Genomic DNA, 97716 nt, shown 5'->3' with positions numbered 1-97716 from the left:
TTCACCTGAGGAGTGCAGCTTCCCTGACGACGACATGGACCCTGGACAAGTCCCATCGTCCCAGGTCAGATGCGCTCCTCGCTTATTTGATCAAGCATCGGACACCCGCAGTCGCGAAAGCGCGAGGCTAGTCCTGGCCGACCGCGCCTACCAAGGCGCCGGCGCCACCGTCCGCACCCCCTACTACCGTCACCGCGAACAGCCCGCCCAGTACCAGCAGTACAACCGCGACCACGCCCGCCTGCGAGCACCAGGCGAACGCGCCTTCGCACAACTCAAGACCTGGAAGCTCTTCCGCGCCGCCCGCTGCAGCCCCCGCCGCATCAGCAAACTCATCGCCGCCACCCCGACCCTCCTCACCTGCGAAAACTCAGGATGAAAGAGGCTCACTCAGGGCCGGAAGTGAAAGGGTGGCCTCCGCTTTTCCGCATTCTCGCCGCATCGGCGTCGGCCGCCTGTTCAGCGCCTCCGGCCGAGGCTATTGTCAGGAAAATGATGAAGTTCAGTGGGCAGCCTGCCGTTCCCGCCGCCGTCAAATCGTCATTGCAGTCCTTGATCGACAATCGGAAATCGTTCAGCCCGCAGTTACGTGAACTTTTCGACCTGGTCGACGGAAACCTCACCTGCCACCTATTCATCGACGCACTCGCTTCGGGCGTCGACGTGCACGGGTCCACCGGTGTGTTCGTGAGTCCGCCCCAGGCCCCGCAGGGCACCTTGATCGCGGAGGCGCTCCTGCTCAAGCCCCAGATGATACTCGCGCCGCACGAGTCGTTCATCAAGGTGACCGTGATGGCGGGCCCGGGAACGGACCCGGGCCAGGCGGCGGTCACCCTGCTGCACGAACTGGAGCTCCACGTGGCACCGGCCGGTGACCTGCTCAGGGGGATCAGTCAGGAGGTGCGGTCCGACGACGCCCGACTCGGGTTGGTCCTCGCCTACCTGCGCCGCCCTGACGAGCACGTCGCCCTCGACCGCCAGGAGCAGTACGTCCGCAGCGCGGCCCGGATTCGCATGGCCACGGTGAGGAGTTCCGTGCAGGACTGGGGCGCCCGCCTGATGACGGGTGCCTGCGCGGACGCCCTTGAGCAGTTCGCGGCCTACGAGACCACCCCGGCGAACCGGGTGGCAAACTCGGTGGAACGCGCGCAATGGCTGGCGGCCCTGGTCGACGCCCTTCGGAGCCATGGCCCCGAGGCCGTTCTCCAGACGCAACTGCCGACCCGGCCGGCGGTCCACGCCCGCCCCGCCTTCGACGGTGACCTGTCCACGCTGGTGGCCTTCAGGACGTTCCAGCGCGTCGACCCGCTCGACATCATCGACGAGGCGCGGACGACACGCGGCGCAACGGTGCTCGGTGTGCTGGACCTCTACCGGCACCGGATCGTTCCCGCCCTCCTGGCCCAGGCAGGCCCCCTCGGGCTGACCGACCCGATCCAGCAGACGTTCTTCCTGACCTATCACGGCGTGCCGGGCCTGATCGCCTGGGAGGCCGGCAACACCGGTGCCGGTGCCGCCGCCGGCACCCTGGAGGACGTGAAGGTCGTCCCGGCATGGCCGCCGACGGAGCCGGTCTTCTGGCTCACCCGCGAGGAACGCACCTCATGGACCCGGGACACGGGCATTCCCCGGTCGGTGTTCGACACCCCGGGCATCGAGAACGGAAGCTACCTCTACGTCGACGGCGTGAAGTACCGTGCGGCGGTGGCCGACAGCGATCGGGTGGGTGAAACGAGGCTCTTCGCCTACGGCCGCAGATATATGGTGCTGCGCCCGGTCCGCTGACCGCGCCGCCCGCCGCAGCCCCCGCCGCATCAGCAAACTCATCGCCGCCACCCACACCCTCCTCACCTGCGAAAACTCAGGATGAAAGAGGCTCACTGACGGCATGGGGTCGAACCCATCGAGTGAGCGACGCCGAAGGCGCCCTTGACGGGGAGCCCCGGCCGGACACTGAGGAGGCGGCGACTCTGCCACCTGAGAACACCGCCGTCTTCCGATCGTGAGCAGGAGTTCGTCAGGCCATGCCAGAAGCCGAAGATCATTCACGAAATCGAAGACAGAACCTTGATTTTCGCCACCCGGTGCTCACGGGTTCCCCAGACTCGCTCTCCTTGATTCCTCACCTGCGGGACGCCGACTTGCGGACCTGTGCCGCACGGTTCTCACAACCAGGGGTACTGCTAGCCTCGATCTTTCTTGAGCGTCCGCCGGCGGAGTCGGTGGGTCGTTTCGCTTTCCGGAGCTGATGGTGGGCAAGCCGGTTGCCCGGCTGTCGCGTCGGGTGGGCGCCGGGTTCCACTGCTCCGGGTCGGGTGGTGCTGTTGTCGGGGCGGGAAGTGTGCTGGTCAGCCGGGGCACGGCCATCCAGGCCAGCAGGTCCAAGGCGATCTGGACGATCTCCAGCCAGATCCGGTTCTGCGCGGTGTGGTGGAGGGGCAGGTTGCGCAGGCCGGTGGCGCGGGCGGCGCGGAAGCGGTCCTCGGCCCGGGCCCGCAGCCGGTGGCGCAACTCCAGGTCGGCGATCGGCCGATCAGAGGTGTTGGTCGCGAAACACGTGATCCGCATGCCGTCCGCGTCGGTGAGACTCAGCTGGGCCCCGGGATGCGGCCGTTCCTTGCGCACCACCAAACGCATGCCCTTCGGCCAGCCGTCCAGCAGCTTGCCCGTGAGCTCGGCGACCCAGGCCCCGTCGCGGACCGTGCCGTCGGCCTCGACAGCCGGGGTCCAGGCCGAGGCCGGAATCTTCAGCACGTGTTCGTGGACGGGTTCGGTGATCACCATTCCGACCGAGTAGGACAGCCATCGGCCTCGTTTTGCGAGCCAGGACACGAAGGCGTGGGTGCCGCCGGCGGAGTCCGTGCGGATCAGCGTCTGCCGTCCTCGCCGGTACTTCTTCGGCAGTTGGGTCAGGGCCAGCTGGGTGGTGGTGATGTGGTCGGCGGCCGTGTTCGAGCCTGCGTTGCCTGGTCGCAGGAGAGCGGCGACCGGTTCTCCGGTTCCGCCCGAGCCGTGGTCGACGAACGCCACGAGGGGGTGGTGGCCGTAGGTCTTCTTCCAGGTCGCGGTCGCGTCCTGCTTGTCGGAGTGCGCGATCACCAGGACACCGTCGAGGTCGACGGTGACCTGCCCATCGGCATCCGGGGCGTCCTTGCCCGCCAGTGCCCAGGCCCGGTTGCGGACTTCGGCCCGTGCGGCCCGGATGGCCTGCAGGGCTTTCTCGCCGGAGGCGGCGAGGGTGTCGATCACGCGCGAGACCGTCGGGTCGGAAGCGACCGGGCCGAAGAAAGCCGGCTCGCACCGCAACGTCGCGATGTCCGCGAGGCAGTCCCCGCCCAGTGCGACGGCCAGGGCGAGGTCCAGGAGGACCTTGCCGGGATCGTGGACGGCCCGCGGTTTGCGCCACGGAGCCAGAGCTGCGGATATGGCCTGGTCAAGGCCGGTCATGCGGACCGTTTCAACGAGCAGGACCGACCCGGCCTGGGAGACGATCTGACGGCCGTCGCCCTGAACGCGGGTACGGGGATAGGACCCGATAGGGTGCTTCACCTGGGAAGTGCCTCCGGCTGCAGCGGGAACAAGGACCTCGACAATCCTCATTCTTGCTAGTCAGAGGCACTTTCTGCGTTGCTGACCGCCTGTCGGACAGCCCACTTCATGAAAGCCCGAGGCTAGTGAGACTCGGGACCCGGGACCGAATCTCAGGTGCAGACGATGGGGCAGCCGCGGCGGATCGAGTGCTGGGCAGCTCGCAGGAACAGCGCAACGTAGAAGGCTCTGTCGAGGTCATCACTCCACGGTCCTGGTCGGTTGCTCCCCAGATGCTTCGCCCCTTCGGAGCGGAACCACATGGTCAGGTCAAGGCTGTCGCATGTCACTGGGGTCTCGGGCGGCAGATCGATGGCTGCTGCCAGCTTCTCCGCGAGGGGTAGCGCTCGGGGAGCGCCGACGACCACCGTCGGCTCGCCGTAACCGGCGTCGATGGGCAACACGATCGCCTCGTCGAGCGCAAAAGGCACGAGCACCGTCCAGCCACAAAGGGTCTCTGCTTCCGCTTGCGACAGGTGGGTCTCGCACAAGGCGAGGAATCCGGTCATGGGCGGGGTCAGTTTCTCCTCGAAGGCTTGCCCTGAGCCTGGTACGAAGGCTGTCTCCGCAGGGACGTTCTCATAGGGCGGCAGGCTCCGTCGCCTGAGTTCGGTGTTGAGTGCCGAGGCGACTTCGCCCCACCCGTCTTCCTCGTCATCGAACCATTCCTCCGCGCCGACGCTCACCAAATACACGCCCATGTGGGGAAGGTACAGTCCGCATCTGACATCGATCAGGGAGACAGCGACGGGTGCGTGTGACCACGCAAAGGCCGGATCCAGCGGGGCCTACTCAGGACGCCGTTTCGCACGTCACGCGTGCGGCCGCCCCGTGAGCCGCCTCTTACGCCCGCTGGTTCGGCCACAGGCCCTCGGGTGCTCCGGCAGCACCTGTTGTCGGGACCGTCCGACCCTCTCACACCCAGGTCGTGCCACGCCAACCTGAAACCACACCTTCGTCATCCGAATCCGTGGGAGGCGGCGCCTGAATGGCGCAGGTTTCTCCCGTGAGGTGGATGCTGCATGATCGAGCGGTGTTGGTCGAGTTGGAGAAGATCGCGAAGTTCTCGTGGAGTCCTGTGCTGGCCCAGGTCAAGACGGCGCTCGGTCGCACTGCTGTCCGTTGGTGCGGGGATCCGGGGGCTGAGCCCGGCGAATACCACGTGGAGTGGACTGTCGACGAGGTGATCGTCTGGGGGCGGAATGCCAAGCCGGCAATCGGGGCCGGGCCTGAGGTGCGCCCCGGCGGGCACTGTGTTGTCCTGCGGGGGCGGCTGAGCCTTGAGGAAGACGGTGTGGCGGTGCTGCGCTTGGGTGACGCAAACATCCTGCTGGAGCTGGCCGATCCATTGCCTGATGGCGTCGTCGGCACGTGGGTCGAGCTCTTCGTAGAGCGCGAGAAGATCGCTCTCTATCCCTACGAACTCTGACCGACGGTCAGGACGGAATGGGCTCCCGACGCGAGACGACCGTGGCGTCGATCCGGTCGGCGAGGTGGGTCAACGTCTCCTGCCGGCCCATGCCGAAGGCCGTGGCGACGTACTTGGGGGGCAGACAGTAGATCTCCGGCCCGGCCGTTGTCCGGGTGGGCCGGATTTTCGGGGAGGGGTGCGGGGCATGCGAGTGGATTTCGGGCGCCGAATGGTCGGGTACGTGATCGCGGCGGCTCCTTCCTGAACGTGCACGCAGGCGACCTCCTGGTCAGCCTGGAAACCACCGATCACTCCGGGTGCCTCTGAGGATTGTCCCGTACGCGATCTACGGCATGCTTGCCAGGGACCGGGACGGACGGCGTCCAGGAGTTGGCACCAGGACGTCCGGCCCGATTCGAGAGCGGCGACGAAGGAGTACGGCCAGCCGGGGATGAACTGATCCGAGGACCGTCCGCGCACAACAATGCATCCACGAGTTCGAACAGTTCTCCCCGCGCACGGTCAGACAGTCGAATAAGTCCTTCCGGAAGCGTGACGCTTGCGCGAACGCCTCCCCGGGACCACTGTAAGGCAGCAGACTCATCCTCACGGCCTTCGTCTCGATAGGTGCACCTTGGTCGGAGCACATGATCAGGAAGGCCGCTTCAATGTCCGGCGAATGCCCAGGTGAGTGACCCAGTTCGAGATGTCGTTCGACGCCGGGCCAGGCACGGACACTGCTGCCTCAGCCAGCGAGCAGGGCCTGCATCCACTGGTCTTCGCGTTGCTCGATGTATTCGGCGTCGTTTCGCCAGGCGTCGCCGTGGCCTTCAGCCCACAGCCTTGCCCAGGGCTGGGCTCCTTGGGCTGCCTGGCTGCGCAGGAAGTCGTGCATGGAACGCGTACGGCGCCCCAACAGAGGGACCAACCGGCGACGTTCGGACTCAGCGAGACCGTAGGCGCGGGCGAAGACTCGCAGTCGGTCCGCCGCGTCCGGGCTCTGCCAGTGCGGATGCGCGGACAGCGGGACGAACCCGTGAACGGCGTATGCGACATCCCACAGGGCCGAGCCGGGACCTGCAGCGTCCCAGTCGATGAAGGCCCACCGCGCCTCGTCTGCGACCACAAGGTTCCAGGGCGCCAGGTCGTTATGGGCGATGATGTCACTGCCCTCAGCGGGAATCAGCGTCTGCCACCGCGCATCGGACGGCGGCGTGAAGTCCTGCACGGCATCGTGGAAGTCCCGGATCAGCCGTGCCACGCGGGCCAGTTGTCGAGCGGGTTCCATCAGCGAGAACCGGTCGGGCCAGACCACCTCTCCCGGCATGAAGGTCAGGACCTCACGCCCCTGATCGTCAATGCCGAGCGGACGAGGCGCCGCGCCGAATCCCACCTCGTGCAGGTGGGCAAGCAGGGCATGCACGGCGGAGGTCCATACTCCGGCCGGACGGCGAACGGTGTCCCCGACGCGAACGACACCACCATTGACGTTGCCGCCGGACAAAGGCTGTTCGTCATCGCGCCGCATCGAACCAGTGTGTCGGATCAGCTCGTCGTGATCACCCATTAAGGGGAGGACCATTAAGGGGAGGAGAGCGTCAGAGTAGGGGCGGAGGTTGAAGAACAAGCTCAGAAGCAGTTCGTGATCCCGCACTGGAGGGCCCGGGTGTTTAGCGGGGCCTCGAGCGATCAGACGCACCGTGAGACGTTGTCACCGGCAAACGAGGAAGGTGAGCGGCATGTCCGCCAACGAGAAGGTGCGGGCGAAGGTCGAGCAGATGGTCGGCAAGCTCGCCCAGGCAGCCGGGCGCGCCAAGGGCGACAGGACCCTGACCGCGAAGGGGCACGCGGCCGAGACCGTGGGCAAGGGCCGCGGGGCCAAGGAGTCGGTCAAGGACGCCGGCAGGCACCGGTAGGCCATCACCGGCGGCTCCGAGCGCGGCAAGCCGCCGAGCCGCCGTCAGCCGGCCCCTACCGTGCAACCCTCACTGCTGTGGTCCCGTCAGGCGGGCGTCCCCGGTGACGATTCGGTGGGGGCCTCCCGCCGGGCGGGAATCGCACTGGATGGCGCCTGCGCGCCGTGAGCCTCGGCCAGCGGGCCCAGATGCTGCGTCGCGCTGTCCAGCAGGCCGAGGTCGGCCTTGGTGTGCGCGATCGCGGCGTCGATGAGTACGGCGACCAGTGGCTCGTCGGCGTGGGCGCGGCGCTGGCGGGCCAGGCCGGCCAGTTCGGACAGGTACGTCTGCCGCTGCGACTCGACCAGCGTGGCCAGGGCCTGCGGGCCCAGGGCGACGGCGCCCAGCAGCTTCAGGAAGAGCTCGTCGCGGAAGCCGCCGGTGCGCACCCAGGCCGAGGTGGCCCACGCGCGGACCTCGGCGTCGCCCTCGGGGGTGAGCGTGTAGAGGTTCTTGTCGGGCCGGTCGGACTGGGTGACCTGCGAGCGTGAGACGTATCCGTCCCGGACCAGCCGTTCGAGGATCTGGTAGAGGTGACCGATGTTCAGGCCACCCCACTGCGGGCCGATGGTCTCCTCGAACCGGGCCTTGAGCTCGTACCCGTGGTTGGGCCGCGGGATCAGCAGCGCGAGTACGGCGTGGTGGAGCGGCATATACGTCCCTTCTGCATTGTGACAACATACCCGTGCATTGCCACAATGTATGAGGGGGAGGACGCGCCCATGGCTGTGAGCGTGGCGTTGCGCGGGGTGAGCCGGCGGTATCCGGGACTGGTCGCGCTGGATGGGGTGGACCTGGAAGTCGCTCCGGGCGAGGCGGTGATGCTGACCGGGCCGTCCGGCGCCGGCAAGTCCACGGTGCTGCACGTGACCGGCGGCATGGACCGGCCCGACGAGGGCACCGTCGAGATCGACGGGACCGAGTTGCGGCCACGCGACCTCGACGCCCACCGGCGGCGCATCGGGTTCGTCTTCCAGCGCTTCCACTTGCTGCCCGCCCTGACCGCGCTGGACAACGTGCTCGCCCCGGTGCTGCCCCGCAGGGTCGGCTTCGACCGGCGCGAGCGCGGCATGGAACTGCTCGAAGCCGTCGGCCTGGACGGGCGCGCCGGCGCCCTGCCCTCGGAGCTGTCCGGCGGACAGCAGCAACGCGTCGCCGTCGCCCGCGCGTTGATCAACCGGCCGGGCCTGCTGCTGGCCGACGAGCCGACGGGCAACCTCGACAGCGTCATCGGGCGGGAGATCATCGACCTGCTGATGAGCCTGCGCGAGCGGTTCGGGATGACGATGCTGATCGCCACCCACGACCCCGAGGTCGCCGCCAACGGCGACCGGGTGGTGCGCCTTCAGGACGGCAGGATCACCTCGGACCAGCGGGTCACCGCCTCCGGCGACGTACTGGACCGGCTGGGGGGCCTGCGCCCGTGACAGCGGTCATCCTCGGGCAGTTGCGCCGGCGGCGCGGCCGCGCACTGGCGCTGGCCGCCGGGATCCTGGTGGCGGCGACCAGCTTCACCCTGCTGACCGCGGCGGTCAGTACCAGCAAGGCGACCACCGTCGGCACGGTGCGCAAGAACGCGCGGTCCGCGTACGACGTCCTGGTGCGTCCGCCGCACTCCCGGACCGACGTGGAGCGGCAAAGCGGCCTGGTCGAGCCGAACTTCCTGTCGGGCACGTTCGGCGGCATCACCATGGAGCAGTACCGCCGCATCCGCGGCATGGCCGGAGTCGACGTGGCCGCCCCCGTCGCCAACATCGGCTACCTCATGGTGGGCAGCACCGTCACCGTCGACGTCTCCCGCTTCCTGGACAGCAAGGCGACCCGGCAGATCCTGCGCGTCAGCCCGACGCTCACCGCGGGACTGGGCACGTACCGCACCGCCGACCAGTACGTCTACCTCACCCGCAGCCCGCTGACGTCCGGCTCGGAGGACGTCTTCGAGTCCGACACGCTGGAGAAGGGCGCGATCGCCCGCAACACCCGGCAGTACCTGCTGAAGGGCAAGTACGACGTCTGCTTCTACTACAACGGGGACAAGACCGAGCAGACGCTGTGGAACATGGACCACGCGATGCGGCCGAACATCATCGCCGAGGATCTCAGGGAGAGATCGGCGTTCGACCCCGACCTGCACTCGCGGATGAACTGCCAGTCCGGGCAGGGCAAGGCCACCGTCGACATTCCGGTGACCTACCCCGTGCTGCTCTCCGCGATCGACCCGGTCGCCGAGAACCGGCTGGTGGGCCTGGGCCGCACCATTGTCTCGGGCCGCATGCTCACCGAGCAGGACAAACCATGGGTGGTGCCGGCCGCCAAGAGCGTTCACGGACAGCACGACCGCTACATCCCGGCGCTGCTCGCCGACAACGCGCTGACCACCGGAAGCCTCAGTGCCACAGTTGAGCGGCTCGACATCGGCGACCCGGCGCAGCTTCCCGCCAAGCTCGGCAACCCCAGCGCCGACACCTTCGTCCGCGGCCTGCACGGCACCATGGTCGGCACCGTCGGCGCCGACCTGAGCGAGGGCTTCGGCAAGGCGCTGAACGCGGACTCCTTCGACACCGACGAGTACTGGACGGTCGGCCCGGTCGACTACCGCCGCACCGCCGGCGGCGACCTCGCCGTACGCACGCAAGCAGCGCAGAAGCCCGGCCTGTGGGTGACCAACACCGAGCAGCAGCCCTTCCCCGACGTCCCCGAGGAGAACAACCAGGGCACGCAGTACCGGAAGGTGACCAGCCACGCCGCCACGGACTGCGTGGGGCTGGGCATCTGCGACAACATCGACTCGGGCCGCCTGCCCAGTCCCTTCGTCCAACTGGTCGGCCGCTACGACACCGGCAAGCTCCCCGGCTTCTCGCCGCTGTCCCAGGCACCGCTGGAGACCTACCAGCCCCCGCAGGTCACCGGCGCCGACGACGCCACCCGCGCGGCGCTGCACGGCCGGCCGCTGCGGCCCGACCGCAACCTGGGCGGCTACGTCAGCCCCCCGCCCACCATGCTCACCACGATGGACTCCATCACCGCGCTCACCAAGAGCCGCCGTGTGCCCGACCTTCAGGACACCGCGCCGGTCAGCGCGATCAGGATCCGGGTGGCGGGGGTGACCGGCGTCGACGCCGTCTCCCGCGCGCGGGTCGACGCGGTGGCCGGCGAAATCCGGACCGCCTACCCCGGCCTCCAGATCGATGTCACCGTCGGCGGCTCGCCCCGCCCGCAGACCGTCGCGCTGAGCCCGGCCGCCCACGTCACCGAGCGCTGGGTCGACAAGGGCGTGGCGCTGCGGATCCTCACCGCCGTCGACACCAAGAGCGCCGTGCTCTTCGTGCTGGTCCTCGTGGTGTGCGCGCTGTTCCTCGGGCAGGCGGCCCTCGCCTCGGTACGTTCGCGCCGCACCGAGATCGGCACGCTGCGCTGCCTGGGCTGGAGCAGCGGCGAAGTGCTCCGCCTGATCCTCGGCGAACTGGCCGCAATCGGCCTCGCGGCCGGGGCCGCCGGCGCGCTGCTCGCGTACGGGCTCGGCCGCCTCCTGGGACAGCCCGACGCCGGCGCCAAGTCGCTCCTCGTACTACCGGTGGCGCTGGGGCTGGCCGCGGCGGCGGGCCTGGTCCCCGCCGTGCTCGCCACCCGGCTGGGCCCGATGGAAGCCGTCCGGCCGCCGGTGGCCGCGGCCCGCCGTGCCCGGCCGGTACGTTCGGTGGCCGGCCTGGCCGCGGTCAACCTGCTGCGCGTACGCGGCCGTACGCTGCTCGGCGCGGCAGGGCTGGCGCTCGGGGTCGCCGCCTTCACCGTGCTGCTCGCCCTGACGCTGGCCTTCCAGGGCCAGGTCGCCGGGCCGCTCCTCGGGAACGCCGTCGTGGCCCAGGCCCGCGGTGCGGACTACCTCAGCGTCGCCCTGTCCCTGCTGCTGGGCGCCGCCGGAGCCGTGGACGTCCTGGTCCTCTCCCAGCGCGAGCGTGCCGCCGACCTCGCGGTGCTGCGCGCGACCGGCTGGACCAACCGCGAACTGGCCCGGCTGACCTTCTACGAGGGAATCGGACTGGCCCTGCTGGGCGGCCTGACGGGCGCGGCCGCCGGCTTCGCCACCGTGCTCTCGCTCGGCCGGGGAGTGCTGCACGGCCACCTCCTCGCCGTCACCGGCGCCGCCCTCCTGGCCACCCTCGCCGCGACCGCCCTGGTCTGCGCGGCCCTGACCCTGCCGATCCGCGCCCTGTCCCGCATCGCCCCCGCCCACCTGCTCGCCACCGACTGACCATCCGGCCGCGACCGCTCGTCAGCTCCGCCGGTGGACCCGTGGCCGGGGACGAGGACATCGACGCCCGCTGCCACGCCTTCGAGCAGTCGCAGCGCGGCGAGACAGTCCTCGAGCGGGTCGGCGGCGTTCGCGTCGAGCATCGGGATCAGGACATCGGAAAGCATGTCGCCGGCGACGAGAACCCCGCGTTCCTCGATCAACAGCGCCAACTCGCTCTCGTGGACCAGCACACCCTCCACGAATGCCTCAGCATGGGGCTCCTTCCGCTTGCCGTTTACACCTGCTTGCCGAGACGGCAGCGCCTCACTCAGGACACGGTTGTGGAGCCGAGCGTCCACGACCGGGCGGTGGTCCCGGAGAAGACGATGGCCAGTTTGCGACGGCGTCCGAGGTCGGGTGTGGCTGCGTGGGCGTGCACCCCCTACAGTCTGTGGCGTTCCAGGATCGCTGCTCTCCCGTGGTGGCCGTCCTGGCCCCTGCGGTAGTCGGACAGGGAGAAGCCCATGCGCCTGAAGCATGCCGCCAGGGTGTTCGCAGTCGCCGCGGCGACCGCTGCGGCGACCCTCAGCCTGAGCCCCAGTACCACCGCTGTAGCGTCCAGCAACCTCATCTTGTGGACGGACACGGCCGGCATTCAGCACGTCTACGCTCCGGCCGGGAGCCTTTGCTACACCGTGGGCACGCCGGCAGGCAAGGAACTGTACAACCAGACGGTAGATTTCAAGATCAGTCTTTACGCCGCCGCGAATTGCCCTACCCCGCCGGGGCCCTTCTCCGTCATACCGCCCGGCTCGCACGCCACCAACGTGTATTTCACATCGTTCTTGGTCAGTCCCCGGTAGCGAATAGCGACGGGCCCGTGTTGAAGATGGGCCACCCGATCTCGGTTCGCCATTTGGCGGGGTCGCCGGTGTGGTGGCGGTTGACCGGATAGAACTCCCGGATGGGTCCGGTCACCGCCAGTGCGTGCTTGGCGACGTAGGTCGCAAGCGCTCCGTAAGCACGGTCGATGCCTTCTTCGGGGCCGCGGTGCTCGACGACGGCGAGGTCGACCGGCGCCAGGTCCAGGAGCTCGATGCGGCCCACCGGGCGGAACGACGCGGCGACCGGGAGGAAGACGGTGGCGGACCCTTCCTCGGAGGTGAACAGGCTGTCGTCGTACTCGCCTCCCGCAAGGCCGGCCGTGTCGAGGTTCTGGGAGGAGACCGTGGCGTAGAGCTCGCCGAGTGCGCCTTGGTGCCAGGCGCCGATGTCGGCGGTACTCACGGTCGCCGAGATGGCGGCGACCCGGGTCGCGGGCAGGTGCCGGTGCTCGACGGGCCGGTCGGTGGCAGGGCGTTCCAGCAGGTCGCGCAGCGAGGCGATGACCGTCCGGGTCCGGCCGAGCTCGGCCTCCAGGCGACGCAGGTGGCGGCTGATGAGCCGGTTTCGCGTGTCGGGGTCGGGCGCCCGCAGTACGGCACGCACGTCGTCGATCGGCATCCCGAGGTCGCGGAAGCGGCGGATCACCTGCGCCGTGGGGATCTGGTCGACCTCGTAGCGGCGGTACCCGGAGTGCGGGTCGACCTCAGCCGGTTCGAGCAGCCCGCTCTCGTGGTAGTAGCGCAGCGTCTTGACACTCAGGTGCGTCGCGCGGGCGAAGTCACCGATCGACAGCAGAGGGGCGCTCATGCCTCCAGTCTGAACCCTCCCGCAACGGGAGAGTCCAGCCTCAACAGGAGCCTTGACCCTCCCGCTGCGGGCGCTCCCACGGTGAAAGGAGAACGCATCGCTCGGTAGCTGAGGAGAACCGTAATGAAGACCATCACCCTTGCCGAGGCGCCCGACGTCGTCGCCCGGCACATCAAGGCAATCAACGACTTCGACCTGGACGCGATCATGGCGACGTTCACCGATGACGCCTATGTCAACGACAACAGCCGCGAAATTCGCGGTACGGCGGCGATCCGTGCGTTCATGGCCAAGGAATTCGTCGGGGACTCGGTCACCGTCGAGCCGGTCGAGGTGCTCGACCACCACGGCGACATCATCGTCCGGGGCCGCTTCGACGGGACCTACGACAAGACGAGCCTGCCCGAGGTGCTCATCATGAGCACCTACTTCTCGGTCCGGGACGGCAGGATCGTCTCGCTCGCCGTCATCTTCAACCAGCCCTCTCCCTACGACCAGGACGCGGGCGAGGGGGATCAGACCGGAACCGTGAAGTGACCAGAGGGCTCGAAGTTTTTCATCAGGTGCCCTTCGTGCTCACGACACCGGTCAGTACGAAGGGGAGCGGCTCGGTTGCCTGCCCGTTGACCTGGAGTGCCACGGCGTGGGTACCGCTGTAGTAGCGCCGCGTCGTGATCGGGCGGAATTCATGCTCCCGATCGACGCCGAACCGTTCGCCCGGCGCGAGTGTCGGCGTCGCGAGCTTGAAGGTCTTCGGGGTGCGGGTGCCGTTGGCGCGCTGATGGTGGACGACGTAGTCGAGGGCCACCCGAGCGGGCTCGGCTCCGTCGTTGCGCACGGTCGCGGAGAACCTGAGCGAGCCCGGGAAGGCCACCTCCGGGGTGAGCACGCGGAAGCCGTCGACGACGACATCGGCTGCGGCGTACCCCAGGAGAGCCAGTGCGCCGGCATCGCCCTTCTTCACCAGGGTCCGCAGACCGTGACGTACGACCCGGGCCGTCGTTGGTGCGGGGTTCCGCAGCCAGCGTGCCGCCGCCTCGACCGCGGCCTGCGGGGCATCCCGGCTGAGGTCGTTGAGATGGTTGGCCACCGACCGGCGTACGTACTCGGATTCGTCGTCGTGGAGGGCGTCGAGAATCGGCACCGTGATCCCGGGCTCCGCCAGGAGACCGGGCACGCGAAGCGCCCACGGCAGGTAGGGGCGGGTGCCTTCGCTGGCCAGGCGGCGTACGTGAGCGTCATCGGAGGTGACCCACGCCCGGGCGGTCCGCAGCGCGCGATGGAGATCGGCTCGCAGCATCAGGCGGAGCGCGAACTCGGCGCTCAGGCGCGGCGTCAGCGAAGCCAGCAGCGTCATGGCGTCGTCGAAGGTGTCCTCACCGGTGTCGGCGACGGCACGCCGGGCGACCGCGACGGTGACCGGCCAGATCATCCACCCGTCCAGGCCTCGCGCGCCGTCGCGCGCCGCCGTGACGACCGCGGCGAGCGGCCCGTACTCACCGGGCACGTCCGCGAGGAGCGCGCCGGCCAGGAGGTCGACCCTTTCGCGCAGAGCGAGTCCGTCCATCCGGCCGCAGGCGGCTTCGAGCGTGGCGAACTCCCGCGACGGGGCCGCGTCACGCAGGGCGGATACCAGGTCGCGCGCGACCTGGTATCCGATGAGTTCCTCCGCTGTCGGCACTCAGCTCGCCTCCACCCTCGGAAACCTCGGAGCCATTGCAATGGCCGCCGCAGGTCGCCCGGATCCGTACGTGGACGCCGAGCCGTCCGCCCGGCTCACGCCCGATCCCGCACCCGTCACCACCGCTGCCCTGCCCGCAAAACCCACGGGTCCGTCCTCTCCGACTCGCCTGCCCTGACCTGCCGCGTCCGCCGAGTCGACGGCGCTGCGGCACGTTCGTAGGCTCAGCCCTCCCGTAGGGGGAGAGTCCAGTGGCAGGGGAGCTCGTGCGCCGACTGCCAGGGGAGAGTCGGGCCCCGGGCCGCACAGGGCCCGGCCCGGACTACGCCGACCGGATCATGGCCCAGGGCGCTGGCGGTGGCGTCACGAGGAGGTGGCCCGGCCGAGGTAGGTGAGCGGGCCGGGGGCGGGGACGGGGATCTCGTGGAAGCCGACCCGGTCGTAGAAGGCGCGGGCGGACGTGTTGGCGGTGACCATGCCGAGGTGGACGGCGGGCACGCCCTTCTCGTGCAGCCGGGCGAGGAACGCGGCCATCAGCCGGCGCCCCCAGCCGGCCCGCTGGTGGCTCGGCAGCAGGTCGATGTGCAGGTGGGCGGGGTAGGCGGCGAGCTCGGGCAGCACCATCCGCTCGGGGCGGTGCATCAGCTCCACCATCGCCTCGGTCGGCGTGGTCGCGGGCCCGGTCGGCGCCGGATACCGCGCGACCAGCCCGGGCAGCCACTCACTCCGGAACCACTCGGCGAACGCGGCGGTGTCGGCCGTCCCCACGATGTACCCGACCGCCCGTCGCCCGTCGTCCACCACGAACGCCAGGTCGGGTTCGAACCGCACATAGGGCGCGGCGAACAGGCTCGGCATCAGCCGCAGATCGGGATACACCTCCCGCGAGTCCCCACCGTCCAGCGCCGTCCGCACGCAGATGTCGTCCACCGCGTCCTGGTCCTCGGGCCGATAGGGCCGCAGCGTTGCCTCGGTGATCACGCCAGGCATCATCCAGCCCCTGGGAGCGCTCCCGCAAGGCCCGGGTCGGGACGCGAGGGCAACTCGCTCGGGGCCTTCCGGGACCCCGGTGTTTTCAGTCGCCGCAACGCCTGGCGGCGCCCGACGCGACCAACCCGTGCCAGGTAGGAGACGCATCGGCAAGGACTCGTGCACGCATTGTCAAGGGGCCAACTTCGGGGGCGTTTAGTCTCCCGAACAGCGAACGGCCGCCGGCAATCAAGAGGCGTCGTCCGCACTGTGATTGCAGTATCAGGGGAGGGAAATCAATGATGGCCCGTCACATTCGCACAAGCACCGCTGGGAAGGCCGGCTTCGGCAAGGGGGAGGTTCGCAGGGTCCGGGCCGTTCACCGCCTCGAAGTGCGGCACGGCGTACTGCGTCTACGTGTCCGGCTCGGGAACGACCGTTGACTTCGAGACCGTGACGCCCGCCAAGTCCGGCAACACTATTACCGGCTACGTCTACGCCTCGGACGGCAGCAACAACTACTTCCAGTGGAGCGGTCACGAAAGCAAAGCCACTGGGGTCAAGCTGACCGTGAACCGAGCGTTCACCAACAACTCCCTCTTCTGCGGCGGAGTGGCGTCCGCGCCGGTCGACGCGAGCTACCCGGACAGCGTCTGCTTCACCATCCACAGCTAGGACGTCTCGTCCGGCTCGTGCCGCAGGCGGGGCCGGGGCTCCCCACGCGGAAGTCCCGGCCCGGCCCTTTGCGTCGTGGCTCTCATGGGTGTGGGCGGCAGGGACTCGCGCGAACGTGAGGTCGTTCAGACCGGCGTGGGCATCAGGCGGCGAAGGAGCGGACATAGGCGAGGGCGGCGTTCATCGACGCCCGCAGCGGTTCCGCGGTTCGCAGGGTCTGGCTCAGGAGGCTGCCGCCCTGCAAGGCGGCGAGCATGGCCATCGACAACTCGTCGAGGTCGACCTCGGGGCGCAGGTCGCCTCGTTCGTGCATGGCCTGGAGGCCGTTGCGCAGCAGGGACTGCCAGCGCTGGAAGGCGTTGCAGAGGTCTTCGCGGGTCTGCTCGTCGGTGGGGCTCAGCTCACCGGCCAGGGAGGTCAGCGTGCAGTCGCCGCGGCCGCTGTTGTGCTCCTGGTGTTCGATCGCGGCGTCGGCCCAGGCCTGGAGGGCGTCGAAGCTGTCCAGGGCGCCCATGATCGGCTGGCCGGGGACGAGCGGCACCTCGGCCTGGCGGGTGATGACCGCCCTGATCAGGGCCTGCTTGCTGTCGAAGTAGTGGTAGAGCTGCGACCCGCTGATGCCGGCGGCCTTGCGTACGTCCTCGTTGCTGGTGCCGGCCACGCCGTGCCGGGCGATGACCTCGGTCGCCGCCTGGAGGATGCGTTCCCTGGTCGCCTGCCCTTTGCGCGTCAATGCCACGTGGCCACCCTAGCCGACTGGGTTGCGCAACCCAAAGAGTGTGCGCTAGGAATTGGGTTCATCAACCCAGAATGGAGTCGGCGTGTCTGAACTAGCAGGGAAAACGGCCTTGGTGACCGGTGCCACGGCGGGTATAGGCCGGGCCGTCGCGGCGCGGCTCGCGGAACACGGGGCCGAGGTCGTGGTCCACGGCCGGGACGCGCGCCGGGGAGCCGAACTGGTCTCCGCGATCGCCGAGCGGGGGAGTCGGGCGCGGTTCGTCGCCGCCGATCTGGCGAACGCCGAGGACGTCGAGCGGCTGGCGGCCGAGGCGGGGGAGGTGGACATCCTGGTGAACAACGCCGGGGTGTACGAGTTCACCTCGACCCCGGGCACGAGCACCGGCAGCTTCGACCGGCACCTGGCGATCAACACCCGGGCGCCGTTCCAGCTGGTCGCGGCGCTGGCGCCCGGAATGGTCAAACGCGGCCATGGCGCGATCGTCAACGTCAGCTCGACAGCCGCCACCTCGGTCGCGCCCGTCGGGGCCGCTTACGGCGCCTCGAAGGCGGCGCTGGAGACGCTGACCCGCTACTGGGCCACCGAGTTCGGCGGCGCCGGCATCCGGGTCAACGGAGTCGCCTCGGGGCCGGTGCGCACACCGGGGACGGAACCGCTGCTGGCCGCCTACGCCGACACGATGGACCAGGTGAACGCGCGCGGCCGGATCGGCGACCCCGAGGAGATCGCGGACGTCGTGCTGTTCCTGGTCGAGGGCCGCAGCAGCTACGTGAACGGAACCGTGGTGGCCGTCCACGGCGGGGAGCGCAGTTCGCTGCCCGGCTGAAACCTTCCCAGGAGGGGACCGAGGCGACCGGGCGGCGCAGTTCTCGGACGTCGCCTGGTCGCCTCATACGGTGATCCGCGCTAGCCGATGCCCAGGACGGGTAGGCACTCCTCGACGCCGGTCAGTTCGATGTCGTCCCGGCGGACCCGTTCCCACGTCTCCCGGGTGAGCCGCCACTGCTGGATCCGCGCGGGTTCGCCGCGGCGGGTGTCCCAGTCCGTCCCGTTGGGTTCGTAGCCCAGGCCGCGGGAAACGCGGTTGGACGCTTCGTTGTCGACGAAGGCGTCACTGCCGGCTTCGCGTGCACCCAGTCCGGCGAAGGCCAACTGCAGGATCGCCGCCCGCATTTCCTTGCCGAGTCCCTGTCCGCGGCTGCCGGGGGCCAGCCACGAGAAGCTGGACACCGTGCCGAACCGCGAGAAGTTCGTGCCGATCAGGTCCTGCATGCCGACCGGTTCGCCGTCGACGAGCACGGCGAAGTAGAGCCGCCACGAATCCGGGCTCATGCGGGCGCGGCCGGCCCAGATGGCGCGCAGCCATTTCCATTCACGCTCGGGGCTGTCGGCGTAGAACGAGATCGGGTCGTCGAACGGCCACGGCTCGGCGTCGGCGATCCCGGCCCGCACGAGCGGCACGAGACGTTCCAGCAGTTCGTCGGACGCGCCGGCGAGCGTGAGGCGCGGCGTGCGGACTTCGACGTTCAGCGGGGGATAGGTGTGGGCCACGCCCGGACGGTAGCCAGCCCACCCGGCCATCGCATCCGGTTTTCCCTACGAGCCCGGGGCCGGCCCTTTGCCGTGCGCTGCCGTCCACCCCGCATGCCCAGCCCGGTGGGCGGCGCAGTGTTGTCAGTGCCGCCTGACATGGTTGTGATCATGTTCGAGCGACTTCATGCCATCGACTGGGCGTCGATGGAGCACGCTTACGGTTCGGCCGACGAGGTGCCGGCCCTGCTGTGGGCGCTGCGCTCCCCGGATGCCGAGGAACGCAGCAAGGCCCTCGACCGCTTCCACGGTGCGGTCCACCATCAGGGCAGCGTGTACCCGTCGACGGCAGCCAGCCTGCCCTTCCTGTTCGAGTTGGCCACCGACCGTGCCATGCCTGGGCGGGCCGCAGTCGTCGCGCTGCTGGTCAGCATTGGCCGAGAGTCCCTCGACAGGGGCTTCGAGGACGACGGCACCGAGATCGAGTACTACCCGCCGATGGGGTTCGCGCAGGCCGTCGTCTCCCTGCGCGAGCGGGATGCGGAGTTCGCCGAACTCGTCCGCGACCCGGACCCGGACGTGCGCCTGGCCGCGATTCCCGGGCTCGGGCTCTTCCTCGAGGACGCCGACCGGGCCGCTGCATTGTTGCGCGAGCGGTTGGCCGCCGAGCGCGGCACGCCGACGCGGCTGCGGATCGTGGAGGTGGCAGCGACCCTGGCACTGCGCCTGCCGGCGGCCTCGCAACAGGTGACGGATTGGCTCGCCGGGCTCGCCGCCGACCGTGCCCAGGGCCCGGCGACCCGGCTCGCGGCTCTGGTCCAGCGGGCCCGCTGCGCCCCGGATGAGATCGGCGAGGACGTCGTACCGGCCGCTGTCGGCCTGCTGCGCGAGACCGTACGCGCCCTGCCCGTGCGGCCGATCGCACCTGCCCCCAGCCGCCAGGCGGCACCCACGAACGCGGCCCCGCCCCAGATCGTCGCCGTCTTCGAGGATCTTGACCGCCACACCCGCGTGTACGCCGGCCGTCCGGGCCTTGGCGCGCCTCGGCGACGCACGCGCGCTGCCTAGCCTGTTGGCCGCGGTGGACAGCGATGTCGACGCCTGGCGCGCGATCCAGGTCGCGGGGCATCTGCCCCAGGTGGCAGGTCAGTTGGTGCCCCGGCTCTGCGATCACCTGCGCCGCATTGATCTCTCCCAGCAGTGCAACGAGATGAGCGTCAACGCGCTCCTTGCCGCCCTCGCCGCGCTGGGCGACCCTGCCGCGGTTCCCGTGGTCGTGGACACACTCGGCGCAGCTGGGCGCCATGAGCAGCACCACGTCACGCGATCGGCCCTCAAAACACTGGGGGTGTTCGGCCCGGCGGCGATCAGTGCACGGGACGCCATCCGGTCGCTGACCGCCGCCACCGACGCGCACGTAAGGCCTGCAGCCGTCGCTGCGCTGTGGGCCGTCAGTGGTGACCCGGCCGAGGTCATGCCACTTGTGCTGGAACTCTTGGAGGACCGGATCACCTTCCGGATCAGTGAGGCGGCTGCTCTGCTCGGCGAGATAGGGCCGCCTGCTGCTGTCGCCCTGCCGCGTCTGCGGGACCTCCTGACGCACGACTACGAGTGGGTTAGGGTGCCTTGCGCGGCCGCGCTCTGGGAGATCGGCGGCGAGGCCGAGGCACCGGCAGTCCTGGACGCCCTGCTGCAGGCCATGGCCCGCAACCCTGCCACGACCAGCCACGTCGTGGCCTGCCTGGACCGCATGGGCTCCCACGCGGCACCGGCCCTGCCCCTGCTCCGCGAGCAACTGGCCCAGCCCCGGCGTGGCGGCGGGTTCCAGAGCATTGAGCAGGACGAGCAGCTCCAGTGGGCCGGCCGTACTCTCATCGCACGGCTTACCTCCGAGCCCGGATTCCCGGAGGCGCGGTAAGGCTGTTTGCCAGAGGTTGGCGGTGCACCAGATGCGGGGCTTGGTCTCCCTCGAGGAAGAGCATTGAGCACTCGGAGCCGGCGCAACGCCGGAGTCGGGCCGTGCGTTCGGGTCGGTGACCAACCCGACGGCGTCCCGCGCGATCGCGGCCAAGGGGGGCGTTGCCGCCTTCCTCGGTGCGCCAGCGGGGCTACGCTGCCCTCCGGCAGTCCTGATCGGCGATGCGGACACTGACCGCTTCCGGGGCCGGCAGCCCGGGTGTTCCGGTTCGGGGCCCGCAGGATCAGGAGTAGAAGCCCCGGCCGTATTCGTCCCGGCTCAGGGCGAAGTCGTCCGGGCGTTCCCGGCGGAGCTCCTCGTACCGCTCCACGAAGGTGTCGAGTGCCTGGTGAAGCGTGCAGCCGAGCGTTTCGCGGATCGTCACGAGTGCGCTGATGATCCGATGCTCCAGGATGTCGCGGTCCACGCTCTCGGGCAGCTGTTCCATGAGGACGTGAGCCTACCCGGGCGGCGGTCCGGCTCCACCGGGGCGGCGACGGCCGCTGCCGTCGGCGTTCACGCCGTACGTGCTGTCGGCGTGCCGGGCCGAGGTGGGGTGCGCAGGGCGAGGACGGCGATGTCGTCGTGGCCGTCGCCGGGGTGCCGGTCCGCCAGTGCTTTCACGAAGTCCTGCAGGGGCAGGTGGGCGTGTGCGGTGGCGAGGTCGGCGAGGTCGGCCATGCCCTCGTCGATGCCGTGGGCGAAGTGCTCGACAAGGCCGTCGGTGAAGAAGACCACGGTGGAGCCGGGCGGCAGCGGACGGATGTGGTCCGGGCGGTGGTGCTCGATGCTCACCCCGAGCGGCAGGCCGGGCTCGGCGTGGAGGTACTGCGCCCGCCGGCCCGGGGAGAGCAGGAGCGGGGGAAGGTGTCCCGCGGTGCTCCAGCGCAGTATCCAGCCGTCCGCCGCGGGTTCGATGCGGGCCAGGCAGGCGGTGGCGACGGGCAGGTCGGCGATGGCGTGCAGGGTGCGGTCGAGCTGCCGGAGGACGGCGCTGGGCGGGGTGAGGCGGTCGTAGAGCAGCGCGCGCAGCATGCTGCGGGTCTGGGCCATGGCGGCGGCCGCACGCATGTCGTGGCCGACGACGTCACCGATGACAGCGGCGCAGACGTCGCCGGGCAGCAGGACCGCGTCGTACCAGTCCCCGCCGAGGCGGGCCGGAGCAGTGGCCGGCCGGTAGACCGCGGCACCGGTGAAGGGGCGCAGATCGGGCAGGGTGGGCAGCAGCAGCCGCTGGAAGTGTTCGGCGCTGTCGCGGATCCGGTGGAAGAGCCGGGCGTTCTCGATGGTGATGCCGGCGGCGCCGGCCAGGGAGACGACGATGTCCTCGTCGTCGCGGTCGAAGGGCCTGCCGTCCTGGCGCTCGGCCAGGTACAGGTCGCCGTAGATGACGCCGCGAACCGTGATCGCCACACCGAGCAGGGTGCGCATACCGGGATGGCCGGGTGGGAACCCGGCGGAGGCCGGATGGGAGGGGATGTCCACCACTCGCAGCGGCTCGGGATGCCGGATCAGGTGGCCGAGCACGCCTCGGCCGCGGGGCAGTTCGACCCCGGCCAGGCCTGCGCGCTCCTGCTCCGACAGACCGGCGGTGATGAATTCCTCCAGGTACTCGCCGGAGTCGTCCAGCACGCCCAACGCCCCGTAGCGGGCGCCGACCAGATTCATCGCGGTGGTGACGATGCGCCCCAGGACGACGGGCAGTTCCGTCTCCCTGCTGATGGCCAGCACTGCCTCCAGCAGGTTCTGCAGCCGGTCCTTGGCATCGGCCAGAGCCCGGAGATGTTCGGCGATCTCGTCCAGCTCGGTGTCCAGTCGCAGCCGCAGACCCGGGATGCCCGACGGCTGGGGTTCCTGCTCGCGGCCGGCCATCAAGCGCCGCCCCTGACGCAGGGCCGAGCCGGTCGGGCACCGACACCTTCGGGGCGTGCCGTGCGGAAGCCGGACCTCGCCGAAGGGACGGCGGGGACGCGGACGGGGTGGTGCCGCTGTGCCATGGCGCCGCGGCCGGCTTCCTCGTGCACAGCGGTCAGCCCCGCCTCGCCGAGGTTTCCGCCCGGCCAGGCGTTCGGTCCGCGGTACGCGGCCATGGCAGCCTCCAGGCCACTCGTCCCCGAATCCGGACTGACTGCACAAAGGGAACAACAAGACAATAGTCGCATTCCTCGCCCCGAGGCGCTGCGGCACACGGACCGGAAACCTCGTTCCGCGTCGCCATGCCGGTCGAGCCGGGAGCGCCTGCGGCAGTGGCGGGGATGTCTCAAGGGGCGGGGGCGGCGCGTGCTCCCGGGGGTTTGCCCCCGCCGGGCGCGGTGGTCTGCTCCATGTCGGCCCGTGCCGTCGGACCGTTTGACTGGCCTTCCGCAGATGCGGCGACGGGAGGGTGGTCACGTGACCATGCGTGCGGGGATGTTCAAGGGTGCGGTGCTGGCCGGCGCGCTGCTGGCCGTGGGCTCGACGGCGGCGCTCGGCGTACCGGACACGTCGGCGCGGCAGCACGTGACCAGCGCGGCCTCGCGTTACTCGGCGGCCGAGCTGGGGCGGGACGTGGCCAGGGTGCGGCAGGCGGGCGGCGGGGACGTGAACGTGGTGGCCCGGGTCGACACGCCGGGCGGGCCGGTGCGGGCCCGTATCGGTGCGGCGGCAGAGGGCTCCACGGCGCCGGTGCCGTGGGACGCGCAGTTCCGCGTCGCCAGTACGACCAAGACGTTCGTCGCCGTCGTGGTGCTCCAACTCGCCGCCGAGAAGCGGCTGTCGCTGGACGACACCGTCGAGCACTGGCTGCCCGGCACCGTGGCCGGCCATGGCAACGACGGACGGCGCATCACCGTACGCGACCTGCTGCGGCAGACCAGCGGCCTGTTCAACTACACCGACGATCCCGGCGTCCAAGCGCTGTTGCAGCAGCTGGACGCCAACCGGTACAACGACACCCCGCCCGCCGGACTCGTCGCGATCGCGATGACGCATCCGCCGCTTTTCACCCCCCGGCCGGGGGGCCGACCGCGCTGGGCGTACTCGAACACCAACTACCTGCTGGCGGCGATGATCGCGGAGAAGGCCGGCGGCACCGACTGGCGGGAACTGGTCGAACACCGCATCATCGCGCCGCTGGGACTGCGCCACACCTCGATCCCGGGCGCGAACCCCTTCCTTCCCGCACCGCACGCGCAGGTCTACCTCACCACTGCCGACGGCACACGGCTGGACATCACCGACAACAGCTACCAGCACACAGCGGACTCCGGCATCGTCAGCACCACCGCGGACCTCGACACCTTCTTCACGGCGCTGGCCGACGGCAGGCTGCTGCCCGCAGCGCAATGGCGTGAGATGCGGCAGACCGTCGCGCGCACCGACGACCCCGAGGACGTGCGGGAACAGCCGCTGGGCGACTACGGCCTCGGACTGCGGACGATCCCGCTCTCGTGCGGGGGCTCGTACGACACGCACGAAGGCGACGGCCTGGGCGTGTACACCCGCCCCGCCGTCAGCGCCGACGGACGGCGAGCCGTGACGGTCTCCGTCACCACCACCTCCGCACCGCCGGACCTGCCGACCCTCAACAAGGCCACCAACGCGCTCATCGACGACGCCCTGTGCGCCGGCACCGACTGACGGGCCGGCCCGGCCCGCCGTGGCCGCACCACGGCGAACGCCCGTTGCGGCCCGGCGAGTTGGAAGTCGTGCTCAGTCGAGGACGAGCTGCAGGTTGAGCGTGCTGCCGCCTCGGAAGACGGTGATCGGAACCGCGGTGCCTGCGCGTCGGCCGGTGATGTCGTTGTTGACGGCGGCGGTGTTGGAGGTGGGCCGGCCGTCGACCGCGGTGATGATGTCGCCGACCTGGAGGCCGGACTGGGCCGTGTTGGATCCGGGCAGGACGAAGTTGACGTAGGAGCCGCCGATGGGGGTGTCGGTGAGGAACGCCGAGATGGCGCCCTGGGTCCCGGGGGAGATGTTGACGGTCAGGGGCTGGGTGTCGCCGTCGAGGCTGAAGGTGCCGGAGTACGTGCCTCCGGACAGGGGCGCGTCGCCCTCGGCGGCGAGGCCGACGTGGAAGGGGTAGATCCAGATCCAGTTGCCGGACGGGAAGTCGGCGGTGGCGCTCTTCCCGTCCGGGGCGATGGTGACGGGGCAGGTCCAGCCGACGCAGTTCGGGTCCAGGGCGGTGATCCGGGTGTTGGGCGGGGCCTGGACGGTGATCCGGCTGAAGTGGCGGCGGGTGATGCCGTCCGCCCCGTAGGTGACGGTCTGGGCAGGTCCGGGAGCGTCCAGAGTCGGTACGTTCTGCTGGGGCGTCACGGCCCGGACGGCGGACGTCCGGGTGACGGGGCTCGATGCGAAGGCGGCGGGCGTGGTCCCTGCCAGCAGAGCTGCGCCGATGGCGGCAGCCATCCACACTCTGGTACGTCGGAGCGCCATTGGCGGCTTCCTTTCACGAGGTGATGCACGTATCGTGACACTTGGAATACGGAGTGTGATCGCCGACATGCGACGTCACCTGCGCGGCGGGAGCGGAGTGACGGCAGCACCGCGTTACGGGTGGCACCGGCTCGAAGCGGCGCAGTAGTGCGCGCCGCGGCCCGTGCGGGTGAGTGGATCAGTCGGCGGCGGTCAGGGTCCGCAGGGCGGCCAGCGACGTGTGGATGGCGTCGCGCAGTTCGCCGTCCCCGGTGGCGCCGGCCCATTGTTCGAAGGCGACACGGAAGGCCGCGACGCCGATCTCCGCGGCCAGACTCGCGTCCAGGTCGCCGACGCCTCGCGCCCGCAGTCGATCGGCCAGGGTGACCGACATCGATGCGAACTTGATCAACTCGCGTTCGCGCAGTTCGGCGTTGGCCATGATGACGGCCTGCCGCTTGCGTGCCAGGTCGCGGTCGGAGCCGATCATCTCCGCGGTGACGTTGAGTGCGGCCACGACGGCATCCAGCGCCGATGCCGCGGCCGGGACTGCCTCCAGTGCCGCGACCGACCTCTCCTCCAGCGCAGCGGCCCCGTCGAAGAGGACCTCGCGCTTGTCGGCGAAGTGACGGAAGAAGGTGCGGGCGGTGACGCCGGCCCGTTCGGCGATGTCGGCCACCGTCGTCTGTTCGAAGCCGCGTTCCAGATACAGCGCCAGTGCGGCTTCGCGCAGTCGGCTGCCGGCCCCGGGCTCCCACCGTCCCATGCCAGGAGTCTAGGTGATGTCGTCGAACGACATCGCTGCCGCCGGATCCCATGTCATCAAGTGACATCACTGTGGTACGGTGATGTCACTTGATGACGTCAGTTGGGTGGAGGCCCCGCATGGCAACGATGAAGCGCATTCAGTACCACCGGTACGGCGGGCCCGAGGTCATGCGGCTGGAGGACGTCGAGCCGGTGCGGCCCGGTGCCGGCGAGGTGCTGGTCCGGGTGCGGGCGGCGGCGGCCAATCCGATGGACTGGCAGATCCGTAACGGCGAAATGAAGATGGTGACCGGCCGGAGCTTCCCGCGGGGCATGGGCTACGACTTCGCGGGCGTCGTCGAGGCGGTCGGCGAGGGCGTCGCCCGGCTCCGTGCCGGCGACGAGGTGCTCGGCGCGGCGCCGCTCAAGGCGGGCGGAGCGTTCGCCGAGATGGTCGTCGCCGAGGAGAAGGCGGTCGTGAAGAAGCCCGCGAGCCTCTCGTACGAGGAGGCCGCCGCGATCCCGACGGTCGGAGTCACCGCCTTCCAGGCCCTGGTCACCAAGGGGAAGCTGCAACCCGGCCAGGACGTCTTCGTCCACGGCTGCCTCGGCGGAGTGGGCCGGTCCGCCGTACAGATCGCCGCGGCGCGCGGCGCCCGGGTGGCGGGAAGCTGCCGCGCCGGCGCCGCACAGGAGGCGGCCGACCTCGGCATCGCCCCGGTCGTCGATTTCGACTTCGACCCGACGGCGATCGGCGGACTATTCGACATCGTCCTCGACACCGCCGGCACGCTCCCGATCAAGGCGGCGCGCACGATGCTGAAGCCCGGCGGCACCATCATCGACATCAAGCCCACTCCGGTGAAATTCGCGAGAAGCGCGCTGTCCGGGTCGTACCGGGTTCAGGTGACCCAGGCCGTCACGCAGGACATCGAGGAAGTCGCCCGAGCCGCCGGCCAGGGCGTACTGCGGCTGCCGATCGCCCGCATCGTCCCGCTCACCGAAGCGATCGCGGCGCTCACGGAACTCGAACGCGACCGCACACCCAAGGGCGGGAAGCTCGTCATCACGACCGGATGACGGCCGCCCTCCGCCGCGCCGACGCCCTTGCGCGCGGCCCCGGCGAGATCCCCGGCGAGATCCCGGCGAGAACCCCGGGTCGTGTCCCGATCTGTGGGACACCCGGCCGTACGGCCGTGGCATCGGCCCGGGCCCGCGCCGATGCTGGAGGGGACAGCGGGGCCGCGTACCGGCGCCCCGGACTCCCGAGCCACGACGAGGCAGTCATGACCATCACCGAGCAGACCGTGATCGCCGGCGTGACCGTGCCCGACACCGCGGTGGCCCGCGAGGCCACCGAGCTGATCCGGGACACCACCAGCGAGCTCGTCTACCACCACTCGCGCCGCGTCTACCTCTTCGGCAGCCTCCAGGGCCGCCGCCGCGGCCTGAGCTTCGACCCGGAACTGCTCTACATCGGCGCGATGTTCCACGACGTCGGCCTGAACGAGGAGCACCGCACCAGCGGCCGCCGCTTCGAGGTGGACAGCGCGGACGCCGCCCGCGCGTTCCTGCACCGGCACGGCGTCCCGGAGGACAGCGTGCGCCGGGTGTGGACCGCGATCGCCCTGCACACCACGCCCGGCATCCCCGCCTTCATGGAACCCGAGGTCGCCCTGGTCACGGCGGGCGTCGAGTACGACGTCCTCGGCATCGGCTACCACGACATCAGCGACGCCGACCGCGCCGAGATCACCGCCGGTCACCCGCGCCCGGACTTCAAGCGGCGCATCCTTCAGGCGTTCACGGACGGCATCGGCCCGCGGCCGGAGACGACCTTCGGCAACGTCAAGGCCGACGTGCTCGCCCACTACGTGCCCGGCTTCGAGCGCGGCGACTTCGTGACCACCATCCTCGACTCGCCGTGGCCGCAGTGACCGTACGCCGCCCGCACCCGGTGGCCGTCCTCGCCTTCGACGGCGTCCAGCTGCTCGACGTGACCGGCCCCGCCGAGGTGTTCACCACCGCCAACGACCACGGCGCCGACTACCGGGTGAGCGTCGCCACGCCGGGCGGCGCGGACGTACGCACCTCCGCGGGCGTACGGATCGGCGCCGATCTGGCCGCGGCGGATCTGCCGGCCCGACTCGGCACGCTGGTGGTGCCCGGCAGCCCGGACTGGCGCGGGGCGGTCGCCGACACCCGGCTGGTCGGCCTGGTGAGCGCGCTGGCCGGCCGCGCGGCCCGGACCGCGTCGGTGTGCGCGGGCGCCTTCCTGCTCGCCGAGGGCGGCCTGCTCGACGGGCGGCGGGCGGCCACCCACTGGGAGTTCGCCGCGGACCTGGCCGCCCGCTACCCGCGGGTCGCGGTCGAGGCCGACCCGGTGTTCGTACGCGACGGCACGGTGTTCACCTCGGCCGGTGTCACCGCCGGCATCGACCTCGCGCTCGCCCTGGTCGAGGCCGACCACGGCGCGGAGGTGGCCCGCGCCGTCGCCCGCCGGCTCGTGGTGTTCATGGCCCGGCCCGCCGGCCAGTCGCAGTTCAGCGCCCGGCTGGCGCCCCGCGAGGCCCGGCATCCGGCGCTGCGCCGGGTCATGGACACGGTCGGCGCCGACCCCGCGGCCGGGCACGACCTGGCCGCCCTGGCCCGTACCGCCGGGATCAGCCCGCGCCACCTCAGCCGGCTCTTCCGCGCCGAGACCGGGATGAGCCCCGGCCGCTACGTGGAGTCGATCCGCCTGGAGGCCGCCCAGGCACTCCTCGCGGCCGGCAACGACCCGGTCGACACGGTCGCCGAGCAGGCCGGCTTCGGCTCGGCCGAGACCATGCGGCGCACCTTCCAGCAGGTCCTCGGGGTCGCGCCGACCGCCTACCGGGCCCGGTTCCGCAGCACCTCGACGGCCTGAGGCGGTCTGAGGCGGTCTGAGGCGGCAATGAGGCTCACCCGTACGGAGCACGCGGCCCGCCTCCCGCGGCGAGCCGTCCCGCCCGGTGCCCCCGGGCGACCCGGTGAGCGCGCCCCTGCGGGGCGTGAGCCGGGGGCCGGCAGGCGTGCCGCTGCCCGGCGAGGGAAAATGAGGAGGTATGGGTCCCTCACGACCTGGTCGGGAGGCAATCATGGAGTACCCGGAGAACTACGAATTGGTCTTCCAGGCACCCGCCGTCGAGGACGACGTCGTGGTCGTCCACCGCACCGACCAGTCGGGAGCGGGCGGCTATCCCATCTACGAGGACGAGACCGGCATAGTACGTGCCGAGATCAGTGCGGACGGCGAGGTCCGCATGATGGCCAGCGGCGGCCACCAGGCCCCCGACGTCCCAAGAGCGGTCCGCACGATCCAGCCGTGACGGCGCGGCTCCCGCCGCGGCCCGAAAGCCGAGGCTGAGCCGCGCCTTCTCACGGCCGGGCGCCGCCATGGATCCCGAGCCGGCCCGCCGGGCGGGCGACGAAGCCCCCCGCCGGCCGGTTGTCTTGTGCACGCTTGCGAGTTGTCCTCGCCCGGCCGCACCGGGCGAGGACAGCCTGCCGGTGAGCCCTGGCGGGTTCAGAAGCGTCACCGCGCGAGACCGCTGCCCTCCACCAGGACCGCGCGGTCGCGGGCCGCGATCACCGCTTTCGACAGGCTCTCGATGTCGTACGCGCCGTGGTGCCGGCGGCCGTTGACGAAGAACGTCGGGGTGCCCGACACCCCGCTCAGGTCGGCCGACTCCACGTCCTGGGCCACGCGCTCGCCCCCGGCCCGCTCCTTCAGGGCCCGGTGGAAGACGTCCACGTCGAGCCCGATCTCCTGGGCGTGGGCGAGCAGGTTCTTCAGCTTGAGCTCGTCCTGCCGGGAGATCAGCAGGTCGTGCATCTCCCAGAAGCGGCCCTGGAGGGACGCCGCCTCCGCTGCCTCGGCGGCGAGCTGGGCGTGCGGGTGCACGTCGGTCAGCGGCAGGTGCCGCCACACGTACCGCACCTCGTCGCCGAAGTCCGCCAGCAGTTCCCGCACCACGTCCTCGGCCTGCCCGCAGTAGGGGCACTCGAAGTCGCCGTACTCCACCACCGTCACCGGCGCGTCCAGCGGCCCGCGGACGTGGTCGCGCTCGGGGTCGACCGGTTCGGCCAGGTCCACCAGCGCGTGCGCGGTGCCGAGCAGTGCCCGGGCCCGCTGCCGGTCCGGCAGTCGCCGTACCACCGCGGCGACCAGGGTGGTGGCGAGCATCGCGAACACCACCGCGCTGAGGACGCCGATCTTGGCCTCCTCCAGCTCCCGGCCGTGGAAGGCCAGGGTGGCGATCAGCAGCGAGACGGTGAAGCCGATGCCGGCGATCGTGCCGCCGCCCAGCACCGCGCCCCAGCCCACCGGCGGCCGCATCCGGCCGCGGCTGAGCCGGGTGGCCAGCGCGGTGGCGCCGACGACGCCGATCGGCTTGCCCAGCCCGTAGCCGAGCAGCACGCCCAGGGTGATCGGTGAGGTGTAGGCGGCCGACAGCAGCGATCCGTCGATCTTGATGCCGGCGTTGGCCAGGGCGAACAGCGGCACGATCACATAGCTGCTCCAGGGGTGCCACATCCGCTGCAGCCGCTCGTTGGGCGACAGCGCCTCGGCGATGCCCAGCCGCGCCTCCCGCTCCAGCTCGGCCGTCGGCTGCTCCCGGAAGGACCGGAACAGGCCGGTGGCCCGCTCCAGGTTCTCCCGCGAGGCCGGGTAGGCGTACGACATCAGGCCCAGCAGCAGGCCCACCACCAGCGGGTCCACCCCGGAGTGCAGGAACGCCACCCACGCCACCGCGCCCAGCACCGCGTACAGCAGGCCGCGCCGCACCCCGTACCGGCGCAGGCCCAGCGCCACCAGCAGCACCCCGATGCCGATCAGCAGCGGGACCATCGAGATGCTGGTGCTGTAGGCGACCGCGATCACCACCAGCGCCACGAAGTCGTCGACCACGGCCACGGTGAGGATGAAGGTGTGCAGCCGGCGCGGGAAGCGCGAGCCCAGCAGGCCCAGCAGGCCGAGCGCGAAGGCGGTGTCGGTGGACATCGCCACCCCCCAGCCGTGCGCCGAGGAGCGGCCGGCGTTGATCCCCAGGTAGATCACGACCGGCACCACCATGCCGCTGATCCCGGCCAGCAGCGGCAGCGGGATGCGCCGCCGGTCGCGCAGCTCGCCCATGTCGAACTCGCGGCGCGCCTCCAGCCCCACCACCAGGAAGAACAGCGTCATCAACCCGCTGTTGACCCAGTCCCGCAGGTCCAGGTCCACCCCCCAGTGGCCCAGCCGGATCACGAACCGGGTCGCCCACACCGTGTCGTAGCTGCCGGGCGCGGCATTGACCCACACCAGAGCCGCCAGCGTGGCCGCCACGAGCACCGCCGCGCTGCCGGTCTCGGTACGGATGTACGCCCAGGCGGAGGCCGCCGTCGTACGGTCCCGGTCGGACCGGTCCGACCAGTGCGACGTCAAGCCCCGGAACATCGAGCCTCCCTGCACTTCACCTCTTGTAGCCCACACCTTGGCACGACGCGCCCGCGAACGGCGCGTCGAACCGTAGTGCGGACACTCCTGGGGTGCACGGGTGTCTTGGTCACTCGAACCGACGCAGGTCCCCGGATCATTCCGCGGCCCGCTCCCGGGGTGCTTTTCGGGCCTGGTCGGAGGCGGAACCGCGGGCCGTCCGGCTGCGTATTCGTCAGCGACAAGGGTGATCGCCCGGGCCCTGCGAGTGGGAGGATGGTCGGGGTCGGTAAACAACCGGAACACGACGAGGGGCGGCCGTTGATGGCACGGGACGATGCCGTGATCGGCCGCACGGGGGAACTGCTCATCGGCACGCGCGGACCGGCCGGCCCCGGCGAGGTCCTCGTGAGTGTCAGAGGCGGGACCGAAACCTTCCTCGCCTGGTCCGAGCAGCCCCTGTCCAAGGGGGCCACGGTCCTGGTGGTCGAATCGCGCGGCGCGCGTCAGGTCGACGTCATCGCGTGGGGGGACCCCCTGGACGCGCCGGCCGGCTGAGCCGCGCAATATGCGTGCAGAAGAAGGAGACAGAGGATGTTCGGTTACCGCGTTCCCGCGCCCGACGAGGCGATGCTGATCTCGGGCGGTCAGCGAGGCCTCGGGGGCGCTCCGTTCCGTGTCGTGACCGGTCACGGCAAGTTCGTGCTGCCGATATTCCGCAAGACCCGGTTCCTGACCCTGGCGATGAACGAGGCCGAGGTCGCCGAGAAGTGCGTGACCAAGCAGGGCATCACCCTGACGGTCAAGGCCGTCATCGCCTTCAAGGTCGGCAACGACCACGAGAGCATCGTCAACGCCGGGCAGCGCTTCCTGTCCGACCAGGACCAGATGGCGATCCTGACCGGCCGGATCTTCGCCGGCCACCTGCGGGCGATCATCGGCTCGATGACGGTCGAGGAGATCGTCACCGAACGGCAGAAACTCGCCTCGGAGGTGCTGGAGACCTCCAAGTCGGAGATGGCCAAGATCGGGCTGATCGTCGACTCGCTGCAGATCCAGTCCATCGACGACGGCGACACCGGCTACATCGCCGCGATGTCGCAGCCGCACAAGGCCGCCATCCAGCGGCAGGCTCAGATCGCCCAGGCCCAGGCCACCCAGGCGGCCGTCGAGGCCCAGCAGGCCGCGACCCGCAACCAGGCGGAGTACGCCCGGCAGACCGCGGTCGTGCAGGCCGAGTACAACGCCGAGGTGGACCGGGCGCAGGCCAAGGCCGCGCAGGCCGGCCCGCTGGCCCAGGCGCACGCCCAGCAGGAGGTGCTGGCCGCACAGACCGAGCTGGCGCTCAAGGCCGCCGAGCTGCGGCAGCAGCAGCTCGTCGCGGAGATCGTCAAGCCCGCCGAGGCCGAGGCGGAGCGGATCCGGGTGCTGGCCGCCGCGGAGGCCGAGCGGATCCGCATCCAGGCCGCCGCTGCCGCCTCGCACGACCGGGTGGCGCTGGACCGGATGATCATCGACCAGCTGCCGCAGATCGTGAAGGAGGCGGCGGCCGGGCTGAACGGCGCCAACGTCAACGTGCTCAACGGCGCCGACGGCCTCGGTGAGCTGGCCGCGGGCCTGGTCAGCCAGGGTCTGACCATCCTGGACTCGGTCCGCAAGAACCTCGGCGCCACCGACGGCGAGGGCGCCCCGGGTTCCTCCGCCGCGGTCGCGCTGCGCGGCTACATCACCCCGTCCGACCAGTCCGGACGTCAGGGCGGCGGCCAGGGCGGCGACAACGGCACCGGGGGCAAGGGCGCCTCCGACGGCCCGGTCGACATCGGCTGACCCCGGATCGGCCGACCCCGCACGGAGCGGGCGGCGCGCCGTCTACGGCCACCGCCCGCACCTGTACGCGTCCCCGGCTGCGGTACGGCGTGTCCGCCCGGGCGCAGCCCGGCCCGCGTCGGTCATCGTCCCGAGGCCGTGCGGGCGAGCCCCACCGGTCCAGCACATCCGTCATGCGGGCGAGGTTCACCGGTCGGGCGCGCCTGCCGTGCGGGCGAGGACCATCGGTCCGGCACATCCGTCATGCGGGCGAGGTTCACCGGTCGGCGCGACGGCCGTGCAGCGAACCCCACCGGTCCGGCATGTCCGTCATGCGGGCGAGGTTCACCGGTCGGCGCGACGGCCGTGCAGCGAACCCCACCGGTCCGGCATGTCCGTCATGCGGGCGAGGTTCACCGGCCGGCGCGTCCGCCGCGCAGCGAACCTCACCGCTCCCGCAGGTCCGCCACCCGGCGGATCTTGCCCACCGAGCGCTCCAGTGAGCCGGGGTCCACGACCGACACCTCGACGCTCACGCCGATCCCGTCCTTGATGCCCCGGGCGATGGCTGCCGCCGCCGCGGCGCGCGGGCCGGGCTCGGTCAGGTCCTCGCGGGCCTCGGCCTGGACCGCCATGTGGTCCATCCGGCCGCGCCGGGTCAGCTCGATCCGGAAGTGCGGGGCCACCCCGGGAGTGCGCAGCACGATCTCCTCGATCTGGCCGGGGAACACATTGACCCCGCGCAGGATGATCATGTCGTCGCAGCGGCCGGTGACCTTCTCCATCCGCCGGAAGGCCGGGCGCGCCGTCCCCGGCAGCAGCCGGGTCAGGTCCCGGGTGCGGTAGCGGATCACCGGCATCGCCTCCTTCGTGAGCGAGGTGAACACCAGCTCCCCGTGGCCGCCCTGCGGCAGCACCTCGTCGGTGAACGGGTCCACCACCTCCGGGTAGAAGTGGTCCTCCCAGATGTGCAGGCCGTCCTTGGTCTCCACGCACTCCTGCGCCACCCCGGGGCCGATCACCTCGGACAGGCCGTAGATATCCACCGCGTCGATCGCGAACCGCTCCTCGATCTCCTCCCGCATGGCCTGCGTCCACGGTTCGGCGCCGAAGATCCCCACCCGCAGTGAGGTGCCGCGCGGGTCGACGCCCTGCCGCTCGAACTCGTCGAGCAGCGTGAGCATGTAGGAGGGGGTCACCATGATGATCTCCGGCCGCAGGTCCTGGATCAGCCGCACCTGACGGGCCGTCATGCCGCCGGAGGCGGGTATCACCGTGCAGCCGGCCCGCTCGGCGCCGTAGTGCGCCCCGAGCCCGCCGGTGAACAGCCCGTATCCGTAGGCGACATGGACCTTGTCGCCGGGCCTGCCGCCTGCCGCCCGGATCGACCGGGCCACCACCTGGGCCCAGGTCTCCAGGTCGCCCTCGGTGTAGCCGACCACGGTGGGCAGCCCGGTGGTGCCGCTGGACGCGTGCAGCCGCCGTACCTGCGAGACCGGTACGGCGAACATGCCGTACGGGTAACTGTCCCGCACGTCGGCCTTGGTGGTGAACGGGAACCGTGAAAGGTCCTCCAGGGTGCGGCAGTCCTCCGGGGCGACCCCTGCCTCGTCGAACTTCCGCCGGTACAGCTCCACATGGTCGTACGCGAGCCGCAGGGTCCGGCGCAGCCGGCCCAGTTGGAGCGCCCGCAGCTCGTCACGGTCCAGCCGCTCGGCCGGGTCGAGCAGGTCGTACGGGACCGGTCCCGGGTGTGCCGCCTGCGCCGTCTCGCCGCCCATGCCGCCGCCTCCTCGCGTCCCGCACACCGGACCAGGTTGCCGACCGACCGTTCGGTACGGCTTGCTGAGCCCAAGGAATCAGCATCGGTGCGGTCTGTCAAGGCATCGCTCGCCAGGTCGTACCCGACTCCGATGTCAGCCGCCGTCGGCCCCGGCTGCACACCTCTTGACGCGGGAGTCGTCGGGCAACACTCTGGACGCCAGCACGTTAGGAACCTTTCCTAACTATCGCTGGACATCATCCGCGCACACCCCCCACGCGCCAAGGAGCGATCGGATGTCACGATCGGTGAAGTCACTGGCGGCCCTCGCGGTCGCCGCCTGCTGCACGGCGGCCGGCCTGCTGGTCGGCACCGGCGGCCCGGCCGGTGCCGCCACCACCCCCGCCCACCCGTTCCCGGCCCACGTCAGCTACAAGGTCGGCGTGCTGCCCTCGGCGAGTCAGGCCAGCCGCGACGCCGCCGTGCAGAAGGCATACGACTCCTGGAAGAGCAGCTACCTGGTGCACGGCTGCGCCTCCAACGAGTACTACGTCTCCACCAAGGGCGACGACGACGCGCCCAACAACGGCACCGTCTCCGAGGCCCAGGGCTACGGCATGAACATCGTGCCGCTGATGGCCGGGTACGACACCAACGCGAAGGCCGAGTTCGACGGCCTGTGGCAACTGGTCAAGGACCACAAGGACCCCGACGGCCTCATGCAGTGGCAACTGGACGGCAAGAGCTGCGCGTACGCCGACAGCGGCACCCCCGACTCGGCCACCGACGGCGATCTCGACATCGGCTACGGTCTGATCCTCGCCGACAAGCAGTGGGGCGGCTACACCGCCGACGCCAAGGCGTGGCTGGCCTCCTTCTGGGCCCACGACGTGGCCTCCGACGGCCACCTGAAGTGCGAGGACGACGGCCCGGGCACCGACACCCGGCCGTCCGACATGATGCTCGACCACCTGCGGGCCTTCGCCGCCTACGACACCGCCCACGACTGGAACAAGGTGGTCACCCGCACCGAGGCGGTGATCTCCGAGTTCACCGGCGCCTACTCCGCCTCCGCCGGGCTGCTGTCGGACTTCGTGGTGAACGCCAACACCACGAGCCCCAAGCCCGCCCCGGCCGACTACCAGGAGTCCCAGCCGGACAACATCGTCGGCTACAACTCCCTGCGCGTGCCCTGGCACCTGGGCACCGACGCCCTGGTCAACGGCTCGAGCACGGCGGCGGTCGCCTACGCCACCGCCGTCAAGGAATCCGCCTGCCTGAAGTCCCTGTCCGGCGGCAACCCCGCCAAGGTCCAGCCGCACATCAAGCTGAACTGCGCGAACGGCAATGTCTCCGGCGACACCCAGGCCGAGGAGGCCGGCGACGCGGCGGGCCCGGCCGCGATGGCCGCCGGCGACCAGGCGTGGACCGACGCGATCTGGAAGCAGCTCGGCACCAACCCGTTCGGGGACGCCTACTACGGCGAGACGATCAAGATGCTGGTCTACCTGGTCATGTCCGGCGACTACTGGAACCCGGTCGCCTGACCGTCACCGGTGCCGCCGCCGTCCCCCCGCCCGGGCCCGGGTGCGGCGGCGGCACCGGCCCGTTCCCCGGCCCGCGGCCGCTCCTGATCCGGGGGAGCACTGGACGCGGTGCCGGTCGCGGGGGAGTGCCGCGGCCGGCGGTTGACGGTGATCACGCCCGCCACGGTGACGGCGCCGCCGGCCAGTTCGACGGCCCCGGGTACCTCCGACAGCCACACGAAGGACACCACCAGCGCGATCGGCGGCACCAGGTACAGGGCCGCGGTGGAGACCGCGAGCGGCAGCCGGGCCACCGCGTACCCCCAGATCACGAAGCCAAGTGCCGAGGGCAGCAGCCCCAGGTAGACCGCGGCGCCCAGCGCGCCGGCCGGGGCGTGCGCGGTGGCCCGGACCGCCGCGGGCAGCAGCGGCAGCGCGAGGAGCAGGCCCGCGGTCATCGCGTAGGTGGCGACCTCGAGGCCGGAGTACCGCCGCAGCAGCGGCTTGGTCGCCGCGTGGTAGACGCCCTGCGCCACGGCCGCGGCCAGCACGATCAGCGCGCCCGCGGAGAAGCCGCCCGCCCCGCCGGCCAGCGCCACCACCGCGCATCCGCCGAGCGCCACCATGCTGCCGAGGACCACCCGCCGGGTGGGCCGTTCGCCGAGGAAGGCGGCGCCGAGCAGCACGCTGAACACCGGCGCGCTCGCCACGATCAGGCTCGCGGTGCCGGCCGGCACATGCACCTCGCCCCAGTTCAGCAGCACCTGATACGCGGTCATGCCGGTGGCCCCGCACAGCGCGATCAGCGGCAGATCACCGCGCGCGGGCCGCCGTATTCCCGACCGGAGCCCGACCGCGAGCAGGGCCAGCGCCGCAGACGCCAGCCGCAGGAAGGACAGCGCCGCCACCCCCAGGCCGTCCACCGCGACCCGGATGGCCGGAAACGCTGAGGCCCACAGCACGGCGGTGCCGGCCAGGGCCAGGAACCGGGCGGACAGGAAGCCGGGGGAGAAGGTACGCGAGGGCATGCCCCTCAGGCTGGCCGCGCGGACACAGAAGGTCCAGTGATGTTTTCTTGGCTGATCCGTAAGCATGCCTTGCATGTGAGGCTGACCGGCGCCAGCATGGACGCATGCTCGACGTCCGCCGCCTGGCGATCCTCCACCACCTGGCCACCCACGGCACGGTCGCGGCCACCGCGGCGGCCCTGCACCTGACCGCGCCCGCGGTCTCCCAGCAACTGGCCGTCCTGGAACGCGAGGCCGGGCTGCCGGTGGTCGAGAAGCACGGCCGCAGCGTGCGGCTGACCCCGGCCGGCACTCTGCTGGCCGCCCACGCCGGTGTGCTGCTCGGCGACCTGGCCGCCGCCGAGGCCGACCTCGCCGCCCTGCGCGGCGGCGAGACCGGGACCGTACGCGTCACCGCCTTCGCCTCGGCCGCCCGCACCCTGATCCCGCCGCTGTGGCAGCGGCTGGCCGAGGACGGCCCGGCCCGGCGCCGCATCGCCCTGCACCTGACCGAGCAGGAACCCGACCGCGCGCTCGCCGCCCTGCACCGCCGCGACACCGACCTCGCCCTGGTGCACGGCTACACGGTGCTGCCGCGCGACTTCCCGGCCGGCTGTGACCACGAGGTGCTGCTCCAGGACCCCGTGGTGCTCGCCCTGCACCCCGACCGTGCCGCCCGGCTCGGCCTCGGCCCGGGCGAACCCGCGGACCTCACCGCCCTCGACGGCGACCCCTGGCTCACCCCCGGCCCCGAGACCTCCTGCTACGAGATGATCCAGCGGGCCTGCGGAGCCGCCGGCTTCGTGCCGGCCGTCCGCGCCCGCAGCAGCGACTTCTCCGTGCTGACCGCCCTCGTCGCGGCCGGCGCCGGTGTGGCCCTGGTGCCCCGCCTCGCCCTGCCCGAGACGTCCGCCCCACTGAGCCTGCACCCACTGGCCGAGCCGGTCACCCGTACCGTCTTCACCGCCGTGCGCACCGGCACCGCCCGACGCCCCGACCTGCGGCACGTCCTGACGCTGCTGCACGAGACGGCCGCGGTGCGCGGCGGCGCGGGCGGGTAGCCGTACCGCCGGAGCCCGTCCGGCCCGGTCGCGTCCTCCGGCTGGCGCGGGCCCGTTCGCGGGGGTAGGAATCAGGATGTGCGAAGCCGCAGTCCGGCGGGCAGGCGACGATCAGCCGCCTGAGCCGGAGAAGGGACGGGACACCGTGGCACGACCGAGGATTCTCGTGGTGGGTGCAGGCTTCGCGGGAGTGGAGTGCGTACGACGGCTGGAACGCAGGCTCGGCAGTGACGAGGCCGACCTCGCACTGGTGTCGCCCACCGCGTACCAGCTCTATCTGCCGCTGCTGCCGCAGGTCGCCTCCGGCATGCTCACCCCGCAGTCCATCGCGGTGTCGCTGCGCCGCAGCCGCAAATACCGCACCCGGATCATCCCCGGCGGCGCGATCGGCGTGGACCCCAAGGCCAAGGTGTGCGTGATCCGCAAGATCACGGGCGAGCTGGTGAACGAGTCGTACGACTACATCGTGCTGGCCCCCGGCAGCATCACCCGCACCTTCGACATCCCGGGCCTGACCGACACCGCCCGCGGGATGAAGACGCTGGCCGAGGCCGCGTATGTGCGCGACCACGTGATATCGCAGCTCGACCTCGCCGACGCCAGCCAGGACCCGGCAGAACGCGCCTCCCGGCTGCAGTTCGTGGTGGTCGGCGGCGGCTACGCCGGCACCGAGACCGCGGCCTGCCTGCAACGGCTGACCAGCGCCGCGGTCAAGCGCTACCCCCGGCTCGACCCGGCCCTGATCCGGTGGCACCTGATCGACATCGCGCCCAAGCTGATGCCCGAACTCGGCGAGCGGCTCGGGCTGAGCGCCCAGGAGATCCTGCGCAAGCGCGGAGTGCGGATCTCGCTGGGGGTGTCCATCGCCAAGGCCGGCCCGGAGGAGGTCACCTTCACCGACGGCCGGGTCATCCCGACCCGCACCCTGATCTGGACCGCGGGCGTGGCGGCGAGCCCCCTGGTGGCCACCCTCGGCGCGGAGACCGTACGCGGCCGGCTCGCGGTCACCGCCGAGATGACCCTGCCCGGCTTCGACGGGGTCTTCGCGCTCGGCGACGCCGCCGCCGTCCCGGACCTGGCCACCGGCGAGGACGCCGTCTGCCCGCCCACCGCCCAGCACGCCATGCGCCAGGGCCGCAAGGTCGCCGACAACATCATCGCCACCCTGCGCCACCGGCCGCTCCAGCCGTACGTCCACAAGGACCTCGGGCTGGTGGTCGACCTCGGCGGCCGGGACGCGGTCTCCAAGCCGCTCGGCATCGAGCTGCGCGGACTGCCGGCCCAGGCCGTGGCCCGCGGCTACCACTGGTCGGCGCTGCGGACCAACGTCGCCAAGACCCGGGTGCTCACCAACTGGCTGCTCAACGCTGTCGCCGGCGACGACTTCGTCCGTACCGGCTTCCAGTCCCGCACCCCCGCCACCCTGCGCGACTTCGAGTACACCGACGCCTATCTCACCCCCGAGCAGATCCGGGAGCGGACGGTCGGAAGCGGGCACACCGAGCCCTGAGCGGGGGAGCCGCAGCCGGTCGCGAGCCGCCGTGCCCGCTCACACGTCCGGCGGCTGCTGTCCGTTCACCTGCCCGTTCGCCTCGGCCAGCCGGAACCACACCGTCTTGCCCGCGGACTCCGGCCGTACACTCCACTCCTCGGACAGGATGTCCAGCAGCATCAGCCCGCGGCCGGAGGAGGCGAGTTCGCCCGGGGTGCGCTGGTGCGGCAGTTCGTCGCCGTGGTCGGTGACCTCCACCAGCAGGTGGCGCCGGCCCGGCTCGCCGGACACGGACGCGGTCAGCGCCGCCGTCTGGTCGGTGTGCACCAGGACATTGCCCACCAGCTCCGAGGCCAGCAGCACCGCGGTGTCCACCTGGTCCGGCTGCGTCCAGTCGTGCAGCAGCGCGACCAGCTCCGCCCGCGCCTCGGCCAGCCCCTGCCCCTCGTCCTGCCCGATGGTCAGGACGAGCTGCCGTTCGGGCATCTCCGGCCGGGACACCGGGGTGTCCCGGCGCAGCAGCAGGAGCGCGATGTCGTCCTCGTTGCGCGGCGAGTGGCGCGCCCGCCGGTCCGGGTCCTGCGGTACGTGCCCGGTGGGGTCGCCGTCCGGGCCGCCGTAGCGGGTCGGCGGCCGGTGCACGGCCTGGATCAGCCGGTCCGCGATGCCCTCCAGGTCCTCGGTGGGCCCGGGCGTCATGGCGTCGCGGACCCGGATCCAGCCGCTGAACATGTCGTGCCCGCCGGTCTCGATCAGCCCGTCGGTGCACAGCATCATGATCTCGCCCGGCCGCAGCTCCAGGTCGGTGACCGGGTAGTCGTGCTCGTCCGGCATCAGGCCGAGCGGCAGCCCGCCGTTGACGTGCTTGAGCATGCAGGTGCCGTCGGGCAGCCGCAGCACCGGGTGCGGGTGGCCGGCCCGGGCGATGTGCAGCATCCCGGTGGCCGGCTCCGCCTCGATGTACAGGCAGGTCGCGTAGCGGTCCTCGTCCAGTGCGGTCAGGAAGCGCGAGGTGCGGGCCAGCACGGCGTCCGGCCGGTGGCCTTCCGCCGCGTACGCGTGCACGGCCGTCCGCAACTGCGCCATCAGCCCGGCCGCGTGCACGTCGTGGCCCTCCACGTCCCCGATGACCAGGGCGAGCCGTTCGCCGGGCAGGTTGATCACGTCGTACCAGTCGCCGCCGACCACCAGCCCGCCGCCGGTGGGGATGTACCGGGTGGCCACGCTCAGCCCCGGCTCGGCCGGTTCGGCCGCCCCCATGCTGCGCCGCAGGCCGCGCGAGAGGGCGAGTTCCGCGCTGCTGGTCCGGGTCCGCTCCAGCGCCTGCGCGACCAGCCCGGCCGCCTGCGCCAGCAGCTCGCGTACGTCCTCGGCGAAGTCCATCTGCGTGCCGAAGGCCGCCAGCAGCACGCCGGTCAGCCGGCCCGAGACCACCAGCGGCAGGAACGCCCACGCGTTGCGGCCGTGCCGGGCGACCAGGTGCCAGATGTCCGGGAAGCGGGCCCGGTACTCGCCCGCCGTGGGCAGATACACCGGCCGGCCGGTGTCGACCACCTCGGTCGCCGGATGCCGGGTCGTCACCGGCATCCGGAACATCGACTCGGCGCCGGTGCTGCGGTATCCGTACTGGCCGAGCGTGTTCAGGAACTTCTCGGTGACCCCGAAGACCACCAGCCCCTCGAGCGGGAAGTCCGGGGTCCGCAGCCGTACCAGCGTCCGCAGCGCGTCGGCCAGGGAGTCCGACTCGGCCAGGTCGTGCCCGGCCGCGAGCACGTCGGAGTCACGCCGCCTGGGGGAGGCCCGCCCGTCCGGCGCCCGCGAGGCCGCTCCGGCCTGCCGCGTGGACGCAGGTCCGATGTGGTTCAGCGCCTCGATCTGCCGGAGCTCGGCGGAGTCCGGCGGATCGCCCGCCGGACCGTCCTCTGCCCTGCCCATCGGCGCCCTCTCGCCCCGCGTCCGATCCGCTCGTCCCGTCGGTTCCCATCCGTTCCATGCTCCGCCGGGACCGCGCGCCTCGCACGCGCAGAGGGCGCCGATGAACGCCCGGCGTCAGTTGCTGTTGATGAACTGCTGCGCCAGCGTCTGCCCCTTGGTCACCGCGTCGCTGTGGCTCTCGATCGGGCTGGCCTGCGAGTTCTGGAACAGGATGTAGGTCACGCCGGAGTCCGCGCCGCCGAACTCCGGGTCGGGGTCGATGCCGAGCGCCTGGGCGGTGGCGTACGACGCCTCGCCGATGATCTGCGTCGGCCCGGTGTCGCCGACCACCGCGTACTCCACCTTGTTGTTGTAGATCACCGCGACGATCCCGCCGCCCTTGATCCCGGACGAGGAGTACTTCCAGATGCTGCTGGCGCTGGGCACCACGACGTAGGGCAGGGCGGCCGAGCTCAGCGGCTTGCCGTTGGACTGCTGGAAGGCGGTGTCGTCCTGGAACCACGGGTCGGTGTCGGCGTTGCACTGCGTGGTGACCTGGCCGTCGCAGTCGATGTCCATGTCGGCCTTCCAGAACACGGCGCCGTTCTTGCCGCACACCGGAATCGTCGCGGACGTCTCGTCGTCGGTCTTGTACTTGCCGTTGGAGATCTGCGAGCAGGACGTGACCTTGGCCAGCAGCGCCGCGGCGCTGACCGACCCCTCCTGCGCGCTGTGCGGGCGGGCCGCCGCGCGGGTGCCGGCCAGGGCCGGATCGGCGGCGGCGAAGGGGACGGTCGCGGTCACCAGGAGCGCGACGATCAGACGACGGCGCATGGGGGGATGCTCCTTTGTTAGGAAGGTTTCCTTACATGTGCGGGACCAAAATGCCCGCACCGGCACGGTCCGTCAACCCCTGGCGCACCACCCGTCACGCCCGTATCCCTGCGCAGGCCCTCCGGCCTGCGGTGTTGCCGCCCGCCCCGGGGCGATGTGCTCATCGGTGCGGTGACTTGGCATGATCGGTGCTGTGGTTGAGCGCATCATCGCCGCGTGTGACGGGGCGTCGAAGGGTAATCCGGGCCGAGCGGCCTGGGCATATGTGATCGCCGACGAGCGGGGCGAGCCGGACCGGTGGGAGGCGGGCCCGCTGGGCGTGGCGACCAACAACGTCGCCGAGCTGACCGCCCTGGAGCGGCTGCTGTCGGCTGTGGACCCCGGCCGGCCGGTGCAGATCCGGATGGACTCGCAGTACGCCATGAACGCGGTGACCACCTGGCTGCCCAACTGGAAGCGCAAGGGGTGGAAGACCGCCGCCGGCAAGCCGGTGGCCAACCAGGAACTCGTGGTGCGCATCGACGCGCTGCTCACCGGCCGGGACGTGGAGTTCCGGTACGTACCCGCGCACCAGGTCGGCGGCGACCGGCTCAATGACTTCGCGGACCGCGCCGCCAGTCACGCCGCCGTCGTCCAGGAGCCGGCCGGCAGTGACCTCGGCTCGCCCGAGCCGCCCGCGTCGGCGACGTCGCCCAAGGCCGGCGGCGGCGCCCGTAAAGCGGCCGGTACGCGGCGGGCGTCCGGCGGATCGTCGTCCTCGGGAGGCGCCGGCCGGTCCGGAGGCGGTGCGGGCGGGGCGTCCGGCGGCCCGGCCCGCACGCTCAAGGCGAAGTACCCGGGCCGCTGCCGGTGCGGGCGCTCGTACGCGGCGGGGGAGCTGATCGCGCGGAACGACGAGGGGTGGGGGCACCCGGACTGCCGCTGACCGTCGTACACGAGCGGGTGGCCGCCGGCGGACGGGGGTTCCGGCCGGCGGCCACCCGCAGTTCGGGGGCCTTGTCGTCAGCGCTTGCCGATGACCGTGAACATCAGGAACAGGTAGAAGGCCATCAGGTGCGCGGCCACCACGTAGATCAGGACGCGCGTGATGGCGCCGCGTTCCTTCTGCTTCTCGTCGCCGTTGGTGGTGGGCTGGACGTGCGCGGTGACCTGCGGGGTGGCCGGCGGGGTGTCGTGGGGCGTGCTCGGCGTGGTCATGATCGCTCTCCTCGCATCCGAATGGCTTCGGGCGCCCCGATGCACAAGGCCGCGGCGTCGCTCTGCATGAGGGTGTGGACGAACAGCAGGTCGACCCCGGGGGCGCCCGCGGCGGCCAGCCGGTGGGGGACCAGGGAATCGAAGTGCGCGCCGTCCCCGGCGTCGAGCGTGTGGGTGCGCTCGCCGAGGACCAGTTCCAGAGTCCCGGCGGTGACGTACAGCCACTCCTCGCCGGGGTGCACCCGGACCAGGGCGCGCTGGGCGCCCGCCGGGATGTGCAGCCGCAGGGCCTGCATCGCGCGCCCGGTGCCGCCGGCCCGCCAGTACGTCCAGCCGCCGGCGGGCACCGGCGTCATCTCCGCGCCGCGTACGATGGGATCGGGCTCGGCCGAGGTCTCGCCCAGCAGATCGGACACCGTGGTCCCGTACATGCGGGCCAGTCCCAGCAGCATCGGCAGCGACGGCTGCCGCAGCCCGGACTCCAGCCTCGACAGGTGGGCGGGCGACAGCCCCGCGCGCCGGGCGGCCGCCTCCAGCGTCATTCCGGCGGCCAGCCGGCGCTCCCGCAGCCGGGGAGCGAGGACCAGCTCCGCCGCCTCGGCGGCGGGGGCGGTGTCAGGAGCACCGAGGGTTTCCATGCCTCCATGGAACAGCGCCCGTGCCTCTGAGGCAAAAATTTTGCCTCAGAGGCAAAGAGGGCAAAGAGGCAGCGCCCCGCGCTGGGGCCGGCTCAGGCGTGGCCCGCGATGCCGTGCGGAGCGTAGTGCTCCTCCAGGCGCTTGGCCTCTTCGTCGGTGAGGCGCAGGTCCACCGCGGCCACCGCGTCGTCGAGGTGCTGGGCCTTGGTCGCCCCCACGATCGGAGCGGTCACCGTGGGCTGGCGGAGCAGCCAGGCCAGGGCCACCTGCGCGCGGGGCACGTCCCGTTCGGCCGCGACCGCGGCCACCGCGTCCGCGATGTGACGGTCGCCCTCCTGGTAGAGCGTCTTGCCGAACTCGTCGGTCTGGCTGCGCGCGCTGACCGTGTCCCACTCCCGGGTCAGCCGCCCCCGGGCCAGCGGGCTCCACGGTATGACTCCTACGCCCTGGTCCGCGCAGAGCGGCAGCATCTCCCGCTCCTCCTCGCGGTAGAGCAGGTTGTAGTGGTTCTGCATCGAGACGAACTTCGTCCAGCCGTGCGCCTGCGCGACGTACTGCGCTTTGGAGAACTGCCAGGCGTACATCGAACTCGCCCCGATGTAGCGGGCCTTGCCCGCCTTCACCACGTCGTGCAGCGCCTCCATCGTCTCCTCGACCGGCGTGCCCGCGTCCCAGCGGTGGATCTGGTACAGGTCCACGTAGTCCGTGCCGAGCCGGCGCAGGCTGTTGTCGATCTCCGTCATGATCGCCTTGCGGGACAGCCCCCCGCCGTTGGGCCCGGGCCGCATCCGCCCGTGCACCTTGGTGGCGAGCACGATGTCCTCGCGCCGGGTGAAATCGGCCAGCGCCCGCCCGACGATCTCCTCGCTGGTGCCGTCCGAGTACACGTTCGCGGTGTCGAAGAAGTTGATGCCCGCGTCCAGCGCCTGCCGGATCAGCGGCCTGCTGTCCTCCTCCTCGAGCGTCCAGGCGTGGTTGCCGCGGTCCTTGATGCCGAAACTCATGCATCCGACGCAGACCCGCGACACCTCCAGCCCGGTCGCGCCCAGCTTCGCGTACTCCATGCTGCATCCCTCCGTCCGACGTGCTTCCCCCGTCCGACCGGCGATCAGCCTACGTCCCGGTGCTGTGCGTCCTTCCCGCACCCCGTGACGCCGGCCGCGGGCGCGACGCCATGGCCGCCACCGGCCTCTACAACACCAGCAGCATCGATGACAACATTGTCAACCGGGTCCGGGGCGCCGCGCCGCCGCGGCCGAGCACCCCCGGCCCTCCTCCGCCCCGGCCGCCGGCCCGCATGCCCGCCGGCCGCCGCGCGGCGGAACGCGAGACAGCGTGAGCACCCCCGGGCGACGGCCAAGGAGGCCAGCATGACTGTCAGAAGAGCACTCACCTGCCTGGTGGCGGCGGTGGTCGCGGCCACAGCCGCACTGCTGGGCGGGGTGAGCCCGGCAAGCGCGGCGAGCGGCAAAAGGGTCGTGATCTACTACCAGACCCAGTACACGAACGGCACGTACGTCTCCCCGCTCGGCCTGACCGACCACGCCACGGGCGCCACCGACCTGCTCATCGGCGCCTTCCACCTCAACAGCGACGGCTCGGTCCATCTCAACGACGACCCGCCCGGCGACCCGAAGTTCAGCCAGATGTGGACCGACGTCGCCGCGATGCAGGCCAAGGGCGTGCACGCGATCGGCATGGTCGGCGGCGCGGCGGCCGGCAGCTTCCAGCGCCTGGACACCGCCTTCTCCACCTACTACCCGCTGCTGAAGAACGTGGTGTCCACGTACCACTTGAACGGCCTGGACCTGGACGTCGAGGAGTCCATGTCCCTCGGCGGCATCGAGCACCTCATCGACCAGCTCCACACGGACTTCGGCGCCGGCTTCATCGTCACCCTCGCGCCGGTGGCCACGGCGCTCAGCGGCGGCGGCAACCTCTCCGGCTTCAGCTACGACCAGCTCTACCGGGACCGGGCGAGCTCCATCGCCTGGTTCAACGCCCAGTTCTACTGCGGCTGGGGCTCGCTGAGCTCCACCAGCGGCTACGACGCGATCATCGCCCACGGGGTGGTCCCCGCCGACAAGGTCGTCGCCGGCACCCTCACCAACCCCGCCAACTGCGGCAGCGGATACGTCGATCCGACCACCCTGAACTCCACGCTCTCCTCGCTGACCGCCAAGTACCCGACCTTCGGCGGCGTCGCGGGCTGGGAGTACTTCAACTCCCTGCCCGGCGGCACCTCGGCGCCCTGGCAGTGGGCGGCCTCGGTGAGCTCGGCCATGAACGGCGGCAGCACCGGTCCGACCGACCTCGCCCTCAACAAGTCCGCCACCGGCAGCACCCCCTGCAACAGCAGCGAGACCCCGGACAAGGCCGTCAACGGCAGCGTCAGCGGCGGGAACAGCGACAAGTTCTGCTCCCTGTCCTCGCCCGCCCAGCTCACCGTCGACCTCGGCGCCTCGCACGCCCTGACCGGCCTGGAGATCGACCACGCCAGTGCGGGCGGTGAGTCCGCGTCCTGGAACACCCGCGCCTACACCGTCCAGGTCTCCACCGACGGGACCACCTGGACCACCGTCGCCCAGGCCACCGCCAACACGGCCGGCGTCACCACCCACACCCTCAGCGGCACCTCCGGCCGCTACGTCCGGCTGAACGTCACCACTCCGACCCAGACCACCGACCCCGCCACCCGCATCTACGAACTGAAGGTCTTCGGCTGACCGTCCCCTCGGACCGCCGGCCACCGGTTCGCCGGGGACACCGCCTCCCGCACCCCCGGCGAACCGGCGGCTCCGCCCGGGCGATGATGATCGGACGTCATCGACCGTCGAGGAGCCCGCATGCGCCACGCCCCGGACCACGGCAGCCCGGACCCTGCCGGGCCGCCGTCCGCTCTCGGCAGCGGCCCCACCGGTCCCGTGACCGTGGCCGTGACCGGGCCCCTCTCCGTGTCAGAGCCGCTGTCCGTTCCCGCCCGGCGTGGCCGCATCATCTTCCTGAACGGCACGTCCAGTTCCGGCAAGACCAGCATCGCGCGGGAGCTGCTGGACACCCTCGACGAGCCGTACTTCCACCTGCCGGTGGACGCCTTCCACGCGATGCGCACCCGCCGCGAGGTCGCGCCGGAAGGGCTGGACGTGCTGCTGCGCCGGACCTGGATGGGCTTCCACCGCGCGGTCGCCGGCATGGCCGCGGCCGGCAACAACGTGGTCGTGGACCACATCCTGAGCGAGGAGTGGCGGCTGCTGGACTGCCTCGCCCTCTTCCCGGCCCAGGACGTGGTCCTGGTCGGCGTGCACTGCTCGCCGGCCGAGCTCGAACGGCGCGAGCGGGCCCGCGGCGACCGGCCCGCGGGGCTGGCCGCCGCCCAGCTGGAGCGGGTCCACGCGCACGGACTGTACGACATCGAGTGCGACACGACTGCGGCCGGCGCCGCCGACTGCGCCCGCCGCATCCGCGACTTCCTGCCCCGTCGGCCGCGCCCCACCGCCTTCGAACGTCTCAGGGCCGCTCTGCGCCCCGATCTGCCGCCGCTCGCAACGGAGTTGACGTAGTCCTCACTGCCGCGGCGGCGCCGCGACGCGTTTTTCGAACCAGTGGTGCGCGTAGGGCTCGTCGTTGAAGGCCGGGACCTCGGTGAAGCCGTAGGAGTGGTAGAGGCCGATCGCGGCGGTGAGGTCCCGGTTGGTGTCAAGGCGCAGGAGGTCGCGGCCGTGCTCGGCGGCGCGCGCCTCGAGTTCGGCCAGGAAGCGGCGGCCGAGGCCCAGGCCGCGGGCGCCGGGGGCGACCCACATCCGCTTGATCTCGGCCGGGGCGTCGGACGGCATTTTCAGGCCGCCGCAGCCGACCGGCTCGCCGTGCAGCCGGGCGACCAGGAACAGGCCGCGTGGCGGGCGCAGTTCGCCGGGGTCGGGCAGCAGGGTGCGGGCCGGGTCGAAGCCGGTGTCGAAGCGTTCGTGCAACTCGGTGACGTACGACCGCAGGCATTCTCGCGCGTCCGGATGGTCGGGGTCGACGGCGTCGAAGGTGACCGTCCCGGCGGTCAGCAGTCGTTCGACCTCGGCCATGGCGGCCACCAGCCGGGCCCGCTGGGCGGAGTTGAGCGGCGCCAGCAGCGAGCCGGCCAGGTCGTCGCTGCGGGCGTCGAGCATGGCCCGCTCGGCCCGCCCGGCGTCGGTGAGCCGTACGGTCCGTACCCGCCGGTCGTCGTGCTGCGGCTCCACCGTCACCAGCCCGTCGGCCTCCAGGCGGCGCAGCAGCCGGCTGACGTACCCGGAGTCCAGCCCGAGCCGTTCGCGCAGCCGCCGCACGTCCCGGCCCTCCTCGCCGACCTCCCACAGCAACCGGGCCTCGCCGATGGGCCGTTCCCGGCCGAGATAGTGGTCGTGCAGCACACCCACGCGCGCGGTGACGGCCCGGTTGAACCGCCGTACCTGGTCGATCTGCGTCGCATTCATTCTCTGACTTTAGTCAGGAAACCGGCCGCGGCGCCAGCTCCTCCGGGACCACCCGCGTAGCCCGGAGATCTGTCCGTTTCCCACGTTGTACGAGCGTGTCGCGCCATCCGAGGCCGACTGAGCGCCGCCGGTCGGCAACCCCCGATGCACCGATGAAGCCGAAGGTACGGCGGATATCACGCCCCACTTCCGCGTCAGGTATGGACATGACATGGCGGTCGTGCTGTCATGCCGGGGAACACCGGATTTCCCACGTGAGAAAGACGGCCTGCCCCCCACCCGGGCGCGCCGGACGAGGATCATCGCGGGACCGGCGACGGGTGCCCGGGCCAGTCGGCCCGGCCGCCGGGAGCCGCGCTCCCGCTCCCCGCCCGCGCCCCGCAAGCCTTCCGGGAGTCGTGATGGACCGGCGTACCTTCTTGCGCGGCGGCGCCGCATTCCTCGGGGCCACCGCCCTGGCCGCCCGCACCGTGACCTCGTCCTGGGCCGCCACCGGCACCGGCCCCGGCATCGTCCTGGTCGGGGACACCTCCGGCGGCGGGCTCTACCACCCGTTCCCCGCCGGACTGACCCGCACCCCGCTGCTGAAACTTCCCACCGGCAGCGTCCGGGCCGGCGGCTGGCTGGCCCAGCAACTCGCCCTGGACACCACCGGCATCGCCGGACGCTACGACCAGGTGTCGCACTTCCTGAACACCGGCACCACCGGCTGGATCAACCCGTCGCAGACCGGCTGGGAGGAAGTGCCGTACTGGCTGCGCGGACTGACCGCGCTGGCCGGTGTCACCGGTGACAGCGGCCTGAAGGCCAAGGCCGCGACCTGGGTCAACGGCATCCTCGCCACCGCCCAGAGCGACGGCTTCTTCGGCCCCTCGGCCCTGCGCACCTCGCTCGGCGGCGGCCCGGACTTCTGGCCGTACATGCCACTGCTGCAAGCCCTGTGCACGTACCAGGAGTACAGCGGCGACAGCCGGATCGTCCCCTTCCTCAGCAGGTTCTTCGGCTACCAGAACACCTTCGGCGCCTCGGTGTTCAACCAGAGCTGGGGAGCCACCCGGTGGGCCACCACGCTGCACACCGTGCACTGGCTGTTCGCCCGCACCGGCGACCCCGCGCTGCTCTCGCTGGCCGACAAGATCCACCAGTACAGCGCCAATTACGTGAACAACCTGCCGGTGCTGCACAACGTCAGCCTCGCCCAGGGCTTCACCGAGCCCGCCTTCGCGGCGCTGCGCGGCAACGCCTCGCTCACCCAGGCCAGTTACCAGGACTACGCCACCATCCAGAACACCTACGGGCAGTTCAGCGGCGGCGGCTTCGCCGGCGACGAGGTCGCCCGGCCCGGCTACGGCGACCCGCGCCAGGCCTTCGAGACCTGCGGCATCGTCGAATACATGCAGAGTTTCGAGTCGATGGCCCGGATGACCGGCGACTCGAGCTGGGCCGAGGGCACGGAGACACTCGCCTTCAACTCGCTGCCGGCCGCGATGGAGCCGGGCCACACCTCGCTGCACTACGCCACCGCCGCCAACCAGGTGCAGCTCGACAACTACGACAAGACGCTGGGCCAGTTCAACAACACCGGCTCCATGCAGGCGTATCTGCTGGGCGTCGACCAGTACCGCTGCTGCCCGCACAACTACGGCCAGGGCTGGTCGTACTTCACCGAGAACACCTGGCTGGCCACCGCCGACAACGGCCTGGCGGCCGTGCTCTACGCGCCGACCACCGTGACCGCCCAGGTCGGCAACGGCACCACGGTGACGATCACCGAGACCACGAACTACCCCTTCGACGAGACGATCACCCTCGGTCTGTCGCTGCCCGGCCCCACCGCCTTCCCGCTCTACCTGCGGCTGCCCGCCTGGTGCACCGCCCCCGCCGTCGCCGTCAACGGCGCCTCCGTCCCGGCCACGGCCGGCTCCGGCTTCGTCGCCGTCAACCGCACCTGGAACAACGGCGACACCGTCACCCTCGCCTTCCCGATGCAGGTCACGACCACCACCTGGACCGCCAACCACAACTCGGTGTCGGTACGGCGCGGCCCGCTGGCGTACGCGCTGCGCATCGGCCAGAACTTCCTGCGCACCAACGACCCCACCTCCGCCTGGGCCGAGTACGAGGTGTTCCCGACCTCGGCGTGGAACTACGGCCTGCTGCCGAACACCTTCACCGCGACCCGTACCGGCGCCGGCGGCAACCCGTTCACCCAGGCCGGCGCGCCGGTGGCGATCACCGCGCAGGCCAAGGCGATCCCCAACTGGCAGGGCGACACCCAGGACGTGGTCAGCACCCTCCAGCCCAGCCCGGTCGACTCCGGCGAACCCACCGAGACCGTCACCCTGATCCCGATGGGCGCCGCCGCGCTGCGCATCACGTCCTTCCCCACCATCGCCGCGGGCGGCTGGAGCTGGCAGCTCCCCGCCACGCCCAGCGCCTCCTGGTGCTTCTCCGGCGACACCGTCACGGCCCTCAACAGCGGCTATGCGCCGAGCAGTTCCTACGACCAGTCGCACCCGCGGTTCACCTGGTGGGACCACACCGGCACCGGTGAATGGGCCCAGCTGACCTACCCCTCGCCGGTCACCGTCTCCTCGGCGTCGGTCTACTGGTACGACGACACCGGCCACGGCCAGTGCCGCGTCCCGGCCTCCTGGCACGTGGAGTACCTCTCCGGCGGGACCTGGACGCCGGTCGGCGGCGCCGGCGGATACGGCACCGCCACCGACCGGTTCAACACCGTCTCCTTCACGCCGGTCACCACCACCGCGCTGCGCGTCGTCGTCCAGCTCAAGTCCGGTTATTCCGGCGGGATCCTCCAGTGGACCAATGCCGCGGGGCAGGCGATCGCGCAGCCGGGGACCTGGTACCGGATCCAGAACAAGAACAGCGGCAAGGTGCTGGGCGTGGACCGCATGTCGACCGCCGACAGCGCCAACGTGGTCCAGTTCACCGACAACGGCACCGCCGACCACCTCTGGCAGCTCACCGACCTCGGCAACAACCGGTTCACGATCGTCAACCGCAACAGCGGCCTGCTGCTCGCCGTCAACGCGGCCTCCCAGGCCAACAGCGCCGCCGTGCAGCAGTACCACGACAACGGAACCGCCGACCACTACTGGCACCTGATCGACAACGGCGACGGCTGGTACCGCATCCGCAACGGCAACAGCGGCCTGGTCCTCGGGGTCGACCACATGTCGACCGCCGACAGCGCGCAGGTCGTCCAGTACGAGGACAACCGCACCGCCGACCACCTGTGGCGGTTCCTCCCGTAACCCGCTCCGTCCCCCGACCCCCCACGTAAGGAGCACACCCGACATGCCACCAAGACGCCTGTCCGACGCTGCCCCCCACCTGCCGGCCGCGTTCCCCCGCCCCGCGGTGCGCCGCCTGCGCCGCGCCCTGCTGTCGGTCGGCGCGGTGATCGCCCTGTTCCTCGGCGCGATGCTGGCCCTGCCCGCGTCCTCGCAGGCCGCCGGGTCGCTGCCGTGCGACATCTACGGCGCCGCCGGCACCCCCTGCGTGGCCGCGCACAGCACTGTGCGGGCCCTGTTCTCCGGCTACAACGGCCCGCTCTACCAGGTGACCCGCGCCTCGGACGGCGCCACCTCCGACGTCGGCCTGCTGGCCCAGGGCGGCTACGCCGACGCCCAGCACCAGGACACCTTCTGCGGCAACACCACCTGTCGCATCACCAAGGTCTACGACCAGACCAGCCGGCACAACGACCTGGTGGTCGGCCCGGCCGGCGGCGCGGGCGGCGCCGACCGCGGCGCCGACGCGAGCGAGATCTCGGTCAGCGCGGGCGGCCACAAGGTGTACGGCATCTGGGTCTCGCCCGGCGTCGGCTACCGCTACGTGGGGGCCGCCTCCGGCGTCGCCGTCAACGGCCAGTCCGAGGGCGTCTACATGGTGGCCAGCGGCACCCACGTCGGCTCGGACTGCTGCTTCGACTACGGCAACGCCGAGAGCACCCCGTACGACACCGGCAACGGCCACATGGACGCCGTCAGCATCGCCACCACCTGCTACTTCCAGCCGTGCACCGGCAACGGCCCCTGGGTCGAGGCCGACATGGAGAACGGCATGTTCCAGGGCGACAACGGCTCCAACCTCGCCAACGCCGGCAACAACAGCGCCTACGTCACCGCCGTGCTGAAGAACAACGGCCAGAACACGTACGCCATCAAGGGCGGCAACTCGCAAAGCGGCGGGCTGTCGACCTGGTGGAGCGGCGGACTGCCCACCCGCAGCGGCTACCGGCCGATGCACCAGGAGGGCGGCATCATCCTGGGCACCGGCGGCGACAACAGCAACCGCAACATGGGCACCTTCTTCGAGGGCGCCATGGTCGCCGGCTACCCGACCGACGCCGCCGAGAGCGCCGTCCAGGCCAACATCGTCTCGGTCGGCTACAGCGGCCAGACGAACGTGCCCAACGGCCCGCAGGGCACCATCACCGGCCCGGGCGGCAAGTGCGTGGACGTCGCCGCCGACGACACCGGCGTCAACCTCGCGGCCGTGCAGCTGTGGGACTGCCAGTCCTACGCCGAGGACCAGCACTGGACGCACAACCTCGACAACTCGCTGGGCACGCTGGGCCGGTGCCTGGACATCAACGGCAACGGGACGGCGAACGGCACGCAGGTCGAGTTGTACGACTGCAACGGCGTCGGCGGCCAGAAGTGGCAACAGCGCTCCGACGGGTCGCTGTTCAACCCGCAGTCCGGCCGCTGCCTGGACTCGCCCAGCGGCGCCACCGCCAACGGCACCCGGCTGCAGATCTGGGACTGCAACGGCTCGGCGGCCCAGAAGTTCTCCGTCAACGGCGGCGCTCCCGTCCCCGGCCCGGGCGGCAAGTGCGTGGACGTCGCCTCGGACGACACCGGCGTCAACCTCACGCCCGTCCAGCTCTGGGACTGCCAGTCGTGGGCGGTCGACCAGCATTGGTACCACAACTCCAACGGCTCGCTGAGCACGCTGGGCCGGTGCCTGGACATCAACGGCAACGGGACGGCGAACGGCACGCAGGTCGAGCTGTACGACTGCAACGGCGTCGGCGGCCAGGTCTGGAACCAGCGCTCGGACGGCTCGCTGTTCAACCCGCAGTCCGGGCGGTGCCTGGACGACCCCAGCGGCAACACGGCCAACGGCACCCGGCTGCAGATCTGGGACTGCAACGGGTCGGCGGCCCAGAAGTTCACGCTGACCTGATCCGCTTCTCATAGGAGGGCGCCGCCTCTGCGGGGGCGGCGCCCTTCGCCTTCAGCGGATGTCGGCCTCGAAGACGGCTTCCGCCGTGATGCCGGTGCCGCTGTTCAGCACGCAGACGTCGGAGTACGTGCCCGCGCAGTCGCCCGACCAGTGGCTCGGCCGGTACTCGTCGCCCGGAACAGCCGTGAGTCGGACGGTGCGGCTGTCGTGGTACGTGAGGTGGCAGCCGCCCGGGTCGCACGGGGTGGACGTGCCGTCCGCCGTGACGGTCACGGAGCCCGAGCCGTCTGGTGTCGCGGTCACGGTGATGTCGGCGGATCCGCGGCCGGTCAGATCGGCGGCGTCCGGAGCGACGGCCGGCAGGCGCTGGCGCCGGAGCGGACGGCGGTACGGACCCGCCCGGCGGCCCGGACGGGGACCGCCCTGGCGCCACGAACGCCAGGTTCGCCCGGGTGACCGCCGCCCCCGCCGCGGCCGGCTCCGGCAGTCCCGGGAGCCGGTGCGCGGTGCCGAGCTGCCCGGCCACCGGGCGGGTGGTCCCGATCAGGATCGCGCATCCGGCCAGGGCCCGCCGCAGCCGCCCGGCGTACTCCGCGTCGTACTCCCCGCCGAGGTCGATGTCGTCCAGCGCGACGACCCCGCCGACCTGCCCGAGCGCCTGCCGGCATTCCTCGGCGGACAGCCGGCGGCCGCCCGCGGGATACACATGGAATTCCCGGACCAGATCCTGGAGCAGGTCCTCTGGCCGGTTTCCGGAGACCCGCAGATGGACATCCGGCGCCGCCGCGCGCAGCAAGGCCGTCTTTCCGGCACCGCACTCCGCGATGAATTCGACCAGCCCGCGTTCCCGTACCGCCTGCCGTACGAGCCGGAGTTCCGCTTCCCGTCCCACCAGCGCGCGTTGCGCCGCAGGTCCCGCCCCACGGCGGTACGGCCGCCGTTCCGGCGGGGTGTTCCGCTCGCCGCCCAGCGGCGCCCGGGTCAGCCGGAGCCCGTGCGGCCCGGCAAACGTGGCACTGGAATTCCCGAAAAGAACGCCGTCCATTTCCGACCCCTCGGAATTCCCCCGAACCGGTCGTCGACCCGCTCGTCGACCCGTTCTCGCACCGGTCGTCCGAGTGTCACGGCGTCGTCCCGGCCGCACCAGGCTCCGCTCCGCTCAGCGGACCGCGGGCCGGGGGAGAGGCTGGGGAAAAGACGTGCCGCTCTCTTCCGGCACGCGGCCGCATAATTGCACGCGCCGTGGGATGATCACCGGCAAGCACGGCGCCACGGCTCATGGGCAAGGAGAGCACGATCGAAAACGTGGGGATCCGCGGCCCAGGACCTGCGCATAGGCCTGGTTCCGCGTGGTGGAAATCGGAGGCGCCGGCTGTCACGGTCCCCGGGCCGTCGGACGCCGCGTGGGGGCGGGCGGTACGAAGCCGGACGGCGCGGTGTTTGCCGCGGGCGACCAAGTGGCCGACTCACTCATTTGTGTATCGGGTCCGCCATATGTGTTATGCAGTACGTGTGTGCGGTACGGGATCTCGGGGCTTGATCGCACTGACTCGGGAACGCATCCGGTACGCGCCGGAACGGCGAGCGGTGAGCGCAGTATGAACTCCATACCCCCCTCCACATCGCCAAACGACCTGGTCAGCCGGGCACTCGCGGATTTCGTGCCCCCGCACGGGGCGGAGCCGGGCGACGACGACGCCCGGCCGGACGAAGGCGCGGAAGACCGTTCCGAAGACCGCGACGCGGACCGCGAACAGGGCCGCGACCGGGACGGTGACCAGGACCCCCGACCGGACCGTGACCAGGGCCCTGACCAGGACCGGGGCCAGGACCGCGACCAGGACAAGGACCGGCGCGGGGGCGGTGGCCAGGAGCAGATACTGGGCGCCGTCAACCTCGACCGCGATCTGCGGATCGTCGGCACCAACCTGAGTGCTACCCCGTTCGAGGGACTGCGGGTCGTGCTCGGATGCGCCTTCACCGATCTGCTGCCGTCCGCTGACGTACCCACGGTCACGCAGCGACTGCGCCAGGTGGTCGAGACACGTGAGGCACACGTGGCGCGCGTCCAGCGGCTCCGGCGCGCGGACGGGTCCGACCTGCTGGTGTCCATGAGCATCCTGCCGGCCACGGAGCCGGAGGAGGGCCTGACCGTCTCGCTGATCGCCATGGCCAAGCGGCTGCACCTCTACGCCTCGGCCACCGCGATCGGCACGTCCCTGGACATCGGCGAGACCGCGCAGTCCCTGGCCCGCTCCCTGCTGCCGTGGGGCGAGGTGGCCGCGGTCGACCTGGACTTCGCGGTGTGGACCGGCGAGGCGGTCAGCGAGCAGGCGCAGGAGCCCGTACGGCTGCGGCGCGCGGCCCTGGAGCCGGACCGGCACTGGCCGCAGGGATTCCTGACCCCGGGCGACAACCTGCCGGCGGAGGCCAGCCGGCTGCTCGCCGGGGCGGTCGCGCGGCAGGACGTGCCCGCCACGATCGTGCTGCCGGACCGGGAGGCGATCGAGCGGGTGCTCGGCGACGGGCGGCTGACGCACGCGCTCGTACCCGGTACCGGACCGCTGAGCGTCGCGTGCATCCCGCTGATGGTGGACGCCCCCGACGGCGCGGACGGCGCGGACGGCCACATCGTGCTGGGCGTGGCGCAGGTCTGGCGGCGCCCCGAGCACCCCTTCCGCGACAGCGAACTGCTCGACCTCCAGGAACTCGTCGCCAAGACCGCCCACCACGTCGACCTGGCCCGCCAGCACCAGCGCGAGCACGCCCAGGTACTGGCGCTGCAGCGCCGCCTGCTGCCGCGCGCCGACAGCGACACCATCGAGGTCGCCAGCGTCTACCAGCCCACCACCCCGGACAGCGCGGGCGTCGGCGGCGACTGGGTGAACACCTTTCCGCTGCCGGGGGGCCGTACCGCGCTGGTGGTCGGCGACGTCGTCGGGCACGGCCTGGGGGCCGCGGCGGCCATGGGGCAGTTGAGCATGGAGGCCCGCGCCCTGCTGTCGGCCGGGCTCGGGCCCGCGGAGGTGCTGGCCTGCCTGGACGAGACGGTCACCCTGCTGGACGACACCGACGCGGGCCTGGCGGCCGGCTACAGCGCGCTCGGCTCCACCTGCGCCATCGCGCTCTACGACCCGGTGGAGCACAAGTGCGCGATCTCCAGCGCCGGGCACCTGCCGCCGGTCCTGGTCCGCCCGGACGGGTCCGCCGAGATCGTCGCCGCCCGGCCGCACCCGGGGCTCGGCGCGCAGTTCAGCCTGCGGGAGCCGTACGACATCCACGAGGTCGAGGTGCCGCCCGGGACACTGCTGGCCCTGTACACCGACGGCCTGGTGGAGGACCCCGCCGCCTCGATCGACGAGGGCATCGACCGCCTCACCGAGGCGGTCCGGCAGGTGCAGCCCTGGGACGACCTGCCGCAGGCCGCCCGCCGCATGGTGGCCGACCTGGCGCCGCAGGGGCGCCGCCGCGACGACGTCACCCTGATGCTCGCCCGCATGTCGGGCCGGCCCGACCAGGACACGGCGACCTGGCACCTGCCGCCCGGCGAGCACGCACCGGCTCGCGCCCGGGCCCTGGTCTCCGCGCACCTCGAACGCTGGCCCACCGGCGAGGGACTGCGGCACAACATGCTGACCGTGGTCAGTGAACTGGTCACCAATGCCGTGCGGTTCGGGACCGGCCCGGTCACGATGCGGCTGATACGCGTCGGCCGCCGCCTGGTGTGCGAGGTCGCCGACTGCGGCAACGGCCGCCCGCGCCTGCGCCGCGCCGACCTGCTCGAGGGCGCCGGGCGCGGCCTGTTCGTGGTCCACAAGCTCACCACCCGCTGGGGCGTGCGGTGGACCGATCCGGGCAAGGTCGTCTGGGCCGAACTGGACGACTAGCGACCGGGCGACGATCGGCTGCGGGCGACTCGGCCCACCACCGGTTGCTCACCCGCTACAGCCACCGCCCCTCCACGGACGTCGCAGTGAGCCCCGGCGCGGCCGCGTACAGCACCGCACGGTCGCCGCTCTTCTGCCCGGCGTCGTACGCCCGCCGCAGGATGTCGAAGACCGCGGCGCCGCCGCGGTTGCCGGTGGTGTAGCTCTCCCTGCTGTACGCGAGCAGGTCCGCCGGCCAGTCCGCGGGCATGGTCTGCTCCATGTACTCCAGCACCCGTGTGCCGCCCGGGTGCGCGAGCAGCAGGTCCGGGTGCCAGAGCGTGCCGTCGTCCTGGTGGCGTACGCGCAGCCACTCCCACATGGCGGCGACCGTCTCCTGCACGGCACGGGGGCCGCGCCGGTCCATGACGAAGTGCGTGCCGTCGACCCGTGTCTCCAGCCGGTGCAGGTCCGCGGTGCCGGGCAGGGTGTGGTGCCAGGTCGCGTCCAGCTGCAGAATCGATTCGTCCCGGGGGCGGCCGGTGACCACGGCGGCCACCGCGGTGTCCGCGAACAGCAGCCGGACGATGAGGGATTCCAGCGAGTCGTCGGACGGCTGGTACGTGGTGCTCAGCGCCTCCGATATGACGATCAGGACGACCCGGTCCGGGTCCGCGGCGACCAGGTCGGCCGCCAGCGCGAGGGAGCGGGTCCCGGCGATGCAGGCCCACTGGGTGGCCGGCAGCAGCAGGACGTTCCCGCGCAGCGGCAGCCGGTTGAGCAGCGCCAGGTCGAGGCCGGGCAGGGCCGGGGTGGTGGAATGACTCGTGATCAGGCAGTCCACGTCGCTCGCCGTCACGCCGGCCGCCGCCAGGGCGCCGCGGGCGGCCCGCTCCCCGTACTCCTGCACGGCCGCCCAGGCCGGCGCCGTACGCTCCTCGATGGTCTGCGGCGCGGGGATCACCTCGAGCGCGGCGATCGCCCGCGCCACGTCCGCCTCCGTGAACCCGCCCCCGGCCAGCGCCTCCCGGGCGGCGGGGGCGGCCGGGAAGCGCAGGCCGCCGCCGGTGCTCGCCGACACCGCCGCGTCCAGCGGCAGCATCCACCCGCGAGCGGCGATCCCCGTGCTCGCCGCGATGCCGTCCATCCGCGACAGCCACGGCGCCCGCGGGTGCCGCTCCCGTACCTCCGCCAGGATCCGGTCGGTGTGCACGACGTGTTCGCCCTGCAACACGACAGGAGGACACACGTAAGCGACCATCAGATGCCCCCCTTTCTCTCTCAAGGCCCACGAAATGCCGCGAAAGATGCAAAGCCGCCAAGCGTGGAGGTCGATGTCAAGACGCGGCTCTAGCACGATACTTCGGGATCGCCCGCCATTCGGAGCAGTTGAGTCGCATATCACGTCCGGCATCCCTCGTTGTCGGTGCCCGCCCCTACGCTGCGGTCATCGATCAAGAAGGACGGCAGGGGAGGTGGCCCACGTGGGCGGCAACGGGTGGATCCACACGGGTCCGTACCGGCCGGATCCGGCGGCGGCGTGGGGTCCCTTCATGCGGTCGTTGACGCGGGAGGAGATCCGCGCCTGGTGTCCCGGCGGCCGGCCCACCGAGGCCGAGTGGCACGACGCCTTGAGGTCCGATCGCCTGGACTTCCCCGACCGCGCCGCCGGCAACTGTGTCGTGCTCCACGTGGACGGGCAACCGGCCGCGATCGGCTACTGGGGTGTCACCGCGGACTGAGCCGCGCGGCGGGAGCGGACTCCGGAGCCTTCCTGTCGCCTTTGCCGGTCCGGCAACGATGTTTGTCGAACTGGCACCATCCGGCGCACCGTGGGCCCCCGGACGAAGGGAGCACCGCATGAACGCGGAGCGGGAAGACATCGGGACGCGGCCGGACCCGGCGGGCGGCCGGTACGACGTCGTGGTGATCGGCGGCGGGGCGGCCGGGCTGGCCGCGGCAGTGACGCTGGGCCGGGCCAGGCGCTCGGTGCTGGTGGTGGACGGCGGGCAGCCGCGCAACGCGCCGGCCTCGGGAGTGCACGTCTACCTCGGGCACGAGGGCACGCCCCCGGCCGAGCTGCTGGCCGCCGGACGGCGGGAGGCGGCTGGCTACGGGGTGCGGATCGCCGAGGGCACGGTCGTGTCCGCCGGGCGCGAGCCCGAAGGGTTCGGCGTCGCCCTCGCCGACGGCACCCGGTTCGGCGGCCGTCGCCTCCTGGTGGCCACCGGCCTGGTGGACGAACTGCCCGACCTGCCGGGACTGACCGAGTTGTGGGGCTCCGACGTGGTGCACTGCCCGTACTGCCACGGCTGGGAGGTACGGGACCGGCGGATCGGCGTCCTCGCGACCGGGCCCATGGCCGTCCACCAGGCCCTGCTCTGGCGGCAGTGGAGCCCGCACGTCACCCTCTTCCTGCACACCGGCCCCGAGCCGGCCGAGCAGGAGTACGAGCAGCTCGCCGCGCGCGGCGTCGCCGTGGTGGACGGCGAGGTGCGCGCCCTGGAACGGAACGGGAACGGCATGACCGGGGTCCGGCTGGCCGACGGCACGGTCGTGCCCTGCGAGGCGCTGGCCGTCGCCGGGCGGCTGACCGCGCGGGCCGGCTTCCTCGCGCCCCTCGGGCTGGTGCCGGTCGAGCAGGAGATGGCCGGCACGGTGATCGGCAGCGCCGTCCCGGCGGACCCGATGGGACAGACCTCCGTGCCCGGCGTGTGGGTGGCCGGCAACGTCACGGACCTGGTCGGCCAGGTCATCGGCTCGGCCGCCGCGGGCGTGCGGGCCGGTGCGGCCGTGAACGCGGACCTGATCGCCGAGGAGACCCGCGAGGCCGTCGCCCGGCGCACCGCTTCGATCGCCTCCTGAGCCCGCTCACTCCCTGGTCCGGGCCCGCCCCTGCAACGCCCCGGGGCTCACCCCTGCTTGCTGGGCTCCGCGTTGCCGGACCCCGCCACCGGGCGGGAGGACGCCGGGGCGGGCACCGGCCCGGCGCCCCCGCGGTCGATGCCGCGCAGCGCGGGCAGCATGACCAGCCCCAGCAGCAGGGTCGGCGCGCCGCCGGCGACCAGGGACCAGCGGCTGCCCACCTCCTGCGCGATCCAGCCGACCAGCGGGCCGCCGACCGCCGTGGACCCGCCCCAGGACAGGGCCCACAGCGCCATGACGCGGCCGCGCATGCCGGGCTCGGACGCCAGTTGCAGGGAGGTCTTGGCCAGGGAGTTGAAGGTGATCGCGCCGTAGCCGACGAACACCAGCGCCGCCAGTTCCAGGGCGAAGGTGGGCGCCAGCGCGGCGGCCAGGATGGCGACGCCCCACCCGGTGGCCGCCACGGACAGGCTCGTGGCGCGGGCCGAGCGGCGGCGCCCGGCGGCCACCAGGCCGCCCACCACCGCGCCCGCGCCCATGACCGAGGCCATCGCGCCGTACGCCGCCGCCCCGCCGTGGAACGCGCCGCGCGCGACCAGCGGCAACGTGACCGGGAATTCGTACGCCAGGGTGCCTATCACCGTCAGCATCATGAGCGGCAGGGCCAGCGCCGGAGTCCGGCGCACATACCGCAGACCCGCCCGGACCTGGCCCTTCTCCCGGGCCGGGCGGGTCCGCGGCCGGGTGTGCTCGCCGCGCATCATGGCCAGGCTCAGCAGGACCGCGCCGAAGGACAGCGCGTTGAAGGCGAAACAGGCCGTCAGGCCCACCCCGGCGACCAGCGCGCCGCCGAGCGCCGAGCCCAGCACCCGGGCCAGGTTCATGGACACCGAGTTCAGGGTGACGGCGTTCGCCAGGTGCTCGCGCGGCACCAGGTCCGCGATCAGGCTCTGCCGGGCCGGGTTGTCCAGCACGGTGCAGCAGCCGAGCAGCAGCGACAGCACCATGACCAGGGGCACCGACTCGGCGTGCACCGCGGTCAGCACCGCGAAGGCCGCGGCGACGCACGCGGACGCGGACTGCGTCACGTAGAGCAGGCGCCGTTTGTCGTGCCGGTCGGCGATCACCCCGCCGACCGGGCCGAGCAGCAGGAACGGCAGCAGCCGCAGCGCGGTGACCAGGCCCAGGTCCGTGCCCGAGCCGGACAGTTGCAGGACCAGCAGGGCCAGCGCGAGGGTCTGCATCCAGGTGCCGGCCACCGAGACCGACTGCCCGGTGAAATACAGCCGGTAGTCGCGCACGGCGAGCGAGGAGCCGGTCCGGGACAGCCAGCCGGTCAGTGCCCGCGGCCTCACTTCTGCCGGTCCAAGGTTCCGCCCGCGGGTCCGGACGCGGGCGGCTCGTACCCGGCCAGCCGCTCCAGCAGTTCGCCCGCGGCCACCAGGATCTCCTGCTCACGCTCGTCCAGCAGCTCCCCGATCGCCCGGCCCAGCCAGGTGTCGCGCTCCCGGCGCCGCGCGGCCACCACCGACCGGCCCTCCTCGGTGACCACGACCAGCACCCGCCGCCCGTCCGCCGGATCCTGCTCCCGGGCCACCAGCCCCGCCCGCTCCAGCTCGCGCAGCGCGGCGGCCACATTCGAACTGGTCATCCGCGCCTCCTCGGCCAGCTTCCGCGGCGACGCCCCATCGCCCAGCCGCACCGAGGCGCCCAGCACCCGCGCCGCCGTGAGCGACACCCCGGGCACGGGCAGCGCCTCACGCCGCAGCCGCTGCTGGAGCAGCTTCAACTGGGTCCGCAGCCGTTCGATCTCACCGTCCCGCATGGTTTCTATGTTACATAGCTATCTGGCATAGCGGAATGCGGGCGGGCTCGGCGGCGGCCGTCACCCGTACGGACCTCAGCCGTGGACCGGCCCGCGCGGGACCCCGTACCGATGAAACCGATGAATCCGGGCCGCGCCCGTCGTCATCAAGGGCGACAGGACACCGGACGGACACCGTGAGGTGAGGGACATGCGACTGACCGTGACGAGCTTCATGACCATGGACGGCGTGGTGCAGGCGCCGGGCGGGCCGGAGGAGGACCGGCGGGACGGGTTCGACCAGGGCGGATGGCAGGTGCCGTACGCCGACGACGACATGGGGGAGATCATCGACGCGCGGATGGCCGCCGCCGGGGCGTTCCTGCTGGGCCGGCACACGTACCAGATCTTCGCGGGTTACTGGCCGCACATCTCCGACGACAACCCGGTCGCCCGCACCCTGAACGGCCTGCCCAAGTACGTGGCCTCGACCACGCTCACCCGGCCCGAGCCGGCCTGGCGGCACAGCACTCTGCTCGGCCCCGACCCGGTCGCCGCGGTCACCGAGCTGAAGGCGGCCGAGGGCGGCGAACTCCAGGTGTTCGGCAGCGGCGGGCTGGTCCGCTTCCTGCTCGCGCACGGCCTGGTGGACGAGTTCCAGGTGCTGGTCTACCCCGTGGTCCTCGGCGCCGGCCACCGGCTGTTCCCGGACGACGGCCCGGCCACGGCCTTCCGCCTCACCGGCAGCCGGACCACCTCCACCGGCGTGCTCGCCCTGACCTACGAGCCCGACGGCAGTCCCCGCTACGGCTCCTTCCTGGCCGAACCGGAACCCGAGGAGCAGCGGATCGTGCGCTGACGCGCCGGCTCACAGGTCCAGTACGACCGACTCCACGTCGTCGGCGGGACGGGAGCAGCAGATCAGGGCGTTGCCTGCGGCCGGCGGCTCGACCGGGTCGGGGGAGTAGGCCACCGCCCCGGCGAGCAGCGGCAGTTCGCAGGTGTGGCACACCCCGGTACGGCAGGACCAGCGGACCGGCACGTCGCACGCCTCGGCCAGCTCCAGCAGGCTGGCGCAGCCGGCCGGCCAGCGCACGGTCAGGCCGCTGCGCGCGAACGTCACCTCCGGGCCGGTGCCCGGCTCGCCCGCCGGCTGGTGCGGGGCGCGGCCGCCCGCCGCGGCGATGCCGGGGGTCAGCCCGGCCGCGGCCCCGAACAGCTCGGTGTGGATCCGGGACGGGTCCAGACCGGCGTCGACCAGGGCCGCCGTGGAGTCGTCCATGAATGCCCGCGGCCCGCACAGGTACGCGTGCGCGTCGGCCGGCAGCCCCAGGCCGCCGATCCGCGCCGGGGTGAGCCGGCCCGCGTCGGTGTAGTCCTCGCCCGCGCGGTCGCCGGGCCCGGGACGGCTGTAGAAGACGCGGCTGCGGGTGCGGGGGAGTGCGGCCAGCAGGTCCCGGCTCTCCGCTGCGAACGGGTGCTCCGTGCCGTCGCGGGCCCCGTACAGCCACCACACCTCGCGGTCCGCGCCGGACCGGGCGAGCGCGTGCAGCATGGCCAGCACCGGGGTGGCGCCGACCCCGCTGGACAGCAGGACCACCGGCTCCGCACCCCCGGACAGGCAGAAGGTACCGCGCGGCGCGGCCGTCTCCACCTCGTCGCCGGCCCTTGCCCGCGCGTGCAGATAGCCGCTCGCCACGCCGTGCGGCTCCCGCTTCACGCTGATCCGGTACGTGCCCGCGTCCGGCTCGCCGGACAGGGAGTAGCTGCGCACGAGCGGCGCCGCGCCGTCGGCCGGGCGGATCCGCAGCGTCACGAACTGGCCGGGCAGCGGGGGCGGCAGCGCGGCGCCGTCCGGCGCGGCCAGCGTCAGGGACAGCACGCTGCCGCTCTCCGGCCGCACCTGGGTGACGGTCAGCGGCCGGAAGCCCGGCCAGGCCGGCGGCGGCGCGGTGGCACCGGTGAGGCCCGCGTTGCCGGCGCCCGTGGCGGAGCCGCCGTCGGGCTGGTCGAGCAGCGCCCGCATCGAGGCCTGCCAGCCCGGGCTGAGCGCCGGGATCCGCAGCGCCCGCTCGACCTGCTCCCGGGTGCGGCCGGGCAGGTAGAGCACCGCGTCGATCTCCTCGACCGTCATCCCCTCGGGGCCGTCGGCGACCTTGACGATCTCCTGCCCGGCCGCGACCTCGCCCTCCTCGATCACCCGCAGGTAGAACCCGGGCCGCCGGTGCGCCACCAGCAGCGCCGCCATCGCGGGCACGCCCAGCCGCAGGCCCACCCGGTAGCAGGTCACCCGCGGCTGGGTGACCTCGAACACCGCGCCGCCGATCCGGTAGCGGTCCCCGACGCACACCTCGTCGTCCGGCAGCCCGTCCACCGTGAAGTTCTCGCCGAAATGCCCCGGCCGCAGGTCGTCGCGGTCCAGTTCGCGCGCCCAGTGGCGGTAGGAGTCGAGCTGGTACACCAGCACCGCGCGCATCTCGCCGCCGTGCCCGGCCAGGTCGCCCTGCCCGTCCCCGTCGATGTTCAGCCGCCGTGCCATCCGCGGCCCGGTCACTGGTGCCTTCCACACCCCGGTGCGCACCGTGCGGCCCTGCCACGGCACGTCCTTCGGCAGCCCCACGTTCACCGATGTCAGCGTGGCCATGCCCACCTCGCGCGCGTCGTCCCGTACCGGATCGGCTCCCTGCCCCGTATCCGGTCCCGCCGTGCCGTCCGGCAGCCCGCCGGGCAGGTTTCCAGCATTCCTCCGGCGCGTGCCGCCCGCCAACGCCGACCCGCCCGGCGTCCTCCGGGCGTCTCCGCGCGCCACCGCGTGCTGTCGGGTCCCGCCGCGTCCTGTCGTGCCCTGCCACGTCCCTATCGTGCTGCCGGGTCGCCGCCCCGGCCGTACGGGCCCGGGTACGCCGCCGGTGACCCGCCCCGGACGCGCGCGGCTCCGTGCTCCCGCGCCGGTCGTCCCCGATCAGTCCCGATCAGTCCCGATCAATCCCGGTCAGCCGCTGGCCGGCCCCAGCAGGACCGCGCAGATCGCGGCCAGGCACCGCTCGGTGTCGCGCAGTTGGGCGTGCAGGGAGGGCGGGATCTCCTGTTCCGCCCAGCGCGCGGGGTCGGGCTCCGGCCGCTGCCCGGCGTGCGCCCGCCACAGGCCCTGTAAGTCCCGGGCGGCCGCGGCCAGGCTGTCGACGGCCGTGGCGTAGGCCCGTATGGCGCCCATCACGGGCAGCGGGAGCGTGCCCGGATCGAGGGGGGACTGCCCGATCGCGGCCACCACCTCGTACGACAGGCAGATCAGTCGGCCGGCGTGGGAGAGCCAGGAGGCGCCGGCCGTGGCCCGGGGCAGGCGCCCCTCGGTGGCCAAGACGCGCAGGTCCGGGTGGGTGGCCGCCAGCCGTCGCAGGGCCTCGGGCGGTCTGATGCCCTCCGCCCGCCGGGCCACCTCTCCGGCCCGGTCGCCGGGCCGCCCGCCCGTCTGGTCTATGCCGTCCCAGGCGAGCCCCACGTACATCGACCAGTCGTCCCGGTACGGGCGGGTGTGCCCGCCGGGACGGGCGAGCAGGTCACGGGTGCGGTAGCCCACCCGGGCGGGCGGCAGCGGCGGATCGGCGCCCGCGTCGTGCGGACCCAGGGCCCGCAGTACCCGGCCCAGTCCCTCGTCGGTGAGCACGGCGCCGTGTCTCGGCGCCGGCAGTCTGGGTCTTGGCGGGTCCAGGCTCGCGCTCAGCACGGTCGTGGCGAACAGCGCCGCCTCGTCCAGCGGCAGATCGTCCACCAGCAGGTGGTGCGCCTGCGCCGCTCCGTACAGGACGGACGCCACCGCGAGGCCGTCCTGCTCGGCCAGGTGCGGGTCCGGCTGGCCGCCCAGTTCCGGGTTCGGCCGCCAGCAGGTGAGCACCCACGCGTGGTGCAGCGCCCGTTCCCAGGCCGAGCAGCCGAACGCGTCCCGGTGCCGCTCCTCCCACCGCGCCGGCACCGCCGGCCGTATCGACACGTGGTCCTCCTCCATGGGGCTCCATCGGGCTCGGTCGGGCTCTGTTGTGTTGTGCGGGTCCGTGCGAGTACGTGCAAGTCGGTGCGATTTCGTTTCGGTTCGTGCTGGTTCACCGGCGGTTCTCCCGGACCGATCCGTATCGATCCCAACCGATCCATACCGATCCGTACCGGTTCGGGCCGATGCGGACGGGCCCGGGGCGTGCCGTCGGGCGCCCGGGCCGCCGGGCGTTACCGCTCCGTTCCCGGGCAGCGGACGCGAGCCGGTGGACGTACGACCGCAAGGGCGCCCCCGTGCGCCGGCGTCGGGCTGTCGGCGGCCGGGGCGGGCGTTTCCACCCGCAGTACGTCCCGCAGCCACGCCTGGCGCTCCGCCCGCCGGGCCAGGGTGAACACCCGGCGGGGCGGCCCGGGTACGTCGTGCACCACGGCGAATCCGCGCGCCGCCCAGTGGGCCACCACCGCGGTCGAGGTGCAGTCGCGCCGCACCCACGCCCGCCCCTCCCGCGCGGCCCGGTCGACCGCCCACAGCGACATCAAGGACCCCGGCTCGGCGTCCCGGTGCGCGGGATGCGTCACCGTGTCGCTCAAGTACAGCGCCGGCTCGGCCAGTTCCTCCGGCGTCCAGCCCCACGGCGGCCCGAAGTCCCGCCGTACGGTGGTGTGCCCGATCACCTGCCCGGCCCGTTCCAGCAGCCACACGGTCCCCTGATGCGTGCCGCAGCGCGCGGCGAGCTGCCGGGCGCTGTCCCGCCAGCCGGGCAGGCCGCGCCGCTCCAGCCACTGACTCCGTACCTCGACCAGCTCACGCACCGTGTCCTGGTCCTCGGCCCGGGCCGGCCGCATCAGGAACACGAGTCACCACCCGGTGAAGTGCTCACGCTGCGCCATCTTAGGCAAGCGCCGCGTGATCCGCCGGAACTCCCGCGCACCCGCTCCGGCCGTGTCGCGGCGCCGAGTTGACGGCCGCGCGCACGCGGGGGCGGGAGCGGCGGAAACGGGCGGCCGGGCGACGTGACCGGTATCACCCGCGGGCTGGGAATCGAGCGCCTCTGCGGGTCGCTGACCTGGTACGAAGGGCCGAAGGAACCCCGAGACCCCCTTGATGCAAGGAAGCTGACTCCATGTTCAAGAAGATCCTCGCCGCTGTCGATGGCACGCCGCATGCCACTGCCGTGCTGGACAACGTCGCCAACCTCGCCAAGCTGACCGGCGGGTCGGTCCACGTCATCCACATCCGGCCGTCCGAGGTCATCACCGGCGGGCTGACCGGCGGCGCCGTCCTCCCGGTCGAGGAGGCCGCCGAGGGCCGCCAGGTCGTGGACGACGCGCTCGCCCGGCTGCGGTCGGAAGGCATCGAGGCCGACGGCGAGGTGGACGAGGGCCTGCGCGAGGACCTGGCCGCCATCCTCGTGGAGCGGGCCGAGGCGCTGGGCAGCGACCTCATCGCGGTGGGTCCCGGCCACTACAGCGGCATATCCGCGCTGCTGCACTCCAGCGTGAGCCGCGGCGTCGCCAAGAGCGCGCCGGTCTCGGTCCTCGTGGTCCGCAGCGAGGCGTAACCCTCCCCGTACGGCCGGCCGGGGCGATCGCGCCCCGGGTGAGCCGCGGCACAGGGCCCGCCGGTCGGTCCGGCGGGCCCTTCCCCGTATCCGCGCCTTTCCGGCATTTCGGCACACGCCGGCGGGTTCGGCATGGGCGGCGCCCTGACTACCGCCCCGTACTGCCGTCGATCTGCTCACGCAGGATGTCGGCGTGGCCGGTGTGCCGGGCCGTCTCCTCGATCATGTGCACCAGGATCCAGCGCATCGACGGGGGAGGGGTCTCCCGCAGCGAACGCGCCCCGGGCCGGGTCAGATCCGGGCAGTTCGCGACGACCGCGTTGCTGCGCGCCACCGCGTCCCGGTAGGCGGCCAGCACGTCGTGGACGCTCTCGCCCTCGCTCGCGCCGGTGCTTCGTCGTCCAACGGGGCCTCGCCCGCGCCGGTGTAGGCCCACACGAACCAGTTGTGCTCGACCGCGGCCAGGTGCTTGACCAGGCCGAGCAGGCTCGTCCCGGACGGCACCCCGGGCCGGCGGGCCTCCTGCTCCGCGAGGTCGGCCGTCTTGGCCGCCACCGCGTTGCGCAGGTAGTCCAGGAAGGTCAGCAGCGTGGTCGCCTCGTCGGCGTCGATGCCCGGTGGCCGCAGGTCACCGCGTGGCTGGGTCTCGGTCACGGTGCGAGGGTACGGCACCGGCGGTGCGGCGCCGGCGAGCGCGGCCGTGTCCCGGGCGCCGGGAACGACCGGGGGCCGGTACGGGCGTTGCCGCTCCCGTACCGGCCCCCGGCGTCGGTGTCACTGGGCGCGCTTGCCCGCGACCGCGGCCACGTACGTGGACCAGCCGCAGCCGAAGCCGCCGAACCCGGAGTAGACCACGGTGCCCCGGACCACACCGTTGGAGTAGAAGGTGTACGTCCCCTTGCCCGAGACCGGGTAGTAGATGCAGGCGGTCACGCCGTACGAGGACGTGTGGTTGTTGACGAAGGTCGCCGACAGCCGGGAGTCGGGCGTGAAGGTGGCGGTGCCCCCCGAGACCTTCACGTACCCCATGTCCAAGCGCGAACGGTAGCCGTAGCACGCGGAGTTGCTGCTGAAGTGGATGGCGCCGGGCTGCGGCTGGACCGCCGGTGTGCCCGAGATCAGGCACAGGTCCAGCGGGTTGACGCCGTTGGTGGTGACCCGGGTCTGCGTCGGGGCCAGGGCGAGCAGCGCGGAGCGCCGGAACGCGTGACCGCTGGCCTTCCCGGCGATGACGACCTGCCACACCGGCAGTTTCCGGGCCTTCTTGACGATGGTGACGGGTGAGACCGTCGTGGTGGCCGCCTCGGCCGTCGTCGTACTCCCGATCGCGACGCTCACGAGCGCGGCCACGCACAGTGGCAGCACCCGTCTGCGAATACGGGCAGACATGACCAACCCCCCCTGTTTCCTGACAAGCACAGCTTTGGGCGGCCAGCATAGGGGGCAACTCCCGCGCCACGGCCGCTTTCCGCGGCACCCGCGCCCGGCAAATCCGGCTTGCCGCACGGCGGTTGCTGGTGTCCGGCTCCGGGCGTCCGGGAAACGGCCCTGCCCGTGGCCGAGGGATCGGCCACGGGCAGACCGCGGATGCCGGAGTCAGGTCGGGATCACGTCGGTGGGCCGGCTGTTCGCCGGCCGACGGTCAGTCGATCAGCCGGTTTAGTACGGGCCGTTGACGTTGTCGATCGAGCCGTACCGGTGGTACGCGTAGTTGCACGCCGCGGTGATGTTCGCGACCGGGTCGTAGATGTTGTACGAGGTGCCCGGCACGTGGTAGGCGTCGAAGGTGGACTGGATCGTCTGGAGCAGACCCTTGGACGGGTGGCCGGCGGCCGCGTTGGAGTCCCACAGGTTGATGGCGTTCGGGTTGCCCGAGGACTCCCGCATGACGTTGCGGTAGATGCCGTTGTACGTTCCCGGGATCCCGTTCTGGGCCATGATCGCCAGCGACTGCTTGATCCAGCCGTCCAGGTTGTTGGCGTACTGGGTCGACGTGCTGGACGTGCTGGTGGAGCTGGACGTGCTGGACGGGGCCGGCGTCGTCGCGGAGGCCGGAACGGCCTGCGCGGTGGACGAGGACGAGGACGACGCCGTCGTGGAGGTGCCCGTCATGGACGTGGACGACGAGGACGTGCCCGCCGCCGCGGCCGGCAGGGTCAGGACCTGGCCGGGGTAGATCAGGTTCGGGTTGGCGATGTGGTTGGTCTTGGCTATGGACCAGTAGCCGCCCTGCACGTTGTGCGTGCGGGCGATCTTGAACAGGGTGTCGCCCCACTTCACGGTGTACGTGGTGGTGGCGGACCCGGAAGCCGACGCGGTCTTCGCGGCGCTCGTGGTGTTCGCGGCCGGAGTGGCGGAAGAGGAGGTGGCGGCCAGGGCCGTTCCCGGCATGACCGCGCAGCTCAGCGCGAAGGCGCCGACGGCGACAGCGCCACCGGTGGCGAACAGACGCGTCTTCTTCGAGCGCGTGAAGGCGTGTTTCGGCATGGTGCGGACCTCGTTCCAGTTATTGCTTGCCCGCAGTTGCCGGTCCCTCCGTCAATCCGACCCGCATTTCCGATTAGCGGTTCGCTGCGGCGGGCACATTCTTAGCAGCGGATAAATTCCGCCACAATTACCCTTTTTGCTAAGCGTGATAGTAGGTCGCTGGGCGTGCGTGGCATTGCCACCCGCATTTCGCGCCGGCTGCCAGGGGAGAGTCCGGGCGAGGGTTTCTACTAGCTTTCTTCGTAAGTGATCCAGGTAATGTGCTGTGCATCACTCAGCGGGCCTTCATTGAGCGACATGGGGTGACCCGGCGGGCGCGGTGCGTTCAGGGCGCGTAAAGCGCCTTTTATGCCACATGGGATTAAAACGGACATAAAGTCATTAAGGGAATGACGGGAAGAATGCGGGCGACCCGAGGGTGCGAGGAGGGGGTTCGAGGGCGCTCAGGGAGCGAGTTCGCCGCTGTCGCGCGCCGGCCCCCCGGTGCCCGGCCGCGGCGCCCGGGTCAGCCCGCGGACGCCCCGGCCGGCCCGGTGACGTCGGCCCGGCACAGGACTCCGACCCCGCCGGAGAACTCCACGCCGGGGTAGCTGAAGTCGCGGGTCACCTCGACGAAGCCCAGCTCCGCGTGCAGCCTCAGCGACGCGACGTTGCGCGCGTTGGCGAAATACCAGGCGTACGGCGCCCGCCGCGCGACCCATGCCAGCCGTGCCCGGACCAGGGCGGTGCCCACGCCCTGGTGCCGGTGACCCGGGGCGACGACCAGCCCGGAGAGATAGAAGCCGTCCGGCGCGGCATCGGGCGGTGCCTGCCCGTCGCGCGTGAAGTGGTGCACCTTGCCGTAGCCGAGATTCCGCCCGGGCAGCCGGGCTCAGCGGCCACGAACAGGGCGTGCGGCCCGGGCGGCAGCAGTGCCGCGAACCGCTCCGACCAGGCCGCGGCGGCCCCGCCGCTGTACTGCGACGCGAGCCGTCCGCATGCCGCGAGGTCGTCCGCCCGCGCGGGTCTGACACGTACGGCGCTGTCCACGGCCGGTCATCCTTCCCGCGCGGCCCGGTCCGGCAAGGCATTCCCGGGAGCCGGGGTGGGCTCCTTCACAGCGAAAACCTGGTGCGGTGGCGGTGCGGGATGGGGCGGGCGGGTACGGCTTAGGGTCGGGCAGGGCCATCCGACCGAAGGAGCAGCATGAAGTTCGGCATCTCCACCTTCATCACCGACCAGGGCATCCGGCCGGTCCCGCTGGGCCGGGCCCTGGAGGAACGCGGGTTCGACTCGCTGTTCATCGCCGAGCACAGCCACATCCCGGTCGAGCGGCGTACGCCGTACGCGGGCGGCGGCGAGCTGCCCGACATCTACTACCGGACGCTGGACCCCTTCGTGGCGCTGACCGCCATCGCCACCGTGACCGAGCGGCTGCTGGTGGGCACCGGCATCGCCCTGGTCTCGCAGCGCGACCCGATCCACACGGCGAAGGAGGTGACCTCGCTGGACCTGGTCTCCGACGGCCGGGCCGTCTTCGGCGTGGGCGTCGGCTGGAACCGCGAGGAGATGGCCAACCACGGTACCGACCCCGCCACCCGCGGCCGCCTCGTCGACGAGCGCCTGGGCGCGATCGTCGAGCTGTGGACCAAGGAAAAGGCCGAATTCCACGGCGACTTCGTGAACTTCGACCCGGTCTTCGCCTGGCCCAAGCCGGTGCAGCGCCCGCACCCGCCGATCTACGTGGGCGGCGGCGAGGCCGCGTTCCCGCGCATCGCGCGGTTCGGCGACGCCTGGCTGGTCAACGCCTACCCGCCGCAAAAGCTCGGCGGCATGATCGAGCGGCTGCGCGCCACCGCGGACCGGGACATCCCGGTCACGGTCTACGCGGGACCCACCGACAGCGAGGTGATCGAGGGGTACGCCGCTCTCGGTGTCGAGCGCGTGCTGCTCTATCTGCCGACCGAACCCGAGGCGCAGAGCCTGGAGAACCTCGACCGGTACGCCGAGCTGGCCGCCCGCTACCGCTGACGTTCCCGGCGGGAGTCCCCCGACGTCGCCCGCCCCGGTCCCGCGGCCGGCCGCTGTCGGCCGTCGGCCGCGTACGGCCGCGTACGGCCGCGTACGGCCGCGTACGGCCGCGTACGGCCGCGTACGGCCGCGTACGGCCGCGTACGGCCGGGGCCAGGGCGCCTCGGGGGCGCCTGGCGGGGGCCTGGGTCAGCGGGGCATCGGGCGCAGCCGCTCGGGCGGCACCGAGTCGGTCAGCCACATCCCGTTCGCACTGACCCGGAAGACGTGACCGGCGGCCACCAGCGCCGCCGCGTCCACCTCGAGCACCGCCGGACGGCCGTGCCGCGACCCCACCCGTATGGCGGTTTCCATGTCGGCCGACAGGTGCACGTCCTGCCGCGACATGGGCCGCAGCCCCTCGCGCAGGATCAGCGGCAGACTGGCCGCCGCCGTGCCGTGGAAGAGCACGTCGGGCGGGGTCGCCGGGGGCAGGCCCAGGTCCACGGTCACCGAGTGCCCCTGGCTGGCCCTGATCCGCCGCCCGTCCTCCGAATAGGCGAACCTCTTCTTGTTGTTGGTCGCCACCACGTGATCCAGGTCGGCCCGCGAGAACCGCCGCCCCCGCGCGGCACAGGCGGTGATCAGCTCGTCCACGTCGACCCAGCCGCCCTCGTCCAGCACGACCCCGACCGCCCCCGGGTTGTGCCGCAGGACCAGGGACAGGAACTTCGACACCTTCACTACTTGCTTCTCGTCCATCGTTGCTCCACTGTGACGCCTGACCCGGGCCCGGTGCGACCCCTTTGCGCAGCGCAGGGCTTGTACGGCACCGGGCGTACGAGGGGGAGTGCGGCCGTGACCCCGCGACCGCGGCAGCCGTTGTTCCGGGGCAAGGGGAGTCACCGTTGACACGCCTATGTGACCTGGGGTGATCTAGGCGCGGGGAGTCCACGATGGCTGGCGCGATGCGGAGGGTGTGCAGTGACTGACGAGGGCGTGGCGATCACGCGGCGGTCGGCCGCGGGCGGAGTGGTGGTGGCCGAGGTGCGGGGGGAGATCGACCTGACCTCGGCCTATGCGCTGGAGGAGGCCCTGACAGCGGCCGCGGCGGAGAGCGGGGACGACGGCGGCGCGGCGCCGCGGGTGGTGGTGGACCTGACGGAGGTCACCTTCATGGACTCCAGTGGCCTCAACGCCCTGCTGCGCACCCACCGCGCCGTGCAGGCCCGCGGCGGCACGCTGGCCCTGGCCGGCGCCCAGCAGACCGTGGCCCGGCTGCTGGAGATGACCGGCCTGGAAGAGGTGATCCCGGTGTTCCCCGGCGTCGACGAGGCCATCGAGCCCTGACCCACGGGTCCCGGACGCCCGGCCCACGCCCGTCGCTTCTCACCGCGCCGGGGGAGGGCCGGGCGTCGACCCGCGGGCACGTGCCGTCAGGCCGTCGCCGTCTCCGTCCACCGCGCCAGCTTGTCCAGCGCCATACGGGTGCCGGTCTCGTTGTCCGCGGCGGGCACGCTGTCGGGGATGCCCTCGTGGGTGATCGCCACGTCTGTCCCGCCGTCCGCCGGCGTCAAGGTGGTCGTCATCGTCATCTCGTCGGCGAGCCCGGGGTCGTCCGTGACGAACCGGAGCCGCTCGACCACCTTCTCCCCGGGCACCACCTCCACGAAGTGCCCGTAATACGTGTCCGTGGCCCCGGAGGTCTTCCCGGCCGCCCCGGCCGACTCGTACGTCAACGAGATCCGGAAGGCGCCGCCCTGCCTCCCCTCGAACTCGTGCACGGTGCACGTCATCCCGTCCGGCACCCGCCACGCCGCCACCGCTTCGGCGTCCAGCAGGGCCCGGTAGACCGCGTCAGGCGATGCGCCGATGTGCCGCGAGACCGTCATCGTATACATGCGCCCCAGCCTAGGGACCTGACCCGGAGCCCGCCGCCCTTCAGCGGGTGTACGCGCCCGGCATCCGCCGGCGCGAGGCCGCGGACGGGGCGCCCGGCTGGGTGTTCCGCACGGACGCCGGGGCCACTGATCTGGACGCCGACGCGGAGACGGCATACGTGGGCTACGAGGACGGTGAGATCGTCGGGCTCGATCTTCGCGACGGCACGGTGCGTTGGCGCCGGCACCTGACGGTCGGGGCGGTGCTTGTCGTACCGACCGCGCTGACGGTCGCCGGGCCGGGGCGGTTGCTGATCGGCACGGACGACGGGCGGGTCCTGGAGTGTTCGGTCGGGCAGGGGGCGCCCTGCTAGCGGCGCGCGCGGGGGGCGGTGCGTGCGTGGACGGGGCCGCCGGGGGCGAACCAGCCGGCCTTTTTGCGGACGGTCGGGTTCGGGTCGTGGGCGCGGGAGGTCTCCAGGGCGGTCACGGCGCGGATGTCGGTGTGGGCGAATTTGCCGACGAGTTCGGCGGCCCTCGCGCGGACGTGCGGGTCCGAGTCGCCGGCCAGGTGCCGCAGCGCGGGTTCGAGGACCAGGTCCGCGCCCGGTGCGCAGGCGTCGCTCTTGCAGCGGTCCCAGGGCGTGGAACGCGGCGATCCTGACGTCGGCGTCGGGATCGTCGGCCATTTCGACGAGGTCGGTCATGGAGTCGGTGTCGGCCAGATGGTCCAGGAGGCGGCAGCAGCCCTCGCGGACCGCCGCGTTCTCGTGCCGCAGGCCGGCCCGGATCGCGTCCAGCGCGTCGGCGTCGCGCCGCAGCAGCTCGTGAAAGGCGGCGACCGTGCGCTGCGGGTCGCCCAGGCACGCGACGAGTGCCTCGTTGTCGGTCCTGACGAAGCCCAGCACGACTGCAGTGTCGAGCCGCGCCCCGCGCTCCGGCAACGGGTTTTCGCCGCGGCCCATGCCCCCGAACTGACGCCACGTGAGCACCCGGGACCGGCCGGACGACGGGGGACACATCCGGCCGTCCGCGGAGAAAATACGGTGTCCGCCGGGGGCGACAAGCAGCCGTCCGAAAGGAGCAGGCACCGGCCGCCGCCGAGCGCGGATCGCGCCGGCCGGGCGGAAGGCCGCCGGGCCCGACGTATTCCTTTCCGGTCCGCAGCTGACGTAGCCCCGATCGGCCCCGCGGCGGCCCGTACTTACGCGGCGCACGCCCGGCGCCGGCCGCTGGTCCGCGCGCGCCGGGGCGTGCGTACGTGGTCGCGGCGCACGCGGCCGCCGCGCGCCGGGAAAACGGGGCCCACCCGCGTTTCGTTCCGGCCCGTGTCCACGGTGCGAAAAATCCCTCGGCCGCGAGCGCTTCACCGCGTCGCTCCAGGCGCCGACCGCCCGCGTAAAGCCGCCCGGCGGACGTGAGTTCACAGTCAATTACCGGCCGATTCCCGGTGGCCAAAAGCGGCGGGAAGCGGTGTCGTACGTCACCACCCCGGCCTATCGTGTGCGGCGGCCGGTCGGCTCCGCTTGACGGGCCGGCTCCACACCTGTCCGGTGTCCGCGAATTCCCGCGACCTCCGCGCATCCCCCACCGAAGTGCGCTGGCGTGCCCTGCCGGGCGTGCCCGCGGAAAGCAACGTCGATTGCCGCAGGAGAAAACCGTGACCGAAACCCGCGCTCTTTCCTGTCCGTTCAGCGGCGCCCGCGCATCCGTGCCGGCCGGCACGACGCTTTTCTGACCGTACGCGCCCGACCGCACGCGGCGGACATCGCCGCCGCCTGCCGGACGGCTCCGGGAAATCCGCGCACCGGCGGAATCCGGGCCGGGTTCTACGCGCATCGCGCGGGCGGGACACGGCCGTTGCCCCGCCCGGCCGGGCGGCCCGTACGCACGCGACACAGCACTCCCACCGTCTGTTCGACCCGGTTCCCCCCACCGGAGCACAGCCAAGGAGCGTGCCGACAGCATGACCGACTCTGTGAAAGCCAGTCCGGGAGACGGTACGACCACCGGCGCGCCGCCACCGGGCGCCGCCGTGCAGGACGCGGCCTGGATGTCGCCGCTGGGCCGGCTGGCCCTGGCGTCGCTCCAGACCCGCGCGCTGGAACTGAGCCGCCTGGTCCAGGAGACGGCCGACGCGCTGGCCCGGCCCGAGGCGCTGCTCTCCTGGGACTCCGGGGGCTTCGCCGAGATCGCCCGGCGCTCCGTACCGCGCTGGCACTTCGCCATGCTCAACGACGCGGAGCGCAACGAGGCACTGGTGCAGGCGCTGGAGAAGCAGATCCCGGCCGGCGCGCTGGTGCTCGACATCGGCACGGGCACCGGATTCCTGGCGATGGCCGCGGTCCGGGCGGGCGCCGGGCACGTGTACACCTGCGAGGAGAACCCGCTGCTGGCCGAGATCGCCCGGCAGACCGTCGAACGGCACGGCATGTCCGGCGCCGTCACGGTGCTGACCGGCCGCTCCACCGGCCTGGTGGCCGAACGCGATATCGGACGCCGGGCCGACGTCCTGATCTCGGAGATCGTCGACTGCGGCCTGATCGGCGAGGGCCTGCTGCCCACACTGCGGCACGCCCGCGAGCACCTGCTGGCCCCCGACGGGATCATGATCCCGGTCGGCGCGCGGCTGTACGGCCAGCTCATCGAGAGCGACGCGGTGGCCGGGCTCAACCGGGCGCAGTCCGCGGCCGATTACGACGTGTCCTTGATGAACATGACCGCCACCCAGGGGCACTTCCCGGTGCGCCTGCACACCTGGCCGCACCGGACCCTCACCGAGCCCGTGCCGCTGGTCGGGTGGGACTTCCGGGCCGAGCCGCTGACCCCCGGATCGTGCCCGGCGCGCCTGCCGGCGACCGCGGACGGGCGCGCCGACGCCCTGGTGGCCTGGTTCTCGCTGGACTACGGCGCCGGAATCGTGCTCGGCAACGCCCCGGAGAAGACCGCGTCCCACTGGGCGCAGGCCCTCATCCCGCTGGAGCGGACGGTGCCGGTACGGCGGGGCACGACGGCCGAACTCCTCCTGCGCTGGTCCGACACCCGCCTGACCGCCCACTAGCGCTCCCGCCCGTACCGACCCGGCGCGGGCCGCACACCGCCCCCGCCGATCCCGCTTCCGCCGATCCCGGACCCGCCCGCGACTCACCCCTCCGCACGCAGCACCCCCGTACCCCCGGCGTGCGCAACTCCCTCCCACACCCAAGGAGAACGACGATGAGTCACTCCCTGCCGGCCTACCGGCCGTTCGAACTCGGCGCGGACGACCTGCGCGAGGCCGTCATGCGCTACGCCACCAACCCGCTCTACCTCGACAACGACGAGTGGCTGAACGACGACAACCCCTACCGCCGCCAACTGCGCCCCCAAGTACTCCGGCATCTCGACTTCAGCACCCCGCCGGCCAGGGCCGACATCCTCAACTACCCCAGCCTGGCCGCCCAGCGGCTGCTGACCGCCATCTACGAGGCGGACCTGGTCTTCCTGCCGAAGTCCGGACTGGGCGACCGCGCCGAGGACTTCAAGAACTTCTACAGCCCGGGCAACCGCGCCCTGGGCGAGACGATCCGCCCGGCTCTGGAGCGCTACGCCTTCGGATTCCTGGACGAGGAGGTCGACGTCTCCGGCAAGTGGACCAAGGACACCTTCCTGGCCTACCTCGAATCGCTGGAGCCCACGATGACCGGCGGCCCCTCGAAGACCGCGCAGGCCATCCTGTCGTCCACCGACCGGGAACGCGCCGCCCGGATGTGGCTGATCCAGCTCGCCCCCGACTTCCTGTCCGAGGCCTCGCCGATGATCCGCAACGTGCTGGGCCACTACGGGCAGCCGCAGTCGGAATGGTTCAAGATCATCATCGACGAGTACGGATACGGCGTCCACGAGACCAAGCACAGCCGCCTGTTCGAACGGACCCTGGAGTCCGCCGGCCTGCGCTCCGACCTGCACCGGTACTGGCAGTACTACCTCAACAGCAGCCTGCTGCTGAACAACTGGTTCCACTACCTCGGCAAGAACCACGAGCTGTTCTTCCGCTACCTCGGCGCCCTGTTCTACACCGAGTCCAGCCTCGTCGACTGGTGCCGGCACGCCGTCGACACCCTCACCGAGATCTTCGGCGACCAGGTGGACGTCACGTACTTCACCGAGCACGTCCACATCGACCAGCACCACGGGCGCATGGCTCTGGAGAAGCTGCTGCTGCCGATCGTGGAGGAGCACGGCGAGGGCGTCATCCCGGAAATGGTGCGCGGCATCGAGGAGTACCGGGCGCTGCTCACCGTCGCCGACGACGACTTCTCCGCCCAGATCGCCTGGATGGACGGGCAGCCGGAGTACAACAAGCTGCACGCGCCGGTCTACGAGGCGATCACCAGCGGCCGGGTGAAGCCGCCCCTGGCCGACATCGTCGAGCCCTTCGGCGAGCTGTCCAACACCCACTGCCACGACGGCGACGAGCTGTGCCACATCGTCTCCGGCACCATGAAGTTCGTCAGCGGCTTCGACTCGCACCTCATCCTGGAGGCCGGCGAGGGCGTCGTGATCCAGAAGAACCGCCTGCACGGCGCGATCATCGAGTCCGAGGAATGCGTCTACCAGATCTACTCGGTCGGGGACTACACGTCGTGCTTGTCGTGACCTTCTCCGCCACGGGCGCGGGCAACTGCGTCGAGGTGGCGGGCACGCCCTACGTGTACGCCCGCACCCGCCGGGACGGCTCCGACGGGTTCGTCATGGGCGCCCGCTGCCCGCACCGCGGCGGCCCGCTGCACCTGGCGTCGGTGAGCGAGGACGGCGCCCGGCTGGTGTGCCCGTGGCACGGCGGCCGGGTCTCGCTGGCCCGGCTGCGCCGCCAGGTGCCGGCGGTCCGGCGCGGCGACACGGTCACCGCCGTGTTCGCCGTGCCCGCGGACACCGAGGCGACGGTGCGTCACGTCCCGGTGTCCGACGCCCTGTGCGCCGCCCCGCCGGTACGGGTCCGGGGCCTGCCCGAACCGGCCGACACCGCTGCCGCCCCCAAGGCCGCCGCCGGAACGGCCGGATGACCGCGGTCACCGCCTCGTTCCTGGCCACGTCCGCGCTGGTGATCCTCTCGCCGGGGCCCGACGCCGTCCTGACGGTTCATCTGGTGCTCAGGACCGGCCGCCGCGCCCCGGCGTGCGCGGGCGCGGCGGGCATGCTCACCGCCGGCGCCGGGCACGCCGCGCTCGCCCTGAGCGGCGTGTCGCTGGCGCTGCGCACCGATCCGGCCGCCTGGACGGCACTGCGGTGGGCGGGCGCCCTGGTGCTGTTCGGCTGGGGCCTGTCGGTGCTGGCCGCCGCGTTACGGCCGAACCGGGCGTCCGGTGGCAAGGGGCCGCCCGGCGGATCGCTCACCCTGCGCCGCTGCTACGGCCTGGGCGTGCTGTCCACCGGCAGCAACCCCAAGGTCGGCGTGTTCCTGCTGGCCTACCTCCCGCAGTTCGTGGGCCCGCACGACCCGCCGCAGCGCACCATGGCGCTGCTCGCCGGCGTCTATCTGGCGATCGCCGCGGGGTGGCTCGCGCTGCTGGTGGTCGCCACCGACCTCGCGCGCCGCCGCGGGGCCGGGCGGGCCCGGGGGAGTACGGCGAGGGCCGCGCGCCGCCGGTCGGCCGTGGAAGGGCTGCTGGGCCTGGTGTTCATCGGCTTCGCGGTACGCCTGGCACTGCTGGGCTGAGCCGGTGACCCGCTCAGCGGCCGGCCTCCAGGTCGAGCAGGATCTGCTTGGCCCGGGCCCCGCCGGCGTACCCGGTGAGCTTGCCGGAGGCGCCCAGCACCCGGTGGCACGGCAGCACCACGCACAGCGGATTGGCACCCAGTGCGGCGCCCACCGCCCGGGCCGCGGCCGGCTTGCCGATCCCGGCGGCGAGCGCGCCGTAGGTGGTGGTGGCGCCGTACGGGGCCAGTCGCTCCACGCCGAGCACCACGTCGCGGCGGAAGGGCGTGGCAAGGCGCAGGTCCAGCGGCACCTCGAACCGGTTGCGCCGCCCGCCGAGGTAGTCGTCGATCTCGGCCCGCGCCCGGTCCAGCAGCGCCGCCGCGGCGGAGCCGGCTCCGGCCTCCGGCTCGCCCGTACTGCGCCGGGCCACCGGCTCCAGCCACGGCAGCAGCCGGTCGACGGGGGCGAACCCGCAGTACAGCAGGGCCTGTTCGGACGCCGCCAGGGTCAGCTCGCCGATCGGGGTCCGGTGCGTGCCGGTCACGACCGTGTCCAGCGGTTCCGTCTTACCAGGTCGTTCCAGGCGCTCCGGCTGTTCCAGCTCACCCGGCCGTTCCGCTTGCTCCCGCCCTTCCGCCCGCCCGGCTCGCGTCGGACCGCCCGGCATGTCACCGTGAGTGTTCCGGTCCCCGTGCGGCTGCGTGTTCGTGGTGATCACCCTTCTCCGTTCCGTGAGGTGGCGGCGGCCCGAGGTCCGAGCGGGTCCGCGGAGGCGCCGCGCGCGTTCATGCCGCCGGCCGGCAGCTCTTGCACGGCCGGTACCCCGCCAGCCGCGCCTGGCCCGCGGACCGGAAGGGCACCTGGTGCCGCGGCGTGATCCGCCGGGCGTGGGCGCACGTGGGGTGGCAGTAGATGTGCGTGGTGTCACTGCCGAGGAACACCGTACGCTGCCGGGCCAGCTCGACCACCCGCTCCACGTCGACGGCCTCGGCGCGCCGCAGCGCGTCACCGGCCGCCGCGCCGTGCCCGAGGTCGTACGGCAGCCCGTCCTCGTCCGTCACCCGGTAGGAGGGCACCAGCACCTGCACCGGATTGGCGGCCAGCACCTCGAGTACGGCCCCGGGCCCGGTGAGGCCGGCCTCGCGGGCGACCCAGGACGCCGGCCGGAGCTGGCCCCTGGGCACCGCGCGCACCGCGGTCAGCACCGCCGCCATTCGGGCCTGAACCGGTCCGAGGTCCAGCGGGAGCTTGGCAAAGCGGCCGGTGCGGACGGCGGTGCGCAGCCCCGCGGGCACCGCGGCCGCCGGGATCGCGGAGCGCCCGGCACGCCCGCGGTGCGCCTCCTCGAAGCCCGTCGCGCCGCCGGCCGCCGATGCCAGCGCGGCGCCGGTCACCGCCCCGCCGCGGTGGGCCACGTACAGCACGCCCGCCGCCGTGGCCACCTCGGTGTACGTGTCGTACCGCTCCGGCGCCACCCCGGCCGCCCGCAGCACCCCGGCCGCGAATCCCAGCGGGGCCGGCGTCATCAGCGACGCGAGCGCCCGCTCCAGGTCGCCGGCGGGCCCCGAGGCGGACGCGTCCGCGTCCGCGCCCTCGCCCTCGTCCGGGAATCTCTCGTCGCTCATGCCCCCCTCGCCTCCTGCCAGGTGACCGCGGCCGGGCCCACGACCTCGCGCAGCCGGGCCAGGCCCCGGGAGACCTGGGCCTTCACCGTGCCCACCGGGCAGTCCAGGACCTGCGCGGCCTCCGCGTAGCTCATGCCGATCACGTGCCGCAGCACCACCGCGATCCGCTGCTGTTCGGGCAGTTCCAGCAGGGCGGTGGTCAGCACGTCGCGGTCCAGGGCGTTGGCGGCGCGCTCCTCCGGCCCCGGGCTGCCGTCCGACAGCGCCACGCAGGACTCCTCCACCGGGGCCGCGGCCACCGGGTGACGCGCGGCCGTGCGTACGTGATTGCGCCAGGTGTTGGCCGCGATCACCAGCAGCCACGCCCGGGGCCGCAGCGCCCGCCGCCGCTCCGGCGGATAGTCCCGCAGCGCCGTGTAGGCCTTCAGGAACGTGTCCTGGCCCAGATCGTCGGCGACGGTCGGCGAGCCGGAAATGCGCAGCAGAAAGGCGTGGACCGCCGAGGCGTGCAGCCGGACCAGCTCCGTGAAGCCGTCCGTCAGGTCCGCCGCCAGCAGGTCCGCCGTGTCGCTCGTCAGCTCCGCCGTCGAATCCATCACTGCTGGAACACCGCGCGCCCGCGTTCGGTTGCCGCCCGCCACCGGCAACTCCTGTCGCACCGCAGCCATTTCGGCGACAGCGGACCGAAAGCGGACCGGAGCCGTGCAACCGTTTGCCGCGCCCCGGTGTTCACCTCAGGGCTGCGCTCCCGCGGCCGCGCGCGAGGAACCGGACGGCGCTGGTACCGGTACAGGTGTGAAGGGACGAGGATGCCGAAGGACGGCGACCGGCCGCTGTTACTGCTGATCGGCAGCAGCAGCAGGCTGAGCAGGAAGTTCGTGCTGGAGACGGTGAGCCGCAAATACGCGCTGTGGCTGCTGCAGCCGGCCCCCGTCACCTGGGAGGCGCCGTACGTCGTCGGCAGCACCCAGGTGGACAACACCGACCCGGCGCGGCTCACCGAAGCGGCCCGCGCGGTGGCCGCCGAGCACCGGGTCAGCGGCGTCTTCTGCTACGACGAGGGCCTGGTGACGCCCGCCGCCCATGCCGCGCAGGCGCTGGGCCTGCCGGGCACCCCGCCCGAGGCCATCGCGGCGTGCCGCGACAAGAACCGCACCCGCACCCTGCTGGACGAGGGCGCGCTGCGGCAGCCCGCCTCCGTCGCCGTGGGCTCGCTCACCGAGGCCGCGGCCGCCGCCGACAAGATCGGCTACCCGGTGGTCCTCAAGCCCCGCGGGCTGGCCGGCAGCATGGGCGTGCGCGGGCTCGCCGGCCCCGAGGACCTGGCCGACGCCTGGGCCGCCGCTTCCGCCGCGTCCTATCCCGGCGTCCCGGTCTTCGAACTGTCCGTCCTGGTCGAGAAGTTCGTCGACGGCCCGGAGATCAGCGTGGACGCCGTCTTCTGGGACGGCGGCTTCCAGCCGTTGGTGGTGGCGCACAAGCGGGTCGGACTCGCCCCGTACTTCGAGGAGTTCGGCCACGAGATCGACGGCGCCGACCCGCTGCTGTCCGATCCGGCGGTCACCGAGGCGCTGCGCCGCAGCCACGCCGCGCTGGGCTTCCACACCGGCGTCACCCACACCGAGTTCCGCCTCGCCCCCGACGGCCCCCACCTGATGGAGGTCAACGCCCGTATCGGGGGCGACATGATCCCCTACCTCGGCCACCTGTCCGGCGCCCCCGATGTCGCGCTGGCCGCCGCCGACGTGGCCGCCGGGGTCGAGCCGGACCTGACCCGGACCAGCCCCCGGGCCGCCGCGGTCACCTTCCTCTACCCGGAACACGACATCGAGGTCGAGTCGGTGACGGTCCGTCAGGACCGCTTCACGCCCGACGTCCACAGCGCCGACCCGCTCACCGCGCCCGGCGCCGTACTGCGCCTGCCGCCGCGCGGCTACATCTCCCGCTACGGCCGGGTCATCGCCCTCGCCGACACGGTCGACGCCACCCGCCGGGCCCTCAGCCGCGCCCCCGAACTCGTCGAACTCGCCGCCCACCCCGCCCCGCCGGAGCCGCGGTGAGCGACCAGAACGCCTCCGCCGGTCGGCCGCCCTCGGTCGCGCAGGCGCTGTCCCGGCTGCCCTTGAGCATCTGGATCCTGCTGGCCGGCATGCTCGTCAACCGGCTCGGCAACTTCCTGCAGATCTACCTCGTCCTCTACCTCACCCACGAGGGCTTCTCCGCCTCCCGGGCCGCGCTCGCGCTCGGCGCCTACGGGGTCGGCTCGGTGCTGGGTGTGCTGTTCGGCGGCACGGCCGGCGACCGGTTCGGCCACGGCCGTACGATCGCGGTGTCCATGGCCCTCAGCGGCCTGCTGGTCCTCGGCATCGTGACGCTGCACAACCTGCCGGCCATCGTCGTGCTGGCCGCCGTCATCGGCATGACCGCCCAGGCGTACCGCCCGGCCTCCTCCGCGCTCCTGGTCGAACGCACCCCCGCCGACCATCATGTGATGGTCTTCGCGGTCTACCGCATGGCCTTCAACCTCGGCACCACCTGCGGCCCCCTGCTCGGCGCCCTGCTGATCAGCCGGTCGTACCACCTGATGTTCTATATCGACGCCGTGACGTCCCTGCTGTTCGCCGTCCTCGCCGCCGTCACCGTCCGCGGCGACCGCGAGCACCCCGCGGAGCGCCCGGCCGACACCGGCTCGCGCTCGTACGCCGCGGTCCTGCGCGACCGCCCGTACGTCCTGTTCATGCTGGCGCTGTTCCTCAACGCCGTGGTCTACATCCAGCACACCTCGGCCCTGCCGCTCCAGCTCCGGCAGGACGGCCACAGCACCACGGTCTACGCGGCACTGCTCTCGCTCAACGCCGCCGTCGTCATCTGCCTGGAACTGCTCGCCACCTCCTACGTCCAGAAACTGCCCGGCCGCCTGGCCGTCGCCCTCGGCGTGGGCCTGGTCGGCGTCGGCATGAACATGTACGCGATCGGGTCGGCGGTCGCGCTCTACGTGGTGGCCACGCTCGTGTGGACCGCCGGCGAGATGATCGGCACCCCGACCGCCTCCGCCTACCCCGGACAGGTCGCGCCGCCCGCCCTGCGCGGCCGCTACATCGCCGCCGCCGCCGTCCCCATGCAGATCGGCTACGCCGTGGGCCCGGTGCTGGGCGTCGCCGTCTGGCAGTGGTCGCCGGCCGGCGTGTGGTGGCTGTGCGGCCTGCTGACCGTCCTCGCCGTGGGCGCCGTACTGGTCGGCATGACCGGGCCGCGCGAGCCCGAGCGCGCGCCCGACCCGGCCGCGGACCGGCCCGGGCCCGCCGCGGGCCTGCCGGGCCAGGAGGATCCGGCGACAGCCTGACCCCGCACCTTCCCCCCTGCTGACAGCCGACAGAACGGGCGGTACAGATGGCCTACGCACCAGGCATCGCGGAGTTCGTCGACACGGTCAACGGCGCCCTGCCGCCGGACTTCTACACCTACCCCGTACCGCGGCAGCGCGAGCTGTACGACGCGCTCACCGAGGTACTGCCGATCCCGGTGCCCGACGGGGTGACCCACCGCGACACCGTCGTCCGGCACGAGGGCCGCACCGCCCGCGTCCGGATCTACGAACCGGCCCACCGCCGCGGCGACGCCCCGCTGTTCTACGTGCGCGGCGGCGGATTCGTCATCGGCTCGCTCACCAGCCACCACAGCCTGGTCGCCGAACTCGCCGACCGCACCGGCCTGGTGACGATCGCGCTGGACTTCGGCATGGCCCCGGAGAACCCGTTCCCCGGCCCCCTCGAGGACTGCTGGACCGGCCTGTGCGGCATCCTGGCCGACCCGGCCGCCGCCGGGCTGGACGGCATCGACCCGCGCGCCGCCGTCGTGTGCGGGGAGAGCTCCGGCGCGAACATGGCCGCGGTGCTCACCATGATGTCCCGCGACCGCGGCGGCCCCCGGCCGCGCGGCCAGGCCCTCATCAGCCCGGTGCTGGACTTCACCCGATGGCGGCACGGCGGCGACGACGCGCCGCTGCTGTCCGGCGGCGAGATGGAGTTCTACACCGCCTGCTACTGCCCGCGCGACGGCCAGGCCGAGGACCGTTACGTCTCCCCGCTGCTCGCCGGGGACTTCCAGGACCTGCCGCCGGCCTACGTCGTCGGCTGCGAGATGGACTCGCTGCGCACCGACGCGGAGAAGTACGCCGCCGCCCTGCGCGAACACGGCACCCCGGTCCGGTACGTCATGGAAGCGGGCATGGTGCACGCCCCGGTCCGGGCCCGGCTGGTCTCGCCGGCCGCCGGCGACATGTTCGCCCGCTTCTGCGCCGCCGCCGGCGCCCTGGCCACCGGGACCCTGGAGACCACGGAAATCCCGCACACAACACAAACCACCCTTGTTCCGCAGCCCGTTGACGTTGAAGAGGACACCCTCAGTGACCACGACTGACCCCGCCGGCACCGGCCCGGTCGCGATCGTCGACCCCTACTCCTCCGGCGCGCTGTTCGCCGCGGAATTCGCCGCATACGACGTGCCCGTCGTGGCCGTCGTCAGCAGCCCCCGCCCGCCCGACGCCTTCGCCTCCTCCTACCGGCCCCAGGACTTCCCACGGATCCTCGTCCACGACGGCGACCTGGACGCACTCGTGGCGGAGCTGGCCGCACTCGCGCCCAGAGCGGTCGTCGCCGGCTGCGAGTCCGGCGTGGAATTGGCGGAACAACTCGCCCCCCGCGTCACGCCCCACCGCAGCAACGTCGCCGAACTCGCCGCCGCCCGGCGCGACAAGGCCGCGATGGCCGCCGCCGTCGCGGCCGCGGGGCTGCCCGTCATCCCGCAGATCTGCACCGCCGACGCCGGCGAAGTGGCGCACTGGCTGGACAGCAACGCCCTGCACGGCGCCGACCTGGTTATCAAGCCGCCCAAGAGCGCCAGCACCGACGGCGTGATCAAACTGCCCGGCGGCGAGAACTGGGCCGAGGTCTTCGGCCGCCAGCTCGGCCGGGTCAACCAGTTCGGGCAGATCGACGACCGCCTGCTGGTGCAGAAGTTCGTCACCGGAACCGAGTACGTGGTGGACACCTTCAGCGTCGACGGCCGGCACACCCTCGTGGACGTCTGCGCGTACCACAAGGTGGACAACGGCCCCCACATGGCTGTCTACGACACGATGACCTGGCTGCCGCCCGACCACCCGGCCGTATCGCGCCTGACCGAGTACGTGTTCCCGGTCCTCGACGCGGTGGGCCTGCGCTTCGGATCGGCGCACGTGGAGGTCATGGACACCGGGGACGGCCCGCTGCTGATCGAACTGGGCGCCCGGCCGCACGGCGGCGGCCAGCCCCGCTTCAACCGGAACGCCACCGGGGACAGCCAGATCGACCGCACGGTCCGCTGGCTGACCGGCCGCGACGTACCCGACTCCTACCGGCTGGACCTGCACCAGTCCTGCGTCTTCCACATCGCCCGGGCGACCGGCACCGTCCGCGGCATGTCCGGGCTCGACAAGATCACCGAGCTGCCCAGCCACCACTTCTCGGTACGGCACCCGGTTGACGGCGACCACGTCGAGGTCACCCGCAGCCTGGTCGACAGCCTCGACTTCGGCTTCGCCATCCTGGCCCACCGCGACGAGCAGCAGGTCCGCCGGGACACCGCGACGATCCGTGCCTGGGAGGAGGACCTGATCGTCACGCCCTGAGCCGCGCCTCTTCCGGCAGTCGTACGGTCACGGGTCGCGCCGCGCGACCCGGGCCCGTACGGCCGCCGCGTGCACCGAACGCAGGGCCAGCAGCAGGAAACCTATGTCGTCCAGGTAGATCGGGTCCGGCAGCAGGTCCACCGGCCAGACCAGGTAGACGATCGAGCCCCAGAACATCGCCTTGGTGGACAGCGGCATCCCGGTGGCCTTGAGCAGCCGCCGGGCACGCACCAGTTTCAGCAGTACCCGCACCGCGATCACCGCCGTGACCAGTGCCAGGACGACACCGGCGACGATCAGCCACACCACGTCCGTACGGTTCACCGCGGCTCCTTCGTTCCGGGCCGGCCCTGTCCTGTCGTCTGCCCCCGATCCCGGCGGGCGCTCGTCCCGGCCGCCCGCCGGGTCCGGCGATCACGCATGCGGGGTTCCCGGTACGGCGTGCCCGGCGATCCAGCCGTCCACGCGGGCCCACTGGTCGAGCAGCCACTCGCTGCGGGCCTCGCGGCCGGCCGGTATCGCGGCGGCGGGCACGTGCCACCAATGGGCGCGGACCGGGTGGTCGAAGGGGAGCGCGGCCCAGGCCGAGCGCGCGGAGTCGATCACTTCGAGCCCGGAGTGGGTGACGAAGACGACGTCGGCCGTGGGCGCGGCCTCCAGCGCCGCCAGCGCCCCCGCGTCGCGCGGCGGCAGTACGTGCCGCAGCCGCGACGCCTTGGCCGCCCGGCGGAACAGGCCGCGGCGGCGCAGCGACGCGATCGCCCGGCGGTGCCGGCGCGGGGTGAAGTTGCCGCCCTCGGGGAAGAGCACCAGCGCCTCGCCCGCCCGCAGCCCGGCCGCGAGCTCCGCGATCCCCTCCTGCGCGGTGCCCCGGGCCGGCGGCAGGAAACAGTGCGGGACCGTGCTGACCAGCACGTCGAGGCAGGGGTCGGCGCGCAGCGCGCCCTTGAGCACGGTGTGCGGCAGCAGACCGGCCTCGGTCAGCAGGGTCTGCAGCAGCAGGAAGGAGTCACCGGGACCGGCGTGCCGGACGAAGACCAGCACGGGTGCGTCGGGCCGCTCGCCCCGCGGTATCGCGGGGGAGACGTCGAGTTCCAGGCCGAAGACGCGCTCGGCGGTCCGGCGCAGGAACAGCAGCAGCCGGGCCAGCAGCCGGAACGCGACCACCGCGCGGGCCGGGCGGGAGGCGGGGTGGCGCACCCACAGCGCGGCTGCCGCCACCAGCCCGGCCAGGTCCGTCACCAAATACACCAGCGTGAAGCCGGCGATCCGGGCCGGGCGCCAGGGCCCGCCGGTCAGCAGCGAGACGGGGGCGCCGAGCACCGTGACCGCGACGAACACGGCCGCCGTGACCGGAATCAGGGCCAGCAGCAGCGCGGTGGTGAGCGTCCGCCGCAGCGCCGCGACCAGGCCGTCCCGCAGCGGGCCGGTCAGCGCCGGGCCGTTCCGGCCCGGGCTGCCGGATGCCGGGCTGTTCGGCACGGGGTCGTTGGATGCCGAGCCGTTCAGCGCCGAGTCGTTGGGTGCCTGACTGTTGGGTGCCGCGCCACCCCGCACCGAACCGTCCGGCGCCCCGCCGTCCGGTGCCGGGGCGGGCGTATCGGGCGGCGTACCGGGAGCCGTCATCTGCGGCCGTCCGAGGAGTCGCTTGCCGAGGAGCCGCTGCCCGACGTGCTGCCCGAGGCACTGCTGCCCGAAGTACGACTGTCCGCGGAGTCCAGGACCTTCTCCAGGTAGCGCGAGGACGCCGCGTAGGCGCGTTCGATCCGGTCGGCGGTCTGCCCGAAGGTCCGGTGCCGCAACTGCTTCCACGTCCCGCTGGTCTCGGCCGGAGCCGAACCGCTGGGCAGGACGTGCACCGCCACACCCGGCGGCAGGTCGGCCATGTCCCGCGCGAACCGGTGCCGGCGGGCGATCTCGAAGGCCACCATCGCCACCTCCCAGGGCAGCCGGGGCGGCCGCAGCGGGTGCTCGACCCGGCCCACCTGGAGGACGTAGACCTCCTGTGCGCCGAGCGCGACCGCGCGGCCGACCGGGATGCTGTTGACCAGGCCGCCGTCGACGAAGTGCTCGCCGCCGAGTTCGACCGGCGGCAGCAGGCCGGGCACCGCGCAGGACGCCAGCACCGCCTCCACCAGCGGTCCGGCCGTGAACCAGTGCTCCTTCGCGTGCTCGATGCTGGCCGCCACGCACTGGAACGGCAGTGTCAGGTCCTCGATGCCGGCGACCGGCAGATGGGAGTCGAGCAGGGTCCGCAGCGGCGCCGCCGTGTACACGTGGGTGCCGCTGCGCACGGCGGTGGACAGCCGCCCGACGAGCGACCCCGTGAACACCCCCGCCCGGCCCAGCCCCGTCCACAGGTCGACCAGCCGCTCGACGGCCGCCTGCGACGGCTCGGCGGCGACCGCCGCGCCGTTGATCGCGCCCACCGACGTACCAAGGACCAGATCGGGGCCCACTCCGCAGGCGAACAGTGCCTTGAGCATGCCGACCTCGTGCGCGCCCAGGGCGCCGCCGCCGCCCAGGACGAAAGCGCGCCGGGGGGCCTGGTGAGAGGTGTCGTCCATGGCCGAAGCGTGCCCCGAGCCGCCCCCGGCACGCCCCCGCGGATCCGTTCACCCGCCGATGGCGCAGCGCCCGTATCCCCGTGTGCGCCGGATTCAGACACCCTGCAGTCGCGCGCGGCGGGCGGTTTCGGAGGGCAGGACGCCGAAGCGGTCCCGGTACTGCTGGGCGAATCGGCCGAGGTGGAAGAAGCCCCAGCGCATCGCGATGTCGGTGACCGAGGACCGGCCGGCCTCGGCGATCAGGTCCTGGTGCACCCGTTCCAGCCGCACCGCCCGCACGTAGGCCATCGGGGACATGCCGACGGCCTCGCGGAAACCGCGCTGCAGGGCCCGCGCGGTGCATCCGACGCTTTCCGCCAGATCCGCCGGCGACAGGCCGGAGTCGGGGCGTTCCTCGATCAGCTCGATGGCCGCGCGGATCTTGCTGCGCCGGGCCGGGCGGTCCGGGGCGCGCAGCACGTCGCTGTACGAGTTCGGCACCGTCAGCAGCACCTGGGTCAGCACCAGCGACTCCAACTGGTCCCTGGCCATCGGCATGGTGGAGATGCCGCCGGGCCGCAGCAGTTCGTTGCGCAGGAAGTGCACCGCCGCCAGTAACGACTGGCCGGCACCGGAGGTCAGGTCGAAGCCCAGGGCGAACGACACCGGTTCCTCGACCTGACGGTGGATCAGCCGGGCCAGGTGCGTCTCCAGCGACCGCCGCGGGATCTTGATCGCGTACTGCACGGCCTCGGGGCTCCACCGCACCGTGAACGGGTCGGTGGGGGAGAACAGCACCCCGCTCCGGCCCGCCCGGGTCGCCGCCCGCCCGCCGCTCTGGCCGACCATCGTCTGCCCGTGCAGCGTGAGGTTCATGTGGTAACAGGTGACCATGGACGGCACGATCAGCTCCGCGTCCGCGCCGTACACCAGATGGCCCACGGTGATCCGCTCGGACACCAGGTAGCGCAGCTTGAAGTCGAGCCGGTGTCCGTCCCGGGTCTCCAGGTCGTGCGGGATGTACACGTCGGTGATGTACCGGCGCGCCTCGTCCCGGTCGTGCGTGCTGAGCACAGGGGAGCGGTCCGGCGTTCCCCCGTCACCGTCGCGCGTCATCGCGGCCTCCCGCGGCATCCGTAACCGTGGCCGTAAACCGTGGCGGCGGACCGGTGTCGGCGGGACCGGCCGCTCCGTGCACAGGGACGCGTCACTTTAGGCCGAAAAACAGCGCCCGGACCATCCGCCCCCGGCACTCATTGTCCGCCGAACGACAGTACGTACACGCGGACTTCAGGACATTCGGCGGGTCCGTTCCCGCGCCGGACCCGCCCCTTCGCACCGGCCGCCGCCGAGGCCGCCCGGGTCCGCCCGCCGCTTCGCGGACAGCCCGCGGTCCGCCGGCGGATAGTCCGGCGCACGGCCGGTTCCTAGCATCGAGGCCGTGCCTTCCCTCCCCGCCGGTGACACCGACACCGCGCCCGCCCCCGCCCTCACGGGCCTGCGGGTGCTGGAACTCGGCACGCTGATAGCCGGGCCGTTCTGCGGCAGACTGCTGGCCGACCACGGCGCCGACGTCATCAAGATCGAGGCACCCGACCGCCCCGACCCGCTGCGGGAGTGGGGCCAGGCCGAGCAGGACGGGCACCGCTTCTTCTGGACGGTGCACGCCCGCAACAAGCGCTGCATCACCCTCGACCTGCGCCACGATCGCGGCAGGGAACTGTTCCTGCGCCTGGTGGAGAGCGCCGACGCCGTCGTGGAGAGCTTCCGCCCCGGCACCCTGGAGAAGTGGGGCCTGGACTACGGCGTGCTCAGCGCGCGCAACCCCGGCCTGGTGCTGGCCCGCGTCTCCGGATACGGCCAGACCGGCCCCTACCGCGAACGCCCCGGCTACGCCTCGGTGGCCGAGGCCGTCAGCGGCATGCGCTACCTCAACGGATTCCCCGGCGGGCCCCCGCCGCGTACCGCGCTGTCCGTCGGCGACTCGCTGGCCGGGATGTTCGCCGCGCAGGGCGTGCTCACCGCGCTGCTCGCCCGCGACCGCCCCGGGAGCCCGCGGGCCGGCCGCGGCCAGGTTGTCGACGTCTCGCTGGCCGAATCGTGCCTGGCTCTCCTGGAGTCGGTGATCCCCGACTACGACCGCACCGGCCTGGTCCGCGAGCCCTCGGGCACCCGGCTGACCGGCATCGCCCCCTCCAACCTCTACCGCAGCGCGGACGGCCGCTGGATGGTCATCGCCGCCAACCAGGACACCCTCTTCCGGCGGCTGTGCACGGCCATGGGCCGCCCGGAACTCGCCGACGACCCCCGCTTTTCCACCCACCTGGCCCGCGGCCGCAACGAGGACGAGGTCGACGCCCTCGTCGCGCAATGGGCGGCCGGCCACGACGCCGCTACGCTCACCTCGATCCTGGAGGCCGCCGGCGTGGTCGTCGGCCCGGTCAGCACGGTCGCCGACGTGGTCGCCGACCCGCAGTTCCGGGCCCGCGGCATGCTCGTGCCGCACCACGACGAGCGGATCGGCGCGGACGTGCTCGGCCCCGGCGTCGTGCCCGCGCTCGACGCCACCCCCGGCGCCGTCCGCTGGGCCGGCCCGCCGCGGCCCGGCAGCCACAACACCGAGGTCTACCGCGATCTGCTGCACCTGCCCGCCGACGAGATGGCTCGGCTCGCCGAAGCCGGCGTCATCTGACGTACGTTCGTTCCGTGCGCCCGCACCCGTCTCCTGCCTTCCGCCCGCCCGTCCCGTCCCGTCCGTAAGACACCGGGGAGCCGCCATGCCCTACCTGCCGCCGTCCGTCGAACTGCGCGAGGTCGGGCTGCGCGACGGCCTGCAACTGGAGCAGCCGATCCCGCTGCGGGCCAAGCTCGAGCTGCTGGAGGCCGTGGTCGCCACCGGCGTGCGCCGTGTCGAGGCCACCTCCTTCGTGTCGCCGAAGGCCGTGCCCGCGCTGGCGGACGCGGAGGAGCTGGCCGGCGAGCTCGAGCGGTGGCCCGGCGTGCACTTCTCCGCCCTGGTCGCCGGCACCGGCGGGGCACGGCGTGCCGTCGCGGCCGGAATGCCGAACCTGGAGTACGTGGTCTCTGCCTCCGAGAGCCATAGCCTGGCCAACGCCCGCCGCGGTACGGACCAGGCGGTCGCGGCGGTGGCCGACATCGCCGCCCTGGCACACGGCGCCGGCGGCGAGTGCGAGGTGATCATCGCCGTGGCCTGGGACTGCCCCTTCGACGGCCGCACCCCGGCCGACCGCGTGGTGGACATCGCCCGCCGCGCCGTCGCCCTCGGCGCGGACCGGCTCTGCCTCGGCGACACCATCGGCACCACCGTGCCGGCCCGCGTGGTGGCGCTGGTCGAGGCCGTACGGGCCGCGTGCCCGGGTATCGACGTCGGCGTGCACTTCCACAACACCCGCGGCTCGGGCCTGGCCTGCGTGCTGGCCGCGGCGCAGATCGGCGTCACCCGGATCGACGCCTCCGTCGGCGGACTCGGCGGCTGCCCCTTCGCCCCCGGGGCGACCGGCAACATCGCCACCGAGGACGTCGTCTACCTGCTGGAGGAGTCCGGTGTCTCCACCGGCCTCGACCTCGACCGGGTCCTGGCGGCGGCCGCCGTCGCCGAACGCGCGCTCGGCCGCCCCCTCACCACCAGCAACGTCTACCGCGCCGGCGGCCGCTCCCGCCCCCTGGGCCCGCAGGGCTGAGCGGCGCGAACGGGCCGGAGCCGTCCCGGGGTCGCCCCGGGGATGCCCGCGGCCGAAACCGGATAGCCGTGCGGTGCGCGGGCTCCTAGCGTCCGGTGCCCGGGGCCGAGCGTCGTGGCCGCGGCATCGCAGACGTCGAGGAGGGAACGGTCGCATGACGGCTGATCGGGAAGAGTTCCGGATGGTCATCGGGGGCAAGGCGGTGGACGCGATCTCGGGGCGGACGTTCGCCTCGCAGAATCCGTACACCGGCCGGACCTGGGCGCTCGTGCCCGACGCCGGACCGCAGGACGTCGATGCCGCGGTCGCGGCGGCTCGGTCCGCCCTGGCGGGGGAGTGGGGCTCGCTGACCGGCTTCGCCCGGGCCGCGCTGCTGCGCCGCCTCGCCGGGCTGATCGCGGACAACGCGGAACGGCTGGCCCGGCTGGAGGTCAACGACTCGGGCAAGCTGTACCGGGAGATGATCGGGCAGATGACCGGCCTGGCCGGCTGGTACACGTACTACGCCGGGCTCGCCGACAAGATCGAGGGCCGGCAGATCCCGGTGCCCAACCCGGACTACCTCGTCTACACCCGGCGCGAACCGGTCGGCGTGGTCGCGATGATCACCCCGTGGAACTCCCCGCTCCTGCTGCTCACCTGGAAGCTGGCGCCGGCCCTCGCCGCGGGCTGCACTGCGGTCGTCAAACCGTCCGAGCACGCCCCCGCCTCCACACTCGCCTTCGCCGAACTCTTCGAGGAGGCCGGCTTCCCGCCCGGCGTGGTGAACGTGGTGACCGGCCTGTCCCGCGAGACCGGCGCCGCCCTGGCCGGCCACCCCGGCGTGGACAAGGTGGCGTTCACCGGCGCCACCTCCACCGGGCGCGCCGTGGCCCTGGCCGCCGCCCGCAACCTCAACCCCGTCACCCTCGAACTCGGCGGCAAATCCGCGCAGATCGTCTTCCCCGACGCGGACCTGGAGGCCGCCGCCAACGGCGTGGTCGCGGGCGTGTTCGCCGCGGCCGGCCAGACCTGCATGGCCGGCTCCCGGCTGGTCGTGCACGCCTCGGTGCACGACGAACTCGCCACGCTGGTCGCCGAGCGGGCCGCCCGGATCAAGCTGGGCGACCCGCAGGACCCCGAGACGGAGATGGGCCCGGTCGCCAACCGGCCGCAGTACGACAAGGTCCTGCACTACCTGCGCACCGCCCGCGCCGAGGGTGCCACGGTGGCGTACGGCGGCGGTCCCGACGCGGGCCTGGGCGGCTACTTCGTCCGGCCCACGGTGCTGACCGGAGTGAACCCGCAGTCGACGGTCGTCCGCGAGGAGGTGTTCGGCCCGGTACTGGCCGCCTACTCCTTCACCGACGAGGACGAGGCGCTCGAGCTCGCCAACGACACCCCGTACGGCCTGGCCGGGGCTGTGTGGACCAAGGACGTGCACCGCGCGCACCGGGTCGCGGCGCGGCTGCGGGCCGGCACCGTGTGGGTCAACGCCTACCGGGTGGTGGCGCCGAGCGTGCCCTTCGGCGGCTTTGGAGACTCGGGGATGGGCCGGGAGAACGGCGCCGCCGCGATCGACGAGTACACCGAGACCAAGTCGGTGTGGGTGGAGCTGACCGGGGGGACGAGGGATCCCTTCACGCTGGGCTGAGGCTCTTTGCCGGAGCCCGGGCCCCCGTCGACGTCACGCATGACGTGACGCGACAGCGCCCGGCCGTCGCTGCGGCCGGGCGCTCGTGGGATCGTACGGGTGGCGCGTGGACGACCTCAGTGCCGCAGGCCGTGCTTGCGCATCAGCGGAAGCACCTCCGCGCCGAACTGGGCCAGTTCGTCGGCGTAGTCGAGGAAACCGAAGACGGCCCCGCTCATGCCCGCCTCGCTGAGCTCCGCGAACTGCTCGGTCACCTGCTCGGGGGTGCCCATGAGGGTCGGCCCGCCCCAGCCGGCGATGAACCGCTCCTGGAACTTGTCGATCTGGCTGCCGAAGGACTGGCTCTGCACGCCCAGCACCTCCATGATGTTGCGCGCCCCGGGCCAGTCACCGGCGTCGATGATCGCCCGGTAGGCCGCCTTCGCCTCCTTCTCCGTCTCCCGGCAGATCACCAGGCAGTACGTCCACACGTCGATGTCGCGCTCGTACTTCGTGTGGGCCAGGCCCTTGATCCGCTTGACGTAGCCGGGGACCTCCTCCACGGGCAGCGCGATCAGGTTGACGTCGACGTTGCGCGCGGAGAACTCCTGCCCGGCCGGGGAGGCGCCGGCGTTGATGAGCGCCGGGCGCGGGTCCAGCACCGGCTTGGGGTACGAACTCGCGCCCTTCGCCTGGAAGAACGTGCCCTGGAAGTCGAAGCTGTCCGGCTCGTTCCAGAGCTTTTCGGCGAAGTCCAGCCACTCCTGGCCGTAGGCGTAGCGCTCGTCGTGCTCCAACTGCCGCCCGCCGAACAGCTCCATCTCCGGCGTGAACCAGCCCATCACCAGGTTCATCCCGAACCGCCCACCGGAGATGTGGTCGACGGTCGCGGCCATCTTCGCCCCCGCCACCGGGTGCACGGTGGGCAGATGGGTGGTGGTGAAGATCCCGATGTTCTCGGTCGCCTGTGCCAGCCCGGCCGCCCAGGTGTACGTCTCGAAGCAGACGCCGTTGAAGTTGGTGTCGCCGCCGAAGCCGATCCAGCGGCCCACCGGGACCATCGCCTCCAGCCCGAGCCGGTCCGCGGTGCGCGCGATCCGCAACTGCTGGTCCCAGGTGACGCGGAAATTCGTCGGCGCGTCGCTCATGACGAGTCCGCCGCTGCAATTCGCCGAGAAGACCCCCAACTTGAACTTCTGGTCGTTGAACAGCGGGTTCTCCTTGAGGTTCTTCGTCTTCCCCAGGAGCCCCTCGGCCTCGTGCACCGGATGGGTCACGGCAGTCCTCCGTCCATGTCGCCTGCGGATGCCCCTCCGCGGCCATGCCGGCGGAAACGGTGTCAGCACGGTAGGGGCGGGCGAATCCGGCGGACTATCCGGTGGACGACGCGGGACGTCCGCGCAGGGCCGGTCCGGACGGCGGGGCGTACGCCGCATGCTTTCCGTGCCGGTGAGGTCGGCGCGGTGGTACGTAGGCGGTACGACGTTCCGCGGCCGGTGGGCGTCGGCCATCGGATAGTGGCACGCGGGGGTCCGTTCCTAGCCTCGGTTCATGTCCTCGCCCACGACGCCCGCCGCAGCGCAGGCGTCCTCCGTGCCGGTGGCGTCTGCCGTACCGCAGGCGCAGGAATCCCTCGCGCCGCGCAGCCTGCCGTCCGGGCCGGCGCCGTCAGCGGCTGTCCCCGGCTCCGGCCGGGACGCCGCCGTGACCGGGGACGACATGCGCAGGGTGATGGGCCACTTCTGTTCCGGCCTGGTCGTGATCACCGCCCTGGGCCCGGACGGGCCCCTCGGCTTCACCTGCCAGTCCTTCGCCTCGCTCTCCCTGGACCCGCCGCTGGTCAGCTTCAGCCCGGCCCGTACCTCCACCACCTGGCCACGTATCCGCCAGGCCGCCTCGCTGTGCGTGAACGTGCTCGCCGAGGACCAGGAGTCCCACGGCCGCGGCTTCGGCCGTTCGGGAGCGGACAAATTCGCCGCGGTGCCCTGGACGCCCGCCCCGTCCGGCGCGCCCGTCCTGGACGGGGCCGCGGCCTGGGCCGACTGCGTGCTGTGGGCCGAGTACGACGGCGGTGACCACACCCTCGTCGTCGCCGAGGTACGAGCCCTGGCCTGCGACGACAGCCGCCGCCCCCTTGTCTTCTACCGCGGCGCCTACGGTCTTCCGCCCGCCCCGCTCGCGTAGCGGTGAATTTCGGCGATCCGGTGTGTCGTAGTAGGTGAGCCCATGCCGCCGACGCGGTTGCCGGCGACGTCCGTGGCCGATGATCGTCGGCCCGGTACCCCATCGGCCCTCTGCTGTCGGCCCGTCAACTGTGCTCTCGCCTGCGGGTTCCTGATGCCGGACTGTCTTGATGCCCCGTGAGGCGCGTGGTGTGGCTGTCTGGTTGTGGGGTGTTTGATGGAACGCGTACACTCCCGAGTGTTCGCAGTGTTCGCTTTGGATTGAACAGTGCGTGTGGTGGAACGGTGTCGGCTGCCTGGGGCGGCCCTGTCGGGAAAGCGGTTG

Annotated in this window: 89 protein-coding genes and 4 pseudogenes; 47 read left to right on the top strand and 46 right to left on the bottom strand. The window is 72.2% G+C overall.

The window, feature by feature from the left end; translation table 11 throughout:
* Both ITX44_RS37445 and ITX44_RS37440 read left to right on the top strand, forming a co-directional pair.
* The coding region (locus tag ITX44_RS37445) for a transposase family protein (protein WP_307795659.1) at window positions 1–379 on the top strand (379 nt) is incomplete at its 5' end.
* Window positions 376–1785 (top strand): hypothetical protein, encoded by a 1410-nt coding sequence (locus ITX44_RS37440; protein ID WP_205363848.1) that lies wholly within the window; start codon window positions 376–378, stop codon window positions 1783–1785. The genes ITX44_RS37445 and ITX44_RS37440, both read left to right, overlap by 4 nt.
* A gap of 561 nt (window positions 1786–2346) precedes the next feature.
* Here ITX44_RS37440 and ITX44_RS37435 read toward each other — a convergent pair.
* Both ITX44_RS37435 and ITX44_RS37430 read right to left on the bottom strand, forming a co-directional pair.
* Window positions 2347–3549, bottom strand: a pseudogene (locus tag ITX44_RS37435) (IS1380 family transposase); the annotation flags it as partial.
* A gap of 152 nt (window positions 3550–3701) precedes the next feature.
* A complete protein-coding gene (locus tag ITX44_RS37430; protein WP_205363847.1) occupies window positions 3702–4289 on the bottom strand; it encodes a hypothetical protein in 588 nt (195 codons plus the stop codon).
* A gap of 332 nt (window positions 4290–4621) precedes the next feature.
* Between ITX44_RS37430 and ITX44_RS37425 the strand changes: the two genes are divergently transcribed.
* Window positions 4622–5017, top strand: coding sequence for a hypothetical protein (locus ITX44_RS37425; RefSeq protein ID WP_205363846.1), 396 nt, complete (start codon window positions 4622–4624; stop codon window positions 5015–5017).
* Between the two features lie 345 nt (window positions 5018–5362).
* On the opposite strand, the pseudogene ITX44_RS41895 reads toward ITX44_RS37425, so the two are convergent.
* Window positions 5363–5603, bottom strand: a pseudogene (locus ITX44_RS41895) (NF041680 family putative transposase); the annotation flags it as partial.
* A 141-nt stretch (window positions 5604–5744) separates the two neighbouring features.
* The gene (locus ITX44_RS37420; RefSeq protein ID WP_205363845.1) at window positions 5745–6527 is read right to left on the bottom strand and encodes a phosphotransferase enzyme family protein; all 783 of its coding nucleotides are present in this window, start codon (window positions 6525–6527) and stop codon (window positions 5745–5747) included.
* 211 nt (window positions 6528–6738) lie between these two features.
* On the opposite strand from ITX44_RS37420, the gene ITX44_RS37415 reads away from it, so the two are divergent.
* Window positions 6739–6915 (top strand): CsbD family protein, encoded by a 177-nt coding sequence (locus tag ITX44_RS37415; RefSeq protein ID WP_205363844.1) that lies wholly within the window; start codon window positions 6739–6741, stop codon window positions 6913–6915.
* An 86-nt stretch (window positions 6916–7001) separates the two neighbouring features.
* Here ITX44_RS37415 and ITX44_RS37410 read toward each other — a convergent pair whose 3' ends face one another.
* Entirely contained in the window at window positions 7002–7607 is a 606-nt protein-coding gene (locus tag ITX44_RS37410) for a PadR family transcriptional regulator (RefSeq protein WP_205363843.1), read from the bottom strand.
* A 69-nt stretch (window positions 7608–7676) separates the two neighbouring features.
* Between ITX44_RS37410 and ITX44_RS37405 the strand changes: the two genes are divergently transcribed.
* From ITX44_RS37405 to ITX44_RS37395, 3 genes are all read left to right on the top strand, one after another.
* The gene (locus ITX44_RS37405) at window positions 7677–8381 is read left to right on the top strand and encodes an ABC transporter ATP-binding protein (RefSeq protein ID WP_236062345.1); all 705 of its coding nucleotides are present in this window, start codon (window positions 7677–7679) and stop codon (window positions 8379–8381) included.
* Window positions 8378–11206: an FtsX-like permease family protein gene (locus ITX44_RS37400; protein WP_205363842.1), complete on the top strand. Its 2829-nt coding sequence runs from the start codon at window positions 8378–8380 to the stop codon at window positions 11204–11206. The genes ITX44_RS37405 and ITX44_RS37400 overlap by 4 nt, the downstream gene beginning before the upstream one ends.
* Before the next feature lie 506 nt (window positions 11207–11712).
* The gene (locus ITX44_RS37395; RefSeq protein ID WP_205363841.1) at window positions 11713–12051 is read left to right on the top strand and encodes a hypothetical protein; all 339 of its coding nucleotides are present in this window, start codon (window positions 11713–11715) and stop codon (window positions 12049–12051) included.
* Here the strand turns inward: ITX44_RS37395 and ITX44_RS37390 are convergent.
* Entirely contained in the window at window positions 12038–12880 is an 843-nt protein-coding gene (locus ITX44_RS37390; RefSeq protein WP_205363840.1) for a MerR family transcriptional regulator, read from the bottom strand. The two genes, ITX44_RS37395 and ITX44_RS37390, sit on opposite strands and share 14 nt — an antisense overlap.
* A 123-nt stretch (window positions 12881–13003) precedes the next feature.
* On the opposite strand from ITX44_RS37390, the gene ITX44_RS37385 reads away from it, so the two are divergent.
* A complete protein-coding gene (locus ITX44_RS37385; protein ID WP_205363838.1) occupies window positions 13004–13417 on the top strand; it encodes a nuclear transport factor 2 family protein in 414 nt (137 codons plus the stop codon).
* Window positions 13418–13439: 22 nt separating this feature from the next.
* On the opposite strand, the gene ITX44_RS37380 is transcribed toward ITX44_RS37385, so the two are convergent.
* Window positions 13440–14561, bottom strand: coding sequence for a YhaZ family DNA alkylation repair protein (locus tag ITX44_RS37380; RefSeq protein WP_205363836.1), 1122 nt, complete (start codon window positions 14559–14561; stop codon window positions 13440–13442).
* A gap of 363 nt (window positions 14562–14924) precedes the next feature.
* Window positions 14925–15551: a GNAT family N-acetyltransferase gene (locus tag ITX44_RS37375; protein ID WP_205363866.1), complete on the bottom strand. Its 627-nt coding sequence runs from the start codon at window positions 15549–15551 to the stop codon at window positions 14925–14927.
* Between the two features lie 396 nt (window positions 15552–15947).
* Between ITX44_RS37375 and ITX44_RS37370 the strand changes: the two genes are divergently transcribed.
* Window positions 15948–16205 (top strand): hypothetical protein, encoded by a 258-nt coding sequence (locus ITX44_RS37370; RefSeq protein WP_205363835.1) that lies wholly within the window; start codon window positions 15948–15950, stop codon window positions 16203–16205.
* A gap of 142 nt (window positions 16206–16347) precedes the next feature.
* On the opposite strand, the gene ITX44_RS37365 is transcribed toward ITX44_RS37370, so the two are convergent.
* Complete coding sequence (locus ITX44_RS37365; protein ID WP_205363834.1) at window positions 16348–16944, bottom strand: TetR/AcrR family transcriptional regulator; 597 nt, start codon at window positions 16942–16944, stop codon at window positions 16348–16350.
* 112 nt (window positions 16945–17056) lie between these two features.
* On the opposite strand from ITX44_RS37365, the gene ITX44_RS37360 reads away from it, so the two are divergent.
* Window positions 17057–17770 carry an SDR family NAD(P)-dependent oxidoreductase gene (locus tag ITX44_RS37360; protein ID WP_307795658.1) on the top strand — a complete coding sequence of 238 codons (714 nt, stop codon included), beginning with the start codon at window positions 17057–17059 and terminating at the stop codon, window positions 17768–17770.
* An 80-nt stretch (window positions 17771–17850) separates the two neighbouring features.
* Here the strand turns inward: ITX44_RS37360 and ITX44_RS42460 are convergent, their stop codons facing one another.
* The gene (locus ITX44_RS42460; protein WP_205363832.1) at window positions 17851–18495 is read right to left on the bottom strand and encodes a GNAT family N-acetyltransferase; all 645 of its coding nucleotides are present in this window, start codon (window positions 18493–18495) and stop codon (window positions 17851–17853) included.
* Window positions 18496–18645: 150 nt separating this feature from the next.
* Here ITX44_RS42460 and ITX44_RS41890 point away from each other — a divergent pair, with 150 nt between their 5' ends.
* Together ITX44_RS41890 and ITX44_RS41885 are read left to right on the top strand one after the other, a co-directional pair.
* Entirely contained in the window at window positions 18646–19542 is an 897-nt protein-coding gene (locus ITX44_RS41890) for a hypothetical protein (RefSeq protein WP_236062344.1), read from the top strand.
* A gap of 13 nt (window positions 19543–19555) precedes the next feature.
* Window positions 19556–20392, top strand: coding sequence for a HEAT repeat domain-containing protein (locus ITX44_RS41885; protein ID WP_236062343.1), 837 nt, complete (start codon window positions 19556–19558; stop codon window positions 20390–20392).
* Between the two features lie 283 nt (window positions 20393–20675).
* On the opposite strand, the gene ITX44_RS37345 is transcribed toward ITX44_RS41885, so the two are convergent.
* Both ITX44_RS37345 and ITX44_RS37340 read right to left on the bottom strand, forming a co-directional pair.
* Entirely contained in the window at window positions 20676–20879 is a 204-nt protein-coding gene (locus tag ITX44_RS37345; RefSeq protein ID WP_205363831.1) for a hypothetical protein, read from the bottom strand.
* Between the two features lie 68 nt (window positions 20880–20947).
* Window positions 20948–22303 (bottom strand): PP2C family protein-serine/threonine phosphatase, encoded by a 1356-nt coding sequence (locus tag ITX44_RS37340; protein WP_205363830.1) that lies wholly within the window; start codon window positions 22301–22303, stop codon window positions 20948–20950.
* A gap of 525 nt (window positions 22304–22828) precedes the next feature.
* Here ITX44_RS37340 and ITX44_RS37335 point away from each other — a divergent pair.
* Window positions 22829–24049 carry a serine hydrolase domain-containing protein gene (locus ITX44_RS37335; RefSeq protein WP_205363864.1) on the top strand — a complete coding sequence of 407 codons (1221 nt, stop codon included), beginning with the start codon at window positions 22829–22831 and terminating at the stop codon, window positions 24047–24049.
* 72 nt (window positions 24050–24121) lie between these two features.
* Here the strand turns inward: ITX44_RS37335 and ITX44_RS37330 are convergent, their stop codons facing one another.
* Both ITX44_RS37330 and ITX44_RS37325 read right to left on the bottom strand, forming a co-directional pair.
* Window positions 24122–24826 carry a PDZ domain-containing protein gene (locus ITX44_RS37330; protein WP_205363829.1) on the bottom strand — a complete coding sequence of 235 codons (705 nt, stop codon included), beginning with the start codon at window positions 24824–24826 and terminating at the stop codon, window positions 24122–24124.
* A gap of 205 nt (window positions 24827–25031) precedes the next feature.
* Window positions 25032–25598: a TetR family transcriptional regulator gene (locus ITX44_RS37325; protein WP_205363827.1), complete on the bottom strand. Its 567-nt coding sequence runs from the start codon at window positions 25596–25598 to the stop codon at window positions 25032–25034.
* Between the two features lie 119 nt (window positions 25599–25717).
* Between ITX44_RS37325 and ITX44_RS37320 the strand changes: the two genes are divergently transcribed.
* The 4 genes from ITX44_RS37320 (at window position 25718) to ITX44_RS37305 (ending at window position 28929) form a co-directional block, all read left to right on the top strand.
* On the top strand, window positions 25718–26659 hold the full coding sequence (locus ITX44_RS37320) for an NADP-dependent oxidoreductase (RefSeq protein WP_205363826.1): 942 nt from the start codon (window positions 25718–25720) through the stop codon (window positions 26657–26659).
* Window positions 26660–26865: 206 nt separating this feature from the next.
* On the top strand, window positions 26866–27516 hold the full coding sequence (locus ITX44_RS37315) for an HD domain-containing protein (RefSeq protein ID WP_205363824.1): 651 nt from the start codon (window positions 26866–26868) through the stop codon (window positions 27514–27516).
* Window positions 27504–28487, top strand: coding sequence for a GlxA family transcriptional regulator (locus ITX44_RS37310; protein ID WP_372441087.1), 984 nt, complete (start codon window positions 27504–27506; stop codon window positions 28485–28487). Before ITX44_RS37315 ends, ITX44_RS37310 begins: the two co-directional genes overlap by 13 nt.
* 211 nt (window positions 28488–28698) lie before the next feature.
* On the top strand, window positions 28699–28929 hold the full coding sequence (locus ITX44_RS37305) for a DUF6296 family protein (protein ID WP_205363823.1): 231 nt from the start codon (window positions 28699–28701) through the stop codon (window positions 28927–28929).
* 206 nt (window positions 28930–29135) lie between these two features.
* Here the strand turns inward: ITX44_RS37305 and nhaA are convergent, their stop codons facing one another.
* Window positions 29136–31040, bottom strand: a complete 1905-nt coding sequence (nhaA, locus tag ITX44_RS37300) for a Na+/H+ antiporter NhaA (RefSeq protein ID WP_205363822.1) — start codon at window positions 31038–31040, stop codon at window positions 29136–29138.
* A gap of 303 nt (window positions 31041–31343) precedes the next feature.
* Here nhaA and ITX44_RS37295 point away from each other — a divergent pair, with 303 nt between their 5' ends.
* The gene (locus ITX44_RS37295) at window positions 31344–31577 is read left to right on the top strand and encodes an NfeD C-terminal domain-containing protein (protein WP_205363821.1); all 234 of its coding nucleotides are present in this window, start codon (window positions 31344–31346) and stop codon (window positions 31575–31577) included.
* 36 nt (window positions 31578–31613) lie between these two features.
* The gene (locus ITX44_RS37290) at window positions 31614–32846 is read left to right on the top strand and encodes an SPFH domain-containing protein (protein ID WP_205363820.1); all 1233 of its coding nucleotides are present in this window, start codon (window positions 31614–31616) and stop codon (window positions 32844–32846) included.
* A 425-nt stretch (window positions 32847–33271) separates the two neighbouring features.
* Here ITX44_RS37290 and paaK read toward each other — a convergent pair whose 3' ends face one another.
* A complete protein-coding gene (paaK, locus tag ITX44_RS37285) occupies window positions 33272–34606 on the bottom strand; it encodes a phenylacetate--CoA ligase PaaK (protein ID WP_205363819.1) in 1335 nt (444 codons plus the stop codon).
* 277 nt (window positions 34607–34883) lie between these two features.
* On the opposite strand from paaK, the gene ITX44_RS37280 reads away from it, so the two are divergent.
* Window positions 34884–36134 carry a glycosyl hydrolase family 8 gene (locus ITX44_RS37280; RefSeq protein ID WP_205363817.1) on the top strand — a complete coding sequence of 417 codons (1251 nt, stop codon included), beginning with the start codon at window positions 34884–34886 and terminating at the stop codon, window positions 36132–36134.
* Here the strand turns inward: ITX44_RS37280 and ITX44_RS37275 are convergent.
* Window positions 36113–37141: a DMT family transporter gene (locus tag ITX44_RS37275; RefSeq protein ID WP_205363816.1), complete on the bottom strand. Its 1029-nt coding sequence runs from the start codon at window positions 37139–37141 to the stop codon at window positions 36113–36115. The genes ITX44_RS37280 and ITX44_RS37275 overlap by 22 nt on opposite strands.
* Before the next feature lie 104 nt (window positions 37142–37245).
* On the opposite strand from ITX44_RS37275, the gene ITX44_RS37270 reads away from it, so the two are divergent.
* A complete protein-coding gene (locus ITX44_RS37270; RefSeq protein ID WP_205363815.1) occupies window positions 37246–38181 on the top strand; it encodes a LysR family transcriptional regulator in 936 nt (311 codons plus the stop codon).
* Between the two features lie 76 nt (window positions 38182–38257).
* Window positions 38258–39691, top strand: coding sequence for an NAD(P)/FAD-dependent oxidoreductase (locus tag ITX44_RS37265; protein ID WP_205363813.1), 1434 nt, complete (start codon window positions 38258–38260; stop codon window positions 39689–39691).
* A 39-nt stretch (window positions 39692–39730) separates the two neighbouring features.
* On the opposite strand, the gene ITX44_RS37260 is transcribed toward ITX44_RS37265, so the two are convergent.
* Together ITX44_RS37260 and ITX44_RS37255 are read right to left on the bottom strand one after the other, a co-directional pair.
* The gene (locus ITX44_RS37260; protein WP_205363812.1) at window positions 39731–41608 is read right to left on the bottom strand and encodes an ATP-binding SpoIIE family protein phosphatase; all 1878 of its coding nucleotides are present in this window, start codon (window positions 41606–41608) and stop codon (window positions 39731–39733) included.
* 114 nt (window positions 41609–41722) lie between these two features.
* A complete protein-coding gene (locus tag ITX44_RS37255) occupies window positions 41723–42421 on the bottom strand; it encodes a glycoside hydrolase family 75 protein (RefSeq protein ID WP_205363811.1) in 699 nt (232 codons plus the stop codon).
* A gap of 181 nt (window positions 42422–42602) precedes the next feature.
* Between ITX44_RS37255 and ITX44_RS37250 the strand changes: the two genes are divergently transcribed.
* Window positions 42603–43346, top strand: a complete 744-nt coding sequence (locus tag ITX44_RS37250) for a ribonuclease H family protein (protein WP_205363810.1) — start codon at window positions 42603–42605, stop codon at window positions 43344–43346.
* Window positions 43347–43423: 77 nt separating this feature from the next.
* Here the strand turns inward: ITX44_RS37250 and ITX44_RS37245 are convergent, their stop codons facing one another.
* From ITX44_RS37245 to ITX44_RS37235, 3 genes are all read right to left on the bottom strand, one after another.
* Window positions 43424–43618 (bottom strand): DUF6126 family protein, encoded by a 195-nt coding sequence (locus tag ITX44_RS37245; protein ID WP_205363809.1) that lies wholly within the window; start codon window positions 43616–43618, stop codon window positions 43424–43426.
* Entirely contained in the window at window positions 43615–44256 is a 642-nt protein-coding gene (locus ITX44_RS37240; RefSeq protein WP_205363808.1) for a helix-turn-helix domain-containing protein, read from the bottom strand. The genes ITX44_RS37245 and ITX44_RS37240 overlap by 4 nt, the downstream gene beginning before the upstream one ends.
* Before the next feature lie 92 nt (window positions 44257–44348).
* Window positions 44349–45320, bottom strand: a complete 972-nt coding sequence (locus ITX44_RS37235; RefSeq protein ID WP_205363807.1) for an aldo/keto reductase — start codon at window positions 45318–45320, stop codon at window positions 44349–44351.
* A 306-nt stretch (window positions 45321–45626) separates the two neighbouring features.
* On the opposite strand from ITX44_RS37235, the gene ITX44_RS37230 reads away from it, so the two are divergent.
* Together ITX44_RS37230 and ITX44_RS37225 are read left to right on the top strand one after the other, a co-directional pair.
* A complete protein-coding gene (locus ITX44_RS37230) occupies window positions 45627–46982 on the top strand; it encodes a discoidin domain-containing protein (protein ID WP_205363806.1) in 1356 nt (451 codons plus the stop codon).
* Between the two features lie 120 nt (window positions 46983–47102).
* Window positions 47103–47816, top strand: a complete 714-nt coding sequence (locus tag ITX44_RS37225) for a chloramphenicol phosphotransferase CPT family protein (protein ID WP_205363805.1) — start codon at window positions 47103–47105, stop codon at window positions 47814–47816.
* Between the two features lie 3 nt (window positions 47817–47819).
* On the opposite strand, the gene ITX44_RS37220 is transcribed toward ITX44_RS37225, so the two are convergent.
* Complete coding sequence (locus tag ITX44_RS37220) at window positions 47820–48719, bottom strand: bifunctional helix-turn-helix transcriptional regulator/GNAT family N-acetyltransferase (protein ID WP_205363804.1); 900 nt, start codon at window positions 48717–48719, stop codon at window positions 47820–47822.
* Between the two features lie 401 nt (window positions 48720–49120).
* On the opposite strand from ITX44_RS37220, the gene ITX44_RS37215 reads away from it, so the two are divergent.
* Both ITX44_RS37215 and ITX44_RS37210 read left to right on the top strand, forming a co-directional pair.
* Window positions 49121–51997: an RICIN domain-containing protein gene (locus ITX44_RS37215; RefSeq protein WP_236062342.1), complete on the top strand. Its 2877-nt coding sequence runs from the start codon at window positions 49121–49123 to the stop codon at window positions 51995–51997.
* A gap of 43 nt (window positions 51998–52040) precedes the next feature.
* Complete coding sequence (locus ITX44_RS37210) at window positions 52041–53936, top strand: arabinofuranosidase catalytic domain-containing protein (protein WP_205363803.1); 1896 nt, start codon at window positions 52041–52043, stop codon at window positions 53934–53936.
* Between the two features lie 51 nt (window positions 53937–53987).
* Here ITX44_RS37210 and ITX44_RS37205 read toward each other — a convergent pair whose 3' ends face one another.
* Window positions 53988–54239 (bottom strand): InlB B-repeat-containing protein, encoded by a 252-nt coding sequence (locus ITX44_RS37205; protein ID WP_205363801.1) that lies wholly within the window; start codon window positions 54237–54239, stop codon window positions 53988–53990.
* 1295 nt (window positions 54240–55534) lie between these two features.
* On the opposite strand from ITX44_RS37205, the gene ITX44_RS37200 reads away from it, so the two are divergent.
* Window positions 55535–57823 (top strand): SpoIIE family protein phosphatase, encoded by a 2289-nt coding sequence (locus tag ITX44_RS37200; RefSeq protein WP_205363799.1) that lies wholly within the window; start codon window positions 55535–55537, stop codon window positions 57821–57823.
* A gap of 55 nt (window positions 57824–57878) precedes the next feature.
* On the opposite strand, the gene ITX44_RS37195 is transcribed toward ITX44_RS37200, so the two are convergent.
* Entirely contained in the window at window positions 57879–59063 is a 1185-nt protein-coding gene (locus ITX44_RS37195) for a beta-ketoacyl-[acyl-carrier-protein] synthase family protein (protein WP_205363798.1), read from the bottom strand.
* Between the two features lie 292 nt (window positions 59064–59355).
* Between ITX44_RS37195 and ITX44_RS37190 the strand changes: the two genes are divergently transcribed.
* Both ITX44_RS37190 and ITX44_RS37185 read left to right on the top strand, forming a co-directional pair.
* Complete coding sequence (locus ITX44_RS37190) at window positions 59356–59544, top strand: hypothetical protein (RefSeq protein WP_236062341.1); 189 nt, start codon at window positions 59356–59358, stop codon at window positions 59542–59544.
* Between the two features lie 118 nt (window positions 59545–59662).
* Window positions 59663–60667, top strand: coding sequence for an NAD(P)/FAD-dependent oxidoreductase (locus tag ITX44_RS37185; protein ID WP_205363795.1), 1005 nt, complete (start codon window positions 59663–59665; stop codon window positions 60665–60667).
* Between the two features lie 47 nt (window positions 60668–60714).
* Here the strand turns inward: ITX44_RS37185 and ITX44_RS37180 are convergent, their stop codons facing one another.
* Together ITX44_RS37180 and ITX44_RS37175 are read right to left on the bottom strand one after the other, a co-directional pair.
* Window positions 60715–62022, bottom strand: coding sequence for an MFS transporter (locus ITX44_RS37180; protein ID WP_205363794.1), 1308 nt, complete (start codon window positions 62020–62022; stop codon window positions 60715–60717).
* Window positions 62019–62492 carry a MarR family winged helix-turn-helix transcriptional regulator gene (locus ITX44_RS37175; RefSeq protein ID WP_205363791.1) on the bottom strand — a complete coding sequence of 158 codons (474 nt, stop codon included), beginning with the start codon at window positions 62490–62492 and terminating at the stop codon, window positions 62019–62021. Before ITX44_RS37175 ends, ITX44_RS37180 begins: the two co-directional genes overlap by 4 nt.
* Window positions 62493–62682: 190 nt before the next feature.
* Between ITX44_RS37175 and ITX44_RS37170 the strand changes: the two genes are divergently transcribed.
* Window positions 62683–63330, top strand: a complete 648-nt coding sequence (locus tag ITX44_RS37170) for a dihydrofolate reductase family protein (protein WP_205363789.1) — start codon at window positions 62683–62685, stop codon at window positions 63328–63330.
* A 9-nt stretch (window positions 63331–63339) separates the two neighbouring features.
* Here the strand turns inward: ITX44_RS37170 and ITX44_RS37165 are convergent, their stop codons facing one another.
* The 3 genes from ITX44_RS37165 to ITX44_RS37155 form a co-directional block, all read right to left on the bottom strand.
* Window positions 63340–65115: an MOSC and FAD-binding oxidoreductase domain-containing protein gene (locus ITX44_RS37165; RefSeq protein ID WP_205363787.1), complete on the bottom strand. Its 1776-nt coding sequence runs from the start codon at window positions 65113–65115 to the stop codon at window positions 63340–63342.
* 348 nt (window positions 65116–65463) lie between these two features.
* The gene (locus ITX44_RS37160) at window positions 65464–66474 is read right to left on the bottom strand and encodes a hypothetical protein (RefSeq protein WP_205363785.1); all 1011 of its coding nucleotides are present in this window, start codon (window positions 66472–66474) and stop codon (window positions 65464–65466) included.
* 215 nt (window positions 66475–66689) lie between these two features.
* Window positions 66690–67304 (bottom strand): GNAT family N-acetyltransferase, encoded by a 615-nt coding sequence (locus ITX44_RS37155; RefSeq protein WP_236062355.1) that lies wholly within the window; start codon window positions 67302–67304, stop codon window positions 66690–66692.
* A 278-nt stretch (window positions 67305–67582) separates the two neighbouring features.
* On the opposite strand from ITX44_RS37155, the gene ITX44_RS37150 reads away from it, so the two are divergent.
* Window positions 67583–68020 (top strand): universal stress protein, encoded by a 438-nt coding sequence (locus ITX44_RS37150; protein WP_205363780.1) that lies wholly within the window; start codon window positions 67583–67585, stop codon window positions 68018–68020.
* Between the two features lie 148 nt (window positions 68021–68168).
* On the opposite strand, the pseudogene ITX44_RS37145 reads toward ITX44_RS37150, so the two are convergent.
* The 4 genes and pseudogenes from ITX44_RS37145 to ITX44_RS37130 form a co-directional block, all read right to left on the bottom strand.
* Window positions 68169–68674, bottom strand: a pseudogene (locus ITX44_RS37145) (DinB family protein).
* Window positions 68675–68794: 120 nt separating this feature from the next.
* Window positions 68795–69409: a hypothetical protein gene (locus ITX44_RS37140; RefSeq protein ID WP_205363778.1), complete on the bottom strand. Its 615-nt coding sequence runs from the start codon at window positions 69407–69409 to the stop codon at window positions 68795–68797.
* A 270-nt stretch (window positions 69410–69679) separates the two neighbouring features.
* Complete coding sequence (locus tag ITX44_RS37135) at window positions 69680–70507, bottom strand: LysM peptidoglycan-binding domain-containing protein (protein WP_205363776.1); 828 nt, start codon at window positions 70505–70507, stop codon at window positions 69680–69682.
* A 505-nt stretch (window positions 70508–71012) separates the two neighbouring features.
* Complete coding sequence (locus ITX44_RS37130) at window positions 71013–71372, bottom strand: GNAT family N-acetyltransferase (protein ID WP_265934376.1); 360 nt, start codon at window positions 71370–71372, stop codon at window positions 71013–71015.
* A gap of 320 nt (window positions 71373–71692) precedes the next feature.
* Here ITX44_RS37130 and ITX44_RS37125 point away from each other — a divergent pair, with 320 nt between their 5' ends.
* Window positions 71693–72517, top strand: a complete 825-nt coding sequence (locus ITX44_RS37125; RefSeq protein WP_205363772.1) for an LLM class F420-dependent oxidoreductase — start codon at window positions 71693–71695, stop codon at window positions 72515–72517.
* A 189-nt stretch (window positions 72518–72706) separates the two neighbouring features.
* Here the strand turns inward: ITX44_RS37125 and ITX44_RS37120 are convergent, their stop codons facing one another.
* Window positions 72707–73258, bottom strand: a complete 552-nt coding sequence (locus ITX44_RS37120; RefSeq protein WP_205363770.1) for an RNA 2'-phosphotransferase — start codon at window positions 73256–73258, stop codon at window positions 72707–72709.
* A 222-nt stretch (window positions 73259–73480) separates the two neighbouring features.
* On the opposite strand from ITX44_RS37120, the gene ITX44_RS37115 reads away from it, so the two are divergent.
* Window positions 73481–73846, top strand: coding sequence for an STAS domain-containing protein (locus ITX44_RS37115; RefSeq protein WP_205363768.1), 366 nt, complete (start codon window positions 73481–73483; stop codon window positions 73844–73846).
* A gap of 86 nt (window positions 73847–73932) precedes the next feature.
* On the opposite strand, the gene ITX44_RS37110 is transcribed toward ITX44_RS37115, so the two are convergent.
* Window positions 73933–74397 carry an SRPBCC family protein gene (locus tag ITX44_RS37110; protein ID WP_205363767.1) on the bottom strand — a complete coding sequence of 155 codons (465 nt, stop codon included), beginning with the start codon at window positions 74395–74397 and terminating at the stop codon, window positions 73933–73935.
* 47 nt (window positions 74398–74444) lie between these two features.
* Here ITX44_RS37110 and ITX44_RS37105 point away from each other — a divergent pair, with 47 nt between their 5' ends.
* The gene (locus ITX44_RS37105; RefSeq protein ID WP_205363766.1) at window positions 74445–74750 is read left to right on the top strand and encodes an outer membrane protein assembly factor BamB family protein; all 306 of its coding nucleotides are present in this window, start codon (window positions 74445–74447) and stop codon (window positions 74748–74750) included.
* On the opposite strand, the gene ITX44_RS43255 is transcribed toward ITX44_RS37105, so the two are convergent.
* A complete protein-coding gene (locus ITX44_RS43255; protein WP_265934374.1) occupies window positions 74747–74947 on the bottom strand; it encodes a HEAT repeat domain-containing protein in 201 nt (66 codons plus the stop codon). The two genes, ITX44_RS37105 and ITX44_RS43255, sit on opposite strands and share 4 nt — an antisense overlap.
* A gap of 124 nt (window positions 74948–75071) precedes the next feature.
* Window positions 75072–75341: pseudogene (locus ITX44_RS42450) on the bottom strand (hypothetical protein); the annotation flags it as partial.
* A 1001-nt stretch (window positions 75342–76342) separates the two neighbouring features.
* On the opposite strand from ITX44_RS42450, the gene ITX44_RS37095 reads away from it, so the two are divergent.
* From ITX44_RS37095 to ITX44_RS37080, 4 genes are all read left to right on the top strand, one after another.
* Window positions 76343–77437, top strand: coding sequence for a class I SAM-dependent methyltransferase (locus tag ITX44_RS37095; protein ID WP_236062340.1), 1095 nt, complete (start codon window positions 76343–76345; stop codon window positions 77435–77437).
* Window positions 77438–77592: 155 nt separating this feature from the next.
* The gene (locus tag ITX44_RS37090; RefSeq protein WP_205363765.1) at window positions 77593–79014 is read left to right on the top strand and encodes an iron-containing redox enzyme family protein; all 1422 of its coding nucleotides are present in this window, start codon (window positions 77593–77595) and stop codon (window positions 79012–79014) included.
* Window positions 79002–79421 carry a Rieske 2Fe-2S domain-containing protein gene (locus tag ITX44_RS37085; RefSeq protein ID WP_205363764.1) on the top strand — a complete coding sequence of 140 codons (420 nt, stop codon included), beginning with the start codon at window positions 79002–79004 and terminating at the stop codon, window positions 79419–79421. The genes ITX44_RS37090 and ITX44_RS37085 overlap by 13 nt, the downstream gene beginning before the upstream one ends.
* Window positions 79418–80074: a LysE family translocator gene (locus ITX44_RS37080; RefSeq protein WP_205363759.1), complete on the top strand. Its 657-nt coding sequence runs from the start codon at window positions 79418–79420 to the stop codon at window positions 80072–80074. The genes ITX44_RS37085 and ITX44_RS37080 overlap by 4 nt, the downstream gene beginning before the upstream one ends.
* Before the next feature lie 13 nt (window positions 80075–80087).
* Here the strand turns inward: ITX44_RS37080 and ITX44_RS37075 are convergent, their stop codons facing one another.
* The 3 genes from ITX44_RS37075 to ITX44_RS37065 all read right to left on the bottom strand — a co-directional run bounded on the left by ITX44_RS37075 (window position 80088) and on the right by ITX44_RS37065 (window position 82277).
* Window positions 80088–80600 (bottom strand): methylated-DNA--[protein]-cysteine S-methyltransferase, encoded by a 513-nt coding sequence (locus ITX44_RS37075; RefSeq protein WP_307795657.1) that lies wholly within the window; start codon window positions 80598–80600, stop codon window positions 80088–80090.
* Between the two features lie 241 nt (window positions 80601–80841).
* The gene (locus ITX44_RS37070; protein WP_236062338.1) at window positions 80842–81681 is read right to left on the bottom strand and encodes an Ada metal-binding domain-containing protein; all 840 of its coding nucleotides are present in this window, start codon (window positions 81679–81681) and stop codon (window positions 80842–80844) included.
* Entirely contained in the window at window positions 81678–82277 is a 600-nt protein-coding gene (locus ITX44_RS37065) for an RNA polymerase sigma factor (RefSeq protein ID WP_205363852.1), read from the bottom strand. The genes ITX44_RS37070 and ITX44_RS37065 overlap by 4 nt, the downstream gene beginning before the upstream one ends.
* Window positions 82278–82490: 213 nt before the next feature.
* Between ITX44_RS37065 and ITX44_RS37060 the strand changes: the two genes are divergently transcribed.
* The 4 genes from ITX44_RS37060 to ITX44_RS37045 are packed head-to-tail and all read left to right on the top strand — an operon-like array spanning window position 82491 to window position 87349.
* Window positions 82491–83741 carry an ATP-grasp domain-containing protein gene (locus ITX44_RS37060; RefSeq protein WP_205363758.1) on the top strand — a complete coding sequence of 417 codons (1251 nt, stop codon included), beginning with the start codon at window positions 82491–82493 and terminating at the stop codon, window positions 83739–83741.
* Complete coding sequence (locus ITX44_RS37055) at window positions 83738–85024, top strand: MDR family MFS transporter (RefSeq protein ID WP_205363757.1); 1287 nt, start codon at window positions 83738–83740, stop codon at window positions 85022–85024. Before ITX44_RS37060 ends, ITX44_RS37055 begins: the two co-directional genes overlap by 4 nt.
* A gap of 47 nt (window positions 85025–85071) precedes the next feature.
* On the top strand, window positions 85072–86100 hold the full coding sequence (locus ITX44_RS37050; protein WP_205363756.1) for an alpha/beta hydrolase: 1029 nt from the start codon (window positions 85072–85074) through the stop codon (window positions 86098–86100).
* Window positions 86087–87349 carry an ATP-grasp domain-containing protein gene (locus ITX44_RS37045; protein ID WP_205363754.1) on the top strand — a complete coding sequence of 421 codons (1263 nt, stop codon included), beginning with the start codon at window positions 86087–86089 and terminating at the stop codon, window positions 87347–87349. Before ITX44_RS37050 ends, ITX44_RS37045 begins: the two co-directional genes overlap by 14 nt.
* A gap of 27 nt (window positions 87350–87376) precedes the next feature.
* Here the strand turns inward: ITX44_RS37045 and ITX44_RS37040 are convergent, their stop codons facing one another.
* From ITX44_RS37040 to ITX44_RS37025, 4 genes are all read right to left on the bottom strand, one after another.
* Window positions 87377–87673: a YkvA family protein gene (locus ITX44_RS37040; protein WP_307795656.1), complete on the bottom strand. Its 297-nt coding sequence runs from the start codon at window positions 87671–87673 to the stop codon at window positions 87377–87379.
* A 90-nt stretch (window positions 87674–87763) separates the two neighbouring features.
* On the bottom strand, window positions 87764–88975 hold the full coding sequence (locus ITX44_RS37035; protein ID WP_205363753.1) for a 1-acyl-sn-glycerol-3-phosphate acyltransferase: 1212 nt from the start codon (window positions 88973–88975) through the stop codon (window positions 87764–87766).
* Window positions 88972–89916 carry a patatin-like phospholipase family protein gene (locus ITX44_RS37030; RefSeq protein WP_205363745.1) on the bottom strand — a complete coding sequence of 315 codons (945 nt, stop codon included), beginning with the start codon at window positions 89914–89916 and terminating at the stop codon, window positions 88972–88974. The genes ITX44_RS37035 and ITX44_RS37030 overlap by 4 nt, the downstream gene beginning before the upstream one ends.
* Before the next feature lie 93 nt (window positions 89917–90009).
* Entirely contained in the window at window positions 90010–91011 is a 1002-nt protein-coding gene (locus tag ITX44_RS37025) for an AraC family transcriptional regulator (RefSeq protein ID WP_205363744.1), read from the bottom strand.
* A 325-nt stretch (window positions 91012–91336) separates the two neighbouring features.
* Here ITX44_RS37025 and ITX44_RS37020 point away from each other — a divergent pair, with 325 nt between their 5' ends.
* From ITX44_RS37020 to ITX44_RS37010, 3 genes are all read left to right on the top strand, one after another.
* Complete coding sequence (locus ITX44_RS37020) at window positions 91337–92587, top strand: CaiB/BaiF CoA transferase family protein (protein WP_205363743.1); 1251 nt, start codon at window positions 91337–91339, stop codon at window positions 92585–92587.
* 85 nt (window positions 92588–92672) lie between these two features.
* Window positions 92673–93596: a hydroxymethylglutaryl-CoA lyase gene (locus ITX44_RS37015; protein ID WP_205363742.1), complete on the top strand. Its 924-nt coding sequence runs from the start codon at window positions 92673–92675 to the stop codon at window positions 93594–93596.
* Between the two features lie 154 nt (window positions 93597–93750).
* Window positions 93751–95229, top strand: coding sequence for an aldehyde dehydrogenase (locus ITX44_RS37010; protein WP_205363741.1), 1479 nt, complete (start codon window positions 93751–93753; stop codon window positions 95227–95229).
* A gap of 116 nt (window positions 95230–95345) precedes the next feature.
* On the opposite strand, the gene ITX44_RS37005 is transcribed toward ITX44_RS37010, so the two are convergent.
* Window positions 95346–96485, bottom strand: coding sequence for an LLM class flavin-dependent oxidoreductase (locus ITX44_RS37005; protein ID WP_307795655.1), 1140 nt, complete (start codon window positions 96483–96485; stop codon window positions 95346–95348).
* A 274-nt stretch (window positions 96486–96759) separates the two neighbouring features.
* On the opposite strand from ITX44_RS37005, the gene ITX44_RS37000 reads away from it, so the two are divergent.
* Window positions 96760–97392 (top strand): flavin reductase family protein, encoded by a 633-nt coding sequence (locus ITX44_RS37000; RefSeq protein WP_205363740.1) that lies wholly within the window; start codon window positions 96760–96762, stop codon window positions 97390–97392.
* The last annotated feature ends 324 nt before the right edge of the window (window positions 97393–97716 follow it).

The sequence above is a fragment of the Actinacidiphila acididurans genome, from assembly GCF_016918855.1.
In the GTDB taxonomy this organism is placed as follows: domain Bacteria; phylum Actinomycetota; class Actinomycetes; order Streptomycetales; family Streptomycetaceae; genus Actinacidiphila; species Actinacidiphila acididurans.
Note: the sequence above shows the minus strand (reverse complement) of the source record. Positions and strands in the feature narration are given on the sequence as shown.

What these genes read in the sequence shown, in the direction of transcription:
- ITX44_RS37255 (WP_205363811.1), bottom strand. Translation starts at nt 42,421, where the DNA reads ATGCGCCGTCGTCTGATCGTCGCGCTCCTGGTGACCGCGACCGTCCCC.
- ITX44_RS37340 (WP_205363830.1), bottom strand. Translation starts at nt 22,303, where the DNA reads ATGGCCGGCCGCGAGCAGGAACCCCAGCCGTCGGGCATCCCGGGTCTG.
- ITX44_RS37185 (WP_205363795.1), top strand. Translation starts at nt 59,663, where the DNA reads ATGAACGCGGAGCGGGAAGACATCGGGACGCGGCCGGACCCGGCGGGC.
- ITX44_RS37070 (WP_236062338.1), bottom strand. Translation starts at nt 81,681, where the DNA reads ATGAGCGACGAGAGATTCCCGGACGAGGGCGAGGGCGCGGACGCGGAC.
- ITX44_RS37025 (WP_205363744.1), bottom strand. Translation starts at nt 91,011, where the DNA reads ATGACGCGCGACGGTGACGGGGGAACGCCGGACCGCTCCCCTGTGCTC.
- ITX44_RS37345 (WP_205363831.1), bottom strand. Translation starts at nt 20,879, where the DNA reads ATGGAACAGCTGCCCGAGAGCGTGGACCGCGACATCCTGGAGCATCGG.
- ITX44_RS37405 (WP_236062345.1), top strand. Translation starts at nt 7,677, where the DNA reads ATGGCTGTGAGCGTGGCGTTGCGCGGGGTGAGCCGGCGGTATCCGGGA.
- ITX44_RS37420 (WP_205363845.1), bottom strand. Translation starts at nt 6,527, where the DNA reads ATGCGGCGCGATGACGAACAGCCTTTGTCCGGCGGCAACGTCAATGGT.
- ITX44_RS37375 (WP_205363866.1), bottom strand. Translation starts at nt 15,551, where the DNA reads ATGCCTGGCGTGATCACCGAGGCAACGCTGCGGCCCTATCGGCCCGAG.
- ITX44_RS37220 (WP_205363804.1), bottom strand. Translation starts at nt 48,719, where the DNA reads ATGAATGCGACGCAGATCGACCAGGTACGGCGGTTCAACCGGGCCGTC.
- ITX44_RS37315 (WP_205363824.1), top strand. Translation starts at nt 26,866, where the DNA reads ATGACCATCACCGAGCAGACCGTGATCGCCGGCGTGACCGTGCCCGAC.
- ITX44_RS37120 (WP_205363770.1), bottom strand. Translation starts at nt 73,258, where the DNA reads ATGGACGAGAAGCAAGTAGTGAAGGTGTCGAAGTTCCTGTCCCTGGTC.
- ITX44_RS37090 (WP_205363765.1), top strand. Translation starts at nt 77,593, where the DNA reads ATGAGTCACTCCCTGCCGGCCTACCGGCCGTTCGAACTCGGCGCGGAC.
- ITX44_RS37035 (WP_205363753.1), bottom strand. Translation starts at nt 88,975, where the DNA reads ATGACGGCTCCCGGTACGCCGCCCGATACGCCCGCCCCGGCACCGGAC.
- ITX44_RS37210 (WP_205363803.1), top strand. Translation starts at nt 52,041, where the DNA reads ATGCCACCAAGACGCCTGTCCGACGCTGCCCCCCACCTGCCGGCCGCG.
- ITX44_RS37155 (WP_236062355.1), bottom strand. Translation starts at nt 67,304, where the DNA reads ATGCGGCCGGCCCGGGCCGAGGACCAGGACACGGTGCGTGAGCTGGTC.
- ITX44_RS37175 (WP_205363791.1), bottom strand. Translation starts at nt 62,492, where the DNA reads ATGCGGGACGGTGAGATCGAACGGCTGCGGACCCAGTTGAAGCTGCTC.
- ITX44_RS37395 (WP_205363841.1), top strand. Translation starts at nt 11,713, where the DNA reads ATGCGCCTGAAGCATGCCGCCAGGGTGTTCGCAGTCGCCGCGGCGACC.
- ITX44_RS37030 (WP_205363745.1), bottom strand. Translation starts at nt 89,916, where the DNA reads ATGGACGACACCTCTCACCAGGCCCCCCGGCGCGCTTTCGTCCTGGGC.
- ITX44_RS37270 (WP_205363815.1), top strand. Translation starts at nt 37,246, where the DNA reads ATGCTCGACGTCCGCCGCCTGGCGATCCTCCACCACCTGGCCACCCAC.
- ITX44_RS37150 (WP_205363780.1), top strand. Translation starts at nt 67,583, where the DNA reads ATGTTCAAGAAGATCCTCGCCGCTGTCGATGGCACGCCGCATGCCACT.
- ITX44_RS37095 (WP_236062340.1), top strand. Translation starts at nt 76,343, where the DNA reads ATGACCGACTCTGTGAAAGCCAGTCCGGGAGACGGTACGACCACCGGC.
- ITX44_RS37390 (WP_205363840.1), bottom strand. Translation starts at nt 12,880, where the DNA reads ATGAGCGCCCCTCTGCTGTCGATCGGTGACTTCGCCCGCGCGACGCAC.
- ITX44_RS37280 (WP_205363817.1), top strand. Translation starts at nt 34,884, where the DNA reads ATGTCACGATCGGTGAAGTCACTGGCGGCCCTCGCGGTCGCCGCCTGC.
- ITX44_RS37235 (WP_205363807.1), bottom strand. Translation starts at nt 45,320, where the DNA reads ATGGAGTACGCGAAGCTGGGCGCGACCGGGCTGGAGGTGTCGCGGGTC.
- ITX44_RS37125 (WP_205363772.1), top strand. Translation starts at nt 71,693, where the DNA reads ATGAAGTTCGGCATCTCCACCTTCATCACCGACCAGGGCATCCGGCCG.
- ITX44_RS41890 (WP_236062344.1), top strand. Translation starts at nt 18,646, where the DNA reads ATGTTCGAGCGACTTCATGCCATCGACTGGGCGTCGATGGAGCACGCT.
- ITX44_RS37410 (WP_205363843.1), bottom strand. Translation starts at nt 7,607, where the DNA reads ATGCCGCTCCACCACGCCGTACTCGCGCTGCTGATCCCGCGGCCCAAC.
- ITX44_RS37015 (WP_205363742.1), top strand. Translation starts at nt 92,673, where the DNA reads ATGCCCTACCTGCCGCCGTCCGTCGAACTGCGCGAGGTCGGGCTGCGC.
- ITX44_RS37430 (WP_205363847.1), bottom strand. Translation starts at nt 4,289, where the DNA reads ATGGGCGTGTATTTGGTGAGCGTCGGCGCGGAGGAATGGTTCGATGAC.
- ITX44_RS37240 (WP_205363808.1), bottom strand. Translation starts at nt 44,256, where the DNA reads ATGGAAACCCTCGGTGCTCCTGACACCGCCCCCGCCGCCGAGGCGGCG.
- ITX44_RS37215 (WP_236062342.1), top strand. Translation starts at nt 49,121, where the DNA reads ATGGACCGGCGTACCTTCTTGCGCGGCGGCGCCGCATTCCTCGGGGCC.
- ITX44_RS37245 (WP_205363809.1), bottom strand. Translation starts at nt 43,618, where the DNA reads ATGACCACGCCGAGCACGCCCCACGACACCCCGCCGGCCACCCCGCAG.
- ITX44_RS37325 (WP_205363827.1), bottom strand. Translation starts at nt 25,598, where the DNA reads ATGGGACGGTGGGAGCCCGGGGCCGGCAGCCGACTGCGCGAAGCCGCA.
- ITX44_RS37200 (WP_205363799.1), top strand. Translation starts at nt 55,535, where the DNA reads ATGAACTCCATACCCCCCTCCACATCGCCAAACGACCTGGTCAGCCGG.
- ITX44_RS37275 (WP_205363816.1), bottom strand. Translation starts at nt 37,141, where the DNA reads ATGCCCTCGCGTACCTTCTCCCCCGGCTTCCTGTCCGCCCGGTTCCTG.
- ITX44_RS37165 (WP_205363787.1), bottom strand. Translation starts at nt 65,115, where the DNA reads ATGGCCACGCTGACATCGGTGAACGTGGGGCTGCCGAAGGACGTGCCG.
- ITX44_RS37440 (WP_205363848.1), top strand. Translation starts at nt 376, where the DNA reads ATGAAAGAGGCTCACTCAGGGCCGGAAGTGAAAGGGTGGCCTCCGCTT.
- ITX44_RS37260 (WP_205363812.1), bottom strand. Translation starts at nt 41,608, where the DNA reads ATGGGCAGGGCAGAGGACGGTCCGGCGGGCGATCCGCCGGACTCCGCC.
- nhaA (WP_205363822.1), bottom strand. Translation starts at nt 31,040, where the DNA reads ATGTTCCGGGGCTTGACGTCGCACTGGTCGGACCGGTCCGACCGGGAC.
- ITX44_RS37110 (WP_205363767.1), bottom strand. Translation starts at nt 74,397, where the DNA reads ATGTATACGATGACGGTCTCGCGGCACATCGGCGCATCGCCTGACGCG.
- ITX44_RS37305 (WP_205363823.1), top strand. Translation starts at nt 28,699, where the DNA reads ATGGAGTACCCGGAGAACTACGAATTGGTCTTCCAGGCACCCGCCGTC.
- ITX44_RS37225 (WP_205363805.1), top strand. Translation starts at nt 47,103, where the DNA reads ATGCGCCACGCCCCGGACCACGGCAGCCCGGACCCTGCCGGGCCGCCG.
- ITX44_RS37230 (WP_205363806.1), top strand. Translation starts at nt 45,627, where the DNA reads ATGACTGTCAGAAGAGCACTCACCTGCCTGGTGGCGGCGGTGGTCGCG.
- ITX44_RS37000 (WP_205363740.1), top strand. Translation starts at nt 96,760, where the DNA reads ATGTCCTCGCCCACGACGCCCGCCGCAGCGCAGGCGTCCTCCGTGCCG.
- ITX44_RS37330 (WP_205363829.1), bottom strand. Translation starts at nt 24,826, where the DNA reads ATGGCTGCCGCCATCGGCGCAGCTCTGCTGGCAGGGACCACGCCCGCC.
- ITX44_RS37160 (WP_205363785.1), bottom strand. Translation starts at nt 66,474, where the DNA reads ATGGAGGAGGACCACGTGTCGATACGGCCGGCGGTGCCGGCGCGGTGG.
- ITX44_RS37135 (WP_205363776.1), bottom strand. Translation starts at nt 70,507, where the DNA reads ATGCCGAAACACGCCTTCACGCGCTCGAAGAAGACGCGTCTGTTCGCC.
- ITX44_RS37190 (WP_236062341.1), top strand. Translation starts at nt 59,356, where the DNA reads ATGCGGTCGTTGACGCGGGAGGAGATCCGCGCCTGGTGTCCCGGCGGC.
- ITX44_RS37385 (WP_205363838.1), top strand. Translation starts at nt 13,004, where the DNA reads ATGAAGACCATCACCCTTGCCGAGGCGCCCGACGTCGTCGCCCGGCAC.
- ITX44_RS37010 (WP_205363741.1), top strand. Translation starts at nt 93,751, where the DNA reads ATGACGGCTGATCGGGAAGAGTTCCGGATGGTCATCGGGGGCAAGGCG.
- ITX44_RS37335 (WP_205363864.1), top strand. Translation starts at nt 22,829, where the DNA reads ATGCGTGCGGGGATGTTCAAGGGTGCGGTGCTGGCCGGCGCGCTGCTG.
- ITX44_RS37170 (WP_205363789.1), top strand. Translation starts at nt 62,683, where the DNA reads ATGCGACTGACCGTGACGAGCTTCATGACCATGGACGGCGTGGTGCAG.
- ITX44_RS37060 (WP_205363758.1), top strand. Translation starts at nt 82,491, where the DNA reads ATGCCGAAGGACGGCGACCGGCCGCTGTTACTGCTGATCGGCAGCAGC.
- ITX44_RS37080 (WP_205363759.1), top strand. Translation starts at nt 79,418, where the DNA reads ATGACCGCGGTCACCGCCTCGTTCCTGGCCACGTCCGCGCTGGTGATC.
- ITX44_RS37140 (WP_205363778.1), bottom strand. Translation starts at nt 69,409, where the DNA reads ATGTCTGCCCGTATTCGCAGACGGGTGCTGCCACTGTGCGTGGCCGCG.
- ITX44_RS37195 (WP_205363798.1), bottom strand. Translation starts at nt 59,063, where the DNA reads ATGGTCGCTTACGTGTGTCCTCCTGTCGTGTTGCAGGGCGAACACGTC.
- ITX44_RS37265 (WP_205363813.1), top strand. Translation starts at nt 38,258, where the DNA reads ATGTGCGAAGCCGCAGTCCGGCGGGCAGGCGACGATCAGCCGCCTGAG.
- ITX44_RS37320 (WP_205363826.1), top strand. Translation starts at nt 25,718, where the DNA reads ATGGCAACGATGAAGCGCATTCAGTACCACCGGTACGGCGGGCCCGAG.
- ITX44_RS37290 (WP_205363820.1), top strand. Translation starts at nt 31,614, where the DNA reads ATGTTCGGTTACCGCGTTCCCGCGCCCGACGAGGCGATGCTGATCTCG.
- ITX44_RS37415 (WP_205363844.1), top strand. Translation starts at nt 6,739, where the DNA reads ATGTCCGCCAACGAGAAGGTGCGGGCGAAGGTCGAGCAGATGGTCGGC.
- paaK (WP_205363819.1), bottom strand. Translation starts at nt 34,606, where the DNA reads ATGGGCGGCGAGACGGCGCAGGCGGCACACCCGGGACCGGTCCCGTAC.
- ITX44_RS37065 (WP_205363852.1), bottom strand. Translation starts at nt 82,277, where the DNA reads ATGGATTCGACGGCGGAGCTGACGAGCGACACGGCGGACCTGCTGGCG.
- ITX44_RS37295 (WP_205363821.1), top strand. Translation starts at nt 31,344, where the DNA reads ATGGCACGGGACGATGCCGTGATCGGCCGCACGGGGGAACTGCTCATC.
- ITX44_RS37050 (WP_205363756.1), top strand. Translation starts at nt 85,072, where the DNA reads ATGGCCTACGCACCAGGCATCGCGGAGTTCGTCGACACGGTCAACGGC.
- ITX44_RS37250 (WP_205363810.1), top strand. Translation starts at nt 42,603, where the DNA reads ATGATCGGTGCTGTGGTTGAGCGCATCATCGCCGCGTGTGACGGGGCG.